Origin of the sequence: Devosia indica (assembly GCF_003056405.1) — a bacterium.
GTDB lineage: Bacteria > Pseudomonadota > Alphaproteobacteria > Rhizobiales > Devosiaceae > Devosia > Devosia indica.
The window spans coordinates 1-112,221 of the sequence record NZ_PYVZ01000009.1 but is presented as its reverse complement, the minus strand read 5'-3'; the positions used below and the strand labels follow the sequence as shown (position 1 = coordinate 112,221).

The window sequence follows — 112,221 nt, the reverse complement described above, 5'->3', positions numbered from 1 at the left end:
TGATGCCGAACATCTCGGCCTTCTTGCGCGCCGGCTCCAGCTCCTCGCCCTGGCCCAGATCGGCGGTGAAGGTGACCACCTCGCAATTATAGGTTTCCTGCAGCCATTTCAGAATGATGGAGGTGTCCAGGCCCCCCGAATAGGCCAGCACGACCTTCTTGATGTCATTTGCCATGATGTGTTCCCCAAGGATCTGATGGTGACAGGATACGCTCGAAATCGCGCAATGAACTTGCGATCATCGCAGCATTGGCGCAGTTTGTGGCATATCATGCCAACATTGGATATCTCTAGGGCTGAAAATGCCAGAAACGCTTGATGCCATCGACCGCCGGATTTTGCGAGCATTGCAGCGCAATGGCCGCATGTCCAATGTCGAACTGGCCAATGCGGTGGGGCTGTCGCCCTCGCCCTGCCTTAGGCGGGTCAAGCTGCTCGAGGAAAAAGGCGTCATCGATCAGTATGTGGCGGTGCTCAATGGACCGAAACTGGGTCTGGGGCTGACCGTCTTTGCCCGCATCTGGTTCAAGACCCAGCATGCCGAGACCACAAATTTGTTTGCCGAGACGGTGCGCAACTATCCCGAAGTGGTCGAATGCTATCTCACCACCGGGGAGTGCGATGCGCTGCTGCGCATCGTGACCACCGATCTCCACGCCTATTGGCGGTTCCAGTCCGATCATCTGATGCGCATTCCATCGGTCCAGTCCGTCAAGACCGATGTGCCAATGGAAACCATCAAGGCCGGCCGCGAATTGCCCGTTTAGCCGCCCTGTTCACGGCCACGCTTTAGTGCGATTGTCCGGCCAAAACAGACCGAGCCCGCCATGCCCGCTTTCATTCCCGACCTGCCCGTCATCCTCGCCTTTGCCCTGGCCGCCTTCGTGCTGGCCGTCACGCCCGGGCCCGATATGGCGCTGTTTGTCTCGCGCACCATGAACTGGGGCCGCAGCCACGGCTATGCCACGGTGCTGGGCGCCATTACCGGCATTGGCGTGCACACCATGCTGGTGGCTTTCGGCATTTCCGTTTTGATCGTGACGGCGCCGGCTGCCTTCTGGATGCTGAAAATTGTCGGTGCGCTTTACCTCGTCTGGCTGGCCATTCAGGCCATTCGCGATGGTGGTGGTATTCTGGTGGTCAAGCAGGGCGGCAAGCAGCCAAGCTGGCGCCAGTCCTACCTCACGGGCCTGGGGATCAATCTGACCAATCCCAAGGTGGCGCTGTTCTTCGTGACTTTCCTGCCCCAATTCGTTTCGGCGGCAGACCCTGATGCGGCCGGCAAGCTGATCTTTCTGGGTGTCGAATTCGTCATCGTCTCGCTGCCCATTGTTGTCGCCATCGTGCTGTTTGCCGAATGGCTGACCCGCACGCTCAAGGAAAACGCCTGGGTGGGCAAGGCGCTCAACTGGAGCTTTGCCGCCGTCTTCATGGCCTTTGCCGCGACCATTCTTCTGGCCGAAGGGCGCAAGTGACGTGAACTACAGGCACGCCTTCCATGCCGGAAATTTCGCCGACGTGGTCAAGCACACCATCCTTTCCCGCATCCTCGCCTATCTCATGCGCAAGGACGCTGCCTTCCGGGTCATCGACACCCATGCCGGGGTGGGAATCTATGACCTTTTTGGCGACAAGGCCGAGCGTACCGGGGAATGGCGCGAAGGCATCGGCCGGGTCATGGCAGCAGAGCTGCCCGGCCCGGTGACCGAACTGCTCGCGCCCTATCTTGACGCGGTGCGCGCGCAGAACCCTCACGGCCATCTGCGCTATTATCCCGGCTCCCCTTTCATCACCCGGCACATGCTGCGCGAGCAAGACCGGCTGATGGCGTTCGAGCTCCATCCCATGGACGCCAATCGCCTCAGGGAAAATTTCGCCGGCGATTTCCAGACCCGCACTACCCAGCTCGATGCCTGGGATATTTTCGGCACCCATTTGCCACCCAAGGAAAAGCGGGGCCTCGTACTGGTCGATCCACCCTTTGAAGAAAAGGGCGAATTTACCCGCATGGTGCAGAGCCTTGAAAAAGCGATCAAGCGCTGGCCGGGCGGCACCTATGCTTTTTGGTATCCGATCAAGGAACCGGACGAGGTCGAGGCCTATGTCAAAGCCCTCAAGAAGTCTGGCATTCCCAAGATCCTGCGGCTCGAGCTGACCATCCGCCCACCTTCTACCCCGCCGCGCCTGCACGGCACCGGCATGGTCGTGGTCAACCCGCCATTCGTACTGGAAGAAGAAATGCGGACGGTTCTGCCCATTCTGGCTGACCTGCTGAGCGATGAAGGGCGCGGGCAGTGGCGTATCGATTGGGTGGCGGGGGAGTAGCGCCTATGCCTTTCGCTTGCGCGTTCTCCGCGTCGGCGCATGGAAAGTCGGTGGTTTGGTTCTCACCCATGCCACGAATTCTACGATTTCCGGGTCGGCCTTGAGGCTGTCGATATCGGCGAGCCTATCGGCCAGTTCCGCCTCTGAAAACCGGGCATGAATGGCGTTGTGGCAGATCTGGTGCAGGCGCACCGTGCCCTTATGCGTGCCGCCCTTGAGGCGCGGCACGAGGTGATGCCGGCTCGATCTGGCCTCAGGCGGAATGGGCCGGTCACATAAAGGGCAAACAAGTGGCTGCCGCTTTGCCGCGGCGTTTTCAGCAGTGGCAATGGCCTGTTCGATCTTGCGGGCCGAGGGCCGCATCACTCTCGCTCGCAGAACTGCAACACATAGCCATCGGGAACCAGCGTCCGCATCACAGCGTCAGCAGAGCGTCCCGGTCTTTCTTTGAAAGCCGTTCGCTCTCGCTCTTCAATTGCCCACACGCCGCAAAGATGTCGCGGCCGCGTGGCGTGCGCACGGGGCTGGCATAGCCGGCCTTGTTGACGATATCGGCAAAGCGCTCGATGCGCGACGAGGGCGAGGTGCCATAGTTCGAACCCGGCCAGGGGTTGAACGGGATCAGGTTGATCTTGGCCGGAATGCCCGCGAGCAGCCGCACCAGTTCGCGCGCCTCGGCATCGCTGTCATTGATGCCGTCGAGCATGACATATTCAAAGGTGATGCGCCGGGCATTGGAGAGGCCCGGATAATTCTTGCACGCTTCAAGCAGTTCTTTGAGCGGCCATTTCTTGTTGATCGGTACCAGCACGTCGCGCAGATCGTCGCGCACGGCATGGAGCGAAATGGCCAGCATGACGTCGATCTCGCGGCCAGTGGGCTCGATATAGGGCACGACGCCCGAGGTCGAAAGCGTGATGCGACGCTTGGAAATGGACATGCCATCACCAGCCGAGGCGATCAGCAGCGCCTGCTTGACGTTCTCGTAATTGTAGAGCGGCTCGCCCATGCCCATCATCACGATATTGGTGATGGCGCGGGTTTCCCCGCCGGGCACCAGGCCCCCGTCATCGGGGCGCGACCCACCCGGAAAATCGCCCAGGCGCTCACGCGCCATCAGGATCTGCCCCAGGATTTCCCCGGCCGTCAGATTGCGCACCAGCTTCTGCGTGCCGGTGTGGCAGAACGAGCAGGTCAGCGTGCAGCCCACCTGCGAGGAGACGCAGAGCGTGCCGCGATCGCTTTCCGGGATATAGACGGTTTCCACCTCGACCGCGGGCAGGTTCGGATTGGCGGGGTCGCGAAAGCGGAACAGCCATTTGCGCGTACCATCGACCGACACCTGCTCGGAGACGATCTCGGGACGATCAAGATTGAACGTGTCGCTGAGCTTCTGGCGCACGGGCTTGGCCACATTGGTCATGCGCTCGAAGTCGGTGACCCCGTTGACATAGAGCCAGTTCCAGAGCTGGCTGGCGCGCATGCGCCCTTCCTTCTCGGCCACCACCTCGTGGCTCACCAGCGCCTCGGCCAGGCCAGCCTTGGAAAGGCCGATCAGCGAGGGGCGCATGGTCGGCGCGGGGCGGACGGCACTGGAATGGTCAATATTCAGCGCAAGGCTCATGGCAGGCACATAGGGCTCGACAAAAATGCGGGAAGTGCGCGCATGTAGCACAGCCGCCAATAAAGCGCAAAGCATCGCGCCCTCACGAAGCGCTGAAGCAATTGCCTGGATGCCGGAGCGATCCTCTAGGCTTTCGTTTCAAAGTCCCGACGCCTAGAAAGGGAAGCACCAGCTTTTTGAAACTGCACTCCATGTCCAAACCCATCCTGCGCTTTGCCCCCAGCCCCAATGGCCCGTTGCATCTGGGCCATGCCCTCTCGGCGCTGGTCACCTGGGACGCGGCGCAGAGGCTGGGCGGCACCGCGCTGCTGCGCATTGAGGATATCGACACCGCCCGCTGCAAACCTGAATATGTCGCGGGCCTGTTCGAGGACCTCAATTGGCTGGGCCTCTCCTGGCCCGAGCCGGTACTCTACCAGTCTGAGCGTTTCGAAATTTATGCCGAGGCCGCCAATCGGCTGCGCGCCATGGACCTGCTCTATCCCTGTTTCTGCTCGCGCAGCGATATCGCGCAAAATGCCACCGGCACAGATCCTGATGGCGCCCCGCTTTATCCCGGCACGTGCCGACACATGAGCAATGCAGAACGCATCGAGCGGCTTGAGCGTGGCGATGCGGTGCAGTTCCGCCTCGATACCGAGGCCGCCATGGCCCGCACCGGCATGCTGACGTTTTCCGCCGTCGGCCCGGGCATCCTGGACCGGCCGCAAATCCGCTATGCCCGGCCCGAGCGCTGGGGTGATGTGGTGCTGCAGCGCAAGGACATGCCGACCAGTTATCACTTAAGCGTCGTGGTCGATGATGCCGCCCAGGCCATCAGCCATGTCACGCGCGGACGCGATCTTGAAGCGGCCACCGATATTCATGTGCTGCTGCAAATGCTGCTCAGCCTGCCTACGCCCCTCTATTTCTTCCACCGCCTGCTGCTTGGCGATGACGGGCAGAAACTGTCCAAGTCCAAGGGCTCGCAAAGCCTGGCGGATTTGCGAGCCCACGGTTGGACACCGGACGATGTGCGGCGGGCGGTCGGCTTTTAGCCTGCCTTGCCCAGCCGTCCCAGATGGGTGTCCTTGAAACTGGTCTGGGCCTTCAGGCCATAGCCCAGCATGCGGTCGAAGCCGGAATGGGCCAGCCAGAGCGCGCCCAGCGCGGCCAGCAAAGGCAAGCCGAGCAATGCGCCGAGCGCCATCAGCCCCACACCCAGCGCATAGACATGGACCAAATTATAGATCCAGGAGCCGAACCGGGCCCCCGCGCCATAGGCAAAGAAGCTCAAATCCGGCGCAAAGAACACCAGCAGCGCACCCCACCAGGGCAGCACCGATTCCACCTGTGCATAGAGGACCAGCGCGGCAACGAACACCAATCCGCCTTCGACCCGTTGCCAGACAATCACATCTTTCATCGCATCAACTCCCACGCTCAGGCCGCCTGTTTTTCGGGCGACCGGCCGGCGACCAGTTCCGTCACCGTCTCAGCGACTGCTGTCTCAAAGGGTGTGGTGAAGCCTGGGCCGAGCAGGGCATCAAGCCGCGGATCGACCAGTTCCATCTCGTTGCGCCACAAATAGCGCATGCGATAGACGTCGCGCATGACCGGGTTGAACAGCCCCACGGCGCGCAGCATCCACCAGGGCAGCGGTGCGACCTTGACGGGCCTGGGCAAGGCGTTTTGTGTCGCAGCCATAACCTGTCCATGGTTCACCCAATGGCCGGCAAAATGGAAGTTCTCGAACCCCTTCATTTCGGCGCGCTGCGCGGCCAGAACAGTGAAAGCGCGTGCCAGATCGGGCAGATAGGCCCAGCTATGCCGCGTTTCGAGATCGCCCAGATGGTAGAGCCGCCCCTTGGCGTAATCCATGAGCATGGCGGCATCGAACCATTCGTCGCGATTGCCGGGGCCGAAGAAATCGCCCGCCCGCAGGATAATCACCTGAAATCCATTGCTGGCCGCCGCGTCGCGCAGCATCTGTTCGAGCCGGATGCGGATTTCGCCGCGCGGTTTTTCTCCACTCTGGCGCAGGCCGGGGGCAATGGTGCGGTCGCCGGCACGGTAATTATAGATTGTGCCGGGAAAAAGCAGCGTCTTGCCGCTGCCCGCCATAGCATCGAGCACCACCTGCAACTGCTTCTCGGCCCGTCCGTCGCCCCATTGGTCATAGCGCAGATGGAGCGCATGGACGACGACATCGGCTTCGGCGATGGCCGCGCGCACCACCGCAACCTCGTCGGCGTCGCCCTTGAAGAACTGGGTGCCCGCAACCGGTTTGCGATTGCTGCGCCCCAGGCCCGTGACCTGCCAGTCGGCGTCGCGGAAGGCGATCATGGCCGCATTGCCGATATGGCCGTTGCTGCCCAGTACCGTGACTTTTCCCGTTTGCATTTTGTGCTCCTTGCTGTTGCTGGCAAGCAAGATGGGCGCTACGATTATGAATGGCGATTGCGCAATTTTCTCGGTCTAATATTCAAAAATGAATAGTAATCCTGATTGGACGCTGTGGCGCAGCTTTGCGGCGGTGATCGCCGAAGGATCGCTCTCGGCCGCCGCGCGCCAGCTCGGCCTCAGCCAGCCCACGCTTGGCCGTCATATCGAGGCGCTCGAAGCCGCGCTGGATCTGCCTTTGTTCGAGCGCAGCCTGACCGGCCTCAAGCCCAATGCCACCGCCCTTAAGCTCTACGGGTCGGTCGATCGTGCCCGCTCTGCGCTGGCCGAGGCCGCCATCCTGGCCGCCGGTGCCCAGAGTGAGACGGGCGGCACGGTGCGGCTGACCGCCAGCACCATGATTTCCAATTATGTGCTGCCCGATATTCTGGCCGGCATCAGACGCCTGCATCCCAATATCGCCATTGAATCGGTGCCCACCGATTCAGCGGAAAACCTGCTGATGCGCGAGGCTGATATCGCCGTGCGCATGTTCCGGCCCACCCAGCTCGAACTGGTCACCCGGCATCTGGGTGATATTCCGCTGGTCCCGGTGGCCCATGAGAGCTACCTGGCCCGGCGCGGCACGCCCAGCACGCTCAACCAGCTCTGGGAACACGACTTGCTGGGCTTTGATCGCTCCGATGCGGTGATCCGCCATGCCCGGTCCCTGGGGTTCGAGGTGACGCGCGACAACTTCCCCGTGCGCTCGGACGATCAGCCACATTTGTGGGAAATGCTGCGGGCGGGCCTGGGGATCGGCTTTGCCCAGCTCAATCTCGCCCGCCTTACACCAGGGCTGGTGGTACTGCCGCTGGATTTGGCGATCCCGCCGCTGCCTATCTGGCTCACCACGCACAGGGAATTGTTCACCTCACACAGAATTCGTGCCATTTATGATGCTGTGGCGGAGGGTCTGACCGCCTATATCAAGGGCGATCCAATCTCGCCTCCCTTACGTTAAGGCTATCATGGAAACCCTCGTTAATATCGCCATCGCCCTGGCCCTGCTGTTCGTCGTCATCGTTCTGGGCTTGGGCCTTTGGAACATGCTCAAAGGTGGCCCGGGCAATACCAGCCAGCGGCTGATGCGCCTGCGCGTCATTGGCCAAGCCGTCGCCCTGGTTCTGCTCCTGGGCGCCCTGTTCTTCTTTGGCCGCGGCTAGGCCAGCGGCTGGGGGGCGCAATGGTCAAGCTCAACACGATCTACACCCGCACCGGCGATGCCGGCACCACGGGGCTGGTCCGGGGGCCTCGTCGCGCCAAGCATGATCTGCGGGTCGAGGCCTATGGTACGGTTGAGGAAGCCAATGCCTTTATCGGCCAGGCCCGCCTGACCTCGTCCACTCGGCCGCGGATCGATGCCGTGCTCTCGCGCATTCAGAACGATCTGTTCGATCTTGGCTCCGACCTGGCGACACCAGGCGCCGATGCCCCCGATGCGGACTATCCGAGCCTGCGCATCCGGCCGGTCCAGACCATCTGGCTTGAGCAGCAGATTGACCAGTTCAACGCTGCTCTCCAGCCGCTCACAAGCTTCATCCTGCCCGGTGGCACCCCCCTGGCGGTTTCGCTGCATCTGGCCCGCACCGTGACCCGGCGGGCGGAGCGGCTGGTTGCAGCGCTGCTCGAGGCCGAACCCGAGACCAGCGTGGAACCACTGCGCTATCTCAACCGCCTCTCGGACCTGCTTTTCGTGCTTGGCCGGGTGGCCAACAACAATGGCGCGGGCGATGTCTTGTGGGTGCCGGGCAATTATGGTGACGTGGCAAAAGGCTGAGCCGCCCAGCTCTATTCGCGCAGCATTGGAGACCGGCCCTGTTCCTGCCCCTGCATGACACCAACCCCATCCGCCATGTCGATTTCCCTTTCGTCACCTATGGGCTGATGGGCGTGACGATCCTGGTTTTCCTGATCCAGTCGGTTCTGCCCCCGGCAGCTTTTGATCAGGCAACTATCGATTTCGGCATGATCCCGATCGTGGTGCGCGATCTCTATCCCCAGCCGGTGCCGTGGTTGCCGGACTGGGCGAACCTGGTGACCTATGCGTTCCTGCATGCCGACTGGCTGCACCTGCTTTCCAACATGCTGTTCCTCTGGGTGTTCGGCGACAATATTGAAGACGCATTCGGGCACTTCAAGTTCCTGGTCTTCTATCTCGCCTGCGCGGTTCTGGCGGCCCTTGCTCATCTGCTGTTCAATCTTGATGGCAATGGTCCGCTGATCGGCGCTTCGGGTGCCGTGGCCGGGGTTATGGGGGCCTATATCCTGCTCTATCCCCACGCCCGGGTCTTCGTGCTGGCCCGCATTGTCTGGCTCATTCCGCTGCCCGTGCCCGCCTTCTGGATGCTCGGCTTCTGGATCGCCACACAGCTCTTCTTTGTCGTGATGGGCTCGGACGAGCCGGTGGCCTGGTGGGCGCATCTGGGCGGATTCGCTGCGGGCCTTGTGCTGGCGCCCCTCTTCAAGAGCCGCAAGGTGCCACTGTTTGGTGGGCGCTAGACCCAATTGTTCGCAAATGCGGACAACCGGCCAACAAAATCTTAACCCGGCTTAACTAGTCTAAGGGCGATGCAACCATCAGGACCGGACCGTTGAACACCGATCTCTCCACCAATTTGCTGACCGCACAAACGGCGCTGACGCAGAATTCGGTGCAGATTGCCGTGTTCAAGAAGGCCCATGAGATGGAGTCGAACCTGCTCAATTCCTTGATGCAGACGGCCCTTAATCCACCGGCGCCCCCGCCGGGCCAGGGGCTCAAGATCGACAAGCAGGCCTGAGGCCGGTGCGATGGGCACCGGTATCGGCATATCCCCATCCGTGATGATCAACCGCATGGTGCATGAACGCGAGGTCCCGCAAGCTGGCCATCTGCTCGAAGTTGCCCGCCTGCGCGCCGAATTGCAGCAAGCCCAGGCGCACAATGCCACCTCACCCCTCGCCACAAAGCCGGCCGAAGCGCCTATCAATGGCGCGGAGGTTGATCTGCTGATCTAGCGGCGCGCCGGGTCATATCCCGGCATGTGCCTGAGGTTCGTACCTCTCAAAAAACGCAAAAAGGCGCACAAGGCGCCAGCGTACTAAAAAGAGCAAAAAAAACAGAGCGGGTTGAAAGAGCTAGAACAGTTCGGCGTCGCCATGGCTGGAATGGGCGGCAATGCCGGAGAGGGCTGGTACGCGCAATTCGTCCAGAGTCAGGCTGGCCCAGATTTCGTCATAGACGCTATCCGGAGCCGTCGGCGGCAAGAGCGCAAACTGGCGCACGGCCAGCGCCATGTTGTGGCAGCGCTGCTCGATCCGGTCCTGGCCCTGCAGGGCCGTGACAATGAGTTGCACGGCTTCCCGAACGCTCGGGTCCTTGCTGATTTGCGTGTCGGCGAGCAGTTCGAGCGCTTCTGTGATGCCTTCTAGCATGGAAGCGGTCTGCCGCGCCGTCTCGTCCAATTCTCGTGCGAGTTTCTGCAGTGACATTGAATATTCCCTGGCCCTGATTGGCCAACCCTATAGCGCTATTTCTAAACCTCTCCTTGCTCGATCGGACATCGCCAGCGAACTCGTAGGTCGTGGTTAGCAATTGGCTAACGAGTTTACCTCTAACATCCGAACCAATTCGCCCGCAGAGGTAGACCTAGACGACATGCCCCCGACCAATACCCTGCCACCCGAGTTCGATCGTGGTGTGGTGACAACGGTTCACCAAGGCGATTGCCATGTGTCCAATGCTGCGGACGTAACCTTCTCGACTGTTCTGGGATCGTGCATTTCGGCCTGCGTCCGTGACCGGGTCGCCCTGGTTGGTGGGATGAACCATTTCCTGCTCGCCGAGCAGTCGGGCTCGGCCAGAGACCGCTACGGTGCATCGGCCCGATATGGCGCCTTTGCCATGGAGCAGCTGATCAACAAGGTGCTCTCGCAAGGATCGGGCCGCAAGGCCAACCTCGAAATCAAGATCTTCGGGGGCGGCAAGATCAATTCGGCGCTCGATGATGTCGGCGCCAAGAATATAGAATTCGTGCGCCAGTTCCTGATCGATGAGGGCTATGTGGCCACCAGCGAGGATCTGGGTGGCAGTTTTGCCCGCCGCGTGCTGTTCAAACCCCATTCCGGACGGGCCTTTGTCAAACGGCTCGACAGCGACGCGGGGGCCAATGTGGCGCAGGAAGAACTGGCGATTGCACGGCGTCGCGTCGTCGTGCCGGCGCCGGTGGACGATATCGAACTGTTCTAGTTGCCGGCCTTTTCTTGGGCGCTTCTTGGCGCGGACAAGTCGGGCTTACGAAAGTCTTACCGTCGCGCCAGCCTTTATAGATTTGATTAACCATTATTCGGATAGGGTCCGGCCATGTCGGACCGTGCCGTTTTTAGTGTTGATTCGCGTGCCCCCCGCCGGGGATTGCGTCTCATGCTGGCCGCATCCGGCCTCTGGACATTATTGGGCGCAAGTGCCGGCGGGCTGCTGCTGGCGATCGGGCCGGGCGCGACCTGGTTCACGGCGGTTGGAAGCCTTGTCGGCCTTGGCATTGCCGGGTGCGTGGTCGGGGGCTTTCTCTTCGACCAGCGCGAGGCGCAGCGCCTGGCGGCCGTGGTTCAGGCAGCGGGCCTGTCCGACCGCTCGGGCGAGGCTTTGTCCATTGGCGGCATTGTTGCGCGACTGGGTAAGCGGCTGGAAAAGGCGCATCATTTCCGGGCGGCCATCGGCATGCTCGAGGCGCCACTCATGGTGGTCGACGAGCATGGCGTCATCCTGGCATCAAGTCGTGGCATGGAGCGTCTGGCGCCCGGCGCAAGGGAAGGCGAAACCCTTGATGGCCTGTTTGGTGCCGGCTATCTCGAAACTGGTGGTGGGGCGCCCGAGGAAGCGCTGGTGCTGCTCGATCAGCGGCGCTTCGTCGCCCAGCGCCTGGCCTTGCCATCGGGGCGGTATGCGCTTGAACTGCAGCCAGCGGGCTATTTCATCGAGGATGACCGGTTTGACCTGATGCTCGCCGCGCTGCGGCAGGGGCGCACCGGCTTCCGGTTCGAGGACGAGGCGGTGGCCAGCCAGCCCGTGCTGCGGGAGATCAACACGGCCCTGGCGGCGCTGGACGATGGCGTGAACCAGTTGCGCGCCGTCATGGATGGCAGGACCGCCGATGTTCAGGACCTGCCGCTTGCAGAAGAAGCGCAGATGGTGATCGAGCTGTTTTCGGGGCTTGATGAGCAGCAGCGTGACGAAGCCCAGGCCCGGGTGGCGCTCGAAACCCGGCTCGCCTCGGTCAAGGATCTGCTGGCCCAGTTCGAGGCGCGAGCGGCCGCCACCGAAAAATCGGCGGAGACTGCGCGGGCGGCCTTGGCTGCGGGCGTTGAGAAGATGGCGGTGCTTGAGGCTGAGCTGGCTGCTGCCAAAACGCGCAACGAGACGGCACAATCGCTGGCCCGGCAGGCCGAAGAGGCGGCGGGCCGCACCCGCACGCTGGTCAGCGAGATCGATCGCATGGCCCGGGAAATCGACACCATGACCGCCGGGATCGAGGATGTTTCGTTCCGCACCAATCTTCTGGCGCTCAACGCGGCGGTGGAAGCGGCGCGCGCCGGCGAGAAGGGGGCGGGCTTTGCTGTGGTGGCTGATGAGGTGCGCCAACTGGCCCAGGTCACCAATCGCAGCGCCAAGGATATCCGCGTGATCGCCGACAAAGGGCGGGCGCAGGCGCGGATCGGGCTCGATGAGGCCGGGGGACTGCAAAAAATCACCGCCCAACTGCAAGAGAATTTACGCAATCTAAGCAATGGGTCGGTCAGTATCGCGGCCGAAGGGGAGACGAAGGGAGCCGGTTCGGTGTCCCTGGCGTCGCCAGGGCCGGTGGTCGAAATCGCCGATCAGGAGATCGCGTTCGACCAGCGCGCCGCCAGTTAATCCGGAAGAAGTCCGGGACAAAAAGGGTGGTTGCATGGAACAGGGGGAATATGCCCTCAGCGAGCGGGAGTTCGCTCGTATCAAGGCACGGGTCTATTCCGTTGCCGGTATTTCGCTCAGCGATGCCAAGCGCACGCTGGTCGTGTCCCGGCTCTCCAAAATCCTGCGCGCGCTGCAATTGCCCAGCTTTGACGCCTATGTCGATTATCTGGAACGCAGCGGATCGGAGAAGGACGGGCAGGATTTCGTCAATGCGCTGACCACCAATCTGACGCGGTTTTATCGCGAAGATCACCATTTCGACCATTTGCGGGACTATGTGGGCACGCTGATCGCCGAACGGCCGCGCGGCACGCGGCTGCGCATCTGGTCGGCCGGCTGCTCGACAGGTCAGGAGCCCTATACGATCGGCATGGACCTGCTTACTGGCTTTCCCGAGCTCAAGCGCTGGGACTTCAAGATCCTGGCCACAGACATCGACACGGCTGTGCTGGCCAAGGCGGCGGGCGGGGTCTATCCGGAAACCGAGCTCAATGGTCTTTCCGCAGAGCGGGCGCGTCCGTTCGAACGCACGGCAGGCGCGATCCGCATTCCGGCCAATGTCCGCGAACTGGTCGCGTTCAAGCCGCTCAATCTGATCGGTCCCTGGCCGATGAAGGGGCCGTTCGACGCCATCTTCTGCCGCAATGTGGCGATTTACTTCGACAAGCCGACCCAGGGCGAGATGTTTGGACGCTTTTCCAAGATGCTCGCGCCTGAAGGCTTCCTTTACATCGGCCACTCGGAAAACCTGGGCTCAGGTGGCGAGGGCTTCCGGCTGGTGGGCAAGACGATCTACCAGTCGCGTGAAAAACTGAACAAACGAGCTGCATGATGAGCATCAAGGTCCTGGTCGTCGACGATTCGGCGCTTATCCGCGAAGTTCTCGCCCGCATGCTGACGCGGGATGGCGATATCGATGTGGTGGGTACCGCCACCGATCCCATCGATGCGCGCGAGAAGATCAAGACCCTCGATCCCGATGTGGTGACGCTCGATATCGAGATGCCCAACATGAACGGGCTGGCATTCCTTGAAAAATTGATGCGTCTGCGGCCCACCCCGGTGGTGATGGTGTCGACGCTGACCAAGAAGGGGGCAAGCGAAACGCTGTTGGCCCTCGAACTGGGTGCTGTCGACTTCGTTGCCAAGCCCAGTGCCGAATTTGCCGGCGGGCTCGATGCGTTCGGTGTCGGCCTGCGCGACAAGATTCGCGCCGCGGCCAAGTCCGATGTGCGCGGCCGATCGGCCAGCCGGGCCGAGGTTCCCAAGACCAGCAAGATGCCGCTCAAGACCGCCGCTGCGCCCGAGGGCGCGCTGATCGCCATTGGCGCCTCGACCGGCGGGGTGGAAGCGATCCGCGCCGTGTTGTCCGAGCTGCCGGCCGATTGTCCGCCGGTGGTCATTGCCCAGCACATGCCGGCCGGCTTTACCGGTCGCTTTGCCGCGCGGCTGGATGAATTATGCGCGCTGACCGTGCAGGAAGCCGAGGACCGCATGGTGCTCAAGCCGGGCCATGCCTATGTGGCCCGCGGCGACTATCATTTGCGGGTCGAGCGCTCTTCGGGGCAGCTTAAGTGCCGCCTGGGTCAGGAGGGGCTGGAAAGCGGGCACCGTCCCAGCGTCGATGTGCTGTTCGAGTCGGTCGCCAGGACGGTCGGGCCGATGGCGGTCGGCGCCATCCTGACCGGCATGGGCCGCGATGGTGCCAGGGGCCTCAAGCTCATGCGCGATGCGGGCGCCTATACGGTGGGGCAGAGCCAGGCTTCGGCACTGGTCTATGGCATGCCGCGCGTTGCCTTCGAGGAAGGTGCGGTGGTCGAGCAGGCGCCGGTGGAACAGATCGCAGCCAAGCTGGCCAATGCGCTGGTCAAGCTCAAATCCGCCGCGTGAACGGTCAAGCGAGAATGCCAATGGCGCAGTTGAGAGAATTGTAACGCTTGACCCATAGAGTTTGAGTCAAGTGCGGCCCGAAGGCCGCAGGCGCGTAGAGGTAAGAACAACCATGCCAAAAGCGAGCGCTGTGAGCGTCCTGATCGTTGATGACCAGCAGTCCATGCGCGGGATCTGTAAGTACATCCTGACCCAGCTCGGGTTCAAGGACATCATCGAAGCCAAATCCGGGCGCGATGCCCTGGGCAAGCTTGAAAAGTCCAATGTCGATCTGATCATTTCCGACTGGAACATGGAAGATATTGACGGGCTGACCCTGCTCAAGGTGATCCGCAAGCATCCCCGAACACAGGCCATGCCCTTCATCATGGCGACGGGCCGCTCGGACAAGGAACAGGTCAAGGAAGCCATTTCCTTTGGCGTGAACAATTACATCATCAAGCCGTTTGATGCGTCGACAATGAAGAAGCGGATCGAGGCGGTGATCGGCGCGCTGACTTGATCGGTCGCGCCTCTGGAACCCGGCAACGCCTCCGCTGTCGCAGCGGGGGCGTTGTGCTTTTTTTGGAAAATGCTTCCCTGACAAGCATTTGCCTAATAATTGGGCGATCCGCACTTGTCCGTAAGAAGTGATTAAGCCTGTGCCGGTATCGTTTCCATGACAACGCGTTCGCGTTGCGTGACTGCCTGCGCAGGGGCCGCCCGGCTCGTTGCTGACCTGGAGGAGCAGTCGCCGTAGGGGGAGCAAATCATAATGAAATTCATTCCGCAGCTCAGGATTGCCCAGAAATTGCCGCTGGCCCTGGTGGGGTCGGCGCTGATTGTCAGCGCCGGCGTGGGTATTGCGAGCTATCTGATCGGCCTGGGGACCGTGCAGGAACAGCGCGACCAGTCCATGCAGGCCTCGCTCAACACGGCCAGTGCACTGGTCAGCGACTATTATTCCAGTGCCGAGGTCGATCTGCGGCTTTTCGTGCAGCGCTCCGATACCGTGACGGCCATGCAGAACATGACCCGTTCGCTGGACGAGTTGCGCATGGGGCTCAAGGAGCGGGCCGCAGCGCAGTTGCAGAAGGCCTATGTGACCGACAGCCCCAATCCCGAGGATCGCGCGGCGGTTGATAGCGTCGGCATCATGGGGGCCAGCTATGATCCGGTGCACAAGCGCTATCATCCCGGTTTCCGCACGCTCATGCTCGAGCGCGGTTATACCGATGTGCTGATGATTTCCGCGGCTGGTGACGTGGTTTATTCGGTCGCCAAGAACACTGATTTCGCCACCAACGTCGTCAACGACGCGACCGCAGCGGCTTCGGGCCTTGGCCAGGCCTTCGCTGCGGCCAGGGATCTGGGCCCGGGCGAGGCCGCCTTTGTGGACTTTTCACTCTATGGCCCCACCGCGACGCCGGAAAGCTTCATGGCCATGCCGGTCTTCAGCAACGATGAGAGCACCGGCGTGATGGTGCTGGCGATCTCGCCGGAGGTGATGAGCACCGCTGTGTCCGGCCTTTCGGGGCTGGGCCGGAGTGGTGAAGTGGTGGTGGTGGGCCAGGATGGCCTGCTGCGCTCTGAATCCCCGCGCACTGAGCAAGCCGATGTGCTGGCCACCAGCCTCACTTCCGATGTCATTGCCGGGGCCTTTGCCGGCGAGACCGGGGAAGGCCTGAGCACCGATTATCGCGGCGCGCCGATGGTGGTGCGGGCCCAGCCGGTGAGCGTGCATGACGTCACCTGGGCGATTGCCGCCGTCCAGCCGGAAGACGAGGCCTTTGCCGCTGTGGTGCAGATGCGCAATATGACCTTGCTTGTGGGCGGGATTCTCCTCGCCATCGCGGCGGTCGCCGGCTTCTTCTTTGCCCGCTCGATCAGCAAGCCGATTTCGCGCCTGACCGACACCATGGACGCGCTGGCGGGGGGGAATCTGGAGGTCGACGTCAAGGGTGCGCGCCGGGCCGACGAGATCGGTGCCATGGCCCGGGCCGTCGAGGTGTTCCGTGAAAACGCGCTCAAGGTCAACGAGATGACCGAGGCCGAGGCCGCCCGGATCGTGGCCAGCCAGGCCGAGCGTGCCGCGATGATGCAGGATTTGCAGCGGGCCTTTGGCCAGGTGGTCGACGCCGCCATTGCCGGGGATTTCTCGCAGCGCGTGACGGCCGAATTTCCCGATGACGAACTCAATACGCTGGCCCGCTCGGTCAACGGGCTGGTCGAGACGGTCGACCGGGGCGTCAGCGAAACCGGCACGGTGCTTTCGGCGCTGGCCAATACCGATCTCACCCAGCGCATGCAGGGCGATTATCAGGGCTCATTTGCCCGCCTCAAGGCCGACACCAATGCGGTGGCCGACAAGCTCACCGATATTGTGGGCCAGTTGCGCGACACCTCGCGCACCCTCAAGACCGCCACCGGGGAAATTCTCTCGGGCGCCAATGATCTCTCGGAACGCACCACCAAGCAGGCGGCGACCATCGAGGAAACCTCGGCCGCCATGGAACAGCTTGCCGCCACCGTGCTGAGCAATGCCGAACGCGCCAAGCAGGCGTCGGGTGTTGCCACCGGGGTGACCCATACCGCCGAAGAAGGCGGCCAGGTCATGGGCCAGGCCACCGCGGCCATGGAACGGATCACCCAGTCCTCGGCCAAGATTTCCAACATTATCGGGCTGATCGACGACATCGCGTTCCAGACCAATCTCTTGGCGCTCAATGCCTCGGTGGAAGCAGCGCGCGCCGGAGAGGCCGGCAAGGGCTTTGCGGTGGTGGCCGTGGAAGTACGGCGCCTGGCCCAGAGCGCGGCGCAGGCTTCGAGCGACGTCAAGGCGCTGATCGAGCAGAGCGCTGACGAGGTCAAGGGCGGCTCCAAACTGGTGGCCGAGGCCGCCGGCCGGCTGGAAGAAATCCTCACCTCGGCTCGTTCCTCGAGCGAAATGATGAACAATATCGCCCGGGAAAGCCGGGAACAGGCCGCCTCCATCGACGAGGTCAACACGGCGGTCCGCACCATGGATGAGATGACCCAGCACAATGCGGCGCTGGTCGAGGAGATGAACGCCTCGATCGAGCAGACCGAGGCGCAAGCCACCCAGCTTGACCGCATCGTTGACATCTTTGCCCTCGAACAGCGCAATGCGGCGCCTGGCATCTCGGCTCCCGCAGAGCCGAAAGGCCCGGTCAAAGCCATTGCCCAGGGAGCGCGTGGCTTGCAGGCCAAGTTGAGCACCGCCGCGAAGTCCTATTTGAGCAAGGGTAATGCGGCGCTCGATACCGAGTGGAGCGAGTTCTGATCCAGCTTTGAGAAAGGGCGCTTGGCGGCGCCCTTTTTCAGGTTCGGACGACTACCATACAAGATCAACTTATCGTTAAGTCCCGACAGGGTAGCCTCTGGCAGCCAGGCCAGAGCGGCCCGGCATCGGGTTGGGAGGGGAACCATGAAATTTCTGACGGGCTGGCGCCATATGCGCATGACCACAGCCATTGCCGCCTTGCTGCTGACCAGCATCATGGTGACCATCCTTGCTTATAGCGCAAGCACCTATCTCAGCCTGCGCGGGCAGGCCGTGGGTCAGGCAATTGCCCAGCAGGATGCCGATCTCAAGACGGCTGCGACGGTCTACGAAAAACGGCTGTCCGGTTCTGTGCTGACCTGGTCGGAGGACGATGGCAGCATTGTCAGCTTTACCACCTATTCCATCCCGAACTTCTACGACACTGGCGCGGTGGACTCGGTGACCCGGGTCACCGGCGGCGAAACCATCGTGTTCAGTCTCGACGAGGCCGGGCAGTTCATCGCCAAGTCGACCAGTTTCGAGGCCGAGGCCGAAGGCGAGCGGATCACCGACTTCGTGCTCGACCCGGATAGTCCGGCCGCCACCACCCTGGCATCGGGCGAAGCCTATCATGGGGAGATGAGGGTAGAGGGCACGACCTACAATGCAGCGGCCTATCCGATCTACAAGCTCGATGGCACCTTGCTCGGCGCTTTCTGGGTTGGCAAGGACGTGGCCCTGGCCGATGCGGCTGCCAATGCAGCCTTGCCGGGACTGGCTGCAATGGCCGGCGTGCTGCTGGTGATAATGGGCGTAATCGGGCTTCTGGCCTCGCGCCTGTTGACCCGGCCCATTCCCAGGCTGGCGCAAACCATGGATGCCATTGCCGCAGGCGATTTTGCGGTCGAGGTCCCCTTTGTCGAGCGCGGCAATGAGATCGGCGCCATGGCGCGCGCCGTCGAAGTGTTCCGCGAGAACGGCCAGCGGGTCAGCCAGATGACCGAGGCCGAAGCGGCACGGATCGTGGCAGACCAGGAAGACCGCCAGCGCATGATGGGCGAATTGCAGGATGCCTTTGGCGTGGTGGTCGATGCCGCCGCCGCCGGCGATTTTGGCCGTCGCGTCAATGTGGAATTCCCCGATCCCGAACTCAACGCGCTTTCCAGCAGCGTCAACAATCTGGTGGCGACTTTCGAGCGCGGCGTCAGCGAAGTCGGTTCGGTGCTTGGCGCCCTGGCCAATACCGATCTGACCCGCCGCATGCAGGGAGACTATGAGGGCGCGCTGGCGCAGCTCAAATCTGACACCAATGCGGTGGCCGAAAAGCTCAGCGACGTGGTGGGGCAATTGCGCGCCACGTCGGGGGCCCTCAAGACCGCCACCAGTGAAATCCTTTCGGGCGCCAATGACCTCTCGGAACGCACCACCAAGCAGGCGGCGACCATCGAGCAAACCTCTGCGGCCATGGAACAGTTGGCTACGACCGTGCTTAGCAATGCGGAACGGGCGCAGGATGCCAGCCAGCGCTCCAGCGTGGTCACGCGCACGGCAGAAGAAGGTGGTCAGGTGATGGCCGATGCCACCGGCGCCATGGAGAAGATCACCAGCTCTTCGGGCAAGATCTCCAACATTATCGGCATGATCGACGACATCGCGTTCCAGACCAATCTGCTTGCCTTGAATGCGTCTGTCGAAGCAGCGCGGGCCGGCGAGGCCGGCAAGGGCTTTGCCGTTGTGGCCGTGGAAGTGCGGCGCCTGGCACAATCTGCGGCGCAGGCCTCGAGCGAGGTAAAAGTGCTGATCGAGCAGAGTGCCGACGAGGTCAAGGGTGGCTCGCGCCTGGTGGCCGATGCCGCCACCAAGCTCGACGCCATTCTCGAGGCGGCCCGCGCGTCGAACGAATTGATGCATTCCATCGCTTCGGAAAGCCGCGAACAGGCCTCGTCCATCGAGGAGGTCAATACGGCGGTGCGCACCATGGACGAGATGACCCAGCACAATGCCGCGCTGGTCGAGGAGATGAATGCGGCGATCGAGCAGACCGAGGCGCAGGCCACCCAGCTTGACCGGATCGTTGATGTGTTCCAGGTGGACGCACAGGCGGATGCCCCCCTGCGCGCCGCCGATCCGGTGGCCGTCGCGGACACGCCCCGGGTTCCCACGCCTGGCCCCCGCCTCAAGGCGGCGAGCCGCACCTATCTCAGCCAGGGCAATGCCGCAATCGATGCCGATTGGAACGAATTCTAGCCAGCCGCCGCGCGGAACAGGCGTCAGAATGGGGTGGCTTTTCTGAAAATGCCCGCCAAGGCTGTAAAGGAGCGGCATTATCGGGTCGTTTGAGCGGAATATTTACAGTGCGGGACCCGCAAAATGAAAATGCGTACTAACTAAGTTGCTGTAATACTTGATTAAATTTGAAGCTCCTATGCTGGCCCCAAGGTGTAACGCTTGGGGGCAAGCATGTTTGGGTTGGGTTCTCGTCTGTTCGGTCGTCTGAGTCTGCGATTCCAGATTTCGGGTCTGGTGATGGCGGCCATCGTGGTCTCTATCGGCGTGGTGGCCACGGCGGTCTATCTCAGCTTCTCCTCCACGATGATGCAACAGGGGCGGGACCGGCAGGAGACCAATCTCAAGACGGCGGCGACCATCTTTGCCGCGGCCACCAACAACAAGGGCGGCACGGTGGTCCACTGGACCGAGGACGGCGCCATGAGCCAGGTGACCGGCTGGGCGCTGCTGCCCTTTTTCGATACCGAGCTGGTCGACGGCATTGCGCGCGTCACCGGGGCCGAGACTGCGATCTACATCACCGACAAGGACAGTGGCGAACTGGTCAACAACACCACCACGCTGCACGACGCAGACGGGGAGAGCCTGAAGGGCCGCGTCATTGATCCCGCGGGGCCGGTGCAGGCGGCGCTGAGCGCGGGCGAAGGCTGGTTCGGCGAGGAAGAACTTGCAGGGCAGAGCTATTATTCGGCCTATTTCCCTGTCAACCGGGAGGATGGGGCACTGGCCGGTGCGCTGTTTGTCGGCGAGACGGTGGCGACCATCGAGCAATCGGTCACCGACATGATGGGGTTTCTGGCCGTGATCGCCCTGGTCACCGGGCTGGTGCTGGCCGGTATCGGCTATGCGGTGAGCCTGGTCATCATCCGCCCCATTCCGCGTATTGCCAATGCCATGGGCTCGATTGCCGAAGGCGCCTATGACACCGATGTGCCCTATCGCGACCTGGGTAATGAAGTGGGCAGCATGGCCCGCGCGGTGGAAGTGTTCCGCGAGAATGGCCTGCGTGTCAGCGAAATGACCGAGGCCGAGGCGGCGCGCATCGTTGCCGATGAAGAAAACCGCCGCCAGATGATGACCGAATTGCAGGGTGCCTTTGGCGCGGTGGTCGATGCTGCCGTGGCTGGCGATTTCGGCAGGCGCGTCGCCACCCAGTTCCCGGATGAGGAGCTCAATGTGCTGGCGTCGAGCGTCAACAATCTGGTCTCCACCGTTGATCGCGGCGTGACCGAAGTTGGTTCGGTCCTCGGTGCCATGGCCAATACCGATCTCACCCGTCGCATGGAGGGAGACTATGAGGGCGCGCTGGCGCGGCTCAAGGATGACACCAATGCGGTGGCCGACAAGCTGAGCGAAGTGGTGGGGCAGTTGCGCGCCACGTCGGGCACGCTCAAGACTGCCACCAGCGAAATCCTTTCGGGCGCCAATGACCTCTCGGAACGCACCACCAAGCAGGCGGCGACCATTGAGGAAACCTCGGCGGCCATGGAGCAGCTTGCCGCCACCGTCCTCACCAATGCCGGGCGGGCCCAGGATGCCAGCCGCAGTGCGGCCCAGGTTACCCAGACCGCCGAGGATGGCGGGCAGGTGATGGCCCAGGCGACCGATGCCATGGAGCGGATCACCACCTCCTCGGGCAAGATCTCCAATATTATCGGGATGATCGACGACATCGCCTTCCAGACCAATCTGCTGGCCCTCAATGCCTCGGTGGAAGCGGCGCGGGCGGGCGAAGCGGGCAAGGGCTTTGCCGTTGTGGCCGTGGAAGTGCGGCGCCTGGCGCAGAGCGCGGCACAGGCCTCAAGCGAGGTCAAGACGCTGATCGAGCAGAGCGCCGACGAGGTCAGGGGTGGATCGCGCCTGGTGGCCGACGCAGCGGCCAAGCTCACTGCCATTCTTGAAGCGGCGCGTACCTCGAATGATCTGATGCACTCGATCGCCAATGAAAGCCGCGAACAGGCCTCGTCCATCGAGGAGGTCAATACGGCGGTGCGCACCATGGACGAGATGACCCAGCACAATGCCGCGCTGGTCGAGGAGATGAATGCGGCGATCGAGCAGACCGAGGCGCAGGCCACCCAGCTCGACTGGATCGTTGATGTGTTTCATGTCGGTGAGACGGTCGCGCCGAGCCTGCCGAAGGCTGCAGTGAAGCCAGAAGCGCCCAGTGCCAAGGCGCGCATGCAGACCGCCGGAGCGGCCTATCTGGCACAGGGAAACGCCGCGCTTGAGCCGGACTGGAGTGAGTTCTAGGCGCATCCGGGCGGACAGAATCAGTTGCGGGCGCGGTGCGGAGAAAAAGCAAAAGAGACTGATTCTGGCCCGCGACCGCGCTCAAGCTGGGCAAAAGATAGCGAATTGCCCATTTTTTTGTCGCGCATTGTCGACCGAAATCGATTCCGGAAAAATCCGTACAGTTTTCGGTAAATAGTTTCTCATAGCGTGTTTCGCCTGTGGGCCGGTTCCGGAAGTGTTTCCAGAAGGAAGGCCGGGTCCGAACGGGGGAGAACCGCTATGAAGCAAATTGCGCGCTTTCTGGGAAATGTGCGCATGACCACCACCATCATGGTTCTGGTCATGTTGTCGATCATTGGCTCGATCGCCGCGGTTTCGACCGCGATCTATTTGAACCTGCATGCGCAGTCCATGGCGGACAGCGAAGTGCAGCAGGAAACCAATCTGGGCGTGGCCGCCACCATTCTTGAGCGCCGCATTTCCGGTTCCGTGCTGAGCTGGAGCGAAGAGGGCACCATCGGCTCCTTCCAGAGCTGGGCCATCCCGCCCTTCTACGATACCGAGGTGATCGACTCGGTGACCCGCGTCACCAAGCAGGATGCGGCCATCTATGTTACCGATCCGGCAACCGGTGACATGGTCGCCAAGACGACCAGCCTGATGGCAGATGCGGAGACCCGCGCCGTGGGCGGCATTCTGGCGGCCGATAGCGATGTCGTCACCCGTCTCAATGCCGGCGAAATGGTGCTGGGCCAGATCACGATTGACGGGGTCGAGTATTATTCGGCGCTGCAGCCGATCCAGAAGACCAATGGCGAGGTGATGGGTGCGATCTTTGTGGGCACGCCCATGGCCAATGTGGAGGCTGCCGCCAATGCCGTGCTCGGGCTGATCGGTGTGGTCGGCGGCGCCGCCGTGGTCGCGTTCGGCGCCATCGGCTTTCTCGCTTCGCGCCTGATAACCCGGCCGATTCCAAAGCTGGCCGCGACCATGGATGTGGTGGCCCAGGGCAATTACGAGGTCGATGTGCCCTATACCGACAAGGGCAATGAGGTGGGCGCCATGGCGCGGGCGGTGGAAGTGTTCCGCGAGAACGGCCTGCGGGTGAGCCAGATGACCGAGGCGGAAGCCGCCCGCATCGTGGCTGATGAAGAAAAGCGCCGGCTGATGATGACCGAGCTGCAGGCCGCGTTCGGCGAAGTGGTCGATGCTGCGGTCTCGGGTGATTTCACCAAGCGCGTGCATGCCGAATTCCCCGATGCAGAACTCAACAGCCTGGCCGGCAGCGTCAACAATCTGGTCGAGACCTTCGATCGCAGCGTGGCCGAAGTGGGCGAGGTGCTTGGCGCCATGGCCAATACCGACCTGACGCGCCGCATGACGGGGCAGTATGAAGGCGCCTTTGCTAAGCTCAAGTCCGACATCAATGCGGTGGGCGAGAAGCTGACCGAGGTGGTCCTGCAGTTGCGCCGGACCTCGGGCTCGCTCAAATCGGCAACCGGCGAAATTCTCTCCGGTGCCAATGATCTGTCCGAACGCACCACCAAGCAGGCGGCGACGATTGAAGAAACCTCGGCGGCCATGGAGCAGCTCGCTTCCACCGTGCTGAGCAATGCCGAGCGCGCCAAGCAGGCCAGTGCCAGCGCCTCGCAGGTGACCCGGACCGCCGAAGAAGGCGGGCAGGTGATGGATGCGGCCAACGAGGCCATGGAGCGGATCACCGCGTCCTCGGCCAAGATCTCCAACATCATCGGCATGATCGACGATATCGCCTTCCAGACCAATCTGCTGGCGCTCAATGCGTCGGTGGAAGCGGCCCGCGCCGGGGATGCCGGCAAGGGCTTTGCCGTTGTGGCGGTGGAAGTGCGGCGCCTGGCGCAGAGCGCGGCCAGCGCGTCTTCGGACGTCAAGGCGCTGATCGAGCAGTCGAGCGGCGAGGTCACCACTGGCTCCAAGCTGGTGGGTGAAGCGGCCGGCAAGCTGGCCAGCATGCTCGAGGCGATCCGCGAAAACACCCAGTCGCTCGAAGCCATTGCCCGCGACAGCGCCGAGCAGGCCACCTCGATCGAGGAGGTGACCGCGGCTGTGCGGACCATGGACGAGATGACCCAGCACAATGCGGCGCTGGTGGAAGAGACCAATGCGGCCATTGAACAGACCGAGGCCCAGGCCACCGAGCTTGACCGGATCGTGGAGATTTTCGCCATCGATCAGGGCGGGATGGACTTGATGGCGGCCCCGGCAACGGCTCCACGCCAGGCACATCCGGCGCCGTCCAAACCCACGCAGAAGGCCGCCAAGGCCTATCTCAGCCAGGGCAATGCGGCCATCGCCGCCGATTGGGACGAATTCTGAGCCTTTGGCATAGCGGCTTGAGTCAAGGGGGCGCTCTGCGCCCCCTTTCTCATTTCCTCAGAACGCTGACCGATTGCTTTACCGCCTCTTAACGTCGGCGCGCTATTTCTGGTGATGGACGCAGACCTAGAGAACACCATCCGGCCGCAACGCCGGATTTCAGTCGAAAGGCGTCGCAAGTCTTTCCAGATGCAGGCAGGCCCTGACCGTTTTCGAGCGGAACCGGTTCTGCATGGGCGACGCAGGGGCATTCCGGCGGCCAGAAGGCGCGCCTAGCGGGGCAAAAGCCAGATGAAATTTCGCGACCTGTCGATTCAGATCAAGCTGGTCCTGGGGGCCGGGCTTCTCTTCGTGGTGGCCATGGGTGGCCTGATCGCCGGCGGCCTGTATCTGATGTATCAGACGGCCGGCACGGAAGCCGAAGAACGGGCCCGGGCGCTGTTGGGCCAGTATAATCAACTGGCCGCAGGGCGCCTGGGTAATGTCATTGCCCAGACCAACAGCCTGGCTGCCGGTGTCGAAGGCGTCATTGCCGAAGGACCGGTGGACCGCGATCAGCTCGGGCGCCTGGTGACCCAAGCGCTGCTTGCCCAGCCGGCAGCGGTGGGCATGACCCTGGCTTTTAACCCGAACGCGCTCGATGGCCGGGATGCTGATTATGTCGGTCATCCCTATTCGGACAGCACTGGGCGCTTCGTACCCTATTTTACCCAGGCCGGGGGCAAGGTCAGCGTCGAGCAGCTCGACATGTCGCCCGAAGCGGGCACGGAAGGCTGGTACGATCTGCCCTTGCGTGAAGATCGCACCGTCCTGACCCCACCCTACACCTATGCCATTGATGGGGTTGATGTGTTGATGAGCACCATCAGCGCGGTGGTGCACAAGAACGGCCAGCCGGCAGGCATCCTGACCACCGACCTGACGCTGGGCACCATTGGCGCGGTGATTTCCGAGTTGCGGCCTTTCGAGGTCGGTTCGGTCATGCTGGTCAGCGATGCCAATACCTGGGTTGCCAATCCCGACCCGAGCCTTGTCGGGCAGGAGCTGGCCCCTGATATTTCTGCTGCCCTGCTGGATACCGAACTGATGTCACAGGGCATGAGCTATGTGAACGAGCAGGGCGTGGAAACCCATGTGGTCACGAGCCCGCTGGTTTTTGCTGGGGTTCCCGAACAGTGGACCATGGTGATGACGGTGCCGACCGCCACGATCTATGCCGGGGTCGACAGCATGCGCAACATGGCGCTGGTCTCTGCCGCGGTGCTGCTGGCAGGCATTCTGGTCGCCGTGTGGTTCGGGGCCGGGGTGATTGCCAAGCCGATCCGCCGGATGACCGATCTGATGGGTGTGCTGGCCGAGGGCAAATATGATGTCGAGATCCCCCACCAGTCCCAGAAGGACGAAATCGGTGGCATGGCCCGGGCCGTGGAAGTGTTCCGCGAAAACGGCCTCCGGATCAGCCAGATGACCGAAGCGGAGGCGGCCCGGATCATTGCCGACCAGCAGGCGCGCCAGGCGATGATGAGCGAATTGCAGCTCGCCTTCGGTGAGGTGGTGGATGCTGCCATTACCGGTGACTTCACCAAGCGGGTCAATGCCAGCTTCCCAGATGCCGAGCTCAACAGCCTGGCTGGTTCGGTCAATTCGCTGGTCGAGACAGTCGATCAGGGCGTCAGTGAAACGGGCAAGGTGCTCGAAGCCCTGGCCCGCACCGACCTGACCCTGCGCATGGAAGGCGATTATAAGGGCGCCTTTGCCCAGCTCCAGCACAATACCAATACCGTGGCCGAGACGCTCTCGGAGGTGGTGAGCGGGCTCAAGACCACGTCGCGCACGCTCAAGACGGCGACCGGTGAAATTCTCTCTGGGGCCAATGACCTCTCCGAACGGACCACCAAGCAGGCGGCCACCATCGAGGAAACCTCGGCGGCCATGGAACAGCTTGCCACCACGGTGCTGCAGAATGCGGACCGGGCACGCGATGCCAATGCCATTGCCCAGACCGTCAGCCAGACGGCAGAAGAAGGGGGCGTGGTGATGAGCCAGGCGACCGAGGCGATGGAGCGGATCACCACGTCCTCGTCCAAGATTTCCAACATTATCGGGCTAATTGACGATATCGCCTTCCAGACCAACCTGCTGGCCTTGAACGCTTCGGTCGAGGCGGCCCGGGCAGGCGAGGCCGGCAAGGGCTTTGCCGTGGTTGCCGTGGAAGTGCGGCGGCTGGCGCAGAGCGCCGCCGAAGCCTCGTCTGACGTCAAGGCGCTGATCGAAACCTCCTCGGGCGAGGTGGGCGCAGGCACCAAGCTGGTGGCTGATGCAGCGGCCAAGCTCGAAGCCATGCTCGAAGCGGCCAAGTCCAATTCGAGCCTGATGGAGGGCATTGCCCGGGACAGCCGCGAACAGGCGTCGGCCATCGAGGAGGTCACGGTGGCCGTCCGCCAGATGGACGAGATGACCCAGCACAATGCGGCTCTGGTGGAACAGACCAATGCAGCTATTGAGCAGACCGAGGCCCAGGCCAGTGAACTCGACCGGATCGTGGCCGTGTTCAAGACCGATGCCGCCGAGGACGGCGTCAGCCTGGCACCAATTGCACCCAGGGCCGCGCGTCCTGCCGCGCCGCGCCCGGGTCCGGCCAAAAAAGTGCAGCAGGCCGCCAGCGCCTATCTCACCCAGGGCAATGCCGCCATCTCGGCCGACTGGGACGAGTTCTGAGGAAATCTTGCTCGGGCCGGTTTGCAGCAATGCAGACCGGCTCCTGCAAGTATTGTCGGAAGATGACTTATATGCTGCAAATTAATCCTGCAGTCTATCTTCCCGGCGCAATGGGAAATATCCGTATGTGACCTAATCGGTTAGCGTATATTGGATATTTTTTGACAGAAATATTTCAAAAGAACGTTGCAATAGGGAAATCCATTATCGATCACGAAATAGTTTTGTTAACTTTGTGGTCGCAGCCTTGATGAACAAGCCACCCTGTTGCGGTTCGGGTGGCGGGGGTTGAGAGGCGGACATGGTTGGGATCTCCTTTGGCAGAAGCCATCGTGACAATGCGGCAAAAGTGGCGGCGATCTCGCGCAGCCAGGCAGTGATCGAATTCGCGCTGGATGGCACGATCATCACGGCCAACGAGAATTTCCTCAATGCAATGGGCTATGGGCTGGATGAGGTTGCGGGCCAGCACCATTCCATGTTCTGCGATCCGGATTATGCCAGGAGCGCGGAGTACAAGAGTTTCTGGGCCGATCTGGCCGAGGGCCAGTTCAAGTCGGCAGCCTTTCAGCGCTTCGCCAAGGGTGGGCGCGAAGTCTGGATCCAGGCCAGCTACAACCCGGTGTTCGACGCTGCCGGCAAACCGGTCAAGGTCATCAAGTTTGCCACCGACATTACCGAGCAGACGCAGCGCTCGGCCGATCTGGCGGCGCAGATCGAAGCCATTTCGCGGGTACAGGCGGTGATTGCCTTCAATCTCGATGGCACCATCATTGAGGCCAACGAGAATTTTCTGACCACGGTCGGCTACCGGCTGGACGAGATCGTGGGCCAGCACCATTCCATGTTCTGCGACCCCGACTATGCGCGCTCCAGCGAATATGCCCAGTTCTGGGAACGCCTGCGGGCTGGTCAGTTCGAGGCCGCCGAGTTCCAGCGCTTCGGCAAGAATGGCAAGGAAGTGTGGATCCAGGCCAGCTACAATCCGGTGCTCGATGCCGCCGGGCGGGTGGTCAAAGTGGTCAAGTTCGCCACCGATATCACCGAGCGCAAACGTGCCGAGGGGATCATCGCCGAGTTGACCTCGAGCCTGGCGCGCATGGCCAAGGGGGATCTGGGCGGCCGCATCGACCATCAGTTCACCGGTCAGTACGAACAATTGCGCCAGGCCTTCAATTCCTCGTTGGAGCAGCTCGAGGACATCGTTTCTGGCCTGCGCCAGGCCTCGGGCGCCCTGCGCACGGCCACTGCGGAAATCCTTTCAGGCGCCAATGATCTTTCCGGGCGCACCACCAAGCAAGCGGCCACGATCGAGGAAACCTCGGCGGCGGTGGAACAATTGTCGAGCGCGGTGGCAGACAATGCCAGGCGCGCGGCAACGGCCAGCGAGAAGGCGCGCGCGGTGTCGCAAAATGCCACCGAGGGCGGCGTGGTGATGAATGACGCCACCCAGGCGATGACCGCCATCGAGACCTCGTCGGGCAAGATCTCCAACATCATCGGCATGATCGACGACATTGCCTTCCAGACCAATCTGCTGGCCCTCAACGCTTCGGTTGAAGCGGCGCGGGCCGGTGACGCCGGCAAGGGCTTTGCGGTGGTTGCGGTGGAAGTGCGGCGGCTGGCGCAGAGCGCGGCCAGTGCCTCCGCGGATGTCAAGGCGCTCATCGAAGCAAGCGCCGGCGAGGTGCGGAGCGGGGCGCAACTGGTCAACCGTGCTGCCGAGCGCCTGCAGGACATTCTGACCGGGGCGGAGGAAAGCGCGGTGCTGATCGACGCCATCGCGACGGCCAATCGCGACCAGTCCGGCGCGCTTGAAGAAGTGGCCGTGGCCGTCCGGCAGATGGATGAGATGACCCAGCACAATGCAGCTCTGGTGGAACAGACCAATGCCGCCATCGAGCAGACCGAGGCCCAGGCCGGAGAACTGGACCGGATCGTGGCGGTGTTCCGCAGCGGGCAGCTTGCGGCCGTGCCTGAGCCGGCGCGCCCAGCGGCGCCGCGCCTGCGCAAAGTGGCGGGCGGAGACTGGGTGGAAGCCTAGCTAAAGGCCCTGCATATGCCACGCGATAACCGATCCTTTACCACGATTGGTTATGTTTTCCGTGACTATGATCCAGATCAAGATTTGGGAATCTCGATCGGCACAGAACGTCACAGACACCAATCTGGAAGCCGCTCGCCATGACCTCAGATACCGCCGACCTTCTCCAGTCCCGTCTCGACTTTATCGGTCTTGATGAAGAGGCGCGGGGCAGCATGGCCCGCGCCCAGCCGCTGATCGAGGCTCATCTCGAACCGGCCCTGACCCGGTTTTATGCCAAGATCGCCGAAGTGCCGGCGGTGGCTCGCTTCTTTGATGGCAAGCCACAGATGGATCGGGCCAAATCCAAGCAGCTTGGCCATTGGTCGGCAATTGCGACGGGGCAATTGGACCAGGCCTATATGGAAGCCAGCAGCAAGGTGGGCCTGCGCCATGCCAAGATCGGGCTGGAGCCGCGCTGGCATATTGGTGGCTATGGCGTGATCATGGAAACGCTGGTCCGGGGCCTCGTGCATGACACCATGGCGGCAGCGCTTGAGCCGGAAAAAAGCCGTTTCGGCCGTTCCGTGCCGCGCAAGGCCGAAGCCGTGCTGGCCGATGCCGATGCCATGGCCGATATGCTGGTGGCGGTGCTCAAATCCATGCTGCTCGATGTCGACATTGGGGTTTCCGCCTATTTCGACAAGCTGACCGCCGATGCGCGGCAGGCCGATGACGCAGCGCGCGCAAAAATCGACAAGGCCGTCGCCGCGACCGGGGCGGTGCTGCGTGACGTGGCTCAGGGCAATCTCACCAGCCGGGTGACCGAGACCCTCGATCCCGAATTCGACCAGATCAAGCAGGACACCAATGCGGTGGCCGAACGACTGACCGAGATCGTCGGGCAATTGCAGCAGACGTCCCGCTCGCTCAAGACAGCGACGGGGGAAATTTTGTCCGGCGCCAATGATCTGGCCGACCGCACCACGCGGCAGGCCGCAACCATCGAACAGACCTCCGCGTCGGTCGAGCAGCTATCCACGGCGGTGGTGGAAAATGCCAAGCGGGCCGCAACCGCCAGCGACACGGCCCGCCAATTGTCGCGCAGCGCGACCGAAGGCGGCGCGGTGATGGGTGAGGCCAATCAGGCCATGGGCGCCATCGAAACCTCCTCGGGCAAGATCTCCAACATTATCGGAATGATCGACGACATCGCCTTCCAGACCAATCTGCTGGCCCTCAACGCGTCGGTGGAAGCGGCGCGGGCCGGCGAAGCCGGCAAGGGCTTTGCCGTGGTCGCGGTGGAAGTGCGCCGCCTGGCGCAGAGCGCCGCCCAGGCCTCCAGCGACGTCAAGCAATTGATCGATGCCAGCGCTGGCGAGGTGCGAAACGGCACCCAATTGGTGGCGCGCGCCGCCGAGACCTTGCTCGACATCCAAACCCGCGCCGAGGAGAGCGCGGCGCTGATCGACACCATCGCCCGGGCCAATAGCGAGCAGTCGCAGGCGCTTGAAGAAGTGACCGTGGCGGTGCGGACCATGGACGAAATGACCCAGCACAACGCGGCGCTTGTGGAAGAAACCAATGCGGCCATCGAGCAGACCGAGGCCCAGGCCAGCGAGCTCGACCGGATCGTTGATGTGTTCCGGGTCGAGGACAGCACCACGTCGCTGCCACGGCCGCAAGCGCCGTCCAAGCCTGCGCCGGCAATGCGCCCGGCACCCCGCAGCTTGGGCAATACGGCGCTGGCCCATGACTGGGAAGCCTTCTAGCCGCGAACGGGGCGCAAGCAGCCGCCAGCCCATACGTAAACTCCGCTAGGGATTTGTTAACCATGATGTTTACCCTGCCGGGTTTGCCGAAGCCGCGCGGCGCATGGGGCTGCGTCACGCCCGGATCGGGCTTGAGACACGCTGGCATGTGGGCAGCTATGCCAGCCTCGTCGATGCCCTGGTCAAGGGCGTCATCCAGGACGGCATGGCAGCAGCGCTGCAATCCCGGCGGGGTGCACTGGGGCTGTTCGGGCGGCCGGACGAGGCGGGGGTGCTGCGGGTGGCCGAGGCGATTGGCGAAGGCCTGGCGACGCTGTTGGCCGGTGTGTTGCTCGACATTGATCTCAGCCTCTCGGGCTATATCGCCAAACTGCGGGAGGAAGGACTTCACAATGCCGAGGTGCAGCGCCAGCGGCTGCGCCAGGCCGTAAAACAGGCCGGTCAGACCCTGGAACTGGCAGCCGATGGCCAAAGGCATGACGATGCCCCCGCGCCGACAGACCCTGATCTGGCGCCGCTCTACGCGGGAGCCGAGCGGCTTGCCGACAAGGTGACGGCGCTGATCGCGGATCTCGACGGCTCGAGCATAGCCATGCACGGCGCCGCTGCCGATATGGCGACACATGCTGCAGCACTGACCGCCGCGCGGGATGAGCAAGGCCAGATCGGCGCAGCGCTGGCCGACAAGCTGGCCGGGCAGGTCCCGCTCGCCGAGCAGCTTTGTGCGGACCTTGATGCGGCGGCGCGCCATGATAAGGCCGTGCAGCGCAAGGGCGCCGGGGTGCGCAAAGCGGCGGCGGCGCTTGAGGCTGCGCACGCGGCGCGACAGGCCGATGCCGGGGCCCTGGATGGGTTTGCCGAACAGCTCGATGCCCTGCATCTGAGCGCGCAATTGCTGGCCGCCCAGGGCGAGGACGAAGCCGTGCGCGCCTTGTCTGCGGGTCTGGGTCGCCTGTCCGGCCAGTTTCGGGCGCATCGGCTGCAATCGGCTGGCCGGCAGGACGAGGTGACCGGTCGCCTTGCCGCATTGCAGGCAGCGCTGGAGCGCCTGACCGGTTCGGCGGCCGAGGATTCGCCGTCCATTGCTCCCGCTGCCAAGGCAGCGCGGGCGCAGCTTGCCGCTCTTGAGGCGATGACCACGCAAGCGCTTGGGCTCAGTGCTGCGCTGACGGCGGATGGGGAGAGGAGCCAGGTCGCGCTGCAGGGTGTGCGCGACGCCCTGCTGGCGGCCGGGGCCTTTGCCGACCTTGCGGCTGCCTTTGCGCCCGATGCAGCGCCGGCAGGGGAGACCGTGGCCTTTCCCGATCACGACCAGACCGCGCTGGCCGCTCACTGGCACGCGGGATAGTCGCACACTCCATTGCCCTTTTGCGCGTTGGCGGGCATGAAGACGCCAGCAGAATTCAACAAGGGCATTTGCAATGGCGCGCATCGGTCTGGTGGCTCACGACGACAAGAAGGACGATCTCTGTCGTTGGGCCGAAGCGCATAAGGACAAGCTGGAACAGCACGAGCTCTGGGGCACCGGCACCACCGGCAGCCGGATCACGGCGGCAACCGGACTTGCCGTCAGCCTGCTCAAAAGCGGCCCCTTGGGCGGCGATCAGCAGCTTGGCGCCATGATCTGCGAAGGGCGGCTGGATGTGTTGATTTTCTTTATCGATCCGCTTTCGGCGCAGCCCCATGATGTGGACGTCAAGGCCCTGACGCGCCTGGCCACGCTTTATGATGTGCCCCTGGCCAACAACAAATCCACAGCAGACGCCGTATTGGCGGCGGTCTGAGGGTTAGCAGAAGGTTGATATTGCCGCGCTCTTGTGAGCAGATGCCCCAAAATTGCCCGGATTGAACCGGGCGCACAGGCATTCAGGAAACCGGGGCTAAATTCAACTTGTCCTCAGACTTGGTTATCGACGTTCGCAACGTCTCGAAACATTTCGGCGGCCTCACCGCCGTCAACAATTGCTCGCTATCGGTCCGGCGCGGCTCGATCACCGGGCTGATCGGCCCCAATGGTGCTGGCAAGTCCACCCTGTTCAACATGGTGGCCGGCAATATCGTGCCCGATGAAGGCCAGGTGATCTTTGATGGCGAAGACGTCACCGGCCTGCCGCCGCACCGCCTGTTCCGCATCGGCATGCTGCGCACTTTCCAGATCGCGCATGAATTTTCGCAGATGACGGCGCTGGAAAACCTGATGATGGTGCCGGGCGACCAGCCGGGCGAGCATCTGCTCGATACCTGGTTCCGGCCCGGCCTGGTGCGCTCGCGCGAGACCGAGGTGCGCAAGAAGGCGCTGGACGTCATCGATTTTCTCAAGCTCGGCCATGTGCGCGACGAGCTGGCCGGCAATCTCTCGGGCGGGCAGAAGAAACTGCTCGAACTGGGCCGCACCATGATGGTCGATGCAAGGATCGTGCTGCTCGACGAGGTGGCGGCCGGCGTCAACAAGACGCTGCTCAATGACCTGGCCTCCAATATCGAGCGGATGAACCGCGAGCTGGGCTACACCTTCTTTGTCATCGAGCACGACATGGATCTGATCGGGCGGCTCTGCGATCCGGTCATCGTGATGGCGCAGGGCGAAAAGATCGCCGAGGGTCCAATGGCGGAAATCCGCGCCAATCCGGCCATCGTCGAAGCCTATTTCGGCACCCCTGTGGAGGCCGAATAGATGGCTTTGATCGAACTCAAGCACGTCGTTGGCGGCTATGGCGGCGCGCCTATTCTGAATGGCGTCAACATGGCCATCGAGAAAAGCGATATCGGGGTCATTGTCGGCCCCAATGGCGCGGGCAAGTCGACCACGCTCAAGGCCATTTTCGGCCTGCTCAAGGTGACCGGCGGCACCATTGAATTCGGGGGCGAGAATGTCGCCAATTCGCTGCCCGACCGGCTGGTGCCCAAGGGCCTGAGCTTCGTGCCGCAGGAAAAGAACGTCTTCACCTCGATGAGTGTTGAAGAGAACCTGGAAATGGGCGCCTTCACCCGCAAGGACGATTTTTCCGAGACCATGCAATGGGTCTATGAAATGTTTCCGGTGCTGGCCGAAAAACGCCGCCAGCCGGCGGGCGAACTCTCCGGCGGGCAACGCCAGATGGTGGCCATGGGCCGGGCGCTGATGAGCCGCCCCAAGCTCCTGATGCTGGATGAACCCTCTGCGGGTCTGTCGCCGCGCTATGTGATCGAGATCTTCGAGACCATTCAGCGGGTCAATGAAGAGGGCGTGGGCATCTTGATGGTCGAACAGAATGCGCGCCAGGCCCTGGCCTTTGCGTCCAAAGGGTTCGTGCTCGCTGGCGGGCAGAACCGCTACACCGGCACCGGGGCGGAGCTGATCGCCGACCCCGAAGTCGCCAAGTCTTTCCTCGGGGGCTGAGCCGTGACCGAAATCATTTTCTTTATCAACCAGGTGGTCATTTCCGGCCTGGTTCTGGGCTGCATCTACGCGCTGGGCGCCATCGGCATCACGCTGATCTTCGGCATTCTGCGTTTTGCCCATTTCGCCCATTCCGAGCTGATGACCGGCGGCGCCTTCATCGCCTTCCTGCTCGCCTCGGCCTTTGCCGCCTGGGGCATTGCGACGCCGATCCCGACGGGCTTTGTGGTGCTGCCTTTGGCCATGGTGCTGGCCGCCATTCTGGCGCTCGGCATCGACAAGGGCTTTTACGCACCCCTCAGGAAACGCGGCGCCAAGCCTGTGACGCTGCTGATCGCCTCGATTGGCGTCACGTTGATGATCCAGGGGCTGATCCGCCTGTTTTTCGGCGCGGGGTCCTATTCCTTCTTCGAAAACGAGCCCAAGGAAATCTTCCGCATCGACACCTCGGCCATCGGCTCCACCCGGCCGCTGGTGATCACCGAGCCGCAGGTTCTGATGATCGTGGTGACGCTGGTGTCGGTCATTGCGCTGCATTTCTTCCTCACCCGTTCGCGGCTGGGCAAGGCGATGCGCGCCATGGCTGATAATGCCGATCTGGCGCAGGTCTCGGGCATCAATACCGCGCTGGTAGTGCGCGTCACCTGGGTGATTGCCGGGGCGCTGGCCTGCATGGCCGGCACCATGCTGGCGCTCGATGTGACGCTCAAGCCCGATTTGGCCTTCAACATCATCCTGCCCATCTTTGCCGCCGCCATCGTGGGTGGCCTCGGCCAGGCCTATGGCGCCATTGCCGGTGGACTGCTGATCGGCTTTGCCGAAACGCTGGCCGTGTTCAACTGGACCATGCTGTTCCGGCCGCTCAACGCCATTCTTCCGGACTGGCTGCAATTGCCAGCCCAATTGGCGCTGGTGCCCACCGAATACAAGCTCACCGTGGCCTTCGTCATTCTCGTCGTGACCCTGCTTGTCCGGCCCACCGGTATTTTCAAGGGAGCATCGTCGTGATCCAGCGTTCCCTCGCCCTGTTTGGCGGCCTGTTCGTCCTTATCCTGGTCATTGGCTGGGTGATGGGCCTGCCTTTTACCAGTTCGCGCCTTGTCGAGGCGGCTGCCTATGCGCTGATCGCGCTCGGCCTCAATATCCAGTGGGGCTATGGCGGGTTGTTCAATTTTGGCATCATGGGCTTTCTCATGTTGGGCGGCGCTGCCGTCACCTTCATCTCTTTCCCGGTCAATCCCGAATTCTGGGGCTCGGATGGCCCGATGATGCTGGGCCGGGCACTGTTCGCCTTTGCCGTCGGGGCGCTGATCGTTCTGGCAGCACGGCAGGCGCATCGGATCGGCATTACCGGCAAGTGGAAGGGCGCGCTGACAGTGCTGGCCTGGTTCTGCGCCTATGTGCTCTATCGCAGCCAGCTCGATCCGGCAGCGGCCTATATCGAAAGCGCCGGTGGCGGCTGGGTCGGGGGGCTGGGCGCCCATCCCGTGCTCGGCTGGCTGTTCGGTGGCGTGCTGGCAGCCGGCATCGCTTATATCGTGGGCAAGATCTGTCTGGGGCTGCGCACCGACTATCTCGCCATTGCCACGATCGGCATCTCCGAAATCATCCGCGCGCTGATCAAGAACATGGACTGGCTGACCCGCGGCACGCTGACGGTCTCGCCCATTCCCTGGCCCACACCGCTGCCGCAGGACTATCAGGCCGGTGGCATGGATATCGCCGCCTCGCTGATCGCGGCGCGCGCCGGCTATCTGGTGCTGGCGCTAGTGGTGCTGGCCATCGTCATGTGGCTGATTTCGCGCGCCTATTCGGGGCCCTGGGGCCGGATGATGCGGGCCATTCGCGACAATCACGTCGCCGCCTCTTCGATGGGCAAGAACGTTACCTCGCGGCAGCTCGAAATCTTCGTGTTCGGCTCGGTTCTGATGGGCATTGGCGGGGCCATGCTGGTCAGCTTCGTGCAGATCTTCGACCCCTCCAGCTATCAGCCGATCAACCACACCTTCCTTATCTGGGTCATGGTCATCGTGGGTGGCGCGGGCAATAATTGGGGCGCGCTGTTCGGCGCCGTGCTGCTCTGGCTGGTCTGGGTGGTGTCCGAGCCGCTGAGCAAGGCGGTGTTCGACTTTGTTAGCTACTGGTCGACCAATGCCGGCTGGGGCGCCATTCCCGAGATCGAGGCCCGCTCGGCCCAGATGCGCGTCTTCGTGCTGGGCATGGCCATCACCATTGCCTTGCGCTTCGCCCCCAAGGGTCTGATCCCGGAAGTGGTCAAGCGCGAGGATGCGCGGAGTTAACGGCGCGCCGTAACCCAAAGCCACACAGTGGGCAGCGCGTCAAAGCCGCTGCCCATGTTCGTTTCGAGCGTGAAATCGGACCAACCGGCCGCTCGATACGCACCGTCCAACTGCTTTGCACTTGGATAGTTATAGTAGCGGCCATAGGGGTCCCGGCCTTCGCCTGTTCCGGCCTTGAAGCTGGCCACAAAGACCCCGTCCGGCTGCAGGGCCCGCCGCACGCGGGAAAGGATGTCGGGCAGGGATGCTGCTACGACATGCAGCAGGCTGGCGCAGGCCCAGACGCCGTCATAGGCCGCTTCGGCCTCCAATTCGTCAAACAGCATCAGGCGGGCCGCGCCTCCAACCCGCTTTTGTGCCTCGGCCACCAACGCAGGCGTGCCATCTGTGGCATCAACGTCAAATCCCTGGGCGCGCATATGCGCTGCATCCATGCCATTGCCGCAACCCAGCTCGAGAATGCGGGCGCCCTTGGGCAATGCGGCCAGAAAGGCGTCGAGTTGATCGCCACACGGCCGCGTCCTATGCCGTGCATAGGCGGCGGCATTGTCGGCGTAGAAGCGCAGGGTTTGCCCATCACGCATGAGTCATTCCCCGCCCGGGCGCTCCACCAAAAATCCTTCAGCCATGGTGCGGAAGCTTTCAATCGCTTTTGGCAGCGTCGCCGCTGGATCACTGCTGGCAGCAACGTAGAGGGCCGCGTTCAGTGCGGCGCCCGAAAGCAGGCGCGAGGCGGCCTCCACATCGACTGGCCGGAATATCCCTTCCTGGATCAGTTGACGCACGCTCTGCTTGGTCGACTGCAGGCAGGCGTTCTGGCTGGGCCAGCGCGATGGGTCGCCCAGAACAGCCGGGCCGTCGAGCAGGACGATGCGTTGCACTTCCGGCCGCATGGCCATTTCGATATAGGCTTCGCCCTCGGCCAGCAGGCGCAGCCAGAGGTCGTCATAGCGGGCTGCTGCCGCCTGGGCTTCGGTGGCCATTGCTTCGTCGATCTGGTGGACCACGGCGGCCAGCAGGCCGCGCTTGTCGCCGAAATTATGGTAGAGCGCGCCGCGCGTCAGCCCCGCCGCGGCGGTCAGCTCTTCCATGGAGGCACCGGCAAAGCCATGCCGGGCGAAGGCGTCGCGACCCGCCTCGATCAGCTTTTCGCGGTTCTGCGCCATTTGCTGCAAACGCTTGTTCATGGCCCGAATTCATATGCAAGATGTATGTGAGTTGACAAGAGGGGGTTCGCTTCATATTTCATATACGCACTGTATCTGAAATACAGCGCAAGTTCTCCCACCCTTTTTGAGGCACTCCCATGACCCAGCGCCAAGCTGTCTTTCCAGCCAATCGTCACGCCCTTTACGAAGCACATGGCTATTCGGCCGCCATTCGCTCGGGCGATCTGCTCTTCGTCTCCGGCCAGGTCGGCTCCCGACCCGACGGCACGCCGGAGCCCGATTTTGCCGCCCAGGTGCAACTGGCCTTCGACAATCTGCGTGCCGTCCTGACTGCCGCCGGCGGCAGCTTCGATGACATCGTGGACGTGACCACCTTTCACACCGATCCTGAGGCCCAGTTCGGCGCGGTCATGGCCGCCAAGCAGAAGGCGTTCTCCGACAAGCCCTATCCGAACTGGACGGCGGTCGGGGTCAACTGGCTGGCCGGTTTCGATTTCGAGATCAAGGTGATTGCGCGTATCCCGCAAGCGGCCTGACTCTGTGCACGACATTGAAAAGGCCCGGGATCGCTCCCGGGCCTCTGGTGTCAGTGTGTTCGTGCCCTGCGCGCGTAGCGCTTCGGGCCTTGTGATCTTAAAACCCTGCGCCGGAGGGCTTTGCCGAAGCAAAGCTTCGGACGATGACAAGTTAGTCAATCAGGCCCTTTTCGACGAAGGAACCGCCTTCGACGGCCAGTTCGACGATGATGCCGTCAACGTCGCCGACCTCGTCGAAATCGAGCGCGCCACCGGCGCCCTCATAGTCGATGTCGGTCCCGGCCGCGATCAGTTCCTTGGCCTTGGCCCATTCGCCTGGACGGATGATTTCGCCCGGGGCCGAAGCCACGTCGCGCAGGGCGGCAGAGAGGCCATCGCGCGAGGCCGAACCGTTCTTCTCGATGGCCAGGGCCATCAGGAAAGCGGCATCGTAGGCCTGCGGGGCATAGGTGGCATTGGCTTCAAAGCCTTCGCCGCCAAAGCCGTTATAGATATCGACCGATTCACCGCTCGGTGCGCCGGCGCGGGTGGCGATCATGCCTTCGACGGCCGCAGCGTCAATGCCGTTGAGCAGGTCGTCGCCAACCATGCCGTCACCGCCGACATAGGTGGTGAAGTTGCCGCTCTCGACAGCCTGGCGCAGGATGGTGTTGCCCGAAGCATTGGCATAGGCCAGTACGACCAGGTTCTGGCTGGCCACCAGGTTGCCCAGCTCGGCGCGGTAGTCGGCCTTGCCTTCTTCATGGGCCAGGTTAGCGGCCACGGTGCCACCGCCGGCCTCATAGGCGGCGGCCAGCGCGTCAGCAAAACCCTTGCCGTAGTCGTTGTTCACATAGGTGATTGCGATATCGTTGATGCCCTTGGCGAGCAGCAGGTCGGCCATCTTGACGCCCTGGAGCGCATCGGACGGGGTGGTGCGATAGACAAGGTCATTGTCTTCCAGCGTGGTCAGGGCCGGGGCCGAAGAGGCCGGCGAGATGAAGACCACATTGCCGCTCAGGCCCGAGCCGTTGAAGGCACCAATGGTTTCGCCGGTGCACAGGGCACCCACCACACCAGTGACATTGTCGGTATTGATCAGGCGGTCGGCGGCAGCAGCGGCAGCGGTGGCGTCGCAGGCCCCGTCAGCCGAGAGGATGGCAAGCTCGCCACCCAGAATGCCGCCCTGCTCATTGACCTGGTCCACCACCAGTTCGGCGCCGGCAAAGATCGGCGGGGTCAGGGATTCAATCGGGCCGGTGAAGCCGCCGATAAAACCGATGGTGGCGCCGCTGTCCTGGGCCAGGGCCGGAGCGGCGATGGTCAGGGTGGTGGCGGCGACCGCCAGGGTCAGGGTTTTCTTGAACATGGACGTCCCTCTGTTTGATGTTGCGCGCCGGGTGGCCTTGCTGGCCTCGCTTCTTGCGGCGCGTCAACGGTCAAGGGGGCGCGTTGGGCGCCCCGCTGGTGGGGACTGTTGCACACTCTTGGCCGCCATGTCACCGGGGTTTGCGCGCCAATTCCATGAGGCGTTGCGGTTGCTTAACGGGTCCGGTGCGGGCAAGACTGGCATCCAGTCCGAAAGCGCTCGCCAGGAAGCCAGAATGCTCCATCTTTGCCGCGTCATCGCCATATTGGGTCTGGTCCTGATGGTGCAGCCGGCCAGGGCACAGTTCGAAGTGCTCGATACTGCCCAGGATGCAGTGGGATCGGATGCCGCCGGACCGGGCATGGCGGACGCCAACGCGCCGGCTCCGGTCTGCGGCACCCGGCCCCTGTCGATTGCCCGTATGAGCTGGCCATCTGCAGCGCTGCTGGCAGAAATTCACGCACGCATCCTGGCTGCCGAATTCGAATGCGAGGTGCGGGTGGTGCAGGGCGACCAGGCCGCCACGGCCTCTTCGATGAGCTCAATCGGCCAGCCGCAGGTGGCCCCCGAACTCTGGATCAACCGCATTGCCGATCTGTGGAATGGGGCCATGGAAGGCCAGATGGTCCGCAGTGCCGCGCCCAGCTTTACCTCCAGCCAGTTCGAGGGCTGGTATATGCCTGCGACCCTGGCGGGCAATCTCGGCGCTACGCCGACCGCCGCCGGCCTGGCCGAAGCCCTGCCGCAGTTGCAGCCGGACGGACCCGTGCGCTTCATTTCCTGCCCGCTCGACTGGGCCTGTTCGATCATCAACCGCAATCTGGTGACCGCGCATGGGCTTTCCGGGATGGTCGAAATCGTCGAACCGGCCAACCGGCTGGACATGGACCGCCTGATTGCCGAGGCGCTGAACCGGCGCGAACCGTTCCTGTTCTATTACTGGCAGCCCAATGCCATTCTCGCCCAGCTCGATTTCACTGCCATCGACATGGGCGCCTATGATGAGGCCGCCGCCCAATGCCTGGCCGAGCGCGATTGTGCCGACCCCCAGCCCTCGGCGTTTCCCAGCGATACTGTGGTAATCGCGCTGGTCGAGCGGGTCTTTACCGAGACGCCCGAGATTGCCCGCTATTTCCAGCGGGCCAGCCTGCCGCTCGAGGAGATGAATGATCTGCTCGCCCAGCTCAACGCAAGCGGGGTGACGATCGAGGCCATTGCCGAGCGTTTCGTTGCCGAAAGGGCTGCGCTGTGGCGCGATTGGGTCGACGCCCCGCTCTAGCATCCTCGGGCGACCGGACTGATATTTTTTCGACTTGAATCAGTCAATTTTCTACATGTTCGCTTCTTGAACAATCAAGAAGTGAAGCTGTTTCAGTTTATAGACCAAGTGTGCCAGTCTATTTGACAAGAAATTCCGGCGCGATAAGTCTGTTGGTTCCCAAATAGTGGCCGATTTGACACACAATTCTGCCACGATTAAAGTCGTGTGCATTCCACAACCGCAGGAGCATACCTGATGATTTTGAAATCCGGTGGCGTAGCCGCCGCGATCGCTGTTGCCTTTTTGTCCGCTGGCAGCCTCCCGGCCGTCGCACAGGAAGCCGACGCTGCCCAGTGCGGCACCGATCGCACCATTGATATTGCCGAAATGTCCTGGCCCTCCGCCGCGGCCCTGGCGCATATTCATGCGACGATCCTGGAACAGGGTTATGGCTGTGACGTGGAGATCGTGGCCGGTGATACCGTGCCGACCTCCTCGTCCATGATGACCCGCGGCACCCCTGCCGTGGCGCCCGAGCTGTGGACCAGTGCCATTGAAGAGCCCTGGGCTGAAGCCATTGAAGAAGGCACCGTGGTCGAGCTGTCCGACGCCATCACCGATGGTACGGTCGAAGGCTGGTTCATCCCGCAATATACCCAGGAAGCCAATCCGGACCTGACCACGGCTGAAGCTGTGATCGCCCGTCCGGACCTGTTCCCCGATCCGGAGGACAACAGCCAGGGCCGCATCTATTCCTGCCCGCCGGGCTGGGCTTGCGAATTGTCGACAACCGCCTTGTTCGAGGCGTTCGACATGGAAGACACCTGGAACCTGTTCTCGCCCGGTTCGGGTGGTGCGCTCGATGCCTCGATCGCCCGTGCCTTCACACGTGAAGAGCCGATCCTGTTCTACTACTGGGGTCCGACCGCCATCCTGGGCAAGTATCCGGCCGTGCAGCTTGAAATTGGCGAAGCCAATATGGACGTCTATGCCTGCAATACCGATCCGGACTGTGACGAGCCGGCCGGCGTGACGGCCTATCCGTCCAGCCCCGCTGTTGTTGGCGCTGCTGCCTGGATCCAGGAAGAAGCCCCGGCCGTTGCCGAGTACTTCACCAAGGTTGGCCTGACCAATGCGCAGATATCCGAGCTGCTGGTCTATGGCGACGAGAACCAGGCTGACGCCGAAGAGACTGCCGAGAACTTCCTTGCGACCAAGCAGGACGTCTGGACCGAATGGGTCCCGGCCGAGGTCGCCGAGAAGGTGCTGGCTGCGATTGGCTAAGACCAGTCCCTGACTTTGCGAATAGCGGCCGGGTCCCGACCCGGCCGCTTTGCGCGTCTGATCCCCAAACCAACTCTCTGCTGGCTTCGGGATCGCACGCCGAGACCGCTTCTCTTTGCAAGAAAGAGCAAAAATGTTTCCAGAAATAATCGATACCCGCCCCTGGCGCCGGGCCATTGACGACAGCCTGAACTGGGTTGTGCGCAATTGGGGCGATGAGTTCGAGGCGGCGGCCTATCCGCTGCTGATGCTGCTCAACTTCATTGAAGACGTGCTGATCGCCACGCCGTGGTGGCTGATCATGGCCATTCTGGTCAGCGTTGCCTGGCTGGCGACGCGGCGCTGGCAATTGCCGGTGATCGTGCTGGTTTCCCTGTTGTTCCTGGGCATCATGGAGTTGTGGGAAGACGCCATGACCACCATGGCGCTGATGATCGCGGCGACCTTGACCGCCATCATCTTCTCCATTCCGCTCGGGGTCTGGATGAGCCGCTCGGGCAAGGTGCGCCAGGTCATCACGCCGCTGCTTGACCTGATGCAGACCATGCCCAGCTTCGTCTACCTCATCCCCACGGTGATGATTTTCGGCCCCGGCAAGATCCCGGCGCTGATCGCCACCATCGTCTATGCGGCGCCGCCCCTGGTGCGCCTGACCGATCTGGGCCTGCGCTCGGTCGATCCGGCAGTGATGGAGGCCAGCCGGGCCTTTGGTACCACGCCCAGCCAGCGCCTGTTCGGCGTGCAGATTCCGCTCTCGCTGCCGACAATCCTGGCCGGGGTCAACCAGACCACGATGATGGCGCTGGCCATGGTGGTGATTGCGTCCATGATCGGTGCGGGTGGCCTGGGTTACCAGGTGTTGCAGGGTATTGGCCGGCTTGAGGTCAGCCGTGGCCTGTTCGCCGGTCTCGGCATTGTGGTCCTGGCCATTGTCTTTGACCGTATCACCCAGTCCTTCGGCAAGCAGCTCCAGGCCAAGATCGGCCTGGCGGAGACCCGTTAAGATGAATGAAATCAAGCTAGACACGGATCTCGCCATTCGCATGCGCGGGGTCACCAAGATCTTCGGCGATGATCCGCAAAGCGCCCTGGACCTGCTCCGCACGGGCAAGACCAAGACCGAGGTGCAGGCCGAAACCAATCATGTGGTGGGGCTGGACAATGTCTCGCTCGACATCGCGCGTGGCCAGATCTTTGTGGTCATGGGCCTGTCCGGCTCGGGCAAGTCGACCCTGATCCGCCACGTCAACCGGCTGATCGAGCCAACTGCGGGCGAGATCATCGTGGATGGCACCGATGTGCTCAAGATGAGCCTGGAAGAGCTTCGGGCCTATCGCCGCAATTCGGTGGCCATGGTGTTCCAGAAGTTCGGCCTCTTGCCGCATCGCTCGGTCATCGACAATGTCGCCTATGGCCTGGAAGTGCGCGGCGTGCCCAGGGCCGAACGACTGGAGCAGGCCGCCAAGTGGATCGATACGGTGGGGCTGTCGGGCTATGAGCAGAGCCGGCCCCGCCAGCTCTCGGGCGGGCAGCAGCAACGCGTCGGCCTGGCCCGCGCCCTAGCGCTCGACACCGACATCATCCTGATGGACGAAGCCTTTTCCGCGCTCGACCCGCTGATCCGCTCAGGGATGCAGGATCAGTTGATCGAACTGCAGAAAACGCTGGGAAAGACCATCTTGTTCATTACCCACGATTTCGATGAAGCGCTCAAGATCGCCGACCGCATTGCCGTGCTCAAGGATGGGGCGGTGCAGCAGGAGGGCAAGCCAGAGGACATCGTGCTCAAGCCCGCCAATGAGCATATCGAGGAGTTCGTGCGCGAGGTGAACAAGGCCCGTGCCATCCATGTCCGCACCATCATGGAGCGCGGCGCGTTCGAGGCGTGCGAATTCACCGTACCCGAAACGGCGCGCTGCGAGGATGTATTGCCCTATTTTGCCGAGCACCAATGGGTGGGGGTCACCAATGAGGAGGGCACCCAGATCGGCCGGGTCACGGCCAAGCGCGTCATCGGCGCCCTGGCCCGCTATACCCCCGGCGTCGGCGAGGGCTGACGCGTCAGTCTTTCGTTAAGCCTGATTCGAGGGGCGGCACGCCTTGTCATCGGTCTGTTATGGACGATGAATAGGGTGCCGCCCCTTTTTGCTTGGCGAAGAATTACTGTCATAATTTCAATCATTTAGCATTCGTTCAGACTTGATGGGCAATTCTTGCCGCGGCCGCTGTTTCGCCGACCAGGTCTTGCTGCATGCGTATTCGCCCCGCCTTCGCCAATGTCAACGATGCCTATCATCGGCTGCGCCTAGCCGTGGGGCTGGTGGCTGGCCTGCTGCTGGCGCTGAGCCTGTTTTGCCTGTTTACCGGAGAGATGTCTGCCTATGTCAGTGCTGCCATGGCGGTATTGTCGGGGATCATTCCGGTCATCATGTCGGTGGCGCATCGTCTTATGCGCCGGCGGCTTGCCGAAGCGGAAAGCGCCATGACCGAGCAGCTCGACATGGCCCATCGCGACGCGCTGACCGGCACGTTCACCCGGTCCTATTTTCTCGATGAGCTGCAGGCACGGGCGCATCGCGGATCGCTCGGTGCGCTGGGCTATCTGCAGATCGACATGGACAATCTCAAGGTGCTCAATGACAGCGCCGGGCATGGCGCGGGCGATGCCGCTCTCAAGGCGCTGGTGCGCGACATGCAGGCGCTGATGCCGGGCGCCATTATCGGACGGCTGGGCGGCGACGAGTTCGGGGTGCTGATCCCCGGCCATGACAACAAGCCGGCGCTGTGCCGGCTGGGCGAGCAATTGCTGCGCCAGCTTGGACAGCCGCATAATATTGACGGGCGCATGACCCGGCTGTCGGCCACCATCGGGGTGGCGCTGGCCCCGCTCGACAGCGACGATCCAACCGACCTGATCGCCATTGCCGATCTGGCACTGTACAAGGGCAAGCAGACCGGCCGGGGCTGCGTGGTGCCCTTTGATCCGGACATGCTGGGGGATGAGCGGCATCGCCGTTTTGTCGAACGCGAACTGCGCGCGGCCATATTGATGGATGAGCTGGAGCTGCACTATCAGCCCGTTCTCGACAGTCAGACACGCCAGGTGCGCTCCTACGAGGCGCTGGTGCGCTGGCGGCACCAGGTGCGCGGCACCATAGCGCCGGGTCAGTTCATCGACGTGGCCGAACAGAGCAATCTGATCGACCGGCTGGGCGTATGGGTGCTACGGCGGGCCTGCGCCGACCAGCGCCGGCTGGGCCATCCCGTGGCCATCAATGTCTCGCCCAAGCAATTGCGCCGCAGCGAATTTGCCGAGGCCTTCGCCGATATCCTGGTGGAGACAGGCACGTCTGTGACCGAAATCATTGTCGAGATCACCGAGAATGCACCGCTGGTTGCGGGAAGCGTGGAAATGGAAACCCTGGCCGAGTTGCGGGCCATGGGGGTGCGCATTGCTATTGATGATTTCGGCGCGGGCCATGCGAGCCTGCATTATCTGCGCGACTTCACCTTCGATATCATCAAGATCGACCGGGCCTATGTGTCCGAATTCACCACCAATCCGGTCAGTGCCATGATCGTGTCGGCAGTGTGCGATATTGCGCGCAGCCTGTCGCTGCAGGTGGTGGCCGAGGGCATAGAGACTGAAGAACAGGCGCAGGCGCTGGCGGCCGCCGGTTGCACAGGCCTGCAGGGCTTCCATCTTGGCCGGCCCCAGCCGTTGACGCGCGACAAGGTGATCTGCGCTGCCTGAGGGGCATTCTGACAGGCTTATGACAGCTTTGCGCCCGTGCCAGTTGCGTCACCGGTAGCCGCGTGGCTATAACGGGCCGTCGCAGCCTCTGGCTTATGGGAGTATCGAGCCTTGGAATTGAAGCGGATCAACGATCACGTCAGCGTCTCGGGTCAAATCCAGCCGGAAGACGTGAAAACGCTCAAGGATCTCGGCTTTACTGCCATCGTCAACAATCGCCCCGATGGGGAAGCGCCCGACCAGCCGGCCGGCGCCGAGATCGAGGCGGCTGCCAAAGCAGCGGGGCTGGCCTATCATGCCATTCCACTCGGCCGCGACGGCGTGAACCCGGAGATGGTTGCCCAGACCAAAGCCGTGCTTGAGGGGAGCGACGGCAAGGTGTTCTGTTTCTGCCGTTCGGGAACACGCTCGACCACGCTCTGGGCGCTGAGCCAGGCCGGGGATGCCCCAGCCAGCCAGATCATCGCCCAGGCGGCAGAGGCCGGCTATGACATGAGCCATCTGGCCGGATATCTCGGCCAGAACTGAGACTGAACATTTCTGCGGCGGTCGGACGGACCTCCGTCCTCCTTCCGTTGCGGTGCTGAGCCGGGCCTGAAATCAGGCCCTTTGCCCCTCCTGCTCGGAACGGACATCCATGCCCATCAAGAAAATTCTCGTCGCCAATCGCAGCGAAATCGCCATCCGCGTATTCCGCGCGGCCAATGAACTGGGTCTCAAGACCGTCGCCGCCTATGCTGAAGAAGACAAGCTGGCGCTGCACCGGTTCAAGGCCGACGAGGCCTATCTGATCGGCAAGGGCAAGGGCCCGGTCGAAGCCTATCTGCAGATCGAGGAATATATCCGCATCGCCCGCATCTCGGGTGCCGATGCGATTCACCCCGGCTATGGCCTGCTTTCGGAGAGCCCCGAATTTGTCGATGCCTGCGAGGATGCCGGCATCATCTTTATCGGCCCGCGGTCCCAGACGATGCGCGATCTGGGCAACAAGGTCGCCGCCCGCAATATGGCGATCAAGGCCAATGTGCCGGTGGTGCCGGCCACCGAGGCGCTGCCCGACGACATGGACGCGGTCAAGAAGATGGCCGCCGAAATCGGCTATCCGCTGATGCTCAAGGCAAGCTGGGGTGGCGGCGGGCGCGGCATGCGCCGCATCATGGATGAATCCACCCTGGTGGCCGAAGTCTCGGAAGGCAAGCGCGAGGCCAAGGCCGCGTTCGGCAAGGACGAAATGTATCTCGAAAAGCTGATCGAGCGCGCCCGCCATGTCGAGGTGCAGCTCATCGGCGACGATCACGGCAATCTGGTGCATCTTTTCGAGCGCGACTGCTCGGTGCAGCGGCGCAACCAGAAAGTGGTCGAGCGTGCGCCCGCGCCCTATCTTTCCGACGCGGTGCGCAAGAGCCTTACCGATGCCGCTGTGCGCCTTGGCCAGGCTGCCAATTATCGCGGCGCCGGCACCGTTGAATTCCTGATGGATGCCGATACCGATGAATTCTACTTCATCGAAGTCAATCCGCGCATCCAGGTGGAGCACACGGTCACCGAGGAAGTGACCGGCATCGACATCGTCAAGGCGCAGATCCACCTGCTCGACGGGGCCGTCATCGGCACCCCGGAATCGGGCGTGCCACGCCAGGAAGACATCAAGCTCAATGGCAATGCCATTCAGTGCCGGGTGACCACCGAAGACCCCGAACAGAACTTCATTCCCGACTATGGCCGCATCACCGCCTATCGCGGCGCCACCGGCTTTGGCGTGCGTCTCGATGGCGGCACGGCCTATTCGGGCGCGGTCATCACCCGCTACTACGATCCGCTGCTGGAAAAGGTCACGTGCTGGGCGCCCAGCGCCGAAGAGGCGATTGCCCGCATGCATCGGGCCCTGCGCGAGTTCCGCATTCGTGGCGTCGCCACCAATCTGGCGTTCCTCGAAAACATCATCACCCATGCCGATTTTGTCGAGAACCGCTACACCACGCGCTTCATCGACACGACGCCGGACCTGTTCAATTTCAAGCCGCGCAAGGACCGGGCGACCAAGCTCTTGAGCTATATCGCCGATGTCACGGTCAACGGCCATCCCGAAGTGCGCGACCGGCCACGTCCTCCTGAAGATGCCGCCGCGCCCATCGTGCCCGAATTTCCGGCTCTGTCGGTCATCGAAGGCAGCCGGCAGGTGCTGGATCGCGATGGCCCGAAGGGCCTGGCAAAATGGATGAAGGACCAAAAGCGGGTCCTGTTCACCGACACCACCATGCGCGATGCGCATCAATCGCTGCTGGCGACGCGCATGCGGTCCTTCGACATCACCCGCATTGCCCAGGCCTATTCGCGCGGCCTGCCGAACCTCTTCAGTCTTGAATGCTGGGGCGGTGCCACCTTCGACGTCTCGATGCGCTTCCTCAACGAAGACCCGTGGGAGCGGTTGCGGCAGGTGCGCGAAGGCGCGCCCAATATCCTGACGCAGATGCTGCTGCGCGGCTCAAACGGGGTGGGTTACACCAATTATCCCGACAATGTCGTCAAGTTCTTCGTCAAGCAGGCCGCCGAGGGTGGTGTCGACATCTTCCGCGTCTTTGACTGCCTGAACTGGGTCGAGAACATGCGCGTCTCGATGGACGCGGTGATCGAGGCCGACAAGGTGTGCGAGGGTGTGGTCTGCTATACCGGCGACATGCTGGACCCCGACCGGGCCAAGTACGACCTGAAATATTATGTGGCGCTTGCCAAGGAGCTGGAAGCGGCCGGCGCGCATGTGCTGGGCCTGAAGGACATGGCGGGGCTGATGAAGCCGGCTGCCGCGCGCAAGCTGATTGCGACGCTGAAGGAAGAGATCGGCCTGCCGATTCATCTTCATACCCATGACACTTCGGGCGCTGCAGCAGCCACGGTGCTGGCGGCTGTCGATGCCGGCGTCGATGCGGTCGATGCAGCAATGGATGCTCTTTCGGGTACCACCAGCCAGCCCACGCTGGGGTCGCTGGTCGCGGCCACGGCCGATACCGATCGCGATCCTGGGCTGGACGCCAAGGCGATCCGGCAGATTTCGTTCTATTGGGAAGCCGTGCGCACCCAGTACCGGGCCTTCGAGAGCGATCTCAAGGGTGGCGCCTCGGAAGTCTATCTGCACGAAATGCCGGGCGGCCAGTTCACCAATCTCAAGGAGCAGGCGCGCTCGCTGGGCCTGGAAACCCGCTGGCACGAGGTCGCCCAGACCTATGCCGACGTCAACCAGATGTTCGGCGACATCGTCAAGGTAACGCCGAGCTCCAAGGTGGTGGGTGACATGGCGCTGGCCATGGTTTCGGCCGGCATCACCCGCGCCGATGTGGAAAATCCGGACAAGGACATCGCCTTCCCCGACAGCGTGGTCGGTTTCTTTGCCGGGGATCTGGGCCAGCCGCCGGGCGGCTTCCCGGAAAAGCTGCAAAAGAAGGTGCTCAAGGGCAAGACGGCGCTGACCGAGCGGCCCGGCTCCTATTTGAAGGATGTCGATCTTGAAGCCGAGCGCGCAAAGATCTCCGAGGAGGTCGGGCATCCGGTCGATGATTATCGCCTCGCATCATATTTGATGTACCCGAAAGTCTATTCGGATTTTGAAAAGACCCAGGAGATGTACGGCCCCACCGAAGTGCTGCCCACGCCGGTCTATTTCTATGGGCTGCAGGAAGGCGACGAACTGCTGGTCGATATCGAAAAGGGCAAGACGCTGGTGGTCACCTATCAGGGCCGCGCCCCGACCAATGAAAAGGGTGAAGTGCGCTGCTTTTTCGATCTTAACGGCCAGCCGCGCACCATCACCGTGCCCGATCGTCTCAAGGCCGGCGACGTGGTCGTACGGGCAAAGGCGGTAGCAGGTGATCCCAAGCAGGTCGGCGCCCCCATGCCCGGCGTCATCTCGACCCTGGCGGTCAAGCTGGGCCAGGCGGTCAAGGCCGGTGACGTGCTCTGCTCGATCGAAGCCATGAAGATGGAAACCGCCATCCATGCGGAAACCGATGGCACCGTGGCCGAACTCTTGATCAAGCCCGGTGACCAGATCGACGCCAAGGATTTGCTGGTGCGGCTGGAGTAAATCATAAAGGCCCGGAGCGATCCGGGCCTTACTTCATGCGGGTCGCACTGCGTTTATTTCCGCCGCGCCGTGCCATCCACGGTCGGGCCATACTTGCCAGAATAGACCTTGGCCGGCACCGGCAGGCGGGAGACGATCCAGCTTACCATCAGCGGCACCAGGATTATGTCATCCACCCAGCCGAGCAGGGGGATGAAATCGGGCAGGATGTCGAACGGGTTCACCAGATAGAAGGCGACGAACAGCGTCGCGGCCTTGAGGTGAAATGGCGTCTCGGGCGCCCGGAAGGCTTTCCAGAGCTGCACGACTTCCTTGCGGAACAGAACGAGGCGGGTGAGGAGCATGGTCATCATGCTTGATAGATGGGGTGGCGCGAACCGCGTTCAAGATCAGCACGATCACAATTGAGGCGGCGCGATTGCCGGCCATCCCTCCTCGTCAAACCCGAGTGGCGTCAGCGCCAGTTTGGGCAGGCCGCCCTGATCGCGGTCATACCAGTGATAGGCCAGCCAGGGCGCGCCATCGCGCAGGAACACCTCCTGCCCACCCGGCCCACGGACGCGCCCATCCGAGGCGAGCAGTTCGGTGCCGCCGCCCTCGAGCATGGGCGTGCCGTTCCGGTCGCGATAGGGCCCGGTGATCGTGTCGGCCCGGCCTACCATGATGCGATAGGTCGATGCCGTGCCGGCGCAGCATTTGTCGAAGGAGACAAAGAGATAGAACTGCCCGTCCCGTTCGAGAATGGCCGGGGCCTCGATGGCGCCGCCGCCGCGCGAGGCCAGTGGCTTTCGCTCCACGCCGGGCAGAGCAAGACCGGTGGCGGGATCAAGTTCGACCATGCCGATGCCGTCCCAGAACGAGCCGAAGGCGAGCCAGGCCCTGCCGCCGCTATCGATGCGGAATGGGTCGATAGCGTTGAAATCATCGCTTCGATGGGAGCGGAGAACGATGCCCCGGTCCACCCAGCCGGCGGTGGGATCGGAGGCCTCAAGATCGCTATTGGTCATCAGGCCGATGGCGCTGTCATTGCGGCCAAAGCTGGAGGCGGCGTAGTAGAGATAATAAGTGCCATCTTTCTCGAAGACGGAAGGGGCCCATAGATTGGGCGGGGTCAGGCCCAGCTCCGCGCTGACCCAGTCGGGCATGCCGCCGGGCAGGGCGCCGCCTTCCTGCCAGTCAAGACCGTCGGGGGAGGTCTTGGTGCGGATCTGCCCGCCATCGGGCGCCCGTTCGACCCCGGTGGCAAAAGAAACCAGCCCGTCCTCAAGCACGGCAATCGTGGGATCGTGAATGGCGATATTGCCGGTCAGCGGTGCTGCCGACGCGGGCTGCGCCATGGCGGCCAGCAGGAGGAGCCCCATGGGCAGCGTCTTGGGCTTTGGCATCGATCCTCCCCGATCACGCAAGCGTAACATTGCGTCTCTAGCCTTGCGGGCTTATCTGTGGCGCAAACACGAGGTGATACTATGGCCGGACCGGCAGCGCGCAGGCAATCGGTGGGCGTCAATGTGGGTGGCGTCATGGTGGGGGGTGGCGCCCCGGTGGTCGTGCAGTCCATGACCAATACCGATACCGCTGACATCGACGCGACAGTGCGCCAGGTCATGCAACTGGCCCGTGCCGGCTCGGAAATCGTGCGTATCACCGTGGACCGGGATGAAAGCGCCGCCGCCGTGCCGATCATCCGCGACCGGTTGGCCTCCATGGGCTATGACGTGCCGCTGGTGGGCGACTTTCATTACATCGGCCACAAGCTGCTGACAGACCACCCGGCCTGCGCCGAGGCCCTGGCGAAATACCGCATCAATCCGGGCAATGTGGGCTTCAAGGCCAAGCGCGACACCCAGTTTGCCACGCTCATTGAAATTGCCAACCGCTATGACAAGCCAGTGCGTATCGGGGTCAATTGGGGCTCGCTCGACGAGGAATTGCTGACCCGCCTGATGGATGAGAATGCGGCGTCGGACACGCCGATTTCGGCCGCTGCGGTGCAGCGCGAGGCGATCATTCAGTCGGCGCTGCTCTCGGCTGCCCGCGCCGAGGAACTGGGCATGGGCCGCGACAAGATCCTGCTTTCCACCAAGGTGAGCGATGTGCAGCACCTGATTGCCGTCTATCAGGATCTGGCGGCACGCTGCGACTATGCCCTGCATCTGGGGCTCACCGAAGCCGGCATGGGGTCCAAGGGCATTGTCGCGTCTTCGGCGGCGCTGGGCATCCTCCTGCAGCAGGGGATTGGCGACACCATTCGCATTTCCCTGACCCCCGAACCGGGCGGTGACCGCACGACGGAAGTGAAAGTCGCGCAGGAGTTGCTGCAGACCATGGGCTTCCGCCAATTCCTGCCGGTGGTGGCGGCCTGCCCGGGTTGCGGGCGCACCACCTCGACGACGTTCCAGACGCTGGCCAAGGATATTCAGGATCACCTCAACACCTCCATGCCCGAATGGCGTGAGCGCTATCCGGGCGTCGAGACACTGTCGGTGGCGGTGATGGGCTGCATCGTCAACGGTCCGGGCGAAAGCAAGCATGCCAATATCGGCATTTCGCTGCCCGGCACGGGGGAAACCCCGGCGGCGCCGGTCTTTGTGGATGGGGCAAAAGTCGCGACCCTCAGGGGTGCCGATGTGGCCGATCAGTTCAAGGCCATGGTGGCCGACTATATCGAGCGCAAATTCGGTTCCGGCAAGCAGAACGCCGCCGAATAGGGCTCAGCCGAGCGTGATCCGGTCGCGGCCATCATTCTTGCTGACATAGAGCAGATTGTCGGCACGGTCATAGATCTGGTCGAGCGTTTCAAGCCCGCCCAGCGCGGTGGCACCGATGCTGACTGACAGGTTCGCGCCGACGGGCAGGGCGATGCGGCCGATATTGTTGCGCATGGTTTCAAGGATTGAGCGGGCATGTTCAAGGCCGGTGCCGTAAAGCAGCACGGCGAACTCCTCGCCGCCCAGACGGGCGGCCATGTCCATGGGGCGCCGTGCCGTATCGCCGATGACATCGGCAACCTGCCGCAATGCCTCGTCCCCCGCTGTGTGGCCGAAACGGTCGTTGAAGGCCTTGAAGTGGTCGATATCGATTACCGCCAGCACCAGGGGCTCGTCGGTGCGCCCGGCATGGGCGATGGCGGCGGCGGCATGACGCTGGAACAGGCGGCGATTGGCCAGATCGGTCAGCGGATCGAACTGGGCCTGATGCAGCAGGATAGCGCCGAGCAGGAATTGCCGGCGATGGGCATATTCGCGCAGATAAGCCCCCACCGCAGCCACCGGAACGGCCATGATCATCACGGCCAGCAGCATCATCTGCGCCTGCCAGAGATCTGGCTGCAGCACGGTAATGCCGGCAATGGTGGTGAAGGCCACCATGGCGATGCTGGCGGCAAGGGCGCGGTAAAAGCGCAGGCCGATGGGCAGGAAGGCCGCCATCACCACCACGATCTGGGCGGTGTCGGCCGATGGGATGCCATTGGCCTTGTAGATCACGGCGGTCAGGGCAACAGCCAGGCAGAGCAGCAGGTAGACCGTAAAGGCCTTGGTCTCGAGCAGTTCGGGCCGGCTCAGCCGCGGCAGCAGGCAGGCCAGCAGCAGAGCCAGCACCAGCCAGCGCGCGCCGAGCAGGACCATGATATCGGGCGCCGGGGGCCAGGTGGCATAAAGGTCGAGCCGTACGACATCGAAGATGGCAAAGCCGCCCCAGATGATCAGCGCGGACAGGGTGATGATCAACACCGGCCGTTGGGCCTCAGCCACGACCAGGCGCTGATATTGTGCTTCCAGCGCCGGCGCAAAGCGCAGCCTGCGGAATCCTTGCCGCAACTGCGCCTCGCAGGCTTCGCCCGTGGGCGCGTCCGGTCCGGTGTAGAACGATGTTGCTAGCGTGTTCGGCACCGTAAGGAACCTCGCAAAGGGACCGGAATGGCCCCGCTCTGAACGTGGACTATGCCAAGCGAGCGTTGCGAAGCTGTAAAATTTTCCGCCAGGATGTCATGCCTGCCACTCGGGGAGCGGGAAGAGCCGGTCATAGGCCCAGTTAAAGACCAGCGCATAGCCCATGTAGAACAGCGCAAAGGCCAGATCCATCACCAGCGCCTGCCAGAGCGAAATGCCCAGATAATGCGCGATTAGCGGCATCAGCATGATCAGCAGGCCGATCTCGAACAATACCGCATGGGCAATGCGCACCGGGCCGGATTTGAGCGTGGTGCCGGTAAACCTGTTCAGTACCCTGTCGAAAACCAGGTTGTAGACATAGTTCCAGACCATGGCGACGGTGGCGCTGCCCACGATGATGACGGCGCTGTCGCCGGCATGCAGGTGAAAGGCGAAGGCCGCCAGTGGCGTGGCAATCAGGATGCCGATGATTTCGAAGGAAATGGCGTGGCGAATACGGTCGGCGGTGGTCCGCATGGAAAGCTCCATGAGTTCCGGGCCGTCCCGAACGCTGATCCCGGAATGGGGGAGGTCGTCCTCGCTTGCCGGCTCGATATAGGCCCTGGGGCAAGACCGGGCAAGGCCGTTCGGGCATATCCGATAGTCTAGGGGTGCAGGGCAAAAACCCCGGCGCGTACCGGCGCGGTGCCACCCATGTCGTCCACCTGATAGGTGGCCAATGGCTCGAGCCGGTCGAGCGGCAGGCTGCGTCGAAACGGGTCGCCCACCAGAACGCGCGCGCCGCGCTTGGCCGCCGTCTCGAGCAGCGGAAGCGTATCGGCCACAATTGCAGGATCGTAGAACACATCGCCGGCCAGCACGATTGCTGCATCGGGCAGGTGCGGCAGTTCCCAAAGGGCGATCCCGGCCTGATTGGCCGCCGCATTGAGTTGCAGTGCCACACGCGCCACCGGGTCGGCATCCATGGCCCAGATCTGGCCTGCGCCCGCCTTGGCGGCGGCAAGACCCACCAGGCCCGAACCGGCGCCGAAATCGAGCACGGATTTGCCCGCCAGCTCTTGGGGATGATCGCGCAGATAGAGGCTCAGTGCTGCGCCGCCGCCCCAAGCATAGGCCCAATAGGGCGGGATATCGTCCAGCCCCTCGCTGGCCAGCCAGCCGATCAAGCCGCTTTGCGGGGTCGGCGTATAGATGGAAATATCGGGCCGGAACGGCAGGGCCCGCAGCGTCAGGCGCTGGGCAATGAAATTTTCGGCGCGCTGGGTCAGTCCGGCAATTGGCACGCATCCACCCATTTGCCGCCGCACAGCTCGGCGAGCCGGTCCACACTGAGCTTGACCGAGGAGTGTGTGTCGCCCGCGGCCGGAATCACCAGATCATAAATCCTGAGCGAGGTATCGAGGTAGATCTTCAGCGGCGCGGGCAGGCCGAAGGGACAGACCCCGCCGACCTGATGGCTGGTCAGGCGCAGCACATCCTCGGCGCCCAGCATGCGGGGCCGTCCACCAAAAGCAGCCTTGGATTTCTGGTTGTCGAGCCGCGCATCGCCGCGCGTGACCAGCAGGACTTCGTCGCCATTGACGCGGATGCACAAGGTCTTGGCGATCTGACCGGGTTCGACACCATGCACTTGCGCGGCCAGTTGCACCGTGGCCGTGGAATCGCTGGTGACGATGACCGAAAGATCGGGCGCGCGGGTGGCAAGATCGGCACGGACGGTATCAAGGCTCATGAACTATGTCTCAGAACAGGGTGGCGAGGCGCTCTTCGAAATCGGCGCGCATCTTGTAGTGGATCGGGGTCTTGAGCACACGCCGCATCAGCTCGGGTTCAATATCACGCTTGCCTTCAAGCGCCAGCAATTGGCTGACACTGATCCGGTCGCCCTCGAAGGGCACATGGATTACCGGTTCTCCCGGGCTGATCTGGCCCGGCTCAAGCACGCGGCAATAGGCGCCCGGCCGCCCGGCCCGGAAGAACTGCTTGACCCAGGCGGGGCTGCCCATGCGGACGGCAAAGACATTGCAGGGGGTACGGTGCGCGGTGACCTCAAGCACCACATCATCGATTTCGAAGCGATCGCCGACACAGACGCTGCGGCCTTCAACCCCGCCAATGGTGAGGTTCTCCCCAAAGGTGCCGGGCGCAATCTCGCGTTCGAGCGTTTCTTCCCAAAACGCGTAGTCGTCGGCGAAGTAGATATAGACCGCCTGGTCCACCCCGCCATGATGCTTGCGGTCGATGATGGCATCGCCGGCCAGCCCGTCCCGCGTCACTTCGATCTGGTCTTCTTCGCCCAGCGGCTCCTTGTAGATGCCGGTCATCGCCGATTTGGCGGGGATGGGCCGGGGCTGACCGATATTGACGCTTTGCAGAATGGCCATGGTCTAGTTCTCCCGGCTGGCAAAATAACGGGCGGTCGCGCGCAGGCCGTCTGCCCGAGGCCCAAATGTGCGCAGGGCCGAAATGGCTTCAGTAACGGTAGCCTCAAGCATGGCGCGGGCGCCATCGAGGCCCAGTCGGGCCACCACGGTCTGCTTGCCCAGGGCCGCGTCCTTGCCGGTTGCCTTGCCCATGGCTTCAGGCGTTGCCGTCACATCGAGAATATCGTCGGCCAGTTGAAAGGCACGGCCGGCGGCTTCGGCATAGGCTGTCATTGCCGAGAGCGCGCGCGGATCCGCGCCGCCCAGAATTGCGCCCATGCGCACCGCGGCGCGGATCAGGGCGCCGGTCTTCATCGCCTGCATGGTGGCAATCTCGGTTTCGGTAAAACCGCCCTGTTCCCCCTCGATATCGCGCATCTGCCCACCGACCATGCCGCCGACCCCGCTGCCGGCGGCCAGTTCGGCCACCAGCCGGATGCGCACCTCGGCATCGGGGTGGCAGGCCGGGTCGGCCAGAATGGCAAAGGCGTGGGTCAGCAGGGCGTCGCCGGCCAGAATGGCGGTGGCGTCGTCAAACGCCTTGTGGACCGTCGGACGCCCGCGCCGCAGGTCGTCATCGTCCATGGCTGGCAGATCGTCGTGGATCAGCGAATAGCAATGCACCATTTCCACGGCCATGCCGGCCAGAAGGCTGGTTTCGCGCGATATGGAAAAGATCGCCGCGGCCTGGCGCAGCAATAAGGGGCGCAGCCGCTTGCCGCCCTCCAGGCTCCCGTGCCGCATGGCCGCAACCATCCGGTCAGCCGCCGGACCGGGGCCGGAAAGCCGCGCGCCGGAGAGATAATCGGACAGCCCGGCCTCGATGGCCCGGGCACAATCGGCGCTGTCGGCGGCAAAGTCATACATGGGCTCGTTGCTAGCCGGTTGGCGATTGGGGGGCAAGGGGTGCGCGCCGGCATCCCCCTGATCCGTCGCTTCGCGCCACCTTCTCCCCGAGGGGGAGAAGAATGGTTCTGCGCTTGCCCCTTGTTCCTCTCCCACTCGGGGAGAGGTGGCTCGGCGTGGCCGGGTCGGTGAGGGGGTTGCATGATCGCAACCCTGAGGTCATGAGGATGGCCATGGCCCGGCGCAAAAAATCCTTCTGGCGGTTCCTCCGCATTCCTCTCGGCATCCTGGCCGTGCTGATTGCCATTCCGCTGGTGCTGACGCCTGTTTATCTCTTTGCCCAGCCGGTTTCCGTGCCCATGCTGTCGCGCCTGCTCACGGGCCAGGCGGTGACGCGCGAATGGCGCGATATCGCCGATATTTCGGACCGGCTGAAAGCCTCGATCATCCTGTCCGAAGACGGGCAGTTCTGCCGGCACTGGGGTGTGGATGTCAGCGCGCTGCGCATTGAGATCGACAATTACCTTGCCGGTCGCGAAACCCGCGGGGCCTCGACGCTGACCATGCAGGTGGCGCGCAATCTGTTCCTGTGGAACCAGCAAAGCGCCATCCGCAAGGCGCTCGAGGTGCCGCTGGCACTCTATATCGACCTGATCCTGCCCAAACGGCGGATCATGGAAATCTATCTCAATATCGCCGAATGGGGTCCCGAAGGCGAGTTCGGGGTTGCTGCCGGGTCGCTGCGCGCCTTTGGCCGCGAGCCGCAAAATCTCGACTGGCAGACGGCGAGCCTGTTGGCCGTTACCCTGCCCAACCCTATCCTGCGTAACCCGGCCCGCCCCAATGCAGGGCTGTTGCGGGTTGCGCGCATTGTCGAAAACCGGGCCCGCCAATATGGAGAGCGGGCAGCCTGCGTGGGACAGAATGGCCGGTTGGCGCTATGATGGCGTCAACACTTGGCCATGTTGGCATTTTGCGGTGCGAAACCCCCTAGCCAAGCCCGGTTTTCTCCTCTATAGACCCCACCAATCCTGACAGAGACACGTCTCTGGCCGCTTTTGGCGGCGCAACGATTTTGATTTTCGGAGTACCGACCATGGCTGTGCCAAAACGCAAGACCTCGCCGATGAAGCGCGGTTTCCGTCGCTCGGCCGACGCGATTGCCAACCCGTCCTATGTCGAAGACAAGGATTCGGGCGAGCTGCGTCGTCCGCACCACGTGGATCTCAAGACCGGCATGTATCGCGGTCGCCAGATTCTCGCGGCAAAGAAGTAAGCCGAAAGGCGAGCGGGCGCTGATGCGCTTTTTCTGATATCTCGACGGCCGGCCCCCAAAAGGGTCGGCCGTTTTGTTTTTCTGCCGCCAGAGCGCGGCCAATTGGGAGCCAGGGGCAAGGATGAGCATGCGCGTTGAATCGGATACCATGGGCCAGATCGAGGTTCCGAATGACAAGTATTATGGCGCGCAGACCGCCCGGAGCCTCCAGAATTTCGATATCGGCGGGGAAAAAATGCCCACCGAGATCATCACCGCCTTCGGTATCCTGAAGAAAGCCGCTGCCCTGGCCAATCACAAGCTGGGGCTGATGGATGAGGCCACCCGTGACCTCGTCGTTGCCGCGGCCGATGAGGTGATCTCGGGCCAGCTTTCCGAGCATTTCCCGCTGGTGGTCTGGCAGACCGGCTCGGGCACCCAGTCCAACATGAATGTCAACGAGGTCATCTCGAACCGCGCCATCGAAATGGCCGGTGGCACCATGGGTTCGAAAAAGCCCGTGCACCCCAATGACCACGTCAATATGAGCCAGTCGTCCAACGACACCTATCCCACTGCCATGCATATCGCGGCGGTCGAGGCGGTCGAAGGCTATCTTTATGAGCGCGTCATGCTGTTGCGCGACACGCTGGCAGCCAAGTCCGAAGACTATATGGATGTGGTCAAGATCGGCCGCACCCATCTGCAGGACGCGACCCCGCTGACCCTGGGCCAGGAAATATCGGGCTGGGTGGCGCAGATCGACTATGCCCTGGCCGCCATCAAGGCGACCATGCCGCAACTCAAGGAACTGGCGCTGGGCGGTACTGCCGTCGGCACCGGGCTCAACGCCCATCCCGAGTATGCCGTGACCGTGGCCCAGGAAATCGCCACGCTGACCGGCCGCGATTTCACCACCGGCCCGAACAAGTTCGCACTGCTGGCCGGGCATGATGCCTTTGTTGGCGCTTCGGGCGCGCTCAAGCAACTCGCGGCCGCCTTCATGAAGATCGCCAATGACGTGCGCTGGCTGGCGTCCGGCCCGCGTTCCGGCCTGGGCGAGATCACCATTCCGGAAAACGAGCCGGGCTCCTCGATCATGCCGGGCAAGGTCAACCCGACCCAGTCCGAGGCCATGACCATGGTTGTCGCCCAGGTGATGGGCAATGACGCCGCCATCGGCTTTGCTGCCAGCCAGGGCAATTTCGAGCTCAACGTCTTCAAGCCCGTCATTGCCTACAATTTCCTGCAGTCGGTGCGTCTCCTGGCCGATGCAGCCAAGTCGTTCAACGACAATTGCGCGGTCGGCATCGAACCCGATGCCACGCGCATCAAGCAGCTTGTCGACCAGTCGCTGATGCTGGTGACCGCGCTCAACAGGAAGATCGGCTACGACAATGCCGCCAAGATCGCCAAGACCGCGCACAGGAACGGCACCACGCTCAAGGAAGAGGCGATCAATCTCGGGCTGCTCACCGCCGAGGAATTCGACGCCGAGGTCAAGCCCGAGCAGATGGTCGGGCCGCTCAAGCTGAAGCAGTAGGGTCCCCCACCTAACCTCCTCCTGAAGAAGGGGGAGGGATCTATCGTGGAATCGGTGGCCTCGGGTTATCGCACCTCTTCTCCTCCTCTCCTTCTGGGGGAGGTCGGGAGGGGGTGTTTAGCTGTCAGGCGCCCCTGACCGCCGCCTCGATCCTCGCCACGTCGATCTTTTTCATCTCCATCATGGCATCGAAGGCGCGTTTGGCGACGTCACCGCCCTGCTGCATGGCCTCACTGAGGACGCGCGGGGTGATCTGCCAGTGGATGCCCCATTTGTCGCTGCACCAGCCACACATGCTTTCCTTGCCGCCATTGCCGACGATGGCGTCCCAATAGCGGTCGGTTTCGGCCTGGTCTTCGGTAGCGATCTGCATGGAAAAGGCTTCGGAATGCTTGAAGGCCGGGCCGCCATTGAGCCCGATGCAGGGAATGCCCATCACCGTGAAGTCCACCGTCAATACGGCCCCGGCCTTGGTCGAGGGATTGTCGCTGGGCGCGGTATGCACGGCGTTGACCCGGGTATCGGGAAAGGTCTGGGCATAGAAATTGGCCGCCTCTTCGGCGCCGGTATCGTACCAGATGCAGATCGTGTTCTTGGCATTGGGCATGGGGCGTCCTCCTGTTTGCACCGGCCGGATCGGCGGCGTTCGACGATACGACGATCAGGACAGTGCCCATTGAACAATCCAGCGACGGCTTTTTTGAGAATAACGATGTCTTTCACTGCTCATTATCCTCTGGCATGGTGGCCGGGTCGAACTGGAGACCCGCCATGAGTGAAACCGTTGTCCTGCCGACCCAGCGCGGCCCGCGCCCGCGCGGCAATGGCTTCATCGTCCCCCTGCTGGTGCTGCCATTCCTGGCCTATAACCTGGTGGTGTTCCTGCTATTTGGCGGCAATCCGGCCAATTGGGGCGCCGGCATGTTCTCCATTCCCATGCCTTCGGGCATGCCCTGGGCGATCAGCGCGGGCGACTTCCTGCTCGTTGTCGGCATCATCCTGTTGTTCTTCGAGGTGCTCAAATCCACCAACACGGCGCGCTCCTCGATCGTTGAGCACATGCTGTCCATGGTGGTGTTTGTCGCCTTCCTCGTGGAATTCCTGCTGGTCGGCGCGGCCTCGAGCTCGGTCTTTTTCCTGCTCATGGTGATGAGCCTGATCGATGTGGTGGCCGGCTTTACCGTGTCGATCACATCGGCCAGCCGCGACGTGTCGATGACCTGAGCGGCAGGCTCAGCCCGTTCGCAGGGTCAGGCAACCACGGTCTTGCGATAGCCCTGCGGCATGCGCCGCTGGGTGAGCCTCGCGGTCTGCCCATAGGCGCCCACGGCGCCCTCGGCAGTGCCGTTGCGACGGGCACGCTGGCCGGGCATATGGGCGCGCGCGGCAATCAACTGGCTGACAAAGGCGGCGGTCGGGGCGGAAAAGGCCAGCGATGGACGCGGCGTTGCCGGGCCCTGCGCCACGGGCAGGGGAGCGGAAACTGTTTCGCTTTGTGCCAGATCGGACATCGACTGTACCATTTCGGGCCGCCCTGTGCCGGAATGGCACAGACCTTGCGGCTGCATACCCCCAAATGGGGCAAGCGCCGTGCCAGATGGTAACAGTTTGTTAACAAAGTTCGATCCGCAAATGTGATCGGTTCACAGCCAAGTGCACCAACACATGCACAAAAAAGGCCGCTCGTGGGGAGCGGCCTTGCAGCTTGTAGAGATTGGGTCAGGCGTCAGAAAGTGTCCTTGCCCTTGCGGATGGCGGCGAAAACTTCCGCCGGATCGGCGCCGTCCAGGCCATAATGCCTGGCCAGTTCGGGCGCATCGGCGCGCAGGAACGGGTTGGCCTTTTTGTCCTCGCCCAGATTGAATGGAATGGTCGGCCGGCCAGCAGCGCGCAGGCTTTCCACCTCGGCGGCACGGGTCTTGAGCGCAGCATTGTCCGGGTCAATGGAGAGGGCGAATTTGGCGTTGGATTGTGTATATTCGTGCCCGCAATAAACCAGCGTGTCGTCCGGCAGCTCACGCAGGCGCTTGAGGCCGGCCCACATCGGTCCCGGCGTGCCCTCGAACATCCGTCCCACACCGAGCGAAAACAGCGCGTCGGCAGAAAAGAGATGCCCGCCTTCCGCGTCATAGAACACCACATGCCCCAGCGTGTGGCCGGGCGTCGCCATCACCGCAAAGCGGGTCTCGCCCAGTTCGAGCGTGTCGCCATCGCCCACCAGCTCGTCGAGTCCCTCGATCTTGTCGGCTTCATCGCGCGGGCCGACCACGCGGGTGCCAAAAGCCTCTTTGAGTTCGGCAATGGCCTCGACATGGTCGATATGATGGTGGGTGATGAAGATGTCGGTCAGCGTCCAGCCGCGCTGCTCGAGTGCGGCGCGAATCGGGCCGGCCTCGGGGGCATCGATGGCGGCGGTCCGGCCCGAGGCCTGGTCATGTACCAGATAGCCGAAATTATCACTGCGGGCGGCGAATACCTCCACGATCAGGCCCATATTCTGTCTCCTTCGATTTGGAATCTGCCCGCAAGCTAGGGAGGCCGCTGCATAATGACAATGCCGCATTGGACAAGATCACGGCGCTTTGGCAAGTTCGCCCAATGACCAGTGATGTCGTCCGTCTCATCGCGTTCTACAAATCCCCGCTCGGGCGCTTGTCCCGGGCGCTGGTGCGCGAACAGGTCATGGAGCTGGCGGGCGATGTGACCAGGCGGCGCATTCTGGGCCTGGGCTTTGCCACGCCCTATCTGCGCTTCACCCTTGAGCGCGCCGAGCGGGTGCTGGCTTTCATGCCCGAACGCCAGGGCGCCTCGGCCTGGCCGCGCGAGGGGCCGTCCCACACCGTGCTGTGCGATCCGCTCGAAATGCCGCTGACCGATGCCGCCATCGACCTGACCGTTGCCATTCATGCGCTTGAGCACGTGGCCGACGCAGAAGAGCTGATGCGCGAGCTCTGGCGCGTCACTGCGCCCAATGGTCATTTGCTGCTGGTGGTGCCGCGCCGCCGGGGCATCTGGGCGCAGCGCGACAATACGCCCTTCGGCCAGGGCAATCCCTATTCGGGCGGCCAGCTCGACAAGCTTTTGCGTGACCACAGCTTTGTGCCCGAGGCCTGGCGCGATGCGCTGTTCCTGCCGCCCTTCCAGTCGCGGCTGGTGCTCAGATATCCGCGTTTCTTCGAGCGTTTCGGCCGGATGCTGGGCCCGGCCATGAGCGGGGTCATCTGTATCCGCGCCCGCAAGGAAGCGTTTCCGGCCGTGCCCCGCCGCAAACGGGCCGCCCGCTATGTCCGCGTACCGGGAATGTCGACGGCGACGGCCCGCAGCGGGTAGGCCGTTTCCCGATTCAAAGGACCTGCGTGCGAAGTCTTTGCCTTTGCGCATGGCTTTGCCTATGGTCCGCGCGGGTTTTCCTGCCTTGTTGAACAGTCTCATGTCCGAACCGAAACGTCCCATTCCTCAGCCCGGCATTCTCGATATTGCGCCCTATCTGCCGGGCAAGTCCGGCGCGCCGGGCAGCCAGACCATCAAGCTGTCGGCCAATGAGTCCCCGCTCGGTGCCAGCCCCAAGGCGCTGGCCGCCATGCTCGAGGGTGCCGCCCGGCTCGAGGTCTATCCCGAAGGCTCGTCGCGCGTGCTGCGTGAGGCGCTGGGCGAGGTACATGGCATCGACCCCAATTCCATTGTCTGCGGCAATGGCTCGGATGATCTGCTGCACCTGCTGGCCCAGACCTATCTGGGCGGTGGCGATGAAGCCGTGATGAACCGGTACGGCTTTTCGGTCTATCCGATCATCACCAAGGCGGCCGGCGCCACGATCGTCATGGTCGAGGAGACCGACTACCGGGCCGATGTCGATGCCCTGCTGGCTGCGGTCACCCCGCGCGCCAAGGTGGTCTGGCTGGCCAATCCCAACAATCCCACCGGCACCTATCTCAGCGCTGCCGAGGTGCGTCGGCTGCATGCCGGTCTGCGGCCCGATATCCTGCTGGTGGTCGACAATGCCTATGCAGAATATGTCACGGCCGATGATTTCGAGGTTGGGCTGGACCTGGTGCGCGCCAACGACAATGTCGTGATGGTCCGAACCTTCTCCAAGATGGGGCTGGCCGCCGCCCGGATCGGCTGGATGGTGGGCCCGGACCATATCGTGGATGCGATCAACCGCATTCGTGGGCCGTTCAATGTCAACCTGCCGGCGCAGATGGCGGGGGCCGCCGCAACGCGTGACACCGAGTTCAACGCGAGGCTCAAGGCGCATAATGCGCAATGGCGCGACTGGTTGAGCGCCGAGCTGGCCGGCAATCGCATGCGCGTCGTGCCCAGCCAGGCCAATTTCGTCATGGTGCTGTTCGACACGTCCGAAACGGCGTCTGCCGCCTTTGCCGCCCTGGCCGCTGCGGGCTATATCGTGCGCGAAATCGGCGCCTCCTATGGCATCGACAACGGGTTGCGCATTTCCATCGGCTCGGAAGACGCCATGCGCGGCGTCGCCAAAGTGCTCAAATCCATGGACCAAACCCAATGAGCGTGCATTTCAAGAAGCTGGCACTGATCGGCATCGGCCTGATCGGCTCCTCGATTGCCCTGGCCGCCCGGCGGCAAGGGCTGGTGGAGGTCATTTCCATCGCCACGCGTCGCCAGGAAACGCTGGACGAGGCGCGCGAACTGGGTCTGGGCGATATCTATACGCTCGATGCGGCAGAAGCCGTGCGCGGTGCTGACCTCGTCATTCTCTGCGCCCCGGTTGGCGCCTATGCGGCGCTGGCAGAAGCCATTGGGCCGCATCTGGAGCCCGGCGCAATCCTCTCCGATGTCGGTTCGGTCAAGGAGCATGTGGTTCGCGTGGTCGGGCCGCATGTGCCCCGGGGGGTCAGCTTCATTCCCGGCCATCCCATCGCCGGCACGGAGCATTCCGGTCCCTCGGCAGGCTTTGCCGAACTGTTTGCCGGGCGCTGGTGCGTCCTTACGCCCACCCAGGGTGTACCGCAGGCCGATACGGACAAGCTCGTCAGCTTCTGGCAGGCCATGGGCTCGATGGTGGAATGCATGGATGCGGCCCATCACGATATGGTGCTGGCCATCACCAGCCATATTCCGCATCTGGTCGCCTATAATATCGTGGGCACGGTGGCCGATCTCGAAGCAGCGACGCAGTCGGAAGTGATCAAGTTCTCGGCTTCGGGCTTTCGCGATTTCACCCGCATTGCCGCCTCCGACCCGGTGATGTGGCGCGACGTGTTCCTCACCAATAAGGACGCGGTGCTCGAAATGCTGGGACGGTTCAGCGAGGACCTTTCGGTGCTGCAGCGTGCGGTGCGCAATGGCGATGGCGCTGCGCTCGAAACCATGTTCACCCGCACCCGCGCCATCCGCCGCTCGATCATCGATGCCGGCCAGGAAACCGCCGCCCCCGATTTCGGCCGCCCGCATGAAACCCCGCCGACCCCGGACGTGCCCTTTGTGCGCGAACACGGCGGCGGCGATGATGCTTGAGCCCGTCCCACAGGGCAAATCGCTCCAGTGGAGCGATTTGAGGGCTCAAGGCCATGAGAGCTATGCTCGAATGGCTGGCGAAGTCCCACAGGGCAAATCGCTCCAGTGGAGCGATTTGAGGGCTCAAGGCCATGAGAGCTATGCTCGAATGGCTGGCGCTGTCAGAACAGCGGTGCCAGGGCGGCGATCGGCACCAGACCTGAAGAAATTCCCCCGCCGGCGAAGTTGAGCTGGTTGCTGTGCCGGCCGGTCTCGCCGGGTACGCCCAGCACCAGGGTACGCCAGGGTTCCTCCAGATAGGGACCGATGCGCTCGGCAACGCCCAGGGAATCGATGCTGATCGACCCGGTCGGATAGCCTTGGGCGTCGAGCGTCAGTTCGCCGCTGGCGTTGAGGTCGGCCGTCCCGTCATTGGCGCGGATGCCCACGATGCGCAATTTACCCCCGGCCTGTTGCCAGTCGGGTAGAATGGGCACTGCACCCCAATCGCGGATGTCATCGGGCAGGGCGGTGACTTCCAGTTCGATTTCGGCATTGGTGTCGGTAAGCGCGATGCCGGGAGCCGACAGCGCCTCGGCCCGCAAATAGCCGGCAAGGGCGGCGCGGCCGGCCCCCTCATCGTGCATCTCGGGCATGTCGAGCAGGTGGGCTTCGATATGACCGGCCTCGGCAATCAGCGTGTCGCCGAAGAGCTGGTCGGTCCAGGTGACGCCATCGGCGATGATGGAGAGCCGGGCGATGCGCCAGTTTTCGATCCTGAGGCTGGCTTCGCTCCCGGTCCAGTTCACTTCCTGCCGCGTGCCGGTAAAGGCATCGGAGAGGGCAATTGGGCCGGTAGCAGCGCCGAGCAGATGATTGGGCCGATAGACCATGGCGCTGGCCCGCATATAGGGAATTTCGACCAGCAGGTCGCCCGAGACCACCGAGGCGGATGCGCATTCGATATCGAAGCGGAAGGGGAAGCCGCCAATGTCGAGGCTGCCGCAGACCAGTTGGGGGGCTGTCTCGCCGTCGGCAAGCGCCTGCAGCTCGATTTGCTGGCGCAACTGGCCGGCGATGAAGAACCAGGCACCGGTCCAGGCCATGACGACGAGCAGGACCAGGCTGCCCAGGATGATGATTCGCTTTTTCATGGCCTCTTCATAGCCTTGCTGCGGACTTGTCAGAAGCGGGTTTGCAGCACGCCTGTCAGGCGCCACATATCCCCGAGTGGTCAGGCGGGCTTAGGATGACCTTGCCCGGTCCGATTGGTGTCGCTAGCCTAATGGGGAAAGTGGTTGCGCTATGGCGAATGAACGAGATTTCGAAGCGTCGGAAAAAACGTACTGGGTTTTTGGCTATGGATCGCTGATCTGGAACCCCGGCTTTTCGTTTCTTGGCGCGCAATTGGGGCTGTTGCGCGGGGCGCATCGCTCGCTTTCGATCATATCACATCATCATCGGGGCACGCGGGATGTGCCCGGGCTGGTCTTCGGATTGACACGCGGCGGGTCCTGCCGGGGCATGGCGTTTGAAGTGTGTGCCAATGCCTGGGCCGAAGTGCGGGCATATCTCGATGCTCGTGAACTGGTGACGGCGGTTTACCGCGATGTCTGGCGGCCAGTAACGCTGGCCGATGGCCGCCGGGTCAGGGCGCTGACCTATGTGGTGGACGAAAGCCACGAGCAGTTTGCCGGGCAGCTAAGCCTTGAGGAGCAGGTGGCGATGATCCGCGCGGGGGTGGGGATATCCGGCCGCAATGTCGATTATGTGCTCAACACGGCTCATCACCTCAGCCAATTGGGCATCAAGGACCAGGCTCTGATGCGCCTGGCGCGGCAATTGGAGGCTGAAGGCCCGCCCGGCGCGGGCACGGGTCAAGCGGCCTGAGCGACCGGCGCTGCTGCGGGGGCGGCCTGTTCGAGGTCCCAGATGGTGGCCAGGCGATTTTCCGGCGCTGCCAGGCTGAACACATTGGTGGCGCAATCGAGCGCGAGCCGAAACCGTGTGCGGCTCATCGGATCGGCCACCAGGTCCTGAGTCGAGCCGACCCAGAGCACATGACTGCCCTTGGCAATGAGATAGAGCTCGGCATCTTCCATGGCGAACTTGTCGAGCGCCCGGGGCCGGAGGCCATAGTCGCGGCCCGAATGGCCCTGCCAATGCACCACATTGGCCCGGTCACCACCCATTCTGTGCGTATTACCCGTGAGCTTCATTGACGTTCCCCTGCGTCCCCAGAAGAAGAACAAAGTTAGAACAAATTGTATCAACCGTCAAGCGCTGCCTGGCACTGACGCTATATCTATGGTTTGGTTTGTCGCAATCGTCAATATCTAGTGTTATTGGGTCTCGCGCAGGGCATCCACACGCTCTTGCAGCTTCCCATCCGGCGGGCGTCCGATGCCCTGGTCGATCGCCTCTATGGTCAGGCGGGTCGATTCGGGTTCGATGGCCTGCTTCAGGCGCTGCAGGAAGACGTCCGGTGCCAGACCCGGCTCGATCGGTGGCAGGAAGCGGGCGCGGGCGGTTCCGGGCCAGATGACCAGGCTATTGCGGCCCCAGAACAGGCCGGAGTTGAGCGCTACGGGCACAACCGGCACATTGAGGGCGGTGTACATGCGCACAATGCCCTGGCGGTAGTCGGCCGGCGCCAGTACGGCGCGGCGGGTTCCTTCGGGGTAGATGACAATGCGGCAGCCCCGGTCGATGGCGTCGCGCGCCTGGCTGATCATCGCCGGAATGGCCTGGGCGCCCTTCTGGCGGTCGATCTCGATACAGTCGAGCGAGCGTGCGGCCCAGCCGAAAAAGGGGATGCGCATCAATTCCTTCTTGGCCACATAGGCCGGCCGGCCGGTATGGGGAAAGATGGCAAAGATGTCCCAGTCGGACTGGTGCTTGGAGGCGATGATACAACCGCCGGGCGGGATGTGCTGGTCGCCCTCGACATGCGTGCCCATGCCGGTCAGTACCCGCAGAAACACCACATTGGACCAGCACCAATAGCGGGCAATGGCCCAGCCGAACCGGGTGCGTCCGGCGACGATGCCGATTGTCCCGGCGATGATGGCAAGAATGATCGTCTGGCCAATGAACACCGCGTAAAAGATCGCGGTGCGGATCGCCTGAATTGTGGCCTTGATCGACATATGCTCCCCCGCCCTGCCGGCACTCAGTCCGTCATAGCGGGGCCGAACGCGATTGGCGAGGGCAGGGGGTCACGAGGCTTCGCTGAGATAGCGCCGCACCGTCATGCGCGAGGTGATCGCGGTGAGCACCGCAATCACCGGCACCACGGCCAGGATGAAGGCCATGCCATCCCAGCCCAGCAGGAACTGCCCGAACAGCACGCCGACCTGCGCCGTCGCTTCGCTGGGCAGGACGCTGCCTGCGGCCATGCCGATCAGGAGAAAAAACAGGATGGCGAACAGCGCGCCCAGGAACCCGCCCTGCAGGCCGATGGAGAGGAACCGCCCCTGGAATTCCCCGGCGATGAACTTGTTGGACGCGCCAATGAAGTGAAGCACATCGACGATCTCGCGATTGGTGGCCATGGCGCCGCGGGTGGCAAAGATGATCGCCAAGACGGTGGCAACGCCGATCAGGCCGAGCACCAGCAGGCCCGAGAGCACGACCGTGCCGGCCATGGTGTTGAGCTGCTGGCGCCAGGCGGCGTGGGTGTCCAGGCTTGCGCCATTGATGGCGCCGAGATTGCGCTGCAACTGCGCGACATCGGCCTCGGCCGGATCGGCAAGCTGCACCACGACGAGGCGGGGAATGGCGATGGCCGAGAGGTCGAGCCCGGCACCCAGCCAGGGTTCGAGCAGGGCCTGGCTCTCTTCAATGCTGAGCGCCCTGGCGCTGGCTACGCCGGGGGTGGACTGGGCCAGGGAAACCGCGGTGCGCAGGTTGGACTCCATCACCTCGCCTTCGGCGGGGCGGATCTGGATGGTCAGTTCCCGCCCCACATCGGCGGACCAGGCGATGGCCGATTTCTGCACCAGCACCACGCCGCCCAGGGTCACAGCCGAAAGAAAGGCCATGATGGTGACCAGCAGCAGCAGGGTGCGGCCGGCGACGCTTCTTTCCGGGACGATGGGGGCAGCGCCGCCGCGGCGCGGCAGCAGGGCAAGCAATTGCCTAATCATGGATGGTCAACTCCCCTTTGTTCAGCACCATGCGGGGATAGGGGAAGCGGTCGAGCAGCGGCAATTCATGGGTGGCCAGAATTATGGTGGTCCCCAATGTGCGGTTGAGCTCGGCAAACAGATGCACGAGCCGGCTGGACAGGTCAGGGTCGACATTGCCGGTGGGCTCGTCGGCCAGCAGGACCTTGGGCCGGGCAATGACGGCGCGGGCAATGGCGGCGCGCTGCTTTTCGCCGCCCGAAAGCAGGGTGGGCAAAGCGTGCATGCGTTCGCCCAGGCCCACCCATTCGAGCAATTCGATGACGTTGGGCCGGTATTCGCTTTCCGGCTGCCCCAATACCCGCAGCGGCAGGGCGACGTTCTCGAACGTGGTCAGATGATCGAGCAGGCGGAATTCCTGGAACACGATGCCGATATGGCGGCGCATCTGCAGCAGGCGGTCCTGGTCGAGATTGCCCACATCCTCGCCGAACATGGTGACCTTGCCGCGGCTGGGCTTGTTGGACAGCAGCAGCAGGCGCAGCAGGCTGGTCTTTCCCGCGCCGGACGGGCCGGTCAGAAAATGGAACGAGCCCGGCTCGATCGAAAAGGTCAGGTCTTTGAGGATTTCAGGGCCATTGCCATAGCGCAGGCCCACATCGGAAAATTCGATCAAGAAGCAGTGCTCCCGGGTCATCGGGCAATAAAAAGCGGTGCAAAAGCGAATCAGCTTTGCCCCATCATAGCAGCGCGACCCCGTCCACGCGGCATGCCGGCCCCATTGGGCGGGGGAAAGCGGCACAATTTTGGTGAAGGCCGGGGTTTGAGGAGTTTTAACCCCGCCAGGGATAGGGTCGCACACCCGAACGGAAATCCGCGCGCCCGATGATCATCACCTGCCCGCATTGCCAGACCAAGTATCAGGTGACTTATGAGGCCATTGGCTCGGCCGGTCGCAAGGTGCAGTGCGCGCATTGCCATCAGGCCTGGAACCAGGGCGCGCAGCCCGATGCGACCGTGACGCCCGCGGATGTTGAGGCCAACAAGCTGTTCGATGCCATGGCGGAGGATGCGCTGGACGAAGCGATGAGCGCCGAGGAAAAGACGGTGGCTGGCAAAAGACCCGCCGCCAGTTCACCGCCGCTCAATGGCCTGGCGGAGGGTATCGATCCGGCAGAGCTGAAAAAGCGGCAACAGGAATTCTCCCGCCGCCAGAACGCCATGACCTCACGCCTGCCATTGGCCCGGTTGCGGCGCGGCGCGCGGATTGCCGGTGTGGTCCTGCTGGCCGGCATTGTTGGCGGCGCTTATTTCTGGCGCGTACCGATCGTGGAGCGCTATCCCGATCTGGCCGGGCTTTATGAATCCATTGGCCTGGGGGTCAATGTGGTCGGCCTCGACTTTGCCGACCTTGAAACGCTCAAGGCGCTTTCGGGCGGCAATGACGTGCTGACTGTCTCGGCGCAGATCGTGGGGCAGTCCAGCAGGCCGGTGGCCGTACCGCCGGTCGTGGTCAGCCTGCTCGATGAGACCGGGCATGCGGTGTATGAATGGAGCGTTTCGCCACGGGTGCGGGACCTGATGGCGGGAGAACGCGCAACTTTCGATACCAGGCTGTCGTTGCCGCCCAGTGAGGCGGTGCGTGTGCGCCTCAGCTTTGCCGGGCAGTCGGGCATCGCCGGTGGGCGCAGCAGTGGCTCGCAACAGACAATGCAGGGCCAGGCGGCGCCTGCTCCGGAAACACCAGCGGCGCCGACCGCAGAGACACATGCGGCCCCGGCCGCCAGTGGCCAACACTAGGAGAGCAATCATGGCTCGCATCCTCGTTGCCGAAGACGATCCGTCCGTCCGCGCCTTTGTTGTCAGTGCCCTGACCATGAAGGGCCATGAGGTGGTGGCTGAAGACGATGGTGGGCTGGCCGCCGAAACCATGGCGGCAGAGGCAGGCCGTTTCGACCTGCTGCTGACCGATATCAAGATGCCGGTGATGGACGGCATTGCGCTCGCCCTGCAGGTTGGGGCCAGCTATCCGGACGTCACCATTCTGATGATGACCGGCTTTGCCGACCAGCGCGAGCGGGCGCATGGGCTGGATGCCCTGATCTACGATGTCATCGCCAAGCCCTTCACCCTGGCCGACCTGTTGGCCAAGGTGGATGACGCGCTCAATGGCCGGCCGGTGGAGGTTGTGCCGCTGGCGCGGCGCTCCTTGCAGTAACGCGGGACGGCCCCTCAGGTCGATGAGATCCAGTCGGGCACGCTGTCCAGCGCAATCAGCTCGTCGAGTGATTTGCGCGGACGGATGACGTGCCAGCGCGGGCCATCGACCAGCACTTCGGGGATCAGGGGCCGCGAGTTATAGGTCGAGGCCATGACCGCCCCATAGGCACCAGCGCTCATCACGGCGAGCAGATCGCCTTCCTCGACCCCGGCAATGGTTCGGTCCTTGGCCAGATAGTCGCCGGTTTCGCAGACCGGGCCGACAATGTCGCCAGTGATCGGGGGCAGGTTGGAGGGGTTGACCGGCTGGATGTCATGATGCGCCTCGTAGAGGGTGGGACGCAGCAGATCGTTCATGGCTGCATCGACGATCACAAAATCCTTGTCGCCCGTCTTCACATATTCGACCCGGGTAACAAGAATGCCGGCATTGCCGACCAGCAGCCGCCCGGGCTCGATGACCAGGGCACATCCCAATTGCCCAACCTTGTCGCGCACCACGGCGGCATAGGCCTCCGGGTGCGGCGGGGCTTCCTGGTCGTGATCATAGGGGATGCCAAGGCCGCCCCCGACATCGATATGCTCGATGCGATGGCCATCGGCCCGCAGTTCGGTGACCAGCTCGGCCATCAGGCCAAAGGCATTGCCGAAAGGTTCCAGGTCGGTGATCTGGCTGCCGATATGCATGTCGACGCCGACCGCCTCGATATTGGGCAGTTGCGCAATGCGGCGATAGACCTCGCGGGCGCGCTTGTAGGAAATGCCGAACTTGTTTTCGCTCTTGCCGGTCGAGATCTTGGCATGGGTGCGCGCGTCGACATCGGGGTTGATGCGGACGGAAACCTTTGCCGTCAGCCCCATATCGGCGGCGATCATGGAGAGGCGCTCGAGCTCAGGCTCGCTCTCGACATTGAAGCATTTGATGCCGACTTCAAGCCCGCGGCGCAGTTCGGCAATTGTCTTGGCGACGCCTGAAAAGACGATCTTGTCCGGGGCAAAGCCGGCGGCGAGCACGCGTTCGAGTTCGCCCAGCGAGACGACATCGGCACCACAGCCTTCCGAGGCCATCAGCGTGAGCACGGCCTGGTTGGAATTGGCCTTCATCGCGTAGGCAATCAGCGTTGGGATGCCCTCAAAGGCGTCGCGCACCACGCGGACATGCCGGCGCAGCGTGGCGCTGGAATAGACGTAGAACGGCGTGCCGACCTGATCTGCCAGATCGTTGAGATTGACGTCTTCGGCAAAGAGCACGCCGTCGCGATGATTGAAGTGGTGGACCATGCTTGCCCCGCTCGCCCCGCGCACCGGATGTCACCCCGGCGCAGGCCGGGGCCCATCCTGAGTGAGATGGAGCAAAGTTACGTTAGCTCAAGATGGATCCCGGCCTGCGCCGGGATGACATCGAGAGGATGGAAGTTCCAGGCGTTCCTAATCCACAGTCGGCCAAAACAAAAGCCAGACTTATCGATCCGCCTCATAAGCGGCTTCGATGCGCTCTGCCACCAGGTGTTGCAGCCGCCAAAGATGGGGGTCGTGGATGCCCATCTGCTCGAGATGGTCGACGGTGGCGTGCAGATATTCGGCCATCGAGCCGCGAGTGCCGGTGGCGCTGGCCAGGACATCGGCAATCTCGGCTTCAGAGAGTCCAGAGACATAGCGGCCCGAATTGCGGTCAATGCAGAAGGTCAGCGCCCGGATCACACGTTCGCCGGTCCGCACCTTGACCCAACGCGGCGGAAAGGCGGTGGGCACCCAGCCCATTTCGCGCTCGAACAGCTTGACCAGGCACTCGTCACGCCGGTCGGGCGGCAGGCGATAGAGCGCGCCTTTGCACGAGCCGCCCCGGTCAAGCGCCAGCATCAGTCCGGGATTTTCCTCGCTGCCGCGAAAGCGGGTGTTCCACCCCAGGCAAAAAGCGCGATGCCAGCCATGCAAGAGGCCCGTGCGCATTTCGACATAGTCGCAGGCCGGTTTCCAGATCAGCGAACCATAGGCAAATACCCAGGTTTCGTCGTGATGGTCGGGGCCGTCGAACAGGCTCGCAATGGTTGCCTGGTGGTCTTCCGGACCGGCCTCCCGCATGCCGGGCGGTGGCGCGGGGAGGGCTTCAAAGATCTCGTCTGGCTGGAGATAGGCAACATGGCGCGCGCTCAGGCGCATCTGTCGCTGGGGTCGCGTCATGTCCGGTCCCTTACCCTCTCCCGCAAGGGGAGAGGGGGAGATTGGCGCAAGCGCCGATTTCAGGCAATACCGCCATCGCCATGGCCGCCATGCTTTTTCGCCTTGAGCGGGCGCGGCTCATGGGTCTCGCCGGTCAGCGCGGTTTTCCAGCGGGCGGCCTGGGCCAGGACATTGGCCGGGGCGGTGCCGCCATAGGAGGCGCGCGCGGCCACGGAGGCTTCGACGGTGAGGACCTTGTGGATACGGCTGTCGATGCGCTGATCGACGAGCTTGAAATCCTCGATGGTCAGGCCCTCAAGGCCACAGCCCTTCTGCTCGGCCATGGAAACGACCTGACCAGTGATGTGGTGGGCGTCGCGGAAGGGAATGCCCACCTCGCGCACCAGCCAGTCGGCCACATCGGTGGCGGTGGAGAAACCCGCCGAGGCCGAGGCATGCATGTTGTCGCGATTGGGCTGCATGTCGGTGACCATGCCGGTCATGGCCGCCAGGGACAGGGAGAGGGCATCGAGCGCGTCAAAGGCGACTTCCTTGTCTTCCTGCATGTCCTTGGAATAGGCGAGCGGCAGGCCCTTCATCACCACCAGCAGCGAATTGAGTGCCCCGAGAATGCGGCCGATCTTGGCGCGCACCAGTTCGGCGGCGTCCGGATTGCGCTTTTGCGGCATGATCGAGGAGCCGGTGGTGAACTTGTCAGAGAGCTTGATGAAGCTGAACTGGGCCGAAGACCAGATCACCATTTCCTCGGCAAAGCGCGACAGATGCATGGCGCAGATCGCGCCGGCCGAGAGGGTCTCGAGGATGAAATCGCGGTCCGAGACGGCGTCGAGCGAATTGGCGGTGGGCCGGTCAAAGCCCAGTGCGGTTGCCGTCATGTCGCGATCGATCGGGTAGGGGGTGCCGGCCAGGGCCGCCGAGCCGAGCGGGCTTTCGTTGAGGCGCGCGCGCGCATCCTCAAGCCGGCCGGCATCCCGGCCGAGCATTTCGACATAGGCCAGCAGATGATGGCCGAAGGTCACCGGCTGGGCGTTCTGCAGATGGGTGAAGCCGGGCAGGATGGTTTCGGCCTCCTCCTCGGCGCGGGTCACCAGCGCAAGCTGCAGCGCCCTGATCTGGCGTACCAGCGTGTCGATATAGTCGCGCACATAGAGCTTGAAATCGGTGGCCACCTGGTCGTTGCGCGAGCGCGCCGTGTGCAGGCGCCCGGCGGCATCGCCAATCTTTTCGCGCAGCCGGCTTTCGACATTCATATGGATGTCTTCGAGCGCCCGCGAGAATGTGAAATCGCCGCGCTCGATTTCGGCCTGAACCTCGTCTAGACCGGCCAGGATGGCGTCGCGGTCGGACTGCGTCAGAATGCCCGTCGCGGCGAGCATTGTGGCATGGGCCTTCGATCCGGCAATATCCTGGCGGTAGAGGCGCTGGTCGAAGCCGATGGAGGCATTGATTTCCTCCATGATGGCGTCGGGCGCTTCGGCAAAGCGGCCGCCCCACATCTTGTTGCTCAGAGCCTTGTCCGACGGAGACACCATGGAAACTACCCGCTCAAAAGGCCCCCGATCCGTTCTTTCCTGGGCGCTGCCCATTGCGGCGGGGGTGGTCGTTGTTGCTGGGTCTATAGCGGCATGGCTGATGCTGGGCAATGCCGGGACGGCCAATGAATGTCCGGTGCAGCAGGCGGCAGCCCAGATCATCGATGCCGCAGCGGTCGGTGAACTGGCCGCGCTCAACGGCACGGGCGAGGGGCGCGGCTATGCCGACATGGCGTTCAGCGATGCATCGGGAACGCCGATGAGCGTCGCCGATTTTTCCGGCAAGGCGCTGCTGGTCAATTTCTGGGCGAGCTGGTGCGTGCCGTGCCGCGAGGAAATGCCGGCGCTCGATGCCATTGCCACCGAATATAACTCGGACCGATTCATGGTGCTGCCGATCAATCTCGATATTGGCGAGAGCGGGCTGGAAAAAGCCCAGGATTTTCTCGACGAAGGGCAGTTCGCCAATCTGCCGCTCTATGCCGACAACACCTTCGCGGCCTTCGAGCGTCTCAAGCGCGAGGCGGTCGCCATCGGCCTGCCAGCGACCCTGCTGCTTGATCCGGAAGGGTGCGAGCTGGCCGTATTGCAGGGGCCGGCCGAATGGCACAGTGACGATGGCAGGGCGGTCGTGGAGGCGTTGATCGGCTTGCGCGGATAGGCAGGGCTTGGGTCCGGGCGCTTGACGAATCCCGGGGCTGCGCTACTGCCTGTTGCTGTTATCATCCGGAGTTCATGCCACCATGCGTCAGGCCCTTGTCACCTTGCTCAGGTCCCGCCGTTGGGAACAGGCGATCATCGCCATCATCGTCCTGAACTCGATTATTCTGGGGCTGGAAACCGAGCCGGGCATCATGGCAGCCTATGGGCCGGTGCTGCATGTCATCGATGCGGTGATCCTGGGGATTTTCGTTGTCGAGATTGGCTTGCGCATCTACGCCTTCGGGCCGCGCTTTTTCCGCGACCCCTGGAGCCTGTTCGATTTTGCCGTGGTGGCGATCGCGCTGGTTCCCGCGGCCGGACCGTTCCAGGTGCTGCGTGCGCTGCGCATATTGCGCGTCCTGCGGCTGATTTCGGTGATGCCGGCGCTGCGGCGCGTGGTGGGCGGGCTGATCGCGGCGCTGCCGGGCATGAGCTCGATTGTCGTGCTGATGGCCATGCTGTTCTATGTGGCCGCCGTGATGGCGACCAATCTGTTCGGCGAGGCCTTTCCCGACTGGTTCGGGCACCTGGGCGCTTCGCTCTATACGCTGTTCCAGGTGATGACGCTGGAAAGCTGGTCGATGGGCATCGTGCGGCCGGTGATGGAAGCCTATCCTTATGCGTGGATGTTCTTCGTGCCCTTCATCCTGCTCTCGACCTATGCGGTTCTGAACCTGTTCATCGGTGTGATCGTGGCCGCCATGCAGGAGGAAACCGAGGCCACCGCCACGGCGGACCGGCAGACGCTGCATGCGGATTCGGCGCTGATGCTCTCGGAGATCCGGGCCCTGCGCGAAGAGGTGGTGGCGCTGCGCAAACAGATCGACCGGTCATGAAAAAGGCGGCCCGGAGGCCGCCTTTTTTGGAAGGGTGCGATCAGGCCTGCTGTCAGGCTTTGTTGGCCATTTCGATGGAGTCCAGGATCACCTTGCGGGCCTCGTCTATGCCGCCGATGCGGTCGATGCGGGCCCATTTGCCGGGCTCGAGATCCTTGTAGTGGGTGAAGAAGTGCTTGACCCGCTCGAGCTGGATTTCGGGCATGTCGCCGATGTCCTGGATGGCGTCATACATGCGGGTCAGCTTGGACACCGGCACGGCGATGATCTTTTCGTCCTGGCCGCCATCATCTTCCATGAACAGCACGCCGACCGGGCGCGAGCGCACCACGGCGCCGGGCACCAGCGGACGCGAATTCATCACGATCACATCAAGTGGATCGCCATCGCCACACAGCGTATGGGGCACGAAGCCGTAATTGCCCGGGTAACGCATGGGTGTATAGAGGAAGCGGTCGACGAACAGGGCGCCCGATTCCTTGTCGATCTCATATTTGATCGGCTCGCCGCCCAGCGGCACTTCGATGATGACGTTGAGCTCGTCGGGCGGGTTCTTGCCGGTGGGGATCGCGTCGATATTCATAGCTGTCTACACTTGCCGAGAGAGGGGAGGGTGTTGCGGGCAGGTTCTGCCCATAATGGCTCTCAAAGGCAAGGGACTAATCCGCCGCAGCGGCCATGCGGGGCGGGGTCTTATTTCACGATCAGCACGGGAATGGTGGCGCGCGCCAGCACTTCGGCGGCCTGGCTGCCAAGCAGCAGGCGGTTGAGTCCGCGCCGGCCATGCGAGCCCATGATGATCAGGTCACAGCCCTTTTCCGTCACGGTTTCGAGAATGCCATCGGCAGGCCGGTGGCGGGGCAGGTGCAGGGTCTCGGCGGCAATGCCGGCTTCCTGGGCCTTGTGGCGGGCGGCGGCGAGCAGGTTGGCGGCTTCGGTGGCATAGGCTTCTTCGAGCCGCGCCAGAATGGGGCCGGCATCGATGGTGCCGAACCCGCCCGAGCCAATGCCCGTGGCAACCGGGTCGGTGGCGGTGAGAATGGTCAGGCTGGCGCCGTTCTGCCGGGCCAGGTCAAGAGCGGCGTCCAGGGCCTTGTCGCCAAGCTCGGACCCGTCCGTTGCAATCAGCAGGTTCTTGTACATGATGCCGTCTCCTTGTCCTGTTCTTGTAGCGGGGTCATCATGGCGGTGACTTGATTTCGATCATGCCGAGATGTTTTCAACGAGGAGATTAGCTCAATGGCCCAGCCTGTCATCCGCAATTTTGTCGTGCCGGCTTTACTTGCGGTGCTGACCGCGTCGCCGGCCCTGGCCCAGTCCGGCTTCACCAGCGCCTATACCGATCTCAACCTGGATGACTGCCTGATCCTGGAGGCCGATGATTTCGGCGCGAGCTGGGCCTGTCCGGGCTATAAGGGCTATCCGCTGATGGTGCGCGAGGGCGATCTGAGGTTCTCGCTCAGCTATGGCTTTGATGCCGATGAGAACAGCGCGGGGTTCCAGACGCTGCCGCCGTTCAACACTCTGGGCGCCAAGCTGGAATGGCGGCTGTCCAACGCGCTGGGCCGCTGGTTTCCCATCGCCACCATCGTGCGCTACCACACCGCCCATCCCGAAACTGGCGAGGATTACGGACAGGTGCTGGTGGTCAGCCAGATCGAAGAGGGCAATAGCTGCCACATCGCCTATGTCGATGCGCGTGCCAACGCCAATGCCAATGAGCTGGCGCGGGAAGCGGCCGACAAGGCCGGCGATTTTGACTGCTTGACCGACACGGTCGAGATCATCGGGGCGTTCGAGGCCTATTAGGCCCGGACGTCTCAGCCCTCTTGGGTGGTCTCGGCGGCCTTGCCGCGGATCTGGTTGCGCAGAATGGTGCGGTCGCGGCTCGAGACGCCGATCAGCTCGGCAATGCGCCAGACCATATTGTCTTCCAGCTCGTGGTTCTGCCGGTCGGCAAACACCACGGTCCACATCATGCGGATGATCTCGATGCGATCATCCATGTCGAGCTGGATCAGGCCGCTGGTGAATTTATAGAAGTCCACCGCCTCGGCATCGCGCTTCTGGGCTTCGCGCACCAATCTGTCGACGGCGGCTTCATCCAGATCATAGTGGTCCATCAGGGCGCCGCGAATGGCCGCGCGCTCATCGTCCTGAATGGAGCCATCGACTGCGGCCAGATGCACCAGCAGGGCCGCAACGGCCAGCTTGGGATCGTGCAGATCGGCAGGCGCTTCTGGCTTTGCGAACAGACGGGTCAGGGCCTCGAACATGGCGGTCAGCCTTCCTCGGGGGGCGTGTACAAAAGCGGGTTGCTGCGCGCCGGGAGGCGGACGCAACCAGACTTAGCCATATGTGGTGCCGGCTCAATGGGGTTGTTGGCGCCCTCACGCGGTCTTGACCGGATTGATGCAGGGCCGCCACACCCGGGCGCGCAAAAGGGACTCGACTCCGCAAAGATTCGGAGTCTAAATGTTCCTGTTTTGTTCGTATAGCCATAGCACCATGCAGACCCAGAACCGCCAACAGCGCCTTGCCGCGCTGCGGGACACCATTGCCAATATCGAGCGCAAGCCGGCCCTGGCCGAGATGCGGGCACGCGCCTTTGACGGGGCTGCGGACGGTTTTCCGCGCCTGCCGGGCGGGTTGCTGCAGGATGTGTGCACTGATGCGGTGCGCAATGGCGGGGCAAGCCTGGGCTTTGCACTGGGGCAGGTCCGCACCCTGTTCACCCCGAAGCGGCTGGCGGTGCTCTATCTGCAGCTTGCCGCCGATGCGCAATTCTTCGGCCTGCCCTATGGGCCGGGGCTGTCCTCCTTCGGGCTGGATCCGGCCCAGCTTGTCATCGTGCGGGCCAGTGACATGCAGGATCTGCTCTGGGTTGCCGAGGAAGCGCTGGCCTGCCGGGCGGTTGCCGGCATTGTCGCCGATATCGGCGGAGCGCCCGAGATGCTCGATTTCACCGCCAGCAGGCGCCTCAGCCTGCGCACGGCGGAGAGCGGCACATCGCTGTTCCTGTTGCGCTATGGCGCGGACAGGCCGGCCAGTGCGGCGCATCTGCGCTGGCATCTGGCGCCGCACCGGTCGGGGCGCAAGCCGTTTGACGACCGGGCGCCCGGACCGGCCCGCTGGGGCCTCACACTCGAAAGGGGCAATACCGGCCAAAACACACGCGAATGGATATTGGAGTGGACAGGAAATGCGTTCAAATCCCTCCCAGACCGGGCTGGCAAAACCCGCCAGCATCTGCCCGGAACGCCGGTTTCTCTGCCTCTACCTGCCCTATTGGGCAACCCAATATCTCAAACGGGTTGATCCCGGCCTCAAGGCGCCGCTGGCGCTTTATGAAAAGATCAAGGGCGGGTTGCGGCTGGTGGCGCTGGACCAGCAGGCCCAGGCGGCAGGCTTGCGGCTCGGGCAGGCCCTTGCCGATGCCCGCGCCCTGGTGCCTGGCCTGACCGTCCTCGAACAGGATACCGGTTTTCTGGCCTCCGCCTTTGCCGAATTTGCCGACTGGCATTCCAATGCCAGCCCGCTGGTCGGCGTGTTGCAGGACAAGGCACCATTTGGCGATCTCGTGCTTGACATTACCGGGGTGGCGCATCTGTTCGGTGGCGAGGCGGCCATGCTGCGCATGGTGCTGGGCCGGCTGCGGGCGCTTGGCTATAGCGTTGCGGGCGCCATTGCTCCGACCATTGGCGCGGCCTGGGCCCAGAGCCATTTCGGGTCGAGCGGGATTATTGGGTCCGAGCAGTTGAGCGATGCGCTCGACAAGCTGCCGGTTGCCGCCCTGCGGCTCGATGAAAGGCAGGTCAGCCTGCTCACCCAAATGGGGCTGACGCGCATTGGTGCCCTGCGGACCCGCCCGCGCAAGCCCATGCTGGCGCGATTCGGGGCTTCGCTGATCCTGCGGATCGACCAGGCTTATGGACAGATCGAAGAGCGGATGACGCCCCGCTTGCCGCCGGCCGATCATTTCGTCGAGCGTAAATTCTTCGAGCCCATCTCCACGCTGGAGGATGTGTTGCTGACCATGGAGGGGCTGGCGCAGGATCTCTCGCAGCTGCTCGAAGCCGAAGGGCTCGGGGGGCAGGGCTTTCACCTGTTTCTCTATCGGGTCGACCACAAGGTGATGACCCTTTCGCTCAATGCTGCCCGGCTGACGCGCGATGCGGGGCATATTGCAAGCCTGTTCCGGCATCGTGCCCAGCGGCTGGAACAGGAACATTACGACCCCGGTTTCGGCATTGATCTGGTGCGGCTGGCGGCCGCCTCGCTCGACCGGCTCGAGCCCGGCCAGGCCGGGGTGTTTGAAACCGATAATGGCGCAAAGGATATCGAGCAGTTGACTGACCGTCTGGCGAGCCGGCTGGGGCCGCTGAGCGTGCTCAAGACCGAGCTGGTGGCCAGTCATATTCCGGAACGGGCGGCGCGGCTGGTGCCGGCCCTGACCCAGCAGGCCCAGATAGCGCCCGCCGGAGAGGGGGACCGCGACCGGCCATTGCGCCTGCTGCCGCAGCCCGAGCCCGTGGCCATCAGCGCCGAAGTGCCCGATGGGCTGCCGGCCGCGATGATCTGGCGGCGACAGCGTTATCGCCTGGTCAAGGCGGCAGGCCCCGAGCGGATCAGTGCGGAATGGTGGCGTAGCGGCGAGCGGCTCAAGCTGGTTCCGGCCGAACGGCCCACACCGCCCGCGCCGGGCGAAGCGCCCAAGCCGCTGCCTTACACGCCCGACCTGCCGCTATTTGATCCGATGACGGGGATGCGGGATTATTACATTGTCGAGGATGGGGAGGGGCACCGGTTCTGGGTGTTCCGCCTGGGGCTCTATGGCGGCGCGGTGCACCCCGTGTGGTATCTGCATGGGGTTTTCCCATGAGCCAGGTCATCCAGCTCCGGCCCGACCACGCCCCTTCGACCACGCCCCGGGCAGCCGTTCCGGCTTATGCCGAGCTGATCAGCACCAGCAATTTTTCCTTCCTGCGCTCGGGTTCGCATCCTGAAGAGTTGGTGGCGAGCGCCATGCATATGGGCATGGCAGCGCTGGGGCTGTGCGACCGCAATAGCTTTGCCGGGGTGGTGCGCGGCTATGTGACGGCGCGGGACAATAAGCAGATCAATCCCGCTTTCCGCTATCTGGTCGGGGTGCGCCTGTGCTTTGCCGATGGCACGCCCGATATCATCGCCTATCCCAGCGACCGGGCGGCCTATGGGCGGCTGTGCAGGCTGCTTACCCTGGGGAACAAGCGTGGCGAAAAGGGCGCCCCCGAGATCGGTTTCGACGATTTGTTCGCCAGCACCGATCCGGGGCAGGGCCATGACAGCTTCGCCCAAGGGCAGTTGTTCATCCTGACCCCCCAGGAGGGTGATTGGGGTCTGACGGAGCGGACCCTTGAACGCCTGGCGCAGGCGGCGCCCGGCCGGGTCTGGGTGGCCGGTGTCGCCCGCTTCGACGGCGGCGACCGCGCCCGGCTCAACCGCGTGGATGCGCTGGCGCGGCGGCATGGCGCCCGGATGATCGCCAGCAATGATGTGTTCTATCACGAACCGGACCGGCACATGGTGCTCGATGTGGTCACCTGTATCCGCGAGCATGTGACCCTGGAAGAGGCCGGGCTGGCCTTGTCGGTCAATGCCGAGCGGCATCTGAAAAGCCCGCAGGAAATGGCGCGGCTGTTTGCCGAACATCCCGACGCGCTTGCCCAAACCCAGGCTTTCATCGCCCGGATCGGCTTTTCGCTCGACCAGCTCGAATATAACTATCCCGAGGAAACCGTGGGCAATGGCGAAACCGCGCAGCAGACGCTGGAGCGGCTGACCTGGGCGGGTGCAAAAAAGCGCTTTCCCGGTGGCCTCAGCGATGCGCTCAAAAAGGTGCTTTGGACCGAGCTGTGCCTGATCGCCTATAAGGGCTATGCCGCCTATTTCCTGACGGTGCATGACATCGTGCAATTCGCCCGGCATGAAAAAAACATTCTGTGCCAGGGGCGCGGCTCGGCGGCCAATTCCACGGTCTGCTATTGCCTGGAAATCACCGAGGTCGATCCGCGCAAGGCCAATCTGGTGTTTGGCCGCTTCATCTCCACCGAACGCGACGAGCCGCCCGATATCGATGTCGATTTCGAGCATGAGCGGCGCGAGGAGGTGATGCAGTATATCTACCAGAAATATGGAGGGCGGCGGACCGGGCTGACCGCCAATGTCATCACCTACCGTTCCAAGAGCGCTATTCGGGAAACCGCCAAGGTGTTCGGGGTTTCCGAGGATACGATCAGTGCCTTCAACCAGCTCCATTGGGGCTGGGGGTCAGGGGTTGATCTTAAAAGCGTTGCGGGACTGGGGCTTAATCCCGACGATCCGGTGCTGGCGCAGATGTTCGAGGTGGTCAAGGTTCTGCGCGGCTTTCCGCGCCACCTCTCCCAGCATGTGGGCGGATTCGTAATCACCCGGGACAGCCTTGAAACCCTGGTGCCGATCGGCAAGACGGCGATGGACAGCCGCACCATCATCGAATGGAACAAGGACGACATCGACGCTCTCAAGATCCTCAAGGTCGATATCCTGGCTCTGGGCATGCTGACCTGCCTCAGGCGTGCCTTCGAGTTGATGGACACCCATTATGGGCACAAGGTGACACTGGCCGAACTGCAGAATGAGGAGTTCGATTTTCCGCAGCGGGCCCGGCCGGTCTATGAGATGACCCATCGTGCCGACACGATCGGGGTGTTCCAGATCGAAAGCCGGGCGCAGATGTCCATGCTGCCGCGCCTGCGGCCAGAAGTGTTCTACGACCTGGTGATCGAGGTGGCCATTGTCCGGCCCGGCCCGATCCAGGGCAATATGGTGCACCCCTATCTCCGGCGCCGGCAGGGCATCGACAAGGTCGACTATCCCAGCCCTGAACTCGAAGCGGTGCTGCATCGCACACTGGGCGTGCCGCTCTTCCAGGAACAGGCGATGCAGATCGCCATTGTCGGGGCCGGTTTTTCGCCCGGCAAGGCCGATCAGTTGCGCCGGGCCATGGCAGCCTGGCAACGCACCGGCAAGCTGGCCCAGTTTGCCGATGACTTCATCGGCGGCATGATCGGCAATGGCTATACGCCCGAATTTGCCAAGCAGAGCTTTGCCCAGATCCAGGGCTTTGCCGAATATGGCTTTCCCGAAAGCCATGCGGCCAGCTTTGCACTGCTGGTCTATGCTTCGTGCTGGCTGAAATGCCATTATCCCGATGTCTTTGCCTGCGCCCTGCTCAATTCGCAGCCCATGGGGTTCTATGCGCCCAGCCAATTGGTGCGCGACGCCACCGAGCATGGCGTGGAGGTTCGCCCGCCCGATATCAATTGCTCAACCTATGACAGCACGCTCGAAGAGGGTGGTTGGGATGCGGGCGCGCATTTGTGGCCGCGGCATGCACAAATGGAAGCGCATATCTGGACAAAAAGGGCCCTGCGGCTGGGGCTGCGGCAGGTTGAGGGGCTGGCGGAAAAGGACGCGCTGCGTATCGTGGAGCAGCGCCGGGACGGCTATGGCTCGGTGCGCGACCTCTGGCTGCGCACCGGGGTTCCGGTGGCCAGCCTTGAAAAACTGGCGCGGGCCGATGCTTTTGCTTCACTCGGGCTCAACCGGCGCGAAGCCTTGTGGGCTGTCAAGGGATTGGTGGGCAATTATGGGGCCGAAACCCTGCCACTGTTTGCGGCCGAACCGGCGGTGGCGCCAGCCCAGGAGGAGCCGGCCGGGCTGCCGCTGATGGCGCCGGGCGAGGAGGTGATCCACGATTATGCGACGCTTTCGCTTTCGCTCAAGGGACATCCGGTGCAGTTCCTGCGGCCCATGCTGACCGCGCGCGGCACCACGCGGGCAGAAAATCTCAGTCATGTCGCCAATGATATCGTGGTGGAGGTGGCCGGGCTGGTGCTGGTGCGCCAGCGGCCCGGTACGGCCAGCGGGGTGATTTTCGCCACGCTCGAGGACGAGACCGGGGTGGCCAATATCGTGGTCTGGCCCAAGCTGTTCGAGGATGAGCGGCTGCGCAAGATATTGCTCTCAAGCCGCATGCTGGCGGTACGCGGCAAGGTGCAGTCCGAACAGGGGGTTATTCATGTCATTGCCCAGGACATGGAGGACCTGACCCCGCATCTGCTCGATCTGTCCCACGGCAAGGATATTGGCGATGCGGTGGTGGCCCGCGCCGATGAAGGCAAGTCCGGCCCGCCGGGCAGCCAGAGCCGCAACCGGCAGGTGAACCGGGAAGAGGAGATGGCGCGCCGCCGAGCCTATTCGGCCCTGCCGGGCGGACGCAATTTTCACTAGGTCCGGGCCGGTTCCGACCCAGAGCATTTCAGCGATCTAGTGAGATGTGGAAACGCTCAGGTGAGCAGGGCATCGATCTGGTTGGCCAGGGCAATGTCCTTTTCACTCAAACCCCCGGCGTCATGGGTCGAGAGGTGGATCGAGACCCTGTTATAGACATTGGACCAGTCGGGATGATGCCCGGCCTTTTCGGCCAGCAGCGCCACCCTGGCCATGAAGGCGAAAGCCTCGGAGAAATCCTTGAACTTGAAGGCGCGGCCAATCGCGTCCTGGGCTGGTTCATAGGACCAGTCGCCCAGCGATGCCAGTGCTGCTTCCCGCGCTGCGGGGGAGAGTTTCTCGACCATGATGGCCTCCGATCACTGATGCGTACCTGGCCAACGCATGAAGACACAATAAGGCTCCGGCGCTACTGGCCGGTCCAGGCCCGGCAATATTAACCTGGCATTCAGCCTGCAGTCCAAATCGCCGCGACCAATCAACGCGCTGGCAAGGGCTTGTTAAGGCATCGTCCCCCCAAATGCCGTGGCAATAGGGAAATTTCCGTGCTGAGCTCAGCCAGAAAGACAATGCCGGCCTTGGACTACGTGTCCATTGTCCGCTCGGTCTATGGAGACCGGGTGGCGATGCTTGCTGGCGCCTTTGCCAGCGGGCTGACCGCTGCGCTGACCGCCTGGCGGTCGCAATCCCTGCCGCTTTACGCCGTGGCGCTGGCCATCATTCTGCTTGGCATTGTGCGCTATCTCAACATGCGTGCCTTCTGGCGGGCCGCCATCGACAATGATGATGTGATGGCCGCGCAGCACTGGGAGGACCGCGCCACGCTGGCCGGGGCGACACTGGCCCTGGCGCATGGGTTGTGGTGCCTGTTTGCCCTGTGGCTGGTCAACGATCCGTTTGCCGAACTGGCCAGTATTTCGCTCTCCATTGCGGTGATGGTGGGAATCTGCGCCCGCAATTTTGGCCTCGATCGGCTGGTGACGCTGCAATTGCTGGGCGTGATCGTGCCGATGGGTGCGGGCCTGCTGGTGCATGGCGATGTCTATCATGCCATATTGGCGGTACTGCTGCTGGTGCTGCTGTCAAGCTTTCGCAAGCTGGCCGGCGATATCCGCGCCATCCTGCTGTCGGCCGTGCATGGCCGGGTGGAAGCCTCGCGGCTGGCCGCCGAGCTCGACATCGCCATCACCACGCTGGAACACGGGCTGTGCATGCTCGACGAAAATGGCCTGGTGACGGTTGCCAATGAGCGGGCCAGCCGGGTTTTTGCCTTGCTGGGCATCCGACAGCTCGCCAACCAGCCTTTCGGCACGGTGCTCGCAGCACTTGGGGCAAGCAACCGGGTGCCACGTACGGCAGTTGAACAGCTTGGCAGCATGATTTCGCGCCGGGCCTCGGGCAAGGTGCTGCTCTCGCTCGATCCGGGGCGGTATTACGAGGTGACCGTCAGTTCGCGCGGCAAGCGCAGCGTGCTGCTGTTCGAAGATATTACCGAGCGAGTCGAGGCCGAGGAGCGCATCAGCTTTATGGCGCGCCATGACACGCTGACCAATCTGCCCAATCGCAATCATTTTGGCGAGCTGGCGCTCGACGAGCTGGAAAATCGCGCCGAGACCGGGACGCCCAGCGTCCTGATGATTTTCGATATCGACGAGTTCAAGCATGTCAATGACAGCTTCGGCCATGTCGTGGGCGATAAATTGCTGCGCCAGGCGGCGACCCGGCTGCGCTCTGCGCTGCCGGACGGCACGACGCTGGCCCGGCTGGGGGGCGATGAATTCATCGCCCTTTCAGGCACCGATGTCGACAGCGCGCGCGCTGACGCCAGACGTGTGCTGGATGCGTTTCACGAGCCCTTCGTTCTCGATGGACATCACCTCTCGGTACAGGTCAGCATCGGCATGGTCAGCAGCCCAGCCAGCCAGGACGAGCTGGATGAATTGATGACCAAGGCCGATCTGGCGCTGTATGCCGCCAAGGGGGAGGGCAAGGGCCGCTGCCAGCTTTTCCATCAGCAGATGGATATCGACTATCATTATCGGCAGCGGCTCAAGGCCGACCTGCGCGATGCGGTGGCGGCGGGTACATTGTCACTGGTGTTCCAGCCGCTGCTCGATATCTCCAGCCATCGCGTGGTGTCCTGTGAGGCGCTGGCGCGCTGGACGCATCCGGAATTGGGCCCAATTCCGCCCGCTATATTCATTCCGCTGGCCGAGGAAATGGGCATCATTTCCGAGATCACGGCCTTCGTCGTCCGCAGTGCGGTGGCCGAATGTAGCCAATGGGCCGGCGAGATCGGCGTGGCCGTCAATGTTTCGGGGCGTGACTTCCGCGGCCTGGACCTGCCTGGCCTGGTTGACGAGGCCCTGGCCGAGTCCGGCTTATCAGCGCCGCGGCTGGAACTGGAAGTAACCGAAACGGCGGTGATCGAGGAAACCGATCTGGCCCAGAGCGTGCTGGAGAGCCTGTCGGCGCGCGGCATCTCGATCGCCCTGGATGATTTCGGTACGGGCTATTCCTCGCTGAGCTATCTCAGTGCATTGCCCTTCAACAAGCTCAAGATCGACCGCTCCTTCGTCAAGGATATTGCCCAAGACGAGCGCGCGTTGAGCCTTCTGGCCAATGTCGCGCGGCTGGGGCGCGATCTGGACCTGACGGTGGTGGCCGAGGGTGTGGAAACCGAAGAGCAGCTTCGGGCCATGCTCAAGCATACCGGCATCCAGCAGGTGCAGGGCTATTTCTTCAGCCGCCCCTTGCCGGCCCGTGATATCGCCGAGCTGATCAGCCACCTCAATGGCCAGGCCAGCCCGCTGCTCCCGGCAAAACGTAAACATGGTTAACCCGCGTTAAGGTTTTGATAACCATTAACTTTTGCGCGCATTTTCGCCTAAGTGCCGCTGCCATTGTGATTTTTCCGCATGCGGTCATCCCTAATAAAAGGTTAAGTTCGCACCATCCCATCGCGTAATGGTATTGGTATATGAGTGCGGCAATGGATAGGGCAGCGGGTGCCACCTCGCAATTTGCCACCAGTCTGATCGACCTGCTTGATCGCGTGCACTATCGCCGCGTCTCGGTGGAGGAGCAGTTCGATCCGGTCTACAAGTTGCGCTATGAGGCGTATCGGCGGGAAGATTTTATCCCGATCAATTCCCAGCAGATCACACGTGACAAGTTCGACGATGCGCCCAATTGCCATTGTTTTGGCATCTATATCGACGATCGCCTCGTCAGCTCGATCCGGCTGCATGCGGTCAGCGCCGAACAGCCGACCTCACCGAGCCGCTTGATCTGGCCCGACGTGCTTGGCGGCCTGATCGACAATGGCGGCGCCTATATCGATCCCAGCCGGTTTACCGCCGATCATGACGCTTCGCTCGAATTTCCAGCCCTGCCCTATCTGACCCTGCGCGTGGCGGTGATGGCCTGCGAATATTTCCAGGCCACCCATTGCATCTCTTCGGTGCGGCCTGAGCATGGCCCGTTCTATAAGCGGGTGTTCGGTCTTGAACAAATGGCTGGCGTCGGCCATTGGGGGGAGCTGACCTTCCCGGTTTGCCTGTTCGGCGCCCGGGTCGAGGTGATCTACAACAAGGTCATGTCCCGCTTTCCCTTCTTCATGTCGACCCATGAAGAACGCGCGGCCTTGTTTGCACCCGACAGCGTCAAGGTCCCGGCCATTGCCCCGACAGCGCGCATGGCGCATCGCCTGCGCCAGCTCGAGGCGGCGCAGGGCTAGCTGCCTACCAGACAAATTTTCCGGGGAGTGGTGCCGCAGAAGGGACTCGAACCCCCGACCCCATCATTACGAATGACGTGCTCTACCAACTGAGCTACTGCGGCGCCCCTATGGGGCGTGGCCCCAAGTGGATGGCGGGTCTTTTACTGGGCGTTTTCAGCGCGCGCAAGGGGCAAGGATTGTTCGGCAGGCAATAGGGCCGGCGGGGCCGCGGCGGCCGGTGAAGGCGTGACTTGCGGGCGAGAATTGCTGGCCACCGGCACTTTCCACTCGAACGCATCGAGCTGTCCGGTGACCGGGGATACCGGCTCCCATTCGTCACTGACTATGCCATCGGCGGTCCAGGCCGGGTCGCGCGGTGCGCGCACGGCACGGGCCAGCCACTCGCGGGCCTTGCCCTGGTCGCCATTCTGGCCCTCCTCGATCTCGGCCATCAGGCTGGCGACGCCCTGGGTGGCGTCTGCATCGGCAAAGGGCGCCAGGGCCTCGCGGGCGCGGGCCCAGTCATAAGCATCAATGGCGGCGCGGGCCATGGCCATGCCGGCGGCGCGATGCGGGGGTGGCATTTCAATGATCTCGCCCATGCGCTTGAGCCGATCCACGGCCGAAGCGCCGGGCTGGGAATGGGCATAGAGTGCAGCGACATCGGGATGGCCGGTGGCGCGCCATATGCGGCGCAACAGGCTCTGGGCCCGGCGGGCTTCATTGCGATTGGAATAGATGCGGGCAGCGATCAGCGCGGCGGGCACAAAATCGGGCACCAGCTTGAGCGCGGTCAGGGCATGTTCGAGCGCGCTATTGGGTTGGCTCAATTCGCTTTCGCGGGCGCGGGCGGTTTCGATCACCGCCTGGCGGCGGCGTTTCCTGGCCTTTTCTTCGCGCGTCGTGGCGGGTTCGGCATTGACCATGCCGACGGCTTCGGCCCATTGGCCGCGCCGCGCCAGATCATCGAATACGGCCTGGCTGGCCCAACCGGTTTCGGGGGCCAGCGACAGGGTCTTGCGGGCAAAGGTCAGCGCCGCGTCCGGCCGGTCCTGGGCGCGGGCCTGATCATAAAGTCCGGTCAGGGCGGCAACAGCGGTCTTTTCGCTGGCAATCAGCGCACGATAATGCTCGCGCGCTGCGGGCATGTCACCCAGGGCGAGATCGGCGCGAGCCTCGAGCAGCTTGGCGGCGCCATTGTCGGGCAGGCGCGCCTGGGCCTCGCGGGCCATCAGGCGGGCGCGGGCCGGATCGCCGGCCTGCAGGGCAATCACGGCATTCGAGAGAGCGTCGACGCCTTGTTCACGGCGGCGGGCAGCGCGGCGCTTTGCCATGGCCCGGGGTGCGCCGATGATGCGACGGGCAATGGCCCAGATGGCGATGACGAGAGCCGCTGCCACCAGCAGGATGACCACGGCGGTGCCCAGGCGCGGCTGCATGCGATAGCCGGCCAGCTCCAGCGTCAGCGTGCCGGGCAGGGCGATCACCCAGGCGGCGATGCCGGCAATGATCAGGCTGCCGATGATCCAGGAGGCAAGACGGATCATGCGCCGGTCTCCCCGGAAAGGGCGTTTTCACGCAATTGCTTCAGGAACTCATCTGCCGCCGCGAGCCTGGCGATGTCGTCGACAAGCGTGCCGGCGGCAGCACGCATGGAGGCAGGCAGGGCCTCTATCTCGACCTGTGCAGCAGAAAAATTGCGGGCTGCCACGGCGGCCTCGAGCCGTGCGATGATGGCATCGGGGCTGTCGCCTTCGACGGCACCAGTGGGCCGCATGGCGACAAGGCCACGGAACCAGTCGAGGCCGGCATCCTGCCAGCTTGCCTCGCTTCCGGCGGGGCGTCCGGCCAGCATGTCGGGCAGCACGGCGTCGAGCCGTGCCGCGACGGCATCGGGTTGCGGCAGGCCGGTGGCGGCGCGTCCGGCAATGGCCTCCGGGACAAGGTAATCGGGCTGGGCCTGGCGCAATGCGGCCAGTTCGGTTTCGTAAGGCCGACCGGCGTCAAAGGCGCTTTCCAGGGACGAGAAAATCAACGGCAGGCGCGCGGCGGCGAGGCCACTGCCCGCGTCGTCTTGCGTGCTCTGGGTCAGGGCGGCCAGTTCGTCCCGCGCCTGGGCCAATTGGGCCGTGGTTTCCGCCGCACTGGCGCGCAGGGCCGAAAGTTCGGCTTCGATCGCTGCCAGGCTTTCGGGCGCAGCGGCGCTGCCAGAGGTTCGGGCAGCCAGTTCGTCTAGCCGGGCCGCAAGGGCGGCAAGATCTTCGGTGCTGGCCAGATTGCTCGTGTCGATGGCGCCGGCGGGTTGGTCGGGCAGATCGGCCAGGTCGGATTCAAGCGCGCTCACCCGTCCCGTCAGGGTCGAGAGTTCGTCCTGCACCGTGCCGGTGACGGTTTCCAGCTCAGGAATGGCGGTAGCAAACTGGGCCAGGCGCGGATCAGCCGGCGGGGCCGCCTGTTCCGGGGTCGGCCAAAGGCCATACCAGGCCAGGCCATAGGCTGCGCCCAGGCCGAGAGCACCGCCGACCAGACCGGCCAGCCAGATGCCGCCGCTGCCGCCTGAGGCCGGTATGGGCTCACTTGCCGGTTTCGAGGCAGTTGCGCCCGGGCCCGGCGCCGGCTTGTCCGGCTTCGTGGCGGCGGATGTGGGCTTCATGGACTCAGCGGCTGCGGTGCCGCCAGCCGGCTTGGCCGTGCCCTCCAATACGGGTGGCCTGACCGGTCCGGTCTTGCCGGCGGGTTTTTCCGCTGGCTTTTCGGTCGCCTTGGGGTCGGTGTCTGGCGTTTGCTTGCCGGTGGTCTCAGCCATGGCCCTTCCTCTCGTTCCGTCCGATCATGGCCCAGTTTGCTCGCGGGCAAAAGCCAGTGCGAGCGCCATCATTGCGTCTTCGCTGGGATGGTCTGCCAGAAGAACGCGGCTGAAATGATGTTCGATCAGCGGCGCGGCGACATTTTCCGACAGACAGATGACGGGCAGCTTGCGCCGGGCGGGTTCGGGAATGGCCGAAGCGCCCAGGGCACAGAAGATTTCGGCAGTGCGGCGGGAATAGAACAGGATTGCGTCAAAATTACCTGCCGCCAATTGGCCAGCGATGGTCTTGGGCAGGGCGGTTTCGGCCACCATTTCATAGACCGGCGTGGTGACCACCATCAGCCCGTGTGGGGCGAGCGCGTGGGCAAGATCGCCGCTCAAATGCTTGCCGGCGGGGTAGAACACCGGACCATCGAGCCGCGCCAGGGCAATGGTGGTGACCAGCGAATCAAGCGTGCCATCGGCGGCAATCACATGATTGAAGCCGAGCTGGCGCGCTTCATGGGCGGTGCGGTCGCCCACCGCATAGACCGGCTTGTCGCGCAGGTCTGCGGCTGCATCCAGTTCGGACAGTGCGCGCAGCGCATTGGAGCTGGTCAGCGCCAATGCGGAAAAACCCTCTGCCGGCGGCAGGTGAGCGCGCAGTGTCTGGCGCGTCATCAGCGGCACGATGTCGGCCGCAATTTCCAGCGCTGCCAACCGTTCCTGGGTGGCCTGGGCGTCCGGCTCGGGCCGGGTGATGAGCATGCGCATCAGCTTGACCATTGGCTGAGCCAGTCCGCCCCCGCCTGATCGAGCAGGTCGCGGCCGACGGCTTCGCCCAGGGCGACGGGGTCCTGGCCTTGGGCAGTGGCACGGAAACTGGTCTGCCCGTCGAGGCTGAGGATTTCGCCCTTGAGGGTGAGCAGGCCGTTCTCGTTCAAGGTCAGGGCGCCGACCGGGGTGCGGCAGGAACCATCGAGCACGGTGAGCATGGTGCGCTCGGCGGTGATGGCGGTGTGCGTGGGTGCGTGGTCGAGCGGCGCGATGAGGCCGGCCAGTCGGTCATCGCCTTCCCTTATGGCGAGGCCAATGGCGCCTTGGGCGGGGGCCGGCATGAAGTCTTCAGGGTCAAGAATGGCGGTGGCGCGGTGGCCTTCGTCCAGCCGGTTGAGGCCGGCCATGGCCAACAGTGTTGCGTCGGCCACGCCGTCGAGCAGCTTTTGTAGGCGGGTGTGCACATTGCCGCGGAACGGCACGATGCGCAGGTCTGGCCTGAGGCGCAGGGCCTGGGCGGCGCGGCGGATGGACGAGGTGCCGAAGCGGGCCCCCTCGGGCAGGTTGTCGATGCCTTTGGCGGACACTGAAATGAAGGCGTCGCGCGCATCCTCGCGCTCAAGAAAGGCGGCAAGATGGATGCCCGTTGGCAGGCCTGTGGCAACATCCTTGCTCGAATGCACGCCAATATCGATGCGCCCGCTAAGGAGTGCCTCGTCGATCTCCTTGGTGAAAACGCCCTTGCCGCCAATGTCAGACAGGGTGGTGTTTTCCTTCTGGCTGCGGTCACCGCCGGTCGAAAACACCTCAATCTCAATACGGTCCTGGGCAACGCCGTGGATTTCCGAGAGCAGATCGCGCACCAGTTCGGCCTGGGCCAGCGCCAGGGGGCTGCCGCGTGTTCCGATCCGGGCAAAGGGGGTGGGCGATTGCATAATCAGGCGGTCCTAGTGTACGCGATAGGCTCAATTTGGAGTAGACCAGTTCGTCGTGACCGGGCAAGCGCAAGCCATCATTCTGGGCATTGAAACAAGCTGCGACGAAACCGCCGCTGCCATTGTCGTACGGGATCAATCGGGCCGGGGCACGATAAGTTCCAATGTGGTGCGCTCCCAGCTCGATGAACATGCCGCTTTTGGCGGGGTGGTGCCGGAGCTGGCCGCACGCGCCCATGTCGAATGGCTTGACCACATTATCGCCCAGGCGGTGGATGAGGCGGGCATTGCACTTGAGGATGTCGACGCCATTGCCGCCACGGCCGGACCGGGACTGATTGGCGGGGTTTTGGTGGGGCTGACCACCGGCAAGGCGCTGGCTGCCTCGCTAGGTAAGCCGTTGATCGCGGTCAACCATCTCGAGGGGCATGCGCTGACCGCCCGGCTGACCGATGGCGTCCAATTTCCCTATCTGATGCTGCTGGTGTCGGGCGGGCACAGCCAGTTCGTGCTGGTGCGCGGCGTCGGCGATTATGAGCGCTGGGGCGGCACGATCGACGATGCGCTGGGCGAGGCCTTCGACAAGGTGGCCAAACTCCTGAGTCTGGGACATCCTGGCGGACCGGCGGTGGAACGGATCGCTGCCAAGGGCGACCCAAAACGCTTCAAATTTCCGCGGCCTCTGCTGCGCGAACAGCGGCTGGATTTCTCGTTTTCGGGCCTCAAGACGGCGGTACGATTGCAGGCCGAGGCGCTCGCGCCGCTCACCGCGCAGGATGTGGCCGACCTTGCGGCGGGCTTTCAGGCGGCGGTGACCGAAATCGTCGCCAAGCGTTCGCGTCAGGCGCTGGAGCGGTTCGGTGCCGAATTGCCCGGGGCCGTGCCGCAATTGGTGGTGGCCGGAGGGGTTGCGGCCAATCGGGCCATTGCGACGGTTCTGGAGACAGCCACTCGGGAAATGGGCGCGCGCCTTGTGGTGCCGCCAATTGCCCTTTGCACCGACAATGGCGCAATGGTGGCCTGGGCGGGTGCCGAGCGGTTTGCTCTGGGGGCAACGGATGGGCTGGCGGTCGAAGCGCGGCCGCGCTGGCCGCTCGATACGCCGGGCATGAAGGTGGATGATCATGCAGCTTGAAACCGTAGCGGTGATCGGCGGCGGCGCCTGGGGCACGGCCCTGGCGCAGGCCGCCGCCATGGCGGGGCGCCAGGTTCGACTGGTGGTCCGCAGCGCAGAACAGGCCGAGGCGATCAACCGGGAGCATATCAATACCCGGGCGCTGCCTGGCCAAAACTTGCTGCCGGGCGTGGTCGCCTCTGAACGGCTTGAGCGGGCCGATCTCGTGGTCCTGGCGGTGCCGGCGCAATCAACGCGTACGTTGCTGTCCGGGCTGGATCCGGATCTGCTGGCCGGGCGCCCGGTGGTGCTCTCGGCCAAGGGGCTGGAAACCGGAACGCTGGCGCGGCAGAGCGAAATTCTGCTCGATATGGCGCCCGATGCCGTGCCCTATGTGCTCTCCGGCCCCAGCTTTGCGGCTGACCTGGCGGCAGGGCGCCCCACGGCGGTGACCTTGGCGGGGGACGATGCCAGCGATACCTCAGATCTGGCGGCGGCGCTGGCCGGGCCCAGTTTCCGGCCCTATGCGGCAGATGACCGGATCGGCGTGGAAATCGCCGGGGCTCTCAAGAATGTCTATGCGCTCGCCTGTGGTGCGGTCGAAGGCGCAAATCTCGGCGCTTCGGCGCGGGCAGCTCTAATTGCGCGTGGCTACGCTGAAATGGCGCGGGTCGTGACGGCCATGGGCGGTTCGGCACATACGCTGACCGGGCTGGCAGGGCTGGGTGACCTGACCCTGACCTGCACCTCGGTGCAGTCGCGCAATTATCAGTTCGGCATGGCGCTGGGGGCCGGGCGCAGCACCGAAGACATCGTCAACGCCGGCGCCAGGCTGGCCGAAGGGGTGGCAACGGCGCCGGTTGCGGCGGCGCTGGCCAAGAGCCTCGATATCGATGCGCCGCTGATCGATGCGGTCGATGCGGTTGTGGCCGGCAAGGCCGACATAGCGACAATTGTTGCGGGGCTGATGTCCCGCCCACTCAAGAGGGAAGTTTGACATGCTTTTTGCCATGATCGCCAAGGATGCGCCCGGCGCATTGCAGACGCGGCTCGACACGCGCCCGGCGCATCTGGATCATCTCAATTCGCTGGGCAAGAAACTGGTCTTTGCCGGGGCGCTGCTCAATGCAGAGGAACAGCCGGAAGGCTCGATTGTGGTGTTCGACGCGGCCGATCTGGCCGAGGCAGAAGCGCTGGCGGCGGCAGACCCGTTCGTCCCGGCCGGCGTGTTCTCAAGCTATGAGGTCAAGCGCTGGCGCATTGCCATCAACACTACCGGCGTGGAGTTGTAACATCATGGCCTATTGGCTGATGAAGTCCGAGCCGGACGTGTTTTCCTTTGACGATCTTGTTGCCAAGACGGCCAAGGGCGAGGCCGAGGAATGGCACGGCGTGCGCAATTATGCAGCGCGCAACAATATGCGGGAGATGGCCGTCGGCGACGAGGCCTTCTTCTATCATTCCAATATCGGCAAGGACATTGTGGGCATCATGAAGATCGTGGTGCCCGCCCACCCTGACAGCACGGCCGAACTCAATGCTAAGGGTGAGGTGGTTTGGGAATGCGTGGATGTGCAGTCGGTCAAACCCTTACCCCGCCCGGTCAGCCTGGCCGAGATCAAGGCAACGCCGGAACTGGCCGACATCGAACTGGTGCGGCTCTCGCGCCTGTCGGTGTCCAAGGTCAGCGAAGCGGAGTGGAAACTGATCTGCAAAATGGGGGGCTTGTAGCCGTCCCGCAGGGGAAATCGCTCCAGTGGAGCGATTTAAGGCTACAAGGCCATGAGAGCTATGCTCGAATGGCGGGCCGCCGTTCCGCAGGGGAAATCGCTCCAGTGGAGCGATTTAAGGCTACAAGGCCATGAGAGCTATGCTCGAATGGCGGGCCACCGCCCCGCAGGGGAAATCGCTCCAGTGGCCTGCCCATAAGTTGACTTGTCTATTCAGCTATAAAATGGCAAGTCGGCCTTCGACAGGATGGAGACGGTTATGGTCAAGCAGATACGCAATTTCGAGGTGGTGGAGACCGAATACGTCACGCCCAATATGTTCCGCGTGCGCTTTGGCGGGCCGGACGTGAATGCTTTTCCCGAAGGTTTTGCCGGGGGCTATCTCAAGCTGCGCATTCCGCTTGAGGGTGATGCGGTGGCGGTCCGCACCTATACGATCCGGCACCAGGACAGGGACGGCATTGATGTCGACTTTGCCCTGCATGGCGACAGGGATGCCGCGGGCCTCGCCACGGGGTGGGCGCTCGACGCGCAGCCGGGCGCGCGCCTCGATGTGGGTGGGCCGGGCCAGCCCAAGCCGCTACCGGCGGCGGATGGCCATTACATCATCGCTGGGGACATGACGGCGCTGCCGGCCATCTCTGTCAATCTCGAAGCGCTTGGGCCGGATGCCAGTGGCGATGTGTTCCTCGAAATCCAGCACGAGGATGATATCCAGGACCTGGCGGTACCCAAAAATGTCCGCCTGCACTGGCTGGTCAATCCGGTGCCGGGGGGTAATCCCGACCTGCTGGTGGACGCCGTGCGGGCGCTCGACTGGCCCGATAACCTCACCTACACTTGGGTGGCCACCGAATTTGAAGCCATGCGCAATCTGCGCACCTATCTGCGCGGCGAACGGGCATTGGGGGCAGACCAGCTATATATTTCGAGCTATTGGAAGCGCGGCCTCGTCGAAGACGACCACCGCACGGTAAAAAGTGCCGATGCGCAAGCGGAGACGCCTGCTTGAGGGTGTGATCCGGCGTCGATATCAGTGCTCTTAGGCCCTTTGCTGAAACGCATGTGCGGATTAAGCTCTGCCCGTGCATTTATCGCGAGGGGGAAGAGAAATGGACTTTCTAGCTGTCAATTGGCTGGCCATCGTGCTGGCGACCGTAGCCAGCATGGCGCTGGGTGCGGCATGGTATGGGGTGTTGTCCACGCAATGGCTGGCGGCGTCGGGCCGGACCAAAGAGGATATCGATCCCAAGGACTTCATGCCCTATGTGTGGTCGGTGATCGTGCAACTCGTCATGGCCTATTTCCTGGCCGTGCTGACGCCACCGCTGGCCGGTGCCATGACCATCGGCCATGGCTTGCAGATCGCCTTCCTGATGTGGCTGGGCTTTGTTGCGACCTCGATGATCCTCAACCATCGCTACCAGGGCAAGCCCTGGTCGCTGACCGTCATCGATAGCGGGTATATCCTGGCAGCCTTGCTGGTGCAGGGGCTGGTGCTGGGCCTGTTTGGCTGAACTTTAGCTTTCGACGACCACCGGCGGGGCCTTTGCCGGCTCCGCTGGCGGCGCATATTTGTTGAGCAGCGGAAGCTGGCTCATCGAGAAGATCACGGTCAGCGGCATGATGCCCCAGACCTTGAAGGCGACCCAGAAGTCGGTCGAAAAGCTGCGCCACACCACCTCGTTGAGTACGGCGAGGACAACGAAGAACAGCCCCCAATTCAGGGTCAGCTTCCACCAGCCCTCGGGCTTGAGCTTATAAACATCGCCAAACACATATTTCAGCAGCGACTGCCCGAACAGCAGGCCGCCCAGCAACACTGACGCAAACAGCGTGTTGGTGATGGTGGGCTTGATCTTGATGAAGGTGTCGTCCTGCAGCCAGAGCGTCAGGCCGCCAAAGACCAGCACCACCACGCCGGTGACCAGCGGCATGACGGCGATTTTTTTCAGGATGAGCCAGCTCAGCGCCAGGGAAATGACCATGGCCGCCATGAACCAAGCCGTTGCGACGAAAATGTCGGCGCGGCCATTCATGATGAAGAACACCACCAGAGGCCCCAGCTCGAGCGCCAGCTTGATGATCTGGGGGCGCGTTTCGTCCCAATTGATTTCGGGTTCGGCTTTTTCGGTCATTCCAAGTTCCGTGTGCTGCCGCCAATGTGAGGGGTGCGGCGCCCTGTTGCAAGCCGGTAGCGGACAAGAGTGGTCAGATTTTGGCTGCGTTACCCCGTCAGTGGGAGAAGCAGCGAGCCTATTCGCGCCCCGCTATGGCCTTGGCAAAATCGGCCGCCTCGAACGGTTCCAGATCGCCCACGCCCTCGCCCACACCGATGAAATGCACCGGCAGGCCGAACTTTCTGGCGATGGCGACCAGGATGCCGCCGCGGGCCGTTCCGTCGAGCTTGGTCATGACGAGGCCAGTGACACCTGCGCGTTGGCCGAAGATTTCCACCTGCTTGAGCGCATTCTGGCCCGTGGTGGCGTCGAGGGTCAGCAGGGTCGCGTGCGGCGCCTCAGGATCGACCTTCTTGATGACGCGGATGATCTTCTCGAGCTCATTCATCAGCTCGTCCCGGTTTTGCAGGCGCCCGGCCGTGTCGATGATCAGTACGTCGCGCGCGTCGGCCCTGGCCTGGGTGACAGCGTCAAAAGCGAGGCCGGAGGCGTCGGCGCCGGCCGGCTTGGCGATCACCGGGGCGCCGGTGCGCTCGCCCCATACCTGCAATTGCTCGATGGCGGCAGCGCGGAAAGTGTCGCCCGCGGCCAGCATGACCGACTTGCCTTCGGCCGCAAATTTTTGTGCCAACTTGCCGATCGTGGTGGTCTTGCCCGAGCCATTGACCCCGATCATCAGGATGATGAATGGCTTTTTCGTGCTGTCGATCAACAAGGGCTGGGCGGCAGGGCCCAAGACCTTCTCGACCTCCGTGGCTAGAACAGCGCGCACATCTTCGCCCGAAACGTCCTTGTCGAAACGGTCGCGCCTGAGCGTCTCGGTGATGGCCATGGCCGTGTCGATGCCCAGGTCCGCCTGGATCAGCACATCCTCGAGCTCGTCGAGCATGGCCGCGTCGAGCTTGCGCTTGGTGAAGACCGAGGTGATCGAATTGGTCAGATTGTCCGAGGAGCGCTTGAGACCCGAGGCCAGGCGCGCAAACCAGCCTTTGGGCTGTTCAGGCTCGGCCACGGCCTGTGGCGCGGCGGCCAGATCGTCCTCGACATCCTCGATATAGTCTGGCGTGGTTTCCGGCGGGCCGGGCGGCAAATCGTGCGCGGGCGCCGGGGGCGGTTCTGCCGGCTCGGTTAACGCAGGCGGCTCGGGCTCTGGTTCCGGTACATCGGGAATGGCGTCCGGGGTCACCGGGGTTTCGGGAACAGTGTCCTCGGGCGCCGGTGCTGGTTCAGGCTGATTGCCGCCAAACAGGCGTTGGAAAAAGCCGGGTTTCTTTTCGCTCATGCGATGTCCTTGATAATCACGCGGCGGCCTGCAAAGGGTCGCCGGACAACCCGTCATCGCTCAGGCCGGAAATCCGAACGCTGAGCAGGTCGCCCGCCTCGGCTCCGGCAACGCGCACGGGAATGAAGTGCTCAGTCCGCCCCAGGCCGCTGCGCTCCACCAATATAGACTCTGTCTGTCCGATGCGGCTCTTGCACAGGGCGCGGAACTGTTCGTCGCCCGCAGCACGCAACTGGGCCGCGCGCTGCCGGGCCACGGCCTTGCTGACCTGCGGCATGCGGGCGGCGGGGGTGCCGGGGCGGGGCGAATAGGGGAAGGCGTGGATATAGGCCAGATTGGCTTCGGCGATGAAGCTCCGGGAACTTTCGAACATGGCGTCGGTTTCGGTCGGGAAACCGGCAATGATGTCGGCGCCAAACACCATGTCGGGACGACGCGAACGGAGCTTCTCGACCACTGCCAGCGCATCATCACGCAGATGCCGGCGCTTCATGCGTTTCAGTATCATGTCGTCGCCCGACTGCAGCGACAGATGCAGATGCGGCATCAGGCGCGGGTCGGCGACGGCTTCATAGAGCGCGGGGTCTGCCTCGATACTGTCGATCGAGGAAATGCGCAGGCGCGGCAGGTCGGGCACATGTTTGAGGATCGACTGGGTCAGCAGCCCAAGCGTGGGACTGCCGGGCAGGTCGGGCCCATAGGAGGTGATGTCGACGCCGGTCAGCACCACTTCCTTATAGCCATTGGCCACCAGTTTCCTGATCTGCTCGACGACCAGGCCCATGGGCACGGAGCGCGAGGGGCCGCGGCCGAAAGGGATGATGCAGAAGGTACAGCGGTGATCGCAGCCATTCTGTACCTGCACAAAGGCTCGGGTTCGCCCATCCATGCCCTCGATCAGGTGCCCGGCGGTCTCGCGCACGCTCATGATGTCGTTGACCTGCACCTTGTCATTGAGCGGCGTGCCAAAGACCATGGGCCTGTAGCTCTCGGATTTGAGCTTGTCGGCATTGCCGATGACCAGATCCACCTCGTCCATGTCACCGAATGAGCGCGCCTCGGTCTGGGCAGCGCAGCCGGTGACGATGATACGTGCCTGTGGGTTATCGCGGCGGGCCTTGCGCACGGCCTGTTTGGCCTGGCGCACCGCCTCGGCGGTCACCGCGCAGGTGTTGATGATGATGGCATTGTCGAGGCCCGCCTTTTCGGCCTCAGCCTTCATCACCGCGCCTTCATAGGCATTGAGGCGGCAGCCGAATGTCAGCGTTTCAATGGCCATCAGGCCGCCTCGCTGCGCGTCCAGGCGCCTGTCGCCGGGTTCAGGCTGCCGCGCCATTCGAATTCGGCCGGGCCGGTCAGGATCACGTGGTCATTGTCGAGCCATTCCACGATCAGATCGCCACCGGGCACGGTGACCGTGGCCTTGCGGGCGGTGCGCCTGGTGCGGGCCCCATTGACCAGCGCGGCGCAGGCGGCCGTGCCGCAGGCCTGCGTCAGTCCGGCGCCGCGCTCCCAGGTCCGGAGCACAATATGGTCGGGCCGGGCCACCTGGGCAATGGAGATATTGGCGCGTTCGGGGAACAGCGGGTGATTTTCCAGCAACGGCCCGAAGCGGTCGAGCGCAAAGCCCCACACATCGTCCTTGACCCAGAAGGTGGCATGGGGATTGCCCATCGAAACGACCGAAGGCGAATGCAGCACCGGCGCATCGATGGGACCGATCTGCAGCTCGACATAGCGGGTATCGGCAAATTCCTCATTGAGGGGAATCTCGTACCAGGCGAATTTTGGGGTGCCCATATCGACGGTGATCTGGTCATCTTCGGCTTCCTCGCCAAACAGGATCCCGGCGATGGTTTCAAAGGTAAATCGCTGACGCCCCAGTTCGCCGGTCAGCGTCTGTACCACACAGCGCATGCCATTGCCGCAGGCCTGGGCGCGCGAGCCGTCGGAATTGATGATGTCCACATAGTTGATGGTGCCCGGTGTCCTGGGGTCATGAATGGCCATGATCTGGTCGAACCGGGTCTCGGGGCGTGCATTGATGGCAATGGCGGCCTCGGGCGTGATGCGCGCATTGGTGCCGCGCAGATCGGCCACGATGATCTGGTTGCCCAGCCCGTTCATCTTCAAAAAGGGGACGTCGCTCAACTCGCAATTCCGTGCTGTTGCCGCCTGTGGGGCAGGTTTGTCGCCCTATATGGCGGAATTGGCCTTCAAATGCCAGTCCGGCGGCCGGCATGGGGGCCATCCGGTCCGGCGAGACTGGATCACGACCGATAGAGTTTTCTTTTAATTTTAACCACTTGGGTTGGGATTGCTCTTAACCAGAGCGGCAAGTTTGAGGTGCTTCGGGACGGCGATGGGATAGTGTGGAAGGCGAAGGTTTTTGTCCGTGCCGCCCTTGGGAGTTCCGCCGATGAACATGCCACTGATCTCCGACCAGATCATTACTGACTGGCAGCCGCACTATCCGCAAGTTTGGGGCAATCAGGCGCTGCGCCTGCAGCATAGTCTGGCCAGTTCGCCACTGTTTTCCGATGAGGCGCTGGCCGCGCTGATTGAGAATAGCCCGCGCGAGGCCTATCACGTCAATTATTCGCAGAAGACACCGGGCAATCCGCCCAAGCGGCGCGAAGGCGAGATCAAGGGGCTTTCGGGCGCCGAAGTGATCGAGACAGTCAGACAAGGCAATATCTGGGTCAATCTGACGGCCCCCGCCAAGACCAATCCGGCCTATGGCGATTTGCTGGACAGCCTTTATGCCGAGTTCGAGGAGCGGGTGCCTGGCTTTGCGAGCTACAAGCGGAACCTGACCATCCTGATCTCTTCGCCCAATGTCTCTGTAAAGTACCATTCCGACGTGCCGGGCCAGAGCCTGTGGCAGGTGCGGGGCACCAAGAAGGTCTATGTCTATCCCGCCCAGGCGCCTTTCATTTCCCAGCCGGCCCTGGAGAAACTGATCCTGGGGCAATTGCGGGAAACCGACATGCCATTCGAGCCCTGGTTCGATGATTTTGCCCAGGTCTATGATCTGGAAGCAGGACAGATGCTGCATTGGCCCCTCAATGGCCCGCATCGCGTGGTCAATCATGGCATGCTCAATGTCAGCTTCACCACCGAGCACTGGACGGACGATTTGCGCAAGCATTACGCGGTCAACTATGCCAACGGCATTCTGCGCAACAAGCTGGGGATGCAAAAGCTCAGCCAGCAGGTGACGGGCATGAGCTATCTGGCCAAGCTGGGGATCGCCGGGGCCGTCAAGTTCTCGCCGCTCAACCCCCAAAAGAAGAAAGTCTATACCGTCGACTTCCAGGTCGACCCGGCGGCTCCTGAAGGCGTGCGGGATATCCCAGCGCACACATTCTCAAAATGAGTGCTAGCCATGCGCTTGCCGGAGGGGCTGAGCGCCGCGCCCGGGGCTCGGAGGCGGTCAGCTATGGGCTTAGTGCGTCTGCCATCCGGGACCGTGCCGGGATCGAGGCAATCGCCGATCGCTGGCTTGGCCTGGAAGCACACGGCACCGGCTTCAACCTGTTCCAGAGCCTGGGATGGGCGCGCGCTATCTTCGATTTCGAGCGCGAGCGTGGGAACACGGCCTTTGATCCGGTAATCGCCACAATCTCGGACGGGCGCCGGCTTGTCGGCGTTCTGCCGCTTGAACGCATCCGCACGGGTGTCCGATCTCTGCTCGTGCCGCTGGGAAACGGCTTTGCCCAGACGACCGATGCCTTGCTCGACGCCGATCTGGATCCGGGCGCCGCGGTGACCCGGCTGTTGCGGGCGGCCGTGGCGGCCGCTCCCTGTGACGGGATCAGCCTGCTCAAGGTGCGCGATGGCTCGGCTTTGGCCCAGGGTCTGCCCCGGACCAGCATCCGGACCGGCGCGGAGCAGGGCGCACCCTATGTGGCGCTTGATGCCTTTCCCGATTTTGCCGGCTATTTTTCGACAATCAGGTCCAAGACGCGCAAGAATATGCGCAATGCCCGCAACCGGCTGGAACGCGAAGGACCGGTTGAACATCAGGTCGTCTCGGATGCCGCCGGGCGCCAGGCCTTAATCGAGCGCACGCTTGAAGGCCGCGCCGAGCGCCTCAAGGAGCAGGGCCTGACCTCACGGGCCTTCCGCGATAGCGGGTTTCGCGATTTCTGCACGAGCCTAGTGTCACGCGACGACATCGCGCTGCGGGCCTTTTCCCTGCAGCATCGGGGGCGCCCTTTGGCCGAGCAATGGGGCTTTGTACATGGCGGGCGCTACTATGCCTATGTGGCCAGCCGCGATTTTTCCCACTCAGACGAGAGCCCGGGCAAGCTGCACCTGAGCGACATCATCCGCACCTGTGCCGATCACGGCCTGAAGGGCTGTGACCTCGGCGTGCCGGTGATGCCATACAAGCTCACCTTTGCCACCCAGACCATCGTGGTGCGCGACTATGCCTTGCCCACGACCCCGCGTGGCTGGCTGTTGTTCCAGGCCTGGGACGTGTGGCTGCGGCCATCATTGAAGCGGCTTGTGCTGGCCCTGCCTGCAGGTCTGCGATCAGGGTTGATGCGGCTGGTGGGACACGGGCATTAGTCGCGCGCTTTCTTGACTCTGTTCCGGCTTTGACCTAAAGCCAGCCCGTTCATCAGGCTTTTTGCTCCTGACCAGCCGACCGGGACCCCTCGAGGTATAAACCGATCCCGGAGGCCAACACCCGCCAGCGCGTTGCGCCCGCGGGTGGGTTTTGCATTTGGCCTTGTGGACCCTATCTCTTGCGGGATTGGCCTGCGAGCGAAAAGGACGAGACATGTTTGAGAGCTTAAGCGACCGGCTTGGCAAGATTTTCGAGGGATTGCGAGGACGCGGCGCGCTGAACGCTGCCGATGTCGATGCAGCCATGCGCGAAATCCGCCGGGCGCTGATCGAGGCCGACGTTTCGCTCGAAGTGGTGCGTGCCTTTGTCGAACAGGTGCGCGAGCGCGCCGTGGGCGCCGAAGTCACCCGCTCGGTGACGCCGGGCCAGCAGGTGGTCAAGATCGTCAATGACGAGCTTGTGCAGGTCCTGGGGGCCGACGCCGTCACCATCGATCTCAATGCCCCCGCGCCCGTGACTCTTTTGATGGTGGGCCTGCAGGGCTCGGGCAAGACCACAACCACGGCCAAGATCGCCAAGCGGCTCAAGGACCGGCAGAAAAAGAAGGTCCTGCTCGCCTCGCTCGATACGCGCCGCCCGGCGGCCATGGAGCAGCTCCGCGTATTGGGCGAACAGGTGGGTGTGGATACCCTGCCCATCGTCACTTCCGAAACCCCGGTCGAGATTGCCCGCCGCGCCGAGCGCGAGGGGCGGCTGGGCGGGTATGACGTGCTCATTCTCGATACGGCGGGCCGCACCCATATCGATGAAGAGCTGATGGAAGAAACCGTTTCCATCAAGAACATCGCCAAGCCGCATGAAATCCTGCTTGTCGTTGATGCGTTGACCGGCCAGGACGCCATCAATGTGGCGCGCAGCTTTGACGGGCGGCTGGACGTCACCGGCATTGTGATGACCCGCGTGGATGGCGACGGGCGCGGTGGCGCGGCGCTCTCGATGCGCGCGGCCACCGGCAAGCCGATCAAGCTGATCGGCGTCGGCGAAAAGATGGATGCGCTGGAAGACTTCCACCCCAGCCGCATCGCCGACCGTATTCTGGGCATGGGCGACATTGTCAGCCTGGTCGAAAAGGCCGCCGAGCATGTGTCGGCCGAAGACGCCCAGAAGATGGCCAAGAAGCTCAAGAAGGGCGCCTTCGATTTCGAGGATCTGCGCAGCCAATTGCAGCAGATGAAGAAGATGGGCGGCATGGGCGGGCTGATGGGCCTGTTGCCGGGCGCCGGCCAGCTCAAAAAGGCCATGGCGGGCGCCAATGTCGATGAGAAGGTCTTTGACCGCCAGATCGCCATCATCAATTCCATGACCAAAAAAGAGCGGGCCAATCCGGACCTGCTCAATGCCTCGCGCCGCAAGCGCATTGCCGCGGGGGCGGGCGTGGAAGTCTCGGAAATCAACAAGCTGGCCAAGCAGCACCGCCAGATGGCGGACATGATGAAGAAGGTCAGTAAGGGCGGCATGGGCTCGCTGGCCGGCATGTTCGGCGGCAAGATGGGCGGGATGATGGGTGGCATGCCCGACCTTTCCAAGATGGATCCCAAGCAGCTTGAAGCCATGGCCCGACAGGCCGGCGTCGACCCCGAACAATTGAAGGGCCTGCCTTCTGCAGACGTACCGGCGCAGAAGTCGCTGCCCAGCGACGTCAATGCGCTCCTCAAATCCTCCGGTGGACCGGCCCTGCCGGGCCTGGGCGGAGCCCCCCGTTTCCCTGGCCTGCCGGGCCTGGGCAAAAAGAAATAACCCGTTTCAATTCACTAACGAACTGACAGGACTGACAAAATGGCACTCAAGCTTCGTCTCGCCCGTGGCGGCACCAAGAAGCGTCCCTTCTACCACATCGTGGTTGCCGATGTGCGCTCGCCGCGCGATGGCCGCTTCATCGAAAAGCTGGGCACCTACAACCCGCTGCTGGCCAAGGACGCCGAGAACCGCGTCGTGCTGAATGCCGAGCGCGTGCAGCACTGGCTTTCGCACGGCGCGCTGCCGACCGACCGCGTACTGCGTTTCCTCGACGCTGCCGGCATTTCCAAGCGTCCGGCGCGCAACAACCCGAACAAGGGTGTGCCCGGCGACAAGGCCAAGGAACGCGCCGAAGAGCGCGCTGCCCGTGAAGCCGCTGCCAACGCGCCGGCAGAAGCGCCCGCCGAGGAAGCCGCTTCGGCCGAGTAAGCTTGGGCCCGACCTGAATACGAAAGCCCCGGTGGTGACACCGGGGCTTTTTGTTTGCGGTGGGTGCTTTGTCCTAGGCTTTGAGCTTGGCCAGGATCGCGGCGCCCATTTCCTCGGTACCGACGGTCCTGCAGTTCTCCTGGGCGATGTCGCCGGTGCGCAACCCGTCGCTGAGCACGGCCGAAATGGCGTTTTCGACCTGGGTGGCCAGCTCGACCATGTTGAACGAATAGCGCAGCGCCATGGCGAAGCTTGCGATCATGGCGATGGGGTTGGCGATGCCCTGGCCGGCAATGTCGGGAGCCGAGCCGTGTACGGGCTCGTAAAAGGCCTTGCGCTTGCCGGTGACCGGATCGGGGGCGCCGAGGCTGGCCGAGGGCAACATGCCCAGCGAGCCGGTCAGCATGGCCGCGACGTCGGAGAGAATGTCGCCAAAGAGATTGTCAGTGACCATGACATCGAACTGCTTGGGCGTGCGCACCAGCTGCATGGCGGCGTTGTCGGCGAGGATATGGTGCAGTTCCACGTCCGGATAGTCCCTGGCGACGCCCTTGACCACTTCGTCCCAGAGCACCCCGGACTTCATCACGTTCTTCTTGTCGGCCGAATGCACCTTGCCGCCGCGGGTGCGGGCCAGGTCGAAGGCCACGCGGGCGATACGGTCGATTTCATAGGTTTCATAAACCTGGGTATCGATGGCGCGCTTCTGCCCGTCACCGAGATCGGTGATGGTCTTGGGCTCACCGAAATAGACGCCGCCGGTCAGTTCGCGCACGATCAGGATGTCGAGGCCTTCCACCAGCTCCTTTTTCAGCGAGGACGCCGAGGCCAGGGCCGGGTAGCAGATCGCAGGGCGGAGATTGGCGAAGACGGCCAGTTCCTTGCGCAGGCGCAACAGGGCCGCTTCGGGGCGATGCTCATAGGGAACGTCATCCCATTTGGGGCCGCCCACGGCGCCGAAGATCACTGCATTGGCGGCCTTGGCCTTGGCGACATCCTCATCGGTGATGGCCACGCCGTGCTTGTCATAGGCAGCACCGCCGGCCAGGCCGGTATCGGTCGAAAAATCAGTCAGGCCCTCGGCATTGGTCCAGGCGATGAGCTTTTCCACCTCGACCATGATCTCGGTGCCGATGCCGTCGCCGGGCAGAAGAAAAAGGGAATGGGTGGCCATTTTGGGAAAAGCTCCTCGCCGTACTGGTGGGTACACCTGAATTTGGTGCCGACATACAAGGTTTTCGGGGCCTTGCGCAAGGCGAGTTCAGGCAAATCCGTTCCGTGAGAACAGCACCCAGAAGGCAAAGACATTGGTGAGCATGTGCGCCAGGCTCACATAAAACACCGAACCGGTCCGCCAGGCGATCCAGGCCCAGAACAGGCCCAGGGCTGATGCCCCACCGACAAGGGCCAGTGCCCCGCCATCAAAGACAATATCATGGCTGAGAGCCAGGGGGATATGCCAGGCGGTGAACAAGGCCCAGCCCAGCCAGAAGCCAAGGCGCGGCTTGTCCCTGAAGGTGCCAATGAAGCCACCGCGCCAGGCCATTTCCTCCAAGGGGCCGTTGATGGCGGCGATCAGCAGGGCCAGATACATGCTGCCGCTGGTCAGGATCGAGGTGTTGGGCACGAAATTGGCAATGGCAATGATTCCGACCTGCACCAGCAGGAGCGGAATGATCCACCAATCACGCCAGCGCAGCTTTTCGGAGAACAGCCGCCCGTCATTGCCCTCCAGGGCATGCCAGCCGATGACCGGCAGGCAGAAGAACAGCCAGTAAAAGGTCAGGGCGAACAGATAGCCATGTTGCGGGTGCCAGGCAGTCAGCGCCGGCACGATGAAAAACAGCGCCCCGATCAGGAGCGCTGCGTGCGCCAGTAGGGCCAGTTGCCGGGCGCTCATCGATCAGCCCAGGCGTTTCTGGAAGAAGATGCGGCGCGATCCGGCCGGGTGGTCCTCGATGGTGCCGAATTCAACGAAGCCGAGGTCGCGGTAGAAGCCGGGCGCCTGGAAGGCAAAGGTGTCGAGCCACATGCCGCCCAGGCCCTGCTGGCGGGCCCAGTCTTCGGCCCGCTGCATCAAGAGCCGGCCCAGGCCCTGGCCGCGCAGGTCAGGGGCAACGGAGACGAACTGGATGAACATCCAGTCGTAGAGCACATAGCCGGTGAGGCCGCCCTGGATGGTGCCGGCCTCATCCCTGAGCAGGAAGCCATAGTCCCGGTAATTGCCGCCCGGGTGCTGGCTCTCGGCGGCGGCACCCAGTATGCCCACCACCGCCTCGATGTCGGAGGCGCTGGGCGCATCGACGAATTCGAGGCGGGGCGTGGGGCTCACGATGTGGCTGCGCCGATGCGGGCGGTCACCTCGATCTCGATCTTCATGCCCTCTTCGATCATCGCAACGATGAGCATGGAGGCCGCAGGCCGGATGTCCTTGAACACCGGACCAACGGCTGCAACGACCTCGTCCACAAAAGAGCGGTCACCGACATAATAGACGACGCGGACGGTGTCCTGAATGGACGAGCCGGCATCCTTGAGAGCCTTGTCGATGGTGGCCAGGGCGTTCCTGGCCTGCTCGCCTACGCTTTCGGGCATTGTCATCGTGGCATAGTCATAGCCGGTCGTGCCGGAGACATAGACAGTGTCCTCGTGCCGGACAGCGCGGGAATAGCCGAAAGTGGCTTCAAACGGGGAGCCGGTGGAAACGCGCTGGACCAATTTTGTCTCTCTGCTTGTGGGGTTAGAGCCAGGGGCGCTCGGTGGCCATCTTGCCCTCGAAAGCGGAGATGGAGGGATCGGATTTCAGCGTGCCGGCAATATCGTCAAGCCCCTCAAGCAGGATCTGCTTGCGGGAGGGGTCGATGTCGAAATTGAGCGTGCCGCCGTCCGGGCCCTTGATCGTCTGGGCTTCGAGGTCGACCGTCAGCGTGGCATTGGAGCCGCGCTCGGCGTCGTCGAGCAGGAGCTTTAATTGCTCTGGCGTCACGACCAGCGGCAGGATGCCGTTCTTGAAGCAGTTATTGTAGAAAATGTCGGCGAAGCTGGTGGAGATCACGCAGCGGATGCCGAAATCGAGCAGCGCCCAGGGGGCATGCTCGCGGCTGGAGCCACAACCGAAATTATCGCCGGCAATGATGATCTGCGCGTTGCGATAGGCGGGCTTGTTGAGCACGAAATCGGGGTTCTCCGAGCCGTCCTCATTGTAGCGCATCTCGGAAAACAGCGCGGTGCCGAGACCGGTCCGCTTGATGGTTTTCAGATATTGCTTGGGGATGATCATGTCGGTGTCGATATTGATGATCGGCAGGGGTGCCGCGACACCGGTCAGGGTGGTGAATTTATCCATGGGGCTGCTGGACCTCGCTGTTGACCACGGTCATTGCGCGAAAGCGGGGTTTCGGTCAAGCCTGAACCGTACCGAAGCGTACGGTTGGGCCCCGGGCGCGCTCCCTTGGTCCACAATTTGTGCGTGAAGGCGCGCCGGCCGGCACTGTCGCCTCCGGTTGAAATGGACGTGTTCCGAGGCGCGTGCGTCTCAGTAAAACTAAGTAATAGAGACGTCGCCGCCTCGGAACGCTGGGTTTCTCCTGCCGTCGTGGCCCCTATTGATCGCTCGTCGCAAGGTGACCCGACTGGCAGACGAGCCCTGGAGCGAATCCAGTCTCACCGGCTCCTCCCGCAACTGTTCGCTGCAGTCCGCCCATCGCGGGAGAGATGAGGAGGAGTATGAGGGAGGTTTTGGGGGCGGGGATATCTTTTGGGCAGTGGCGGAAATCGACCCCCAACCTGACACTATGGGCGCAATGTCCAAGGCTCCACAGCGGACATTGGTTTGAGGCGCTCGACCCGGCCCTCATTATCTCTTGCCATTCCCGACTGGCCATGAAGATTATCTCAAGCCTTTGGCGTTATGAATGCCATGAGCAATTGTAGGGGTTTCCGGTGGCTGATGGCCGCGACATCACTTTGACCATTCACGGCCTCGTTGAATTTAACGATGAGGTTGATGGGGAGGTGTTTGCCGAAAAGTTCTCCGCATTCATGCGCGGCTTGGCTGCGTCTGACATAGCGGCGAATGGTGAACGCCGGCATCAGTTCATAATCGGCGATCTCAGAAAGAACACGGCAACGGCGCAGATCGTCGAGCGAAAAAACAAGGTGGCAGCCATCACCCATTCGGGCGCGAGCTACTTCGAACAAGCCATCGACGAGATCAGGCGCGACAGTCAGCCCGCCCGCCTGCTACCTCTAAAAGTTGTCGAAAGCGTCGTGACCCTCAATAGGGGGGTAGGTAGGTCTTTCCAATTTGGAGAGATCAAGGTTGAGGGGGACAATGTCATCCGCCTCGACCCATATCTGGCGGCGCAAGCAGAAAAGGTGCTGGCCGATATCAAGAAGTTGGAGGGCAAGCCGGCCTATTTCGCGGGCATGGCGCTCGGGTCATTCGATGGCACGCTACGGGCAGTAGATTTCCAGCAGGCTCAAAAAACTGGTGTGGTCCGCCTTTCGGCTGGCGATCTCCCGCTGACTTGCGACATTAGCCGTGTGCCACTTGAAGAGATCGCCGCGGCACTTGAGAAACGCGCAGTTTTCTATGGCACCGCCCGTTATGACGGGAAATCCGGTTTGCCGAGACTGCTGGAAGTCCGGCGCATCGAGGTGGTGCCAAAAGGGGAGGGCTTGGTTAGATGGCAAGCCGCCTTCGAGGCGCCACCGGGTGATGATGAGGACTGGGAAGCACAGTGAGTACCTCGGCGCCGTTGAACTACTATTGGGACACCTGCGTGTTCACCGCCCACCTGGTCGACGAACGGCACCAGCACGGCAACGTCGTCGACGATATCCAACAGCTACTTGGGGACGCGCAGGCAGGCCGTTGCCGCATCTACTGCTCCACGATCTCCATTGCTGAAATCACGACACCGACATTGGCGGCGTCTAACGTCGGCACCTTTCAGGATTTTTTGCGCGATTTCAGAGGTGTGGTCGTCACCGTTGATGCCAGTCCCATTATTATGGAGATGGCCAGCCGACTTCGCGGCCAGGAATACAGGAAGGGCGAGGCGTTCCGGAAACTGGGAACTGCTGATGCGATCCATCTTGCTACAGCAATTGGCCTTAGTGAAATCTATGGCGTAGATGTCGAAGCGTTCCACACTTTCGACCGAGGCAAAAGGCGCGGTGAGGATGGCGGCAAGGGCCTGCCCCTTATCGGCTTCGAGACGTGGAGCGAAGGTTGTCTGGCCGATCCACTTGTTGCCAAGGTCCGGGCGATGAAACGTGGGTTACCACTACACCCAAGCCCAAACATGTTGGCAGGTCGCTGATCAGCGGTTTGTTGATTGACGACCAACTCCCCAACCTCATTGAGGCGGGGGGAACCTCATTCTATGACGGGCAATAGCCTAGCCGAGGACGCCGCGTTTGTCACCAAAACCCGCCAGTCCGCTGCCCACCCGAGGCTGTGTGAGAACTCCGCGCGGCTGTTGGCTCAGGTAATTTGCGATGGAGCACCTAGGCTCCCTTCATCCTGTTATCGCCCTGAGTGTTGAAGCAACGCCGGCAACGGCGATGGCGCGCTT

General features: G+C 63.1%; 111 protein-coding genes, 1 tRNA gene and 1 pseudogene (1 of these 113 only partly in view). 67 read left to right on the top strand and 46 right to left on the bottom strand.

The genetic code is table 11. The features are described 5' to 3' along the window. Positions 1–175, bottom strand: partial view of an argininosuccinate synthase gene (locus tag DDE76_RS10600; RefSeq protein ID WP_104892842.1) — the 5' portion only. Its footprint begins 1,049 nt before the window's first position; only the first 175 of its 1,224 coding nucleotides appear in the window; the start codon lies at positions 173–175; its stop codon lies off the left edge, out of view. Positions 176–302: 127 nt separating this feature from the next. On the opposite strand from DDE76_RS10600, the gene DDE76_RS10595 reads away from it, so the two are divergent. From DDE76_RS10595 to DDE76_RS10585, 3 genes are read left to right on the top strand one after another with little or no spacing between them, the layout of a single operon-like run. Further along, the gene (locus tag DDE76_RS10595) at positions 303–767 is read left to right on the top strand and encodes an Lrp/AsnC family transcriptional regulator (RefSeq protein WP_104892843.1); all 465 of its coding nucleotides are present in this window, start codon (positions 303–305) and stop codon (positions 765–767) included. Positions 768–827: 60 nt separating this feature from the next. After that, positions 828–1,475: a LysE family translocator gene (locus tag DDE76_RS10590; RefSeq protein ID WP_104892844.1), complete on the top strand. Its 648-nt coding sequence runs from the start codon at positions 828–830 to the stop codon at positions 1,473–1,475. A gap of 1 nt (position 1,476) precedes the next feature. Further along, positions 1,477–2,325 (top strand): 23S rRNA (adenine(2030)-N(6))-methyltransferase RlmJ, encoded by an 849-nt coding sequence (locus DDE76_RS10585; RefSeq protein ID WP_104892845.1) that lies wholly within the window; start codon positions 1,477–1,479, stop codon positions 2,323–2,325. Between the two features lie 3 nt (positions 2,326–2,328). Here DDE76_RS10585 and DDE76_RS10580 read toward each other — a convergent pair whose 3' ends face one another. Both DDE76_RS10580 and rlmN read right to left on the bottom strand, forming a co-directional pair. After that, positions 2,329–2,688 (bottom strand): HNH endonuclease family protein, encoded by a 360-nt coding sequence (locus DDE76_RS10580; RefSeq protein WP_104892846.1) that lies wholly within the window; start codon positions 2,686–2,688, stop codon positions 2,329–2,331. Positions 2,689–2,740: 52 nt separating this feature from the next. After that, the gene (gene rlmN / locus DDE76_RS10575; protein ID WP_104894849.1) at positions 2,741–3,949 is read right to left on the bottom strand and encodes a dual-specificity RNA methyltransferase RlmN; all 1,209 of its coding nucleotides are present in this window, start codon (positions 3,947–3,949) and stop codon (positions 2,741–2,743) included. 191 nt (positions 3,950–4,140) lie between these two features. Here rlmN and gluQRS point away from each other — a divergent pair, with 191 nt between their 5' ends. After that, entirely contained in the window at positions 4,141–4,986 is an 846-nt protein-coding gene (gluQRS, locus tag DDE76_RS10570) for a tRNA glutamyl-Q(34) synthetase GluQRS (protein WP_104892847.1), read from the top strand. Here the strand turns inward: gluQRS and DDE76_RS10565 are convergent. Together DDE76_RS10565 and DDE76_RS10560 are read right to left on the bottom strand one after the other, a co-directional pair. After that, on the bottom strand, positions 4,983–5,354 hold the full coding sequence (locus DDE76_RS10565) for a DUF4260 family protein (protein ID WP_104892848.1): 372 nt from the start codon (positions 5,352–5,354) through the stop codon (positions 4,983–4,985). The genes gluQRS and DDE76_RS10565 overlap by 4 nt on opposite strands. A 17-nt stretch (positions 5,355–5,371) precedes the next feature. Continuing rightward, a complete protein-coding gene (locus tag DDE76_RS10560) occupies positions 5,372–6,331 on the bottom strand; it encodes an NAD-dependent epimerase/dehydratase family protein (protein WP_157955755.1) in 960 nt (319 codons plus the stop codon). 88 nt (positions 6,332–6,419) lie between these two features. Between DDE76_RS10560 and DDE76_RS10555 the strand changes: the two genes are divergently transcribed. The 6 genes from DDE76_RS10555 (at position 6,420) to DDE76_RS10530 (ending at position 9,370) form a co-directional block, all read left to right on the top strand. Next, on the top strand, positions 6,420–7,334 hold the full coding sequence (locus DDE76_RS10555; RefSeq protein ID WP_104892850.1) for a LysR family transcriptional regulator: 915 nt from the start codon (positions 6,420–6,422) through the stop codon (positions 7,332–7,334). Between the two features lie 7 nt (positions 7,335–7,341). Further along, entirely contained in the window at positions 7,342–7,536 is a 195-nt protein-coding gene (locus tag DDE76_RS10550; RefSeq protein WP_198650890.1) for a twin transmembrane helix small protein, read from the top strand. Between the two features lie 20 nt (positions 7,537–7,556). Next, the gene (locus tag DDE76_RS10545) at positions 7,557–8,150 is read left to right on the top strand and encodes a cob(I)yrinic acid a,c-diamide adenosyltransferase (RefSeq protein WP_104892852.1); all 594 of its coding nucleotides are present in this window, start codon (positions 7,557–7,559) and stop codon (positions 8,148–8,150) included. A gap of 113 nt (positions 8,151–8,263) precedes the next feature. Next, positions 8,264–8,872, top strand: coding sequence for a rhomboid family intramembrane serine protease (locus DDE76_RS10540; RefSeq protein ID WP_198650889.1), 609 nt, complete (start codon positions 8,264–8,266; stop codon positions 8,870–8,872). 92 nt (positions 8,873–8,964) lie between these two features. After that, positions 8,965–9,153, top strand: a complete 189-nt coding sequence (locus DDE76_RS10535; protein ID WP_104892854.1) for a putative motility protein — start codon at positions 8,965–8,967, stop codon at positions 9,151–9,153. 10 nt (positions 9,154–9,163) lie between these two features. Then, positions 9,164–9,370 (top strand): hypothetical protein, encoded by a 207-nt coding sequence (locus tag DDE76_RS10530; RefSeq protein ID WP_104892855.1) that lies wholly within the window; start codon positions 9,164–9,166, stop codon positions 9,368–9,370. 120 nt (positions 9,371–9,490) lie between these two features. On the opposite strand, the gene DDE76_RS10525 is transcribed toward DDE76_RS10530, so the two are convergent. Further along, positions 9,491–9,844, bottom strand: a complete 354-nt coding sequence (locus DDE76_RS10525; RefSeq protein WP_157955754.1) for a hypothetical protein — start codon at positions 9,842–9,844, stop codon at positions 9,491–9,493. A 166-nt stretch (positions 9,845–10,010) separates the two neighbouring features. On the opposite strand from DDE76_RS10525, the gene DDE76_RS10520 reads away from it, so the two are divergent. The 18 genes and pseudogenes from DDE76_RS10520 (at position 10,011) to DDE76_RS10435 (ending at position 36,534) form a co-directional block, all read left to right on the top strand. After that, on the top strand, positions 10,011–10,601 hold the full coding sequence (locus DDE76_RS10520) for a chemotaxis protein CheD (protein ID WP_104892857.1): 591 nt from the start codon (positions 10,011–10,013) through the stop codon (positions 10,599–10,601). 174 nt (positions 10,602–10,775) lie between these two features. Further along, complete coding sequence (locus DDE76_RS19820; protein WP_210200313.1) at positions 10,776–12,266, top strand: methyl-accepting chemotaxis protein; 1,491 nt, start codon at positions 10,776–10,778, stop codon at positions 12,264–12,266. Positions 12,267–12,300: 34 nt separating this feature from the next. Continuing rightward, positions 12,301–13,140, top strand: coding sequence for a CheR family methyltransferase (locus DDE76_RS10510; protein WP_104892859.1), 840 nt, complete (start codon positions 12,301–12,303; stop codon positions 13,138–13,140). Then, positions 13,140–14,198, top strand: a complete 1,059-nt coding sequence (locus DDE76_RS10505) for a chemotaxis-specific protein-glutamate methyltransferase CheB (RefSeq protein ID WP_198650888.1) — start codon at positions 13,140–13,142, stop codon at positions 14,196–14,198. The genes DDE76_RS10510 and DDE76_RS10505 overlap by 1 nt, the downstream gene beginning before the upstream one ends. A 112-nt stretch (positions 14,199–14,310) precedes the next feature. Beyond that, positions 14,311–14,700, top strand: coding sequence for a response regulator (locus tag DDE76_RS10500; protein ID WP_104892861.1), 390 nt, complete (start codon positions 14,311–14,313; stop codon positions 14,698–14,700). 252 nt (positions 14,701–14,952) lie between these two features. Next, complete coding sequence (locus tag DDE76_RS19920) at positions 14,953–17,481, top strand: methyl-accepting chemotaxis protein (protein ID WP_104892862.1); 2,529 nt, start codon at positions 14,953–14,955, stop codon at positions 17,479–17,481. A gap of 144 nt (positions 17,482–17,625) precedes the next feature. Next, on the top strand, positions 17,626–19,710 hold the full coding sequence (locus tag DDE76_RS10490; protein ID WP_245891879.1) for a methyl-accepting chemotaxis protein: 2,085 nt from the start codon (positions 17,626–17,628) through the stop codon (positions 19,708–19,710). 213 nt (positions 19,711–19,923) lie between these two features. Further along, on the top strand, positions 19,924–22,005 hold the full coding sequence (locus DDE76_RS10485) for a methyl-accepting chemotaxis protein (protein ID WP_245891878.1): 2,082 nt from the start codon (positions 19,924–19,926) through the stop codon (positions 22,003–22,005). A gap of 261 nt (positions 22,006–22,266) precedes the next feature. Next, complete coding sequence (locus tag DDE76_RS10480; RefSeq protein ID WP_245891877.1) at positions 22,267–24,342, top strand: methyl-accepting chemotaxis protein; 2,076 nt, start codon at positions 22,267–22,269, stop codon at positions 24,340–24,342. Between the two features lie 291 nt (positions 24,343–24,633). After that, complete coding sequence (locus tag DDE76_RS10475) at positions 24,634–27,060, top strand: methyl-accepting chemotaxis protein (protein ID WP_104892863.1); 2,427 nt, start codon at positions 24,634–24,636, stop codon at positions 27,058–27,060. Positions 27,061–27,361: 301 nt separating this feature from the next. Further along, positions 27,362–29,104, top strand: coding sequence for a methyl-accepting chemotaxis protein (locus DDE76_RS10470; RefSeq protein ID WP_104892864.1), 1,743 nt, complete (start codon positions 27,362–27,364; stop codon positions 29,102–29,104). A 140-nt stretch (positions 29,105–29,244) separates the two neighbouring features. After that, complete coding sequence (locus DDE76_RS10465) at positions 29,245–30,855, top strand: globin-coupled sensor protein (RefSeq protein ID WP_104892865.1); 1,611 nt, start codon at positions 29,245–29,247, stop codon at positions 30,853–30,855. A gap of 82 nt (positions 30,856–30,937) precedes the next feature. After that, a pseudogene (locus tag DDE76_RS10460) lies at positions 30,938–32,203 on the top strand (protoglobin domain-containing protein); the annotation flags it as partial. Between the two features lie 73 nt (positions 32,204–32,276). Beyond that, positions 32,277–32,639: a methylglyoxal synthase gene (locus DDE76_RS10455; protein ID WP_104892867.1), complete on the top strand. Its 363-nt coding sequence runs from the start codon at positions 32,277–32,279 to the stop codon at positions 32,637–32,639. Positions 32,640–32,758: 119 nt separating this feature from the next. Continuing rightward, positions 32,759–33,529 (top strand): ABC transporter ATP-binding protein, encoded by a 771-nt coding sequence (locus tag DDE76_RS10450; RefSeq protein WP_245891876.1) that lies wholly within the window; start codon positions 32,759–32,761, stop codon positions 33,527–33,529. After that, entirely contained in the window at positions 33,530–34,234 is a 705-nt protein-coding gene (locus DDE76_RS10445) for an ABC transporter ATP-binding protein (RefSeq protein ID WP_104892869.1), read from the top strand. Between the two features lie 3 nt (positions 34,235–34,237). After that, entirely contained in the window at positions 34,238–35,242 is a 1,005-nt protein-coding gene (locus DDE76_RS10440) for a branched-chain amino acid ABC transporter permease (RefSeq protein WP_104892870.1), read from the top strand. Next, the gene (locus tag DDE76_RS10435; protein WP_104892871.1) at positions 35,239–36,534 is read left to right on the top strand and encodes a branched-chain amino acid ABC transporter permease; all 1,296 of its coding nucleotides are present in this window, start codon (positions 35,239–35,241) and stop codon (positions 36,532–36,534) included. Before DDE76_RS10440 ends, DDE76_RS10435 begins: the two co-directional genes overlap by 4 nt. Here DDE76_RS10435 and DDE76_RS10430 read toward each other — a convergent pair. Together DDE76_RS10430 and DDE76_RS10425 are read right to left on the bottom strand one after the other, a co-directional pair. Beyond that, on the bottom strand, positions 36,531–37,118 hold the full coding sequence (locus DDE76_RS10430) for a class I SAM-dependent DNA methyltransferase (RefSeq protein WP_104892872.1): 588 nt from the start codon (positions 37,116–37,118) through the stop codon (positions 36,531–36,533). The genes DDE76_RS10435 and DDE76_RS10430 overlap by 4 nt on opposite strands. A 3-nt stretch (positions 37,119–37,121) precedes the next feature. After that, positions 37,122–37,721: a TetR/AcrR family transcriptional regulator gene (locus DDE76_RS10425; protein WP_104892873.1), complete on the bottom strand. Its 600-nt coding sequence runs from the start codon at positions 37,719–37,721 to the stop codon at positions 37,122–37,124. Between the two features lie 119 nt (positions 37,722–37,840). Between DDE76_RS10425 and DDE76_RS10420 the strand changes: the two genes are divergently transcribed. Next, a complete protein-coding gene (locus DDE76_RS10420) occupies positions 37,841–38,239 on the top strand; it encodes a RidA family protein (protein ID WP_104892874.1) in 399 nt (132 codons plus the stop codon). Between the two features lie 151 nt (positions 38,240–38,390). Here DDE76_RS10420 and DDE76_RS10415 read toward each other — a convergent pair whose 3' ends face one another. Further along, the gene (locus DDE76_RS10415; protein ID WP_104892875.1) at positions 38,391–39,587 is read right to left on the bottom strand and encodes an ABC transporter substrate-binding protein; all 1,197 of its coding nucleotides are present in this window, start codon (positions 39,585–39,587) and stop codon (positions 38,391–38,393) included. Between the two features lie 235 nt (positions 39,588–39,822). Between DDE76_RS10415 and DDE76_RS10410 the strand changes: the two genes are divergently transcribed. The 7 genes from DDE76_RS10410 to pyc all read left to right on the top strand — a co-directional run bounded on the left by DDE76_RS10410 (position 39,823) and on the right by pyc (position 49,964). Continuing rightward, the gene (locus tag DDE76_RS10410; protein WP_157955753.1) at positions 39,823–40,866 is read left to right on the top strand and encodes a glycine betaine ABC transporter substrate-binding protein; all 1,044 of its coding nucleotides are present in this window, start codon (positions 39,823–39,825) and stop codon (positions 40,864–40,866) included. A 237-nt stretch (positions 40,867–41,103) separates the two neighbouring features. Then, complete coding sequence (locus DDE76_RS10405; protein ID WP_104892876.1) at positions 41,104–42,132, top strand: ABC transporter substrate-binding protein; 1,029 nt, start codon at positions 41,104–41,106, stop codon at positions 42,130–42,132. Between the two features lie 133 nt (positions 42,133–42,265). After that, positions 42,266–43,135, top strand: coding sequence for an ABC transporter permease (locus DDE76_RS10400; RefSeq protein WP_104892877.1), 870 nt, complete (start codon positions 42,266–42,268; stop codon positions 43,133–43,135). Between the two features lies 1 nt (position 43,136). Further along, a complete protein-coding gene (locus DDE76_RS10395; protein WP_104892878.1) occupies positions 43,137–44,189 on the top strand; it encodes a quaternary amine ABC transporter ATP-binding protein in 1,053 nt (350 codons plus the stop codon). A gap of 194 nt (positions 44,190–44,383) precedes the next feature. Then, complete coding sequence (locus tag DDE76_RS10390) at positions 44,384–45,886, top strand: putative bifunctional diguanylate cyclase/phosphodiesterase (RefSeq protein WP_104892879.1); 1,503 nt, start codon at positions 44,384–44,386, stop codon at positions 45,884–45,886. 111 nt (positions 45,887–45,997) lie between these two features. Next, entirely contained in the window at positions 45,998–46,414 is a 417-nt protein-coding gene (locus DDE76_RS10385) for a protein tyrosine phosphatase family protein (protein WP_104892880.1), read from the top strand. Positions 46,415–46,523: 109 nt separating this feature from the next. Beyond that, positions 46,524–49,964, top strand: a complete 3,441-nt coding sequence (gene pyc / locus DDE76_RS10380) for a pyruvate carboxylase (protein ID WP_104892881.1) — start codon at positions 46,524–46,526, stop codon at positions 49,962–49,964. Positions 49,965–50,017: 53 nt separating this feature from the next. Here the strand turns inward: pyc and DDE76_RS10375 are convergent, their stop codons facing one another. Next, the gene (locus tag DDE76_RS10375) at positions 50,018–50,308 is read right to left on the bottom strand and encodes a YkvA family protein (protein WP_157955752.1); all 291 of its coding nucleotides are present in this window, start codon (positions 50,306–50,308) and stop codon (positions 50,018–50,020) included. 54 nt (positions 50,309–50,362) lie between these two features. Continuing rightward, entirely contained in the window at positions 50,363–51,349 is a 987-nt protein-coding gene (locus DDE76_RS10370) for an arabinan endo-1,5-alpha-L-arabinosidase (protein ID WP_104892883.1), read from the bottom strand. An 81-nt stretch (positions 51,350–51,430) separates the two neighbouring features. Between DDE76_RS10370 and ispG the strand changes: the two genes are divergently transcribed. Continuing rightward, positions 51,431–52,672, top strand: coding sequence for a flavodoxin-dependent (E)-4-hydroxy-3-methylbut-2-enyl-diphosphate synthase (ispG, locus tag DDE76_RS10365; RefSeq protein WP_104892884.1), 1,242 nt, complete (start codon positions 51,431–51,433; stop codon positions 52,670–52,672). Between the two features lie 3 nt (positions 52,673–52,675). On the opposite strand, the gene DDE76_RS10360 is transcribed toward ispG, so the two are convergent. The 6 genes from DDE76_RS10360 to DDE76_RS10335 form a co-directional block, all read right to left on the bottom strand. After that, entirely contained in the window at positions 52,676–53,854 is a 1,179-nt protein-coding gene (locus DDE76_RS10360) for a GGDEF domain-containing protein (RefSeq protein ID WP_104892885.1), read from the bottom strand. A gap of 96 nt (positions 53,855–53,950) precedes the next feature. Then, entirely contained in the window at positions 53,951–54,373 is a 423-nt protein-coding gene (locus tag DDE76_RS10355) for a PACE efflux transporter (protein ID WP_104894854.1), read from the bottom strand. Positions 54,374–54,501: 128 nt separating this feature from the next. Further along, on the bottom strand, positions 54,502–55,140 hold the full coding sequence (locus DDE76_RS10350) for a class I SAM-dependent methyltransferase (protein ID WP_157955751.1): 639 nt from the start codon (positions 55,138–55,140) through the stop codon (positions 54,502–54,504). Next, positions 55,122–55,589, bottom strand: a complete 468-nt coding sequence (locus tag DDE76_RS10345) for a YbaK/EbsC family protein (protein WP_104892887.1) — start codon at positions 55,587–55,589, stop codon at positions 55,122–55,124. Before DDE76_RS10345 ends, DDE76_RS10350 begins: the two co-directional genes overlap by 19 nt. Before the next feature lie 10 nt (positions 55,590–55,599). Continuing rightward, positions 55,600–56,241 (bottom strand): MOSC domain-containing protein, encoded by a 642-nt coding sequence (locus DDE76_RS10340; protein WP_104892888.1) that lies wholly within the window; start codon positions 56,239–56,241, stop codon positions 55,600–55,602. Positions 56,242–56,244: 3 nt separating this feature from the next. Continuing rightward, positions 56,245–57,147 carry a polyprenyl synthetase family protein gene (locus DDE76_RS10335; protein ID WP_104892889.1) on the bottom strand — a complete coding sequence of 301 codons (903 nt, stop codon included), beginning with the start codon at positions 57,145–57,147 and terminating at the stop codon, positions 56,245–56,247. Positions 57,148–57,359: 212 nt separating this feature from the next. Here DDE76_RS10335 and DDE76_RS10330 point away from each other — a divergent pair, with 212 nt between their 5' ends. From DDE76_RS10330 to fumC, 3 genes are all read left to right on the top strand, one after another. Continuing rightward, the gene (locus tag DDE76_RS10330; RefSeq protein WP_104894855.1) at positions 57,360–58,070 is read left to right on the top strand and encodes a biosynthetic peptidoglycan transglycosylase; all 711 of its coding nucleotides are present in this window, start codon (positions 57,360–57,362) and stop codon (positions 58,068–58,070) included. Positions 58,071–58,222: 152 nt separating this feature from the next. After that, positions 58,223–58,402 (top strand): 50S ribosomal protein L32, encoded by a 180-nt coding sequence (rpmF, locus tag DDE76_RS10325; protein WP_104892890.1) that lies wholly within the window; start codon positions 58,223–58,225, stop codon positions 58,400–58,402. 121 nt (positions 58,403–58,523) lie between these two features. Then, the gene (fumC, locus tag DDE76_RS10320) at positions 58,524–59,924 is read left to right on the top strand and encodes a class II fumarate hydratase (RefSeq protein WP_104892891.1); all 1,401 of its coding nucleotides are present in this window, start codon (positions 58,524–58,526) and stop codon (positions 59,922–59,924) included. A 124-nt stretch (positions 59,925–60,048) separates the two neighbouring features. Here fumC and DDE76_RS10315 read toward each other — a convergent pair whose 3' ends face one another. Further along, complete coding sequence (locus DDE76_RS10315) at positions 60,049–60,531, bottom strand: VOC family protein (protein WP_104892892.1); 483 nt, start codon at positions 60,529–60,531, stop codon at positions 60,049–60,051. Positions 60,532–60,695: 164 nt separating this feature from the next. On the opposite strand from DDE76_RS10315, the gene DDE76_RS10310 reads away from it, so the two are divergent. Continuing rightward, positions 60,696–61,148 (top strand): hypothetical protein, encoded by a 453-nt coding sequence (locus DDE76_RS10310; RefSeq protein ID WP_245891875.1) that lies wholly within the window; start codon positions 60,696–60,698, stop codon positions 61,146–61,148. A 26-nt stretch (positions 61,149–61,174) separates the two neighbouring features. Here the strand turns inward: DDE76_RS10310 and DDE76_RS10305 are convergent, their stop codons facing one another. Together DDE76_RS10305 and gloB are read right to left on the bottom strand one after the other, a co-directional pair. Further along, positions 61,175–61,447: a hypothetical protein gene (locus DDE76_RS10305; RefSeq protein ID WP_157955750.1), complete on the bottom strand. Its 273-nt coding sequence runs from the start codon at positions 61,445–61,447 to the stop codon at positions 61,175–61,177. Positions 61,448–61,650: 203 nt separating this feature from the next. Further along, positions 61,651–62,418 carry a hydroxyacylglutathione hydrolase gene (gloB, locus tag DDE76_RS10300; RefSeq protein WP_104892894.1) on the bottom strand — a complete coding sequence of 256 codons (768 nt, stop codon included), beginning with the start codon at positions 62,416–62,418 and terminating at the stop codon, positions 61,651–61,653. A 104-nt stretch (positions 62,419–62,522) separates the two neighbouring features. On the opposite strand from gloB, the gene DDE76_RS10295 reads away from it, so the two are divergent. From DDE76_RS10295 to DDE76_RS10285, 3 genes are all read left to right on the top strand, one after another. Next, complete coding sequence (locus tag DDE76_RS10295; protein WP_104892895.1) at positions 62,523–63,254, top strand: class I SAM-dependent methyltransferase; 732 nt, start codon at positions 62,523–62,525, stop codon at positions 63,252–63,254. Between the two features lie 100 nt (positions 63,255–63,354). Next, positions 63,355–64,449, top strand: coding sequence for a histidinol-phosphate transaminase (gene hisC, locus DDE76_RS10290; protein ID WP_104894857.1), 1,095 nt, complete (start codon positions 63,355–63,357; stop codon positions 64,447–64,449). Then, positions 64,446–65,417 carry a prephenate/arogenate dehydrogenase family protein gene (locus tag DDE76_RS10285; protein ID WP_104892896.1) on the top strand — a complete coding sequence of 324 codons (972 nt, stop codon included), beginning with the start codon at positions 64,446–64,448 and terminating at the stop codon, positions 65,415–65,417. The genes hisC and DDE76_RS10285 overlap by 4 nt, the downstream gene beginning before the upstream one ends. A 161-nt stretch (positions 65,418–65,578) precedes the next feature. Here the strand turns inward: DDE76_RS10285 and DDE76_RS10280 are convergent, their stop codons facing one another. Further along, positions 65,579–66,550 (bottom strand): DUF2125 domain-containing protein, encoded by a 972-nt coding sequence (locus DDE76_RS10280; protein WP_104892897.1) that lies wholly within the window; start codon positions 66,548–66,550, stop codon positions 65,579–65,581. Between the two features lie 151 nt (positions 66,551–66,701). On the opposite strand from DDE76_RS10280, the gene DDE76_RS10275 reads away from it, so the two are divergent. Then, on the top strand, positions 66,702–67,286 hold the full coding sequence (locus tag DDE76_RS10275; RefSeq protein ID WP_104892898.1) for a gamma-glutamylcyclotransferase: 585 nt from the start codon (positions 66,702–66,704) through the stop codon (positions 67,284–67,286). Here DDE76_RS10275 and DDE76_RS10270 read toward each other — a convergent pair. The 4 genes from DDE76_RS10270 to ftsE all read right to left on the bottom strand — a co-directional run bounded on the left by DDE76_RS10270 (position 67,274) and on the right by ftsE (position 70,199). Continuing rightward, positions 67,274–67,615: a hypothetical protein gene (locus DDE76_RS10270; protein ID WP_157955749.1), complete on the bottom strand. Its 342-nt coding sequence runs from the start codon at positions 67,613–67,615 to the stop codon at positions 67,274–67,276. The genes DDE76_RS10275 and DDE76_RS10270 overlap by 13 nt on opposite strands. A 123-nt stretch (positions 67,616–67,738) precedes the next feature. Further along, positions 67,739–68,545, bottom strand: a complete 807-nt coding sequence (locus tag DDE76_RS10265; RefSeq protein ID WP_104892900.1) for a lysophospholipid acyltransferase family protein — start codon at positions 68,543–68,545, stop codon at positions 67,739–67,741. 69 nt (positions 68,546–68,614) lie between these two features. Continuing rightward, positions 68,615–69,544, bottom strand: coding sequence for a cell division protein FtsX (locus DDE76_RS10260; RefSeq protein ID WP_104892901.1), 930 nt, complete (start codon positions 69,542–69,544; stop codon positions 68,615–68,617). Continuing rightward, on the bottom strand, positions 69,537–70,199 hold the full coding sequence (gene ftsE / locus DDE76_RS10255; protein ID WP_104894858.1) for a cell division ATP-binding protein FtsE: 663 nt from the start codon (positions 70,197–70,199) through the stop codon (positions 69,537–69,539). The genes DDE76_RS10260 and ftsE overlap by 8 nt, the downstream gene beginning before the upstream one ends. Before the next feature lie 209 nt (positions 70,200–70,408). Here ftsE and DDE76_RS10250 point away from each other — a divergent pair, with 209 nt between their 5' ends. Together DDE76_RS10250 and DDE76_RS10245 are read left to right on the top strand one after the other, a co-directional pair. Further along, positions 70,409–71,323 (top strand): DUF3426 domain-containing protein, encoded by a 915-nt coding sequence (locus tag DDE76_RS10250; RefSeq protein ID WP_104894859.1) that lies wholly within the window; start codon positions 70,409–70,411, stop codon positions 71,321–71,323. 10 nt (positions 71,324–71,333) lie between these two features. Next, positions 71,334–71,741, top strand: a complete 408-nt coding sequence (locus DDE76_RS10245) for a response regulator (RefSeq protein ID WP_104892902.1) — start codon at positions 71,334–71,336, stop codon at positions 71,739–71,741. Between the two features lie 14 nt (positions 71,742–71,755). On the opposite strand, the gene lysA is transcribed toward DDE76_RS10245, so the two are convergent. The 3 genes from lysA to argH form a co-directional block, all read right to left on the bottom strand. Further along, positions 71,756–73,024 (bottom strand): diaminopimelate decarboxylase, encoded by a 1,269-nt coding sequence (gene lysA, locus DDE76_RS10240; protein ID WP_104892903.1) that lies wholly within the window; start codon positions 73,022–73,024, stop codon positions 71,756–71,758. A gap of 180 nt (positions 73,025–73,204) precedes the next feature. Then, entirely contained in the window at positions 73,205–73,924 is a 720-nt protein-coding gene (locus DDE76_RS10235; RefSeq protein WP_104892904.1) for a gamma-glutamylcyclotransferase, read from the bottom strand. A gap of 59 nt (positions 73,925–73,983) precedes the next feature. Then, positions 73,984–75,432, bottom strand: a complete 1,449-nt coding sequence (argH, locus tag DDE76_RS10230) for an argininosuccinate lyase (protein WP_104894860.1) — start codon at positions 75,430–75,432, stop codon at positions 73,984–73,986. A gap of 22 nt (positions 75,433–75,454) precedes the next feature. Between argH and DDE76_RS10225 the strand changes: the two genes are divergently transcribed. Both DDE76_RS10225 and DDE76_RS10220 read left to right on the top strand, forming a co-directional pair. Next, on the top strand, positions 75,455–76,117 hold the full coding sequence (locus tag DDE76_RS10225; RefSeq protein WP_104892905.1) for a TlpA disulfide reductase family protein: 663 nt from the start codon (positions 75,455–75,457) through the stop codon (positions 76,115–76,117). Between the two features lie 82 nt (positions 76,118–76,199). Next, positions 76,200–76,994, top strand: a complete 795-nt coding sequence (locus DDE76_RS10220) for an ion transporter (RefSeq protein ID WP_104892906.1) — start codon at positions 76,200–76,202, stop codon at positions 76,992–76,994. A gap of 52 nt (positions 76,995–77,046) precedes the next feature. Here DDE76_RS10220 and ppa read toward each other — a convergent pair whose 3' ends face one another. After that, positions 77,047–77,577: an inorganic diphosphatase gene (gene ppa, locus DDE76_RS10215; protein WP_104892907.1), complete on the bottom strand. Its 531-nt coding sequence runs from the start codon at positions 77,575–77,577 to the stop codon at positions 77,047–77,049. Positions 77,578–77,687: 110 nt separating this feature from the next. After that, positions 77,688–78,137, bottom strand: coding sequence for a universal stress protein (locus DDE76_RS10210; RefSeq protein WP_104892908.1), 450 nt, complete (start codon positions 78,135–78,137; stop codon positions 77,688–77,690). 96 nt (positions 78,138–78,233) lie between these two features. On the opposite strand from DDE76_RS10210, the gene DDE76_RS10205 reads away from it, so the two are divergent. After that, positions 78,234–78,803: a hypothetical protein gene (locus tag DDE76_RS10205; RefSeq protein ID WP_104892909.1), complete on the top strand. Its 570-nt coding sequence runs from the start codon at positions 78,234–78,236 to the stop codon at positions 78,801–78,803. Positions 78,804–78,814: 11 nt separating this feature from the next. Here the strand turns inward: DDE76_RS10205 and DDE76_RS10200 are convergent, their stop codons facing one another. Continuing rightward, entirely contained in the window at positions 78,815–79,270 is a 456-nt protein-coding gene (locus DDE76_RS10200; RefSeq protein ID WP_104892910.1) for a tellurite resistance TerB family protein, read from the bottom strand. Between the two features lie 199 nt (positions 79,271–79,469). On the opposite strand from DDE76_RS10200, the gene DDE76_RS19550 reads away from it, so the two are divergent. Genes DDE76_RS19550 through DDE76_RS10190 form a run of 3 tightly spaced genes read left to right on the top strand, consistent with a single transcriptional unit; the run spans position 79,470 to position 85,307 of the window. After that, positions 79,470–80,312 carry an ImuA family protein gene (locus DDE76_RS19550; RefSeq protein ID WP_157955748.1) on the top strand — a complete coding sequence of 281 codons (843 nt, stop codon included), beginning with the start codon at positions 79,470–79,472 and terminating at the stop codon, positions 80,310–80,312. Next, the gene (locus tag DDE76_RS10195) at positions 80,197–81,876 is read left to right on the top strand and encodes a Y-family DNA polymerase (protein ID WP_104892911.1); all 1,680 of its coding nucleotides are present in this window, start codon (positions 80,197–80,199) and stop codon (positions 81,874–81,876) included. The genes DDE76_RS19550 and DDE76_RS10195 overlap by 116 nt, the downstream gene beginning before the upstream one ends. Further along, positions 81,873–85,307 (top strand): error-prone DNA polymerase, encoded by a 3,435-nt coding sequence (locus tag DDE76_RS10190; protein WP_104892912.1) that lies wholly within the window; start codon positions 81,873–81,875, stop codon positions 85,305–85,307. The genes DDE76_RS10195 and DDE76_RS10190 overlap by 4 nt, the downstream gene beginning before the upstream one ends. Before the next feature lie 56 nt (positions 85,308–85,363). Here the strand turns inward: DDE76_RS10190 and DDE76_RS10185 are convergent, their stop codons facing one another. Beyond that, a complete protein-coding gene (locus tag DDE76_RS10185) occupies positions 85,364–85,654 on the bottom strand; it encodes a 4a-hydroxytetrahydrobiopterin dehydratase (RefSeq protein WP_104892913.1) in 291 nt (96 codons plus the stop codon). 222 nt (positions 85,655–85,876) lie between these two features. On the opposite strand from DDE76_RS10185, the gene DDE76_RS10180 reads away from it, so the two are divergent. Both DDE76_RS10180 and DDE76_RS10175 read left to right on the top strand, forming a co-directional pair. Continuing rightward, positions 85,877–88,147 carry a putative bifunctional diguanylate cyclase/phosphodiesterase gene (locus DDE76_RS10180; RefSeq protein WP_104892914.1) on the top strand — a complete coding sequence of 757 codons (2,271 nt, stop codon included), beginning with the start codon at positions 85,877–85,879 and terminating at the stop codon, positions 88,145–88,147. 152 nt (positions 88,148–88,299) lie between these two features. Next, complete coding sequence (locus DDE76_RS10175; RefSeq protein ID WP_104892915.1) at positions 88,300–89,046, top strand: N-acyl amino acid synthase FeeM domain-containing protein; 747 nt, start codon at positions 88,300–88,302, stop codon at positions 89,044–89,046. Positions 89,047–89,074: 28 nt separating this feature from the next. On the opposite strand, the gene DDE76_RS10170 is transcribed toward DDE76_RS10175, so the two are convergent. The 5 genes from DDE76_RS10170 to hemC all read right to left on the bottom strand — a co-directional run bounded on the left by DDE76_RS10170 (position 89,075) and on the right by hemC (position 93,528). Further along, positions 89,075–89,150: transfer RNA gene (locus tag DDE76_RS10170), tRNA-Thr, on the bottom strand. A 39-nt stretch (positions 89,151–89,189) separates the two neighbouring features. After that, positions 89,190–90,575, bottom strand: a complete 1,386-nt coding sequence (locus tag DDE76_RS10165) for a heme biosynthesis protein HemY (protein WP_104892916.1) — start codon at positions 90,573–90,575, stop codon at positions 89,190–89,192. Continuing rightward, positions 90,572–91,834, bottom strand: coding sequence for a hypothetical protein (locus DDE76_RS10160; RefSeq protein ID WP_104892917.1), 1,263 nt, complete (start codon positions 91,832–91,834; stop codon positions 90,572–90,574). Before DDE76_RS10160 ends, DDE76_RS10165 begins: the two co-directional genes overlap by 4 nt. A 24-nt stretch (positions 91,835–91,858) precedes the next feature. Then, positions 91,859–92,602 carry a uroporphyrinogen-III synthase gene (locus DDE76_RS10155; protein WP_104892918.1) on the bottom strand — a complete coding sequence of 248 codons (744 nt, stop codon included), beginning with the start codon at positions 92,600–92,602 and terminating at the stop codon, positions 91,859–91,861. Beyond that, positions 92,590–93,528, bottom strand: coding sequence for a hydroxymethylbilane synthase (gene hemC / locus DDE76_RS10150; RefSeq protein ID WP_104892919.1), 939 nt, complete (start codon positions 93,526–93,528; stop codon positions 92,590–92,592). Before hemC ends, DDE76_RS10155 begins: the two co-directional genes overlap by 13 nt. 55 nt (positions 93,529–93,583) lie before the next feature. Between hemC and tsaD the strand changes: the two genes are divergently transcribed. From tsaD to DDE76_RS10120, 6 genes are all read left to right on the top strand, one after another. Then, positions 93,584–94,663: a tRNA (adenosine(37)-N6)-threonylcarbamoyltransferase complex transferase subunit TsaD gene (gene tsaD / locus DDE76_RS10145; RefSeq protein WP_104892920.1), complete on the top strand. Its 1,080-nt coding sequence runs from the start codon at positions 93,584–93,586 to the stop codon at positions 94,661–94,663. Continuing rightward, positions 94,653–95,639, top strand: a complete 987-nt coding sequence (locus tag DDE76_RS10140; protein WP_425430623.1) for an NAD(P)H-dependent glycerol-3-phosphate dehydrogenase — start codon at positions 94,653–94,655, stop codon at positions 95,637–95,639. Before tsaD ends, DDE76_RS10140 begins: the two co-directional genes overlap by 11 nt. 1 nt (position 95,640) lies before the next feature. Beyond that, positions 95,641–95,934 carry a YciI family protein gene (locus DDE76_RS10135; RefSeq protein ID WP_104892922.1) on the top strand — a complete coding sequence of 98 codons (294 nt, stop codon included), beginning with the start codon at positions 95,641–95,643 and terminating at the stop codon, positions 95,932–95,934. A 4-nt stretch (positions 95,935–95,938) separates the two neighbouring features. Continuing rightward, positions 95,939–96,373, top strand: a complete 435-nt coding sequence (locus DDE76_RS10130; protein WP_104892923.1) for an EVE domain-containing protein — start codon at positions 95,939–95,941, stop codon at positions 96,371–96,373. A gap of 258 nt (positions 96,374–96,631) precedes the next feature. Next, positions 96,632–97,384 carry a siderophore-interacting protein gene (locus DDE76_RS10125; RefSeq protein ID WP_104892924.1) on the top strand — a complete coding sequence of 251 codons (753 nt, stop codon included), beginning with the start codon at positions 96,632–96,634 and terminating at the stop codon, positions 97,382–97,384. A gap of 100 nt (positions 97,385–97,484) precedes the next feature. Further along, complete coding sequence (locus DDE76_RS10120) at positions 97,485–97,889, top strand: DUF1761 domain-containing protein (RefSeq protein WP_104892925.1); 405 nt, start codon at positions 97,485–97,487, stop codon at positions 97,887–97,889. Between the two features lie 3 nt (positions 97,890–97,892). Here DDE76_RS10120 and DDE76_RS10115 read toward each other — a convergent pair whose 3' ends face one another. From DDE76_RS10115 to dapF, 4 genes are all read right to left on the bottom strand, one after another. After that, a complete protein-coding gene (locus DDE76_RS10115) occupies positions 97,893–98,510 on the bottom strand; it encodes a septation protein A (RefSeq protein WP_104892926.1) in 618 nt (205 codons plus the stop codon). Positions 98,511–98,628: 118 nt separating this feature from the next. After that, positions 98,629–99,834: a signal recognition particle-docking protein FtsY gene (gene ftsY, locus DDE76_RS10110; protein WP_104892927.1), complete on the bottom strand. Its 1,206-nt coding sequence runs from the start codon at positions 99,832–99,834 to the stop codon at positions 98,629–98,631. Between the two features lie 16 nt (positions 99,835–99,850). Next, complete coding sequence (gene mtaB / locus DDE76_RS10105) at positions 99,851–101,113, bottom strand: tRNA (N(6)-L-threonylcarbamoyladenosine(37)-C(2))-methylthiotransferase MtaB (protein WP_104894861.1); 1,263 nt, start codon at positions 101,111–101,113, stop codon at positions 99,851–99,853. Continuing rightward, a complete protein-coding gene (dapF, locus tag DDE76_RS10100) occupies positions 101,113–101,961 on the bottom strand; it encodes a diaminopimelate epimerase (protein WP_104892928.1) in 849 nt (282 codons plus the stop codon). Before dapF ends, mtaB begins: the two co-directional genes overlap by 1 nt. 292 nt (positions 101,962–102,253) lie before the next feature. Here dapF and DDE76_RS10095 point away from each other — a divergent pair, with 292 nt between their 5' ends. The 4 genes from DDE76_RS10095 (at position 102,254) to rpsP (ending at position 106,639) form a co-directional block, all read left to right on the top strand. After that, positions 102,254–103,213 (top strand): hypothetical protein, encoded by a 960-nt coding sequence (locus tag DDE76_RS10095; RefSeq protein WP_104892929.1) that lies wholly within the window; start codon positions 102,254–102,256, stop codon positions 103,211–103,213. Further along, positions 103,210–104,412 carry a GNAT family N-acetyltransferase gene (locus DDE76_RS10090; protein WP_104892930.1) on the top strand — a complete coding sequence of 401 codons (1,203 nt, stop codon included), beginning with the start codon at positions 103,210–103,212 and terminating at the stop codon, positions 104,410–104,412. The genes DDE76_RS10095 and DDE76_RS10090 overlap by 4 nt, the downstream gene beginning before the upstream one ends. A 214-nt stretch (positions 104,413–104,626) precedes the next feature. Beyond that, positions 104,627–106,210 carry a signal recognition particle protein gene (ffh, locus tag DDE76_RS10085; RefSeq protein ID WP_104892931.1) on the top strand — a complete coding sequence of 528 codons (1,584 nt, stop codon included), beginning with the start codon at positions 104,627–104,629 and terminating at the stop codon, positions 106,208–106,210. Between the two features lie 39 nt (positions 106,211–106,249). Then, positions 106,250–106,639, top strand: coding sequence for a 30S ribosomal protein S16 (rpsP, locus tag DDE76_RS10080; RefSeq protein ID WP_104892932.1), 390 nt, complete (start codon positions 106,250–106,252; stop codon positions 106,637–106,639). A 73-nt stretch (positions 106,640–106,712) separates the two neighbouring features. Here rpsP and leuB read toward each other — a convergent pair whose 3' ends face one another. The 5 genes from leuB to leuD form a co-directional block, all read right to left on the bottom strand. Beyond that, positions 106,713–107,813, bottom strand: a complete 1,101-nt coding sequence (gene leuB / locus DDE76_RS10075; RefSeq protein ID WP_104892933.1) for a 3-isopropylmalate dehydrogenase — start codon at positions 107,811–107,813, stop codon at positions 106,713–106,715. 87 nt (positions 107,814–107,900) lie between these two features. Further along, on the bottom strand, positions 107,901–108,539 hold the full coding sequence (locus tag DDE76_RS10070; RefSeq protein ID WP_104892934.1) for a CPBP family intramembrane glutamic endopeptidase: 639 nt from the start codon (positions 108,537–108,539) through the stop codon (positions 107,901–107,903). Positions 108,540–108,542: 3 nt separating this feature from the next. Further along, positions 108,543–108,971, bottom strand: coding sequence for a GNAT family N-acetyltransferase (locus DDE76_RS10065; RefSeq protein ID WP_157955747.1), 429 nt, complete (start codon positions 108,969–108,971; stop codon positions 108,543–108,545). Further along, positions 108,968–109,357, bottom strand: a complete 390-nt coding sequence (locus tag DDE76_RS10060) for a RidA family protein (RefSeq protein WP_104892936.1) — start codon at positions 109,355–109,357, stop codon at positions 108,968–108,970. Before DDE76_RS10060 ends, DDE76_RS10065 begins: the two co-directional genes overlap by 4 nt. A gap of 22 nt (positions 109,358–109,379) precedes the next feature. Continuing rightward, on the bottom strand, positions 109,380–109,985 hold the full coding sequence (leuD, locus tag DDE76_RS10055) for a 3-isopropylmalate dehydratase small subunit (RefSeq protein ID WP_104892937.1): 606 nt from the start codon (positions 109,983–109,985) through the stop codon (positions 109,380–109,382). 596 nt (positions 109,986–110,581) lie between these two features. On the opposite strand from leuD, the gene DDE76_RS10050 reads away from it, so the two are divergent. Together DDE76_RS10050 and DDE76_RS10045 are read left to right on the top strand one after the other, a co-directional pair. Next, positions 110,582–111,385: a hypothetical protein gene (locus DDE76_RS10050; RefSeq protein ID WP_104892938.1), complete on the top strand. Its 804-nt coding sequence runs from the start codon at positions 110,582–110,584 to the stop codon at positions 111,383–111,385. Between the two features lie 38 nt (positions 111,386–111,423). After that, a complete protein-coding gene (locus DDE76_RS10045) occupies positions 111,424–111,966 on the top strand; it encodes a hypothetical protein (RefSeq protein WP_157955746.1) in 543 nt (180 codons plus the stop codon). Positions 111,967–112,221: the final 255 nt, after the last annotated feature.

Excerpts from the sequence above, each read along its gene's own strand:
- DDE76_RS10595 (WP_104892843.1), top strand. The coding sequence starts at position 303 with ATGCCAGAAACGCTTGATGCCATCGACCGCCGGATTTTGCGAGCATTG.
- DDE76_RS10590 (WP_104892844.1), top strand. The coding sequence starts at position 828 with ATGCCCGCTTTCATTCCCGACCTGCCCGTCATCCTCGCCTTTGCCCTG.
- DDE76_RS10580 (WP_104892846.1), bottom strand. The coding sequence starts at position 2,688 with ATGCGGCCCTCGGCCCGCAAGATCGAACAGGCCATTGCCACTGCTGAA.
- rlmN (WP_104894849.1), bottom strand. The coding sequence starts at position 3,949 with ATGAGCCTTGCGCTGAATATTGACCATTCCAGTGCCGTCCGCCCCGCG.
- gluQRS (WP_104892847.1), top strand. The coding sequence starts at position 4,141 with ATGTCCAAACCCATCCTGCGCTTTGCCCCCAGCCCCAATGGCCCGTTG.
- DDE76_RS10565 (WP_104892848.1), bottom strand. The coding sequence starts at position 5,354 with ATGAAAGATGTGATTGTCTGGCAACGGGTCGAAGGCGGATTGGTGTTC.
- DDE76_RS10560 (WP_157955755.1), bottom strand. The coding sequence starts at position 6,331 with ATGCAAACGGGAAAAGTCACGGTACTGGGCAGCAACGGCCATATCGGC.
- DDE76_RS10555 (WP_104892850.1), top strand. The coding sequence starts at position 6,420 with ATGAATAGTAATCCTGATTGGACGCTGTGGCGCAGCTTTGCGGCGGTG.
- DDE76_RS10550 (WP_198650890.1), top strand. The coding sequence starts at position 7,342 with ATGGAAACCCTCGTTAATATCGCCATCGCCCTGGCCCTGCTGTTCGTC.
- DDE76_RS10545 (WP_104892852.1), top strand. The coding sequence starts at position 7,557 with ATGGTCAAGCTCAACACGATCTACACCCGCACCGGCGATGCCGGCACC.
- DDE76_RS10530 (WP_104892855.1), top strand. The coding sequence starts at position 9,164 with ATGGGCACCGGTATCGGCATATCCCCATCCGTGATGATCAACCGCATG.
- DDE76_RS10525 (WP_157955754.1), bottom strand. The coding sequence starts at position 9,844 with ATGTCACTGCAGAAACTCGCACGAGAATTGGACGAGACGGCGCGGCAG.
- DDE76_RS10520 (WP_104892857.1), top strand. The coding sequence starts at position 10,011 with ATGCCCCCGACCAATACCCTGCCACCCGAGTTCGATCGTGGTGTGGTG.
- DDE76_RS19820 (WP_210200313.1), top strand. The coding sequence starts at position 10,776 with ATGCTGGCCGCATCCGGCCTCTGGACATTATTGGGCGCAAGTGCCGGC.
- DDE76_RS10510 (WP_104892859.1), top strand. The coding sequence starts at position 12,301 with ATGGAACAGGGGGAATATGCCCTCAGCGAGCGGGAGTTCGCTCGTATC.
- DDE76_RS10505 (WP_198650888.1), top strand. The coding sequence starts at position 13,140 with ATGAGCATCAAGGTCCTGGTCGTCGACGATTCGGCGCTTATCCGCGAA.
- DDE76_RS10500 (WP_104892861.1), top strand. The coding sequence starts at position 14,311 with ATGCCAAAAGCGAGCGCTGTGAGCGTCCTGATCGTTGATGACCAGCAG.
- DDE76_RS19920 (WP_104892862.1), top strand. The coding sequence starts at position 14,953 with ATGAAATTCATTCCGCAGCTCAGGATTGCCCAGAAATTGCCGCTGGCC.
- DDE76_RS10490 (WP_245891879.1), top strand. The coding sequence starts at position 17,626 with ATGAAATTTCTGACGGGCTGGCGCCATATGCGCATGACCACAGCCATT.
- DDE76_RS10485 (WP_245891878.1), top strand. The coding sequence starts at position 19,924 with ATGTTTGGGTTGGGTTCTCGTCTGTTCGGTCGTCTGAGTCTGCGATTC.
- DDE76_RS10480 (WP_245891877.1), top strand. The coding sequence starts at position 22,267 with ATGAAGCAAATTGCGCGCTTTCTGGGAAATGTGCGCATGACCACCACC.
- DDE76_RS10475 (WP_104892863.1), top strand. The coding sequence starts at position 24,634 with ATGAAATTTCGCGACCTGTCGATTCAGATCAAGCTGGTCCTGGGGGCC.
- DDE76_RS10470 (WP_104892864.1), top strand. The coding sequence starts at position 27,362 with ATGGTTGGGATCTCCTTTGGCAGAAGCCATCGTGACAATGCGGCAAAA.
- DDE76_RS10465 (WP_104892865.1), top strand. The coding sequence starts at position 29,245 with ATGACCTCAGATACCGCCGACCTTCTCCAGTCCCGTCTCGACTTTATC.
- DDE76_RS10455 (WP_104892867.1), top strand. The coding sequence starts at position 32,277 with ATGGCGCGCATCGGTCTGGTGGCTCACGACGACAAGAAGGACGATCTC.
- DDE76_RS10445 (WP_104892869.1), top strand. The coding sequence starts at position 33,530 with ATGGCTTTGATCGAACTCAAGCACGTCGTTGGCGGCTATGGCGGCGCG.
- DDE76_RS10430 (WP_104892872.1), bottom strand. The coding sequence starts at position 37,118 with ATGCGTGATGGGCAAACCCTGCGCTTCTACGCCGACAATGCCGCCGCC.
- DDE76_RS10425 (WP_104892873.1), bottom strand. The coding sequence starts at position 37,721 with ATGAACAAGCGTTTGCAGCAAATGGCGCAGAACCGCGAAAAGCTGATC.
- DDE76_RS10420 (WP_104892874.1), top strand. The coding sequence starts at position 37,841 with ATGACCCAGCGCCAAGCTGTCTTTCCAGCCAATCGTCACGCCCTTTAC.
- DDE76_RS10415 (WP_104892875.1), bottom strand. The coding sequence starts at position 39,587 with ATGTTCAAGAAAACCCTGACCCTGGCGGTCGCCGCCACCACCCTGACC.
- DDE76_RS10410 (WP_157955753.1), top strand. The coding sequence starts at position 39,823 with ATGCTCCATCTTTGCCGCGTCATCGCCATATTGGGTCTGGTCCTGATG.
- DDE76_RS10405 (WP_104892876.1), top strand. The coding sequence starts at position 41,104 with ATGATTTTGAAATCCGGTGGCGTAGCCGCCGCGATCGCTGTTGCCTTT.
- DDE76_RS10400 (WP_104892877.1), top strand. The coding sequence starts at position 42,266 with ATGTTTCCAGAAATAATCGATACCCGCCCCTGGCGCCGGGCCATTGAC.
- DDE76_RS10395 (WP_104892878.1), top strand. The coding sequence starts at position 43,137 with ATGAATGAAATCAAGCTAGACACGGATCTCGCCATTCGCATGCGCGGG.
- DDE76_RS10390 (WP_104892879.1), top strand. The coding sequence starts at position 44,384 with ATGCGTATTCGCCCCGCCTTCGCCAATGTCAACGATGCCTATCATCGG.
- pyc (WP_104892881.1), top strand. The coding sequence starts at position 46,524 with ATGCCCATCAAGAAAATTCTCGTCGCCAATCGCAGCGAAATCGCCATC.
- DDE76_RS10375 (WP_157955752.1), bottom strand. The coding sequence starts at position 50,308 with ATGCTCCTCACCCGCCTCGTTCTGTTCCGCAAGGAAGTCGTGCAGCTC.
- DDE76_RS10370 (WP_104892883.1), bottom strand. The coding sequence starts at position 51,349 with ATGCCAAAGCCCAAGACGCTGCCCATGGGGCTCCTCCTGCTGGCCGCC.
- ispG (WP_104892884.1), top strand. The coding sequence starts at position 51,431 with ATGGCCGGACCGGCAGCGCGCAGGCAATCGGTGGGCGTCAATGTGGGT.
- DDE76_RS10355 (WP_104894854.1), bottom strand. The coding sequence starts at position 54,373 with ATGCGGACCACCGCCGACCGTATTCGCCACGCCATTTCCTTCGAAATC.
- DDE76_RS10345 (WP_104892887.1), bottom strand. The coding sequence starts at position 55,589 with ATGAGCCTTGATACCGTCCGTGCCGATCTTGCCACCCGCGCGCCCGAT.
- DDE76_RS10340 (WP_104892888.1), bottom strand. The coding sequence starts at position 56,241 with ATGGCCATTCTGCAAAGCGTCAATATCGGTCAGCCCCGGCCCATCCCC.
- DDE76_RS10335 (WP_104892889.1), bottom strand. The coding sequence starts at position 57,147 with ATGTATGACTTTGCCGCCGACAGCGCCGATTGTGCCCGGGCCATCGAG.
- DDE76_RS10330 (WP_104894855.1), top strand. The coding sequence starts at position 57,360 with ATGGCCCGGCGCAAAAAATCCTTCTGGCGGTTCCTCCGCATTCCTCTC.
- rpmF (WP_104892890.1), top strand. The coding sequence starts at position 58,223 with ATGGCTGTGCCAAAACGCAAGACCTCGCCGATGAAGCGCGGTTTCCGT.
- fumC (WP_104892891.1), top strand. The coding sequence starts at position 58,524 with ATGAGCATGCGCGTTGAATCGGATACCATGGGCCAGATCGAGGTTCCG.
- DDE76_RS10315 (WP_104892892.1), bottom strand. The coding sequence starts at position 60,531 with ATGCCCAATGCCAAGAACACGATCTGCATCTGGTACGATACCGGCGCC.
- DDE76_RS10310 (WP_245891875.1), top strand. The coding sequence starts at position 60,696 with ATGAGTGAAACCGTTGTCCTGCCGACCCAGCGCGGCCCGCGCCCGCGC.
- DDE76_RS10305 (WP_157955750.1), bottom strand. The coding sequence starts at position 61,447 with ATGGTACAGTCGATGTCCGATCTGGCACAAAGCGAAACAGTTTCCGCT.
- gloB (WP_104892894.1), bottom strand. The coding sequence starts at position 62,418 with ATGGGCCTGATCGTGGAGGTATTCGCCGCCCGCAGTGATAATTTCGGC.
- DDE76_RS10295 (WP_104892895.1), top strand. The coding sequence starts at position 62,523 with ATGACCAGTGATGTCGTCCGTCTCATCGCGTTCTACAAATCCCCGCTC.
- hisC (WP_104894857.1), top strand. The coding sequence starts at position 63,355 with ATGTCCGAACCGAAACGTCCCATTCCTCAGCCCGGCATTCTCGATATT.
- DDE76_RS10285 (WP_104892896.1), top strand. The coding sequence starts at position 64,446 with ATGAGCGTGCATTTCAAGAAGCTGGCACTGATCGGCATCGGCCTGATC.
- DDE76_RS10280 (WP_104892897.1), bottom strand. The coding sequence starts at position 66,550 with ATGAAAAAGCGAATCATCATCCTGGGCAGCCTGGTCCTGCTCGTCGTC.
- DDE76_RS10275 (WP_104892898.1), top strand. The coding sequence starts at position 66,702 with ATGGCGAATGAACGAGATTTCGAAGCGTCGGAAAAAACGTACTGGGTT.
- DDE76_RS10270 (WP_157955749.1), bottom strand. The coding sequence starts at position 67,615 with ATGAAGCTCACGGGTAATACGCACAGAATGGGTGGTGACCGGGCCAAT.
- DDE76_RS10265 (WP_104892900.1), bottom strand. The coding sequence starts at position 68,545 with ATGTCGATCAAGGCCACAATTCAGGCGATCCGCACCGCGATCTTTTAC.
- DDE76_RS10260 (WP_104892901.1), bottom strand. The coding sequence starts at position 69,544 with ATGATTAGGCAATTGCTTGCCCTGCTGCCGCGCCGCGGCGGCGCTGCC.
- DDE76_RS10250 (WP_104894859.1), top strand. The coding sequence starts at position 70,409 with ATGATCATCACCTGCCCGCATTGCCAGACCAAGTATCAGGTGACTTAT.
- DDE76_RS10245 (WP_104892902.1), top strand. The coding sequence starts at position 71,334 with ATGGCTCGCATCCTCGTTGCCGAAGACGATCCGTCCGTCCGCGCCTTT.
- lysA (WP_104892903.1), bottom strand. The coding sequence starts at position 73,024 with ATGGTCCACCACTTCAATCATCGCGACGGCGTGCTCTTTGCCGAAGAC.
- DDE76_RS10235 (WP_104892904.1), bottom strand. The coding sequence starts at position 73,924 with ATGACGCGACCCCAGCGACAGATGCGCCTGAGCGCGCGCCATGTTGCC.
- DDE76_RS10225 (WP_104892905.1), top strand. The coding sequence starts at position 75,455 with ATGGAAACTACCCGCTCAAAAGGCCCCCGATCCGTTCTTTCCTGGGCG.
- DDE76_RS10220 (WP_104892906.1), top strand. The coding sequence starts at position 76,200 with ATGCGTCAGGCCCTTGTCACCTTGCTCAGGTCCCGCCGTTGGGAACAG.
- ppa (WP_104892907.1), bottom strand. The coding sequence starts at position 77,577 with ATGAATATCGACGCGATCCCCACCGGCAAGAACCCGCCCGACGAGCTC.
- DDE76_RS10210 (WP_104892908.1), bottom strand. The coding sequence starts at position 78,137 with ATGTACAAGAACCTGCTGATTGCAACGGACGGGTCCGAGCTTGGCGAC.
- DDE76_RS10205 (WP_104892909.1), top strand. The coding sequence starts at position 78,234 with ATGGCCCAGCCTGTCATCCGCAATTTTGTCGTGCCGGCTTTACTTGCG.
- DDE76_RS10200 (WP_104892910.1), bottom strand. The coding sequence starts at position 79,270 with ATGTTCGAGGCCCTGACCCGTCTGTTCGCAAAGCCAGAAGCGCCTGCC.
- DDE76_RS19550 (WP_157955748.1), top strand. The coding sequence starts at position 79,470 with ATGTTCCTGTTTTGTTCGTATAGCCATAGCACCATGCAGACCCAGAAC.
- DDE76_RS10195 (WP_104892911.1), top strand. The coding sequence starts at position 80,197 with ATGCGTTCAAATCCCTCCCAGACCGGGCTGGCAAAACCCGCCAGCATC.
- DDE76_RS10190 (WP_104892912.1), top strand. The coding sequence starts at position 81,873 with ATGAGCCAGGTCATCCAGCTCCGGCCCGACCACGCCCCTTCGACCACG.
- DDE76_RS10185 (WP_104892913.1), bottom strand. The coding sequence starts at position 85,654 with ATGGTCGAGAAACTCTCCCCCGCAGCGCGGGAAGCAGCACTGGCATCG.
- DDE76_RS10180 (WP_104892914.1), top strand. The coding sequence starts at position 85,877 with ATGCCGGCCTTGGACTACGTGTCCATTGTCCGCTCGGTCTATGGAGAC.
- DDE76_RS10175 (WP_104892915.1), top strand. The coding sequence starts at position 88,300 with ATGGATAGGGCAGCGGGTGCCACCTCGCAATTTGCCACCAGTCTGATC.
- DDE76_RS10165 (WP_104892916.1), bottom strand. The coding sequence starts at position 90,575 with ATGATCCGTCTTGCCTCCTGGATCATCGGCAGCCTGATCATTGCCGGC.
- DDE76_RS10160 (WP_104892917.1), bottom strand. The coding sequence starts at position 91,834 with ATGGCTGAGACCACCGGCAAGCAAACGCCAGACACCGACCCCAAGGCG.
- DDE76_RS10155 (WP_104892918.1), bottom strand. The coding sequence starts at position 92,602 with ATGGTCAAGCTGATGCGCATGCTCATCACCCGGCCCGAGCCGGACGCC.
- hemC (WP_104892919.1), bottom strand. The coding sequence starts at position 93,528 with ATGCAATCGCCCACCCCCTTTGCCCGGATCGGAACACGCGGCAGCCCC.
- DDE76_RS10140 (WP_425430623.1), top strand. The coding sequence starts at position 94,653 with ATGCAGCTTGAAACCGTAGCGGTGATCGGCGGCGGCGCCTGGGGCACG.
- DDE76_RS10135 (WP_104892922.1), top strand. The coding sequence starts at position 95,641 with ATGCTTTTTGCCATGATCGCCAAGGATGCGCCCGGCGCATTGCAGACG.
- DDE76_RS10130 (WP_104892923.1), top strand. The coding sequence starts at position 95,939 with ATGGCCTATTGGCTGATGAAGTCCGAGCCGGACGTGTTTTCCTTTGAC.
- DDE76_RS10125 (WP_104892924.1), top strand. The coding sequence starts at position 96,632 with ATGGTCAAGCAGATACGCAATTTCGAGGTGGTGGAGACCGAATACGTC.
- DDE76_RS10120 (WP_104892925.1), top strand. The coding sequence starts at position 97,485 with ATGGACTTTCTAGCTGTCAATTGGCTGGCCATCGTGCTGGCGACCGTA.
- DDE76_RS10115 (WP_104892926.1), bottom strand. The coding sequence starts at position 98,510 with ATGACCGAAAAAGCCGAACCCGAAATCAATTGGGACGAAACGCGCCCC.
- ftsY (WP_104892927.1), bottom strand. The coding sequence starts at position 99,834 with ATGAGCGAAAAGAAACCCGGCTTTTTCCAACGCCTGTTTGGCGGCAAT.
- mtaB (WP_104894861.1), bottom strand. The coding sequence starts at position 101,113 with ATGGCCATTGAAACGCTGACATTCGGCTGCCGCCTCAATGCCTATGAA.
- dapF (WP_104892928.1), bottom strand. The coding sequence starts at position 101,961 with ATGAACGGGCTGGGCAACCAGATCATCGTGGCCGATCTGCGCGGCACC.
- DDE76_RS10095 (WP_104892929.1), top strand. The coding sequence starts at position 102,254 with ATGAACATGCCACTGATCTCCGACCAGATCATTACTGACTGGCAGCCG.
- DDE76_RS10090 (WP_104892930.1), top strand. The coding sequence starts at position 103,210 with ATGAGTGCTAGCCATGCGCTTGCCGGAGGGGCTGAGCGCCGCGCCCGG.
- ffh (WP_104892931.1), top strand. The coding sequence starts at position 104,627 with ATGTTTGAGAGCTTAAGCGACCGGCTTGGCAAGATTTTCGAGGGATTG.
- rpsP (WP_104892932.1), top strand. The coding sequence starts at position 106,250 with ATGGCACTCAAGCTTCGTCTCGCCCGTGGCGGCACCAAGAAGCGTCCC.
- leuB (WP_104892933.1), bottom strand. The coding sequence starts at position 107,813 with ATGGCCACCCATTCCCTTTTTCTTCTGCCCGGCGACGGCATCGGCACC.
- DDE76_RS10070 (WP_104892934.1), bottom strand. The coding sequence starts at position 108,539 with ATGAGCGCCCGGCAACTGGCCCTACTGGCGCACGCAGCGCTCCTGATC.
- leuD (WP_104892937.1), bottom strand. The coding sequence starts at position 109,985 with ATGGATAAATTCACCACCCTGACCGGTGTCGCGGCACCCCTGCCGATC.